Source organism: Pseudomonas syringae pv. tagetis (assembly GCF_022557255.1).
GTDB classification, from domain to species: Bacteria; Pseudomonadota; Gammaproteobacteria; order Pseudomonadales; family Pseudomonadaceae; genus Aquipseudomonas; species Aquipseudomonas caricapapayae.
Genome location: NZ_CP092923.1, coordinates 2,983,390 through 3,098,732, shown reverse-complemented (window position 1 = coordinate 3,098,732; position 115,343 = coordinate 2,983,390). Strand labels below are relative to the sequence as shown.

Below are 115,343 nucleotides of genomic sequence, written 5' to 3'. Positions count from 1 at the left end.
ACGCCATCATCAGGCGCGACCACTCTGGCGTAGCGCATTTGCAGAAGCGTGCTTTGCAGCAAAGCCTTGGCAATCTCCGCCTGGGTTACATATTGAAGTACATCTTGCTCGCTCATACCTCCTGTGCCCTTGAGCTGAAGGGCACGTTGACGGTTCGCTTCTGCTTGCTGCGAGGATGCCTTGAGGCGCGATTCGTCCGTGCCCAGCAGGTCGGCATCGAATGTTGCCAATGATTGCCCGCGTTTCACGCGATCACCTACGTTTACAAGTATTCCAGTCAGCCTCAAACCCGATACCTGGGAGCCAATCACAGCCTCTTCCCACGGAGCGATTGCACCACTGGCTTCAACTGTCGCAGGCCATTGGGCCTGAGTCACGCTACCGACGGTGACCGTCAAGGCGGCAGCAGGCTGCTCTGCAGCTACAGCCGGATGAGGGGCGGTAAAAAGTACGCTGCACGCTATGACGTTAAAGCACAGTGCAGCGAGGCTCGCTAACGCATGGCCCCCACGGGCCGAAGAAAAAGCTGATTTACTCATGGGATCGGGTATCCGTAATTAGGGCGATAGCTCCGCCAGTGGCTTTGATCAGAGAAATCCAGGCTTGCGCCTGATCACGGCGCGCGGAAATTTCCGCATCCTGTGCCGAGGCGAACTGACGGCGACTGTCTTCAAGCTCGAAGAGGCTCACCGCGCCAACCTTCCATTGATCATCGGAAGCCTTGAGGGTCATTCGAGCGGCGATCACTCCGTCGCTCGTCGACGCGACTCGGGATTTGGCCGATGCTTGAGCCGCAATGGCGTTTTCTACATCCTGGACAGTCGTGCGCAATGTGCTTTGCAAAGTGGCTACGGCACGCCGGTAACGAGCTTCTGCGACGCTGACGTTGGCAGCCCCTGCCCCACCATCAAACAATGTTCCAGTCAGACCAGGGCCCAAGGACCAGGTATTGAAATCGAGACTGGATCCTCCTGCGCGGATCCATTGGCCCGTCAGTGCCGCTGTCAGGTCAATCTTTGGCAGACGGTCGGCGCGGGCAACAGCGATGTCTGCCCAGGCTGCGGCGACTTCTCGTTCTGCTGATATGAGGTCAGGATGCTGTGCCAGTACGATTGCCGGCATGACAGGCGCCGCTGCTGGTGCCTGAGGCATGAACACGGGGTCGGAATTGCCCACTGGGCTTGCTATGCCGATCAGGTTCCGGATCTTTTCCGGGCTCTCACCTGTCAAGGCCACCAATGCGTTTACCTGACGGGCACACTGCTCTTGCTGATCGGCTAGATTGGTTCTAGACGTTGCAAGGCCGGACAGTATGCGGGCTTCGTCGGCTGCAGCAGCAAATCCGCTTCGAAGGCGCAATCGGGTTAACTCCAGAGTCTTTTCCCTGGATGCAATGTCCTCATTCAACACTCGGCGGCTGTTCTCGCAGGCGCGCAGTATAAGAACGTTATCGGCAACGTCCGTCGCCAGGGTCAAACGCGTTGAGGCAGCATCTGCAGTTCGGGCGTCAAGAAGGCTCCGAGATGCCTCAACCGATTCTCGAACTCGCCCGAACAGGTCGATTTCCCAACTGAAGGTCGGGCCTGCAGAAGCCGAACTGCTCAGCGCCGTTGTGCTGGAGGAGACAGGGGATGTATTACGACTTTGCTCCCGCGTCGCGCTAGCGTCTATGCCAATGGCCGGCATCCTGGCTGCCTTGCTTACGCCGAGTGTCGCCCGCGCTTCGTCGATACGTGTCACAGCCTGGAGCAAGGTCGGGTTGTCTGTGAACGCCGCTTCGATCAATGCATTCATCGCTTCATCACCCAATGATCGCCACCAGTTCTCAGTGGCGGCTGGAGCGGATACGGCTACCCTATCCGACTCGACAGACCATCTGGCCGGGCCTGACAGTGCGGGTTTTACATAATCGGGCTGTAGCGAGCAGGCGCTCAGTGTCAGGAGTGCGATTGCGGCGAATACGCTCAAAGAGAGCCGACGATGCGCGCTATGGACAGGTCGTTCGCGTGCGCAGCTTCTGGCGATATGCGTGATCTTTGTCATCTTGGATAACCCGACAGAAGACGTTGAACCATTAGCGGTAGACGTCGCTTTTCGACGACGACCTCGGTCACTCAGTGCGACACCACGACATCCGTCATCGGGCGCCGCCAGCGCTCTTCAATCCGCGCATCGTCAGCGCGATAGCCAAGTGCGATGACCAGCGGTATTACAGAGCCCCGAGGAAGACCCAGCAGCTTGGCAACCTGCGGTGCCGAAAAACCCTCCATCGGGCAGGTGTCGATGCCTTTTGCGGCAGCTCCGAGCATGAGTGTCTGAGCAGCAAAAATGGCATTGCGCGCCGCCCATTGGCGGCCACCGATATGACCGACAGGAATCAGTGACAAGGTGGGACGAAACAATGCAGCAAGAGCTACCAGCGGGGACCACAATGCTGACGAGCCTACACCGAGAATTTTCTTGAACATGCCGACCTGCTTTCGATAGTAGGCCTTCGAGTCCTGGCCCAGCACCGATGAGCTCTCCACATGCTCAAGCTGCGCCACGGCGGTGCGCAGGCCCAATGCTGGACTGGCCACGACCACAACGAAGTCTGCCGCCGATGCTGCGGCCTTCTGCCCATTGCAGGCAGCAGCTATGTTTGCTTTAAGGCCGGGCTCCCGGATCCAGTGCAGCTCATAAGGCTGCATGTTTCCGCTGGAGGGTGCATAAGCGGCTTCGGTAAGCAAAGCGTAAATGTCAGATGCCTGAATCGCTGCGGGTTTGAATTTGCGAATGGCTCTTCGAAAGCGGTTCGCAGCTTGAAAGCCTTCCCAAGGAAGTACCGGATCTTGTGTGTTCATGATTTGAAGCTCCTGATGAGGTGAAGAACGTTGTGTTTTCACGCTTCAAATCGTAAGTTAAAGCTTAGCTTTTAAAAACTCATGTTCTGGAGCTACCCGTGAACAGCAAACGAGCAGTCGTCAAACCCAGGAAAATCCCGGCTCAGGCCAGATCACGCGCAACGGTCGATGCAATAATTCAAGCTGCCACTTACATTTTGACCAAGGTTGGTTGGGATGGATTGACAACGAACGCGATCGCCGAACGTGCGGGCGTCAATATCGGTTCGCTGTACCAGTTTTTCCCGAACAAAGAGGCTGTGATCGCCGAATTACAGCGCCGGCACGCAGCTGCAACACGCACCGATTTGCTTGGAGCACTCGACGTGTTGCCGCAGCAACCCACGCTGCGAGACGCACTGACGCTGATCGTTGAAATGATCGTCACCGAACATCGCATTGCACCCGCCTTACACAAGGCTATTCATGAGGAGTTACCCAGCACTGTCCGGCATATGGCAAAAGACGAAGAACATCTTCAGCGGCAATTTTCGCAGGTGCTGAGGCCGTTCATGAAGAACGTCCCCGACCCGGAACTCTCGATCTATCTGATGGGGGTTGCGGCGCATGCAATCATCCACACGGTCACGGCAGACAGGCCCGACTTACTGGGCAATCCAAGATTTGTGATTGAAGTAGTCACGCTGTTGGAAAACTACCTCAGCAGGACGGACGAGGGCATTAGCGGTTAGATGGAACAGCACAATTACCCTGACGTCGTCGTTCCGAAAACGCTTCTCTGATGGAGGCAGGTGTTAAGACAAAGACACGCCGCACCCTTACGACTGACACACTGCCCCATTGATCAATGAGCACATCGCTTTTCCAGGCCTGAGTGAACTGGACGACGACATTCCTGCGACAGGCCGGACTTATGCTTGTGAGGCTTAAAACCTCGGGGAGGCAGGCCTGGATTGACACGTTGTGTCACCGCCTTGGCCGCCCCGGTTTCTTGAGACCGATCAGCACCTTGGCTATATATGATGATTAAATCCAGTTCAGTTTTAGCGTGTTTGTTCACCCTGCCAAACCTTGTCGCAGCGCAGGCAGAATCACAGCAAGACGCACCGCGCCTGGGAGTGGGGTTGGGTGTGGGGATCTCGGATAGTTCCTACGCGGGCGAAGGGACGAACATCACCCCTTTGCCGCTCATACACTATGAAAGCGAGAGACTCTTCGTGCGTGGTCTTACGGGCGGTGCACACGTGATACGTCGTGAGGGTTTCGAATTGAACGTCATTGCCTCTCTCCGCACCGATGGTATAGACGCCAAGGATTTCGGGCGTAAGACGCTTGCCCGTAACGGTATCAACAGGGACTTGCTCGATGATCGTGACGGCGGTCTGGATATGGGGCTTTCTGCATCATGGCAGGGTGCAGCGGGCAAGTTTGAGTTGACAGCAAAGTCCGACGTGAGCGGTGCAAGCGAAGGATATGAGCTGTCTGCGAAGTACGGTTATGAATTGGCAGTCGGTCGAGGCAGTCTCGAACCGACCCTCACCGTCAGCCACCTTTCCAAAAACACAGCGAACTACTACTACGGCACCTTGAAAGACGAAGTCGCTCCCGGTGTCGTTGACTACAAGCCAGGTGCATCGACGATCCCGGAAATAGGCCTGACTTATGTGCATCCAGTCGGTGACCGATGGCGGTTCATGAGTTCCGTCCAGTATAAGTTCCTGCCGGGTGATATCAGCGACAGCCCTCTTCTTGAGGACGCTGCCAGTGGCGAAGGATCAATCATGTTCGGTATTTCCAGGAGCTTCTGATGCAGGTGGCCGGACGCCCGGGATCGCCAGCTTTATCGACTTGGCCTTTCGCACAGTCTACGAGTACGGCTGAGAGTCGCTATTACCTCAATAGCTATACCTGCCGCTTCGCAATTATCGCTTTGGGACGCCGTATCTGATGAATGTGAGCCTGATGAACCCTGTACCTCTCCACGTCCTTGTTATCGAGGACAATCACTCGCTGGCAGCCAACATCTTTGATTACCTGGAAGCCTGTGGTCACCTTCCGGATGCGGCGCCAGATGGTTATTCAGGGCTGAGCCTTGCCACTCAAAATCGTTGCGACGCGATTATTCTGGACTGGATGCTGCCAAGAATGGACGGCATGAGTGTGCTGCGAAAACTGCGTGAGGAGTATGGCTGTGTAACGCCCATTATCATGCTCACGGCGAAAGATCAGATCGAAGGCAAACTGTTGGGGTTCGAAACCGGCGCGGATGATTATCTCGTCAAGCCGGTTGCGTTGCCTGAGCTGGAAATCCGGCTGCGCGTCCTGGTGAGTCGGGCCAACGCGAGAGCAACAGCAGGACGCACTATCAGGGTTAGTGACTTGAGTTACGACCTCGACAGCCTCCAGGTAACTCGCGGTGGGCGCACCCTGAATCTTTCCGGCACATTGAGGAGCGTCTTGGAGCTACTGATGCGTGAGTCCCCGAGAATGGTGCGCCGTGATCGCATTGAAGGTCTGATTTGGGGACAGGACGTTCCCGAAGGAGACCTGCTTCGCTCCCATATGCATCTGCTTCGACGTGCAATAGACCAGGACGGGGAGGATAAGCTTCTTCATACGATTCATGGCACAGGCTATCGTTTGGGGGGCGACGCTGTATGAGGTTACTTCGGCGCCTGCGCAGTATGCAGTGGTTGCTCAGCGTCAGCTTCGCCATGTTTGGTTTAATGCTCACGCTGGCACTTGTCGTCCAAGGCTATCTAAGCCAACGCTTGGTCGATCATTCCATCTGGCGGCAAGTGCTGGAGTCAGGCACTGAGAGCGTCCTGCATTCTTCTTACGCTGATCTGCACGACACCCTGCCCATAAAGGGCACGGTAAAAGGCTGGTTGCTGACCGCTGACGGAACTGTGCCAGCGGGGATGCCGCCCTTTCTGGCAAATCTGACGCCCGGCTATTACCGGGAGAGTGAACTTGACGATGTTCAGGACGCCTCATCCTTTGCGAGGGTCAGGTCTATTCTCACCCCACGACTGGGACCCTTTGCGTACACGTCAGATGAAACAGTTCGTCCTCGAAGCTACCAGGCGTTGGTGACTCCTCTGCCTCATGGGCGATTGATCATGACCATCGATATGACGGAGCTGGAGGATGAGCAAAATGGAAGTATTCAACTCAGCGTGGTGTTCTTGATGTTCAACGTGCTCGTCATCGGACTGTTGATCTGGTGGCTTTATCTTAACTTGAGTCACCCCGTGAAAGACCTGGCGCGCCGTATGCGTGAACTCGATCCCTTGAAGCCATCACAGAGAATTCCAACGGCTTACCGTAACAGCGAGCTGAACACGATCGCCCAAGAGACCAATGAACATCTGCAACGTGTAGAACTTGCGGTCGAGCGCGAACGAAGTTTACTGGATCAGGCGAGCCATGAATTCCGTACGCCAGTGGCAATTATTTCCGGTGCCGCCGATGTACTAAGTGCATTACAACTGCCCCCTCGCGCTTTGCGTCCTCTTCACCGGATAGAAGACGCTGTGGAGACGCTTACCCAGATTATGGAGGCGCTGCTGTACCTCTCACGCGAGCCTGGCCCCGAGGAGCGTCAACACCTCACACTCCTGCATGCCCTCCTCCCGGAACTGGTGCAGGACCATGCTTATTTGCTGGCAGGAAAGCCAGTAGAATTCGTTCTCGGCGTTATTGAGCCGGTCACATTGAAGGCTCCGGAGTCGATGGTTCGTATCGCCGCCGGGAACCTGCTCAGAAACGCAGCGGAACATACCCACGAAGGCGAAATTCACGTATCGGTTATGGACGGAAAGCTATGTATTCGTGATTCAGGCTCAGGCTTCGACACCACTCAAGTCGCTTTTCGCTTCACCGAATCATTAAAACATGTCGGAATACGTTCTGGCGGAGCAGGCTTGGGTCTGTTTCTTACTCAGCGGATATGCGAGCGCTTCGGGTGGCGATTGATACTCCAGTCTTCCGTAGCGGTTGGAACCGTCGCGACCCTCTATTTTGAGAAGCGCTGACAGCAGAAATACCGATCGTGAAAGCAGGCACACGCGGCAGCCAGTACGCTTCGCCTTATCTCTGAGATGTGTCAATTGACCGGATGCATGACCTATGGCTCTCGCTACCCCGCCCGATCTGGCTCGGGCACTCTATCCAATACAACCGCTGGCCCGTAGCTACGCCAGAGGGCTTGAGATTGAGCCGCATACGCATGACTGGGGCCAGTTACTTTATGCGCAGAGCGGCATAATGCTTGTAGAAACGCCCACCTCTGCACTTTTGGTACCGCCGCACCGGGGTGTATGGATTCCACCCCATGTCCACCATGGTGTCAGCGTGGTTTCCGATCTCGAGATGCGGAACATTTATCTACGTACAGAATTGGCCGAAAAAATTGGCAGCGAGCTTACTGTTGTTGAGGTCGCGCCGTTGTTGCGTGAGCTGATCAAACGTCGGGTCAACCTTGCACCGTCCGGGGATGAAGCCTACAGGGACGCGCTCGACGGATTTTTAGTCGTTGAGCTGAGGCGCTCACGTTCCGCCTTGTTGCAGGTGACTATGCCAGTCAATGGCGATCGGCGTTTACGTAGCCTGTGTCATCAGGTGCTACGTGCGCCCTCCTTGAGTATTTCATTTGAGCAGCATGCCGTGGCGATTGGTGCCAGCACTAGAACACTCGCGCGGCTGTTCAAGACGGAATTAGGCGTCGGCTTCAGTGAGTGGAGGAAATCGGTGCAACTTGCCCATGCTGCAGCGCGACTGCTTGAGGCGGTACCCGTAGGTACGGTCGCTGCTGAACTGGGCTACAACCTCACCAGCTTCAGCGAGATGTTCAAACGTGCTACAGCGGTCACCCCATCTGTCTATGCAGCCGCGCATATGCGTAACTGAGCCGACGCTGTCCGACAGACGTAACTATCTGACCGACAGGCAAAGACGCAGGACTTTAAGCTGGCTCACGTTTATCCAGTCAAGGCCTCGCGATATGAAAGCACTTCAATTCAGTACGACCGGCAGCGTCGACAACCTCAAACTTGTCGATCTGACAATACCCATCCCTGACGCAGGGGAAGTTCTGGTCCGGGTCAAGGCCGCAGGACTCAATCCCAGTGACCTCAAAAACGTTCTGGGTCGCTTTCCCTATACAACGCTGCCTCGTGTGCCGGGCCGTGACTTTGCAGGTATCGTTGAGCAGGGGCCGCAGGAGCTCCTCGGCAAGGCGGTCTGGGGGACCGGCAAAGGTCCTGGTTTTCTGAGGGATGGATCTCACGCTGAGTATCTGGTTGTACCTGCAAGCGGCGTAGCGTTGAAGCCCGACAGCTTGTCTTTCGCTCAGGCGGCATCCATCGGGGTCCCCTTTACGACGGCCTACGACGCAGTGGAGCGCACCGGCATTAAGCACAATACGTCCTTTCTGGTGATTGGAGGCAACGGTGCCGTAGGGACAGCCGCTCTTGCCTTTGCGAAGATCAAAGGTGCGCGCGTTCTTGCTGCTGTGCGCAAGGCTGAACACGCCGAGGTCCTAAGGCGCAAGGGGTACGACGCAATCGTGCTTGATAGCGCAGCATCGCTTGAACGCCAAGTATCCGAGTTCTTTCCTGGTGGGGCGCACGTCATCTTCGACACAACTGGATTTTGGCTCCCGGCGGCCGTATCAGCGCTGGCAAACTTTGGACAAATCGCAATAATCGCCGCTCCCGCAGACGGGATGGTTGATTTCCCCGCGTTGGCGCTATATCGCAAAGGAGGTGTTCTTGTCGGCGTCAACTCCCTTCTTTACGACAACACTCAATGCGCAGCAATGCTCAAGGATTTCGGTCACTACTTCGATGAGGGTGCACTGCCTCGACCTGAGGGAGTAACGGAAATAGCGCTTGTAGATGGCATCACACAGTACAAAGCTGTGGAAGCCGGCAGCAGCGACAAAGCAGTGCTTATTCCTTGAGGCCGGCGCGACGCTGAGCAAGTCGAGGCCAAAACTGCCGGGCCACTCTTGCGTGTATGGCCTCGACATCAGTCTCCCTGCGCCCTCGCTGCAGCTCTCAACGCCCGAAGCAGGTCTTTTCTGTTGCACAGGCATTCAGCCCCAAGATGGGGTAAACCATTGCCTGATGCCGATAGGCTTCAATAACGACCTGTCTCGCCTCTTTAAAATCTTGTGGATGTGGAGGTCAGGCTTGATATTTTGAATACCTTCGTAAAAATAGCGAACGCTCCAAATCGATAATAGACAGTCGTTATCCAAAACCACAGCAACCGCGTTTGAGAGCCGCTTCACGCTCGCCACGTCGCGATTCAAATCCAGGAAAATATAGTCATCGCGCTTGGTTAACGCCTTAACTGTATGCCGCGCAGATTTCTTTAAGGCAACATTGACTGAAGTGAATGGCAAGGGAAGTGTCTTCACGTTTCATTTGCCGGTGCCCTGCTCTCAGCGCCACTCAAGCCCGATCTGTATTTTTTCTGTTAGATCCGCATTCCGAATGCGCCTGATGCAGTACCCTGTATGCAGGCGATACGGTGTATCTTCAACGGCCACTCGTGGATCATGTTTGTTGCAGATGGCCTTGGGCAATGGCATTTTTTACCGTGTCGATCGTGGCGGTACATTATAGAGTCCATTCAGGAATGACCGGTCGTTTCCTTAAAGTGTCAGAGTCGTCGCTTTAAGAATTTTGTTTTTGAAATCAGTAGCTTGCAATAGATCGGTAAAACACCCCGCTACAATGCTTGATTGTTTTTATTGCTCTTCTATGCTTAGAAGAATCTCGGAAAAAAGCCCCGGACAGACAAAGGCTGTCTGATTCAAGTACCTATGAATCGGATAAGCGTTTTAACTCAGGTTGCGCAAAAATTAACGCGTCCCCGTCGGCTATAGGCGTTGGACGAAAAGGTTATACAGCGCATTCCTTTTATTGAACGGTGCTGGATTTTAGTGCGAGGCCTTTGAGGATTTTATATATCCGCCCGGTAAGGTTTGTGCCAAATAGTTATAACGATCTTGTGTGTCAGGGCAACTATTTTAACTTTTCAGGAATGGAAATGATGGGCATGGGGACGGCGTGGCCGCAAAAGAAACGAAATGTTTTAATTACCGGCGGCTCCAGTGGCATTGGTGCCGCGGCTGTGCGCACGTTCGTCAGTAGAGGTGACCAGGTATGGTTTACTTATCACCGCGGTGAAGACCGAGCGCATGAGCTGATCAACTCTCTTGCTTCACATGCCCATTACCCACCCCAAGCCTTACCTTTCGATCAAGGCAGTTGGGACAGCGTTTTACAGCTTGTTGAAGCGCTCCCGGCGGACATCGACATTCTCGTGAACAATGCCGCATTAGGTACCAAAACCGTAGAACTTTCCGGACTGGACGAGTGGCACCGCCAAGACGAATTGTTCACAAAAGTAAACTGCCTCGGACCGCTTTGGCTGACCCAGCAGCTTCTTCCTGGCATGTTGAAACGCGGCTACGGGAAAATACTTATGCTCTCGAGTGTCGATGGCGGAATAGCAGCCTTCCCGGGGTTCAGGGACGCCGATGGCATGACCAAGGCCGCAATCGCATTCTTGACAAGGCAATGGGCTGCGGAACTTATTCATGAACCTGTGGAGGTATTTTGTGTGTGCCCCGGGGCCGTCGATACGCCCATGTTCCGTCAAAGCACGCTGGACCCCTTATCGACAGTAGCCGCTGATGAACTCATTGCTCGCCTCCCCAAGGGGCGTCTTATTGGTCCCGATGAGATTTCCGAAGTCCTTTGGTGGCTGACCACGGAGGCTGCAATCATCATGCATGGAGCCGTTATTGACGCTTCCATGGGGCTCGGCGTGCACCCGGGGTGCATCACTATGTCGGCCCCGCGTGCGATTTTGAAAGAAGACATCACATGATGAACAAGTATGGATACCACGGTTGGCACGCGGGAGAGCTCACTGATGCCATACACGCAGTGGCTAACGTGCTGGACGACTATGTGCAGGACTCCCAGCATGGCGAGGTGCCGGTATTAAGACAAATGCCCCCGGAGCGTTTGATCAATCACTTAGGCATGCGCAATTGCATTACGTCCGACGGAATGACGGCCGACGAATTATCTGCCTTTATCAAGGAGTATCTGGCCCAGGGAACAAGACTCCATCATCCCGGTTACATGTCTCATCAATGTGCGGTTCCCGACATAGGTTCGGCCATCGCCGATCTTGTGCATGGCGTAAGCAACAACGCGATGTCGTTATTCGAGATGGGTGCCGCCGGAGTCGCTGCGGAGCTCGTGGTCACTGAGTGGATGCTCGATAAAGTGGGGTGGAGTTCCAACGGCTCTGGAGCAATTCTTGTTCATGGAGGTTCGCTGGCCAACCTCACAGCCCTTCTCGTTGCCCGTCACCATGCGTTTCCAGAAGCGTGGCAGCACGGAACTCCACAAAATGCGGTCATTCTCGCGCCGGCAAACGCTCATGTCTCCGTAACGCGTGCGGCCTCGATCCTTGGTCTCGGAAGTCGCGCGGTAGACACGCTGCCCTGTGATCGCTTCGGACGCGTTATAGGTGCGCAGGTTAGTGAAATCATCGAGGCCCATCACTGTGCGGGACGCACTGTGATGGCCGTTGTCGCCAATGCTTGCGCTGCGCCAACCGGCCTGTTTGATCCGTTGCCGGAAATCGCCCGTGCCTGTCATGACGCACGTGTCTGGCTGCATGTCGATGCAGCGCATGGAGGGTCAGCCTTACTCGTTCCCGAACTGCGCCACCGTCTGGAAGGTATAGAACAGGCAGACTCAATCACGTGGGACGCTCACAAAATGTTGCGCACGTCGACACTCGCCGCAGCCGTGCTTGTTCGCACAGCAGTTAACCTGAGCCAGGCATTTCAGCAACATGCCGATTACCTCTTTTTTGATGAAAACCGTCCCGGACCTGATCTGATGCATTACACGATTGAAGGATCCAAAGCCGAGCTCGGCCTCAAGGTCTTTCTTAATTTGGCACACAGAGGTGAGGCGGGCCTGGCAGCGTATGTTCATAGCCGCCATCTGGCAGCTCGCAGATTCTGGCAAATGATACGTGAGCGAAAAGAGTTTGAGGCACTCAGTGAGCCAGAAAGCAACCTTGTCTGCTTTCGATACGCCGACCCTCCAGGGGGCCATAGTGACCAATTGCACATCGCTGTGCGCAATACGCTCATGCAGCAAGGAACATTTCATCTGGCCTCTTCGTTTGTTGATAATCGTCGTTGGTGGCGTACGACCATCATGGCACCGTCAACAGATGACTCTACATTCTCTCGCTTGCTGGACACGCTTGAGCGTACCTATCACATGCTTTCTCGAACGGTGCTCTAGGCTCTGTACGTAAAGTGGCTGCGTTCGGTGATGCTGCGTTAGAAACAGGCTCGAGCGCGAGTCCGATCAGAATGCTCATTTACAACATGTACAGTCGAACGCGACCCCGGCCGTTCCTCGCCTGTTTTTGTCTTCCCTGACCTTCGCTCGCCGACTGTTAATGCAAGCCTGGAACCGGCTCAGGCCAGTTAACGTGCCAAATAAGCACACAAGGAGTATTTCCAATGACCCGTATTGAAGTATTTTATTGTGGGCGCGTGCACACGATTTGTCATCAACACGCTGTCAAGCTATCTGTTCCGCTATGTTTTGCAGATAACCCTATAAACCTTTATGGTGCCGAGCCGGCGCATGAGCAGCCATTGGTATAACAATGGTTCGGCCAGCGTACGGCAGGGAGGCTCCTGCAATGCATCACGCATTAGTTTTGTTCCACACTGCCACGGCACCCACACCGAGTGCATCGGTCATCTCTTGCCGGATATCCGCAATGTAACAGAACTCGATATTCCTCTTTTTATCGCTGCCACCTTGATTCATGTTTCGTTGGAGCGAGTGTCTGAAACGAAAGAGGGCTACAACGTTCATGCCGCTGCGGATGACCGGGTTGTCACTGCAGAAGCAATTGAACACGCCATGGCCCCACTGGGGTCAGACTATCTTCAGGCATTGATCATCGCGACCGATACGACTACCTGGCGACTTGATGGCCAGGGCGTACCGTATTTCAGCCATCAAGCCATGGCGTTGGTGGTAAGGCTGGGTGTCCAGCACCTACTGGTGGACATGCCCTCTATCGATAAACTCCACGACGGTGGATTAATGGACAATCACCGTTGTTTCTGGGGGATATCGGATCCTTTACAGCCCGTTATAGAGCGTCAGCATGCTTCCGTTACTGAATTGATTCAGGTGCCCGCCAATGTACCGGCGGGTCATTATTTTATGACCCTGCAGCTACCTGATTTAACGGGGGATGCTGTTCCTAGCAGGCCGCTACTGTTTCCTTTTACCGACGGGAGAAAATAGTTCATGGACTATTCAAGTTACCTTAAATTAAATGAGTTGCTGTCACTGCAGCAATCCAGTTCGCCCAGCAGTGAGCACCGTAATGAGTGCCTGTTTATCATTGTCCATCAAGTGCATGAGTTGTGGTTTAAGCAACTCATCAATGAAATTCATTACGCGATTGAGTTGGTCGGCAAGGGGGCCGTGTCCGATGCAATAAGCGTCATGGCTCGGATCAATACGATCACCCAAACGATTGTCAATCAAATGCCCGTCATCAATACGTTGACCGCTCATGAGTTTCATCGCTTTCGGGAATATCTGGGAAGCGCCAGTGGGTTTCAGTCTTATCAATTTGATGGGATTGAGGCCCTGTTGGGCAAAGCGAATAGCAAAAAGCTGCGACATTATCAATACGATAAGGTGATACAAGAAAAACTGGCTGCCATTCTTCAGCCTGTTACGCTATGGCACGCTGTTCGTCAGCAGTTCATAGGCACCGCCAACGCCACAGCAGACGATAAAGACATCCTTAAAAATATATTGGAACGGCCTTCTTACGAAGCGTTGTTGCTGAACCAGCTATTGGACCTGGATTCACTGTTGCAAGAATGGCGCTTTCGCCATGCCAAACTGGTCGAGCGCACGATAGGTTCATCGACAGGCACCGGTGGTTCCGCCGGGTTGAGCTATTTGAAATCAACGCTTTTCACCCCGATATTTGTGGAGCTTTGGGCCGCCATTAACCGCTCATAAGTCATCGTGCTGTGGGCAGTGTCGATATCGGGAGTCAGTGTACGTCAAGGCTGTTTTACTGTTCGGCTTCATCCCTTGCCGATTTCGACTCGCTCAGTGCAGGCAATAGCACGCCATCGATCATGGCGGTCAAGAACTGCAAGTCAAACGGTTTGCGCTGAACCAGGGCGCGATAAGCCGCCATGCAGGGAAGCACCTGGCATGCGGCGTCCACATCGGCGTTCGCCGATATCTCGCCGCGTTCAAGCGCGCGTTGCATCAGCATGCGATTGACCATGGCCCACGGCTCGACAATCGCCGCGTGCCCTGCTTCAGCCAGCTGCGGGCTCCGCAATAACACGGAGGCGAGACCGGCCATCACACGCATTTTGCGCTCGCCCTCTTCAGCCGATTGTGGCTTGAACATGGCAAGCAAATCGCCTCTTAAAGAGCCTGTGTCAGGCAGACTGTGCAGATCTACCTGGCTGTGTTTCAGGTGGGCGACGGCGTCGACGATCAGCTCCGCCTTGGAATTCCAGCGACGATAAACCGTTGCTTTGCCCGCTCCGGCGCGTGACGCAACCATGTCCATGGTCATGCCGTCATAGCCGGACTCTGCCAGCACGTCTATTGCTGCGTCGAGAATGGCTGCGTCTCGCGCCGGATCACGCTTGCGTCCGCGAGCCGGTTTCGGCAAGCCAGGCGCCTCGCCGTGTCGAGCCGGAGCGTTATCCAGATCTTTTGCAATCAACCTGTCCATCCTTTTGTGCGATGAGCAACTCTACCCATATATTTCGGAACTTGCCAGTCTCGTAATTCTGTGGCCTGATGATTGTATCCGGGTATTTGATGAGGAGCAGGGTAAATGCGTTACAAGAGACTTGGCAGTACGGGCCTGTTCGTGTCGGAGTTCTGCATTGGCACAATGACCTTCAACGGTGCTGCGGCAAGGCATCGACTCATGCACACCGGGATGTCAGGAGAGCACAAGATAATGGCCAGAGGAGCACGTTGATGTTTCACGTTATGTTCAGCATGCCCTGCCTCTATGTCATTGGCAGGTTCATAGCGCCGATGCCATGGGCCTTATCGGTCAAAATAGCTGTTGCTCTGCTACTTGTCCTGGCTTCGCAATACCATCTTTATTGCCGTTTCTCTTCCGGCAGCGTGTTCTCGCCGGAATTTCCACGCAGCATCGTCATGCTGTTCAACTGGGCGTTCGGTGCCATTCTGCTGCTTGCAGTGCTCCAGATCATCGTCGATGTCGGTACGTTACTGACGATGCTATTGCGCCAGCGCACGCTGACCATTCCGGTAAATCTGCGCTACGTCATCGGTGTGGCGGCCTTGTTGCTGGCTGCAATCGGCGTCCAGCAGGCGGTGCGCGTGCCGCCTGTGAAGGATCTCCAGATCGCGCTTAAAAATCTTCCTCCGCAATTCGAGGGTTACAAAATTCTGCAACTGACGGACATGCACATCAGTCGTCTGTTTGATGCATCGTGGACGCGGGCGGTGGTGCAACAGTCAAATACGCTGGGTGTGAACCTTATCGTCATCACCGGCGATCTGATCGATGGTTCGCTCAGCGACCGCAAGCAGGATATCGACGCCTTGCGTGATTTGCGTGCGCCGGACGGTGTGTATGTCATTCCTGGCAATCATGAGTATTTTTTCGACAATCAGGCGTGGATGCAGCACTTTGTTTCATTAGGGATGGTGCCACTTGCCAACAGCCACACTTTGATCGAGCACGACGGCGCACGGATCGCTCTGGCTGGCGTCACCGACGTGACAGCACCTGAAACCGGTTTCCCCGCGCCCGATCTTCAAAAGGCCATTGCCGGTATCGCAAAAGACACACCGATCATCCTGCTCGACCATCAGCCCAGAAACGCGCAGGAAACGGCGACACAAGGGGTGGCGTTACAACTTTCCGGCCACACCCACGGCGGCATGATTTTCGGACTTCACCGGCTTCTGGCACTGGCCAACGGCGGATTTGTATCGGGCCTTTATGAGGTCGGCAGCATGCAGTTGTACGTCAACAACGGTACCGCGCTCTGGCCGGGATTTGCCATTCGCCTTGGCCAGCCTTCCGAGCTGACCCGGATTACGCTTCGCCGGGCACCGTAGCGCACGCCATCGGCTTCTACGCAGTTGCGTTACTGAATGCTCCGTGTGCCCGCCCCTGTTTTCCGGGGCAGGCTCATTAGCATTTATCTGAACGCTGGACTCTTTGATCCTCGAAGCACGAGGTGCAGCGACCTCAAGTCATTCCCCGAGTCGGCCCGACTGTTCATACTTAACCGGCACGCTGGTTCACAAACCGGCTGACGGCCCGTACCACTGTGTTCGCGCCCTGCTGGATTTCTTCGATAACGCGGTCTGCGTCGTTGGCCAGCACCAGCGCTTCAGAAGCCTGCTCGGTACTGCGTACGATTACCCCCACGGCTTCTGAAGCCAGACTTTGATTCTTCTTCACGACGTTTACAATTTCTTCCGCTGCTTTGGTTGTTCGAGAAGCCAGCTGGCGTACTTCATCGGCCACCACCGCAAATCCCCTGCCCTGTTCACCTGCCCTGGCGGCTTCGATAGCGGCGTTCAAGGCGAGCAAATTGGTTTGCTCGGCGATTCCGCTGATGGTTTTTATGATCGTTCCGATCACCTGGCTTTGCGAGTCCAGTGCCTCGATGCCACGCGTGGCCTCTTCCATCGAAATCGTCAGTTGGCCCAGCATCTGCAGCGTATCCTTGATTACTTTTCTGCCTTGCTGTGCGCTGCCGTCCGTATCGATAGATGTTTGATAAGCCATCTCCGACGCTTCGGCGACAGCTTTCTCACGCTCAACCTGCTCAGTAATGACTGTTGCAAACTTGGCAATTTTATAAAGCTTGCCGTTGGCATCGGTAATAGGGTTATAGGACGCTTCCAGCCATACATCACGCCCGGCTTTGTCAATTCGCCGGAAACGGTCAACGATGAACTCACCCCGGCGCAGTCTCTCCCAAAACAGAGTGTATGCCTCGGAGCTGGATTCTTCAGGCAAACAGAAAATCTTATGGTGTTTTCCCTTTATCTGATTCAACTCGTAACCCATCGCTTTCAGGAAATTGTCATTGGCGGATATGACAATTCCATCGAGGGTGAAATCGATAACGGCAGTGGAGCGTTGCAGGGCGTTCACGAGGGCTTCGTTTTCTCGTGAGGCTTCAATCGTTCGTGTCAGAACGCTCGAGTACAGGGTGATCTGCTCGATGCCGCCCGTTTCATTTTTAAAGGGTACGACCACGGTCCTCAGCCACACCCTTGCCCCTGTTTTACTGACCAGCCGCAGCGTGCCGCTGAAATGCTTGCCATCCCGGATCGCCGCCAGTGCGCGCTTCTGGTGAACATCGCCGCTCAGTTCTGGCGGGCTCAGTTCGGTGAGGCTGCGTCCCGCAATCTCGGCTTGTGAATAGCTCAGCTCTGTCTCGAACAACGCATTGACTGTCTGCACGTTGCCCGCGCCATCCAGAACAGCGGCAACGGTCTCCAGGTTCAAGACTTGCCCCGCTTGCTCAAGCATGGCGAGACGGCGCTCCAATGCCTTGTTGGTGTTTTTCAAATGAGAGTTGAACATTGTGGCTATCCGGGACAGTTTGGGCTTGCAAACTTCATCGGTCGTCACATCGAAACCTTTAGCGCTTTAGTCAACTAAAGGTCGGAAAAGCCGGGTATACATTCTAAAATTTTATTTAGGATCCAAGCTGACTATTTGCCAAGGCGATAACGTTTATCACAGGGTGAATAATTGTAAAAATTTACGGAATGAAGTTGAAAGCCGGCTGTCAATGTTCTCTTGATCTGAACAAGGGCTGAAACACGGCTCAACGAATTCCAGGCGCTGTACGTAACGTCTGTCAGGTTTACTCAAAAACGCATCGCTGCTCGATGACATGCACTCATTGGCTGCAGAATTCTCACCCCTTGGTCAGGCGTCCCAGAAGCTCCTCTCGCCGCTCCCTGTCCGCGAGCTCTTTCGCCAGTAAACCAGGCAATAGCTCGCTCGCCTGCTGCGCATTGAGGATAAACACGCCGTCGTCATCACCGATGGCAATGTCTCCCGGATTGACAATGACCCCACCAATATCGATCGGCCCATTAAGCTCGCCGCTCTCCCCCAGGCTTCGCGTGGTCACGGCGCTGATTCCCCGGCTGAACACCGGCAGGCGATGTTCGCGCAGGGCGGAGACATCGGTCACGGCGCCTGAAACGATGACGCCGGCCAGCCCCTTGATAAGTCCGGCCAGGGTACGCAGCTCGCCCCAGCAGGCACAATGCGGGTCGCCGATGCACTCGATCACCAGCACATCGCCGGACAGGCTGTTCAGCAGTGCATCGCGCAAAATGCTGCCTTCGGGCAATTGTACTTTGACCGTGACGACGTTACCGACCAGCCGGGCACCTTCGAACAACGGTCTGATCCCGGGCAGATAACCACGGTCGGTCAGGTGACCGATGGTGGAGGACGCAATGCCCCGGTATTGCTCTATGACGGCGTTGCTCAGCGGTTGCTGGCGGTGTGCAATGTGCTTGTTCATCGGGATTTCCTGGGCCTCAGTAACGGACAGGTCGAGCAATACTCGACAGGGTTGCTGGCGTCGTAATAGAAGCAGCAGGTTCGACGAAAACGGACGCTTTTGCCTTCGGCTTCCAGCAAAACGGGGGGACGCCGGAAGTGTTTCAACGGGTTGTAGTTCAGGCCGAACAATGCTGGGTCTGCCTGATTCAGCAGCCAGTCGAAGTCGCCCTCATAGCGCTGCCGAATTGCCGGGTCCTGAATCTTTTCCATGCGTTTGTCGTACAGCGAATAGACGCGTACGGCTGTGTTTTCCCAGAGGATGCGCCGGGATATGCCGGTGACGCGGTTGAAGGTTTCCCACAATGGCTGCAGCAGTTCGCGGAACAATGTTGCGACGATGAGCTCCCTCCACGCCTCGCGAGTGCCGGGTTCATAACCCACAGGCGTCACATCGATCAAGGGCATTGAAGAGGTCCACAGGCCGTCATCGTGTGCGTATTCGATAACGCTGTTGTCCAGCGACAGGATCAAACCCTTGTCGTAGACCGACATGGCGTACAGACAGGCACCCGTGCTCAGGAAGGAGAAGCGCTTGGCCAGCAGTGATGCGGTGATTGCCTGCGTCGGAGAGCCGATGACAGGCCCTAACGTCTCGAGCACTTGTTCGCACACCTCCTCGTCCAGCAGGGCGCGGGGCGATAACGAGCGAGGATCGCGGTCACTTGCCTGCCTGAGCTGCAGCGCCCCGGACAGCAGCGCCCATTCGGACTCGGTGAAAGCGTGCACCAGACTCATTGCGGCAGTTCCCTGCCAAAGGGAATGCACAACGGTGTACCAAAGAATGGATCGGCGATAATCCGGCAATTGAGGCCAAAGACCTGCTTGACCAGCGCTTCACTGAGGATGTCGGCCGGACGCCCCTGAGCGAAGGCGGTGCGCTCGTGGACAGCGACCATGTGATCGGCATAACGGCAGGCCAGATTCAGGTCATGCAGGACCATGATGATGGTTTTGCCTTCTTGCCGATTGAGGTCGCGCAACAAGTCCAGCACTTCGATCTGGTGAGCCAGGTCGAGAAAGGTCGTGGGCTCGTCAAGCAATACGATATCGGTATCCTGCGCCAGCGTCATGGCGATCCACGCGCGCTGACGCTGGCCGCCCGACAGCGCATCGACGGGCCTGTCAGCCAACGCCTGCATGTCGGTCTGGGCCAGCGCTCGCTCGACCATGGCTTCATCCTGAACGGACCATTGCTGCATCCAGTTCTGGTAAGGATAACGGCCCAGCGCCACCAGCTGACGCACGCTGATGCCTTCCGGAGCGCTGGGCATTTGCGGCAGAATCGCCAGTTCACGCGCTACTGTGGCGGTGGACTTCTGATGGATGTCTGTACCGTTGAGCACTACGCTGCCCTGCTGTGGCTTGAGCAGACGCGCGAGGGATTTCAGCAAGGTACTTTTGCCGCAACCGTTACTGCCGATCAGCACGGTTACCTGGCCTGCAGGCAATTGCAGATCCAGGCTGTCGATGATCACCTGCCGTTGGTAGCTCAGGGTCAGGTCGTGGGTTGCGATTGACGCCATCCGTATTTCCTTAATGCCGCTGGTTAATCAATAGATACAGAAAAAACGGCGTGCCCAGCACCGCGACAAAAATCCCTGCAGGCAGATCCAGCGGCAGGAACAGCGTACGCCCGGCAAGATCGGCAAGCATGACCAGGTCTGCACCAACCAGCGCCGACATCAGCGCCTGACCGGTAAACCCCGGCGGCATCAGGCGTTTGGCAATATGCGGCGCAATCAAGCCAACAAAGGCAATTGCCCCGCCCCATGCGACCGCCAGGCCTGCAAGCGCAACGCTCACCAGCAGCAGTCCGGCGCGCAGCCATTGCACCCTGACGCCTATGCCCAGCGCCAGACCGTCATCGAGTTGCTGCATGCGCAGCTGGCGAGCGAGCAGCACCAGCAACGGCAGTGTCAACAACAGCCAGCCTGCCAGCACGCGGGGTTCCGGCCAACTTGCACCATACACGCTCCCGGTCAGCCAGACGTAAGCCGACAAGGTGGTTGTCAACGGGCTGAACACCAGAATGAACGTCGTCACCGCAGCCAGCAGAGCCGACACCCCTACGCCGATCAATACCATGCGTAATGGCGAGGCGCCCTGATTCCACGCCAGCAGATAGATAACCAGCGCGGCCAATCCTGCGCCGGAGACGGCGGCCAAGGGTAGAAACTGCGCGCCCAATGCAGCCGAGAAGAACGACAGATACAATACGGCTGCCGCACTGGCACCGCTGGTGATGCCCAACAAGTCCGGCGACGCCAGCGGGTTGCGAATAATGCTTTGCAGGATCAGCCCGGACACCGCCAAAGCAGCTCCGACCAGCGCTGCCAGTGCCAGCCGGGGCATGCGCAACTGCTCGACAATGAAGATCAGGCTGGCGTCCGCCTGACCGCTGAATACATTCAAAAGGGTCGCGGGCGACAGGTTGATTTTGCCCAGGGCCAACGAGCTCAGTGCGATCATCAGGGTCAGCGTTGCGGCAATCACCAGGCGCAGCAATGCCGTCAGGCTGAACTGCCGGGAAAATCCCGGGTAGCGCACGGTCAGGTGCCTATCCATAACGTGCCCCCCGCCGTACCAGTGCTATGAAGAATGGACCACCGAACAGCGCGGTCATCACACCCACCGGCACTTCCTGAGGCACGATTGCCACCCGCGACAGCGTATCGGCCAGCAACAACAGCGTTGCGCCCAGCAACGCGCAACCGGGCAGTAGCCAGCGATGATCGATGGACAGCGTCTTGCGCACCATGTGCGGCACCAGCAGCCCGATGAAACCGATGCTCCCGGCCAATGCCACTGCGCTGCCTGCCAGGGCAATGATCACGATGCTCATGAGCAGACGAATCAGCCCGGTACGCTGGCCCAGAGCGGTGGCGATGGCTTCTCCGGTATTGAGCACATTGACCTGCCCGGCGAGCAGTAGTGATCCGCTCAGAGCCAGTACCACGCAGATCAGCAATGGCGCGGCAGTGCCCAGATCGCGTTCCGACAAGGAGCCCGCCAGCCAGAACAACACGGTGTCCAGACCGTCCTGGTTGACCACCAGCAGGGCCTGACTGAACGCGGTAAACAGCGCGGTGATCGCTGCGCCGGCCAACACAATCCGCAATGGGTTGAGGCTGCCCTGCCCCCGGTTGCCTATCACCCAGACAAGGGTCCCTGCCACCGCCGCACCGATGAAGGCGCACCACAGCCATTGGCTCATGGACGAAAGCGCGAACAACGACGAGCAGGCAATGATGGAAAACGTCGCCCCGGCATTGATGCCGAACAATCCGGGCGACGCCAGCGGGTTGCGCGTCAGGGCCTGCATCAGCGCGCCGGCAACCGCCAGACTGGAACCCACGGCGACGGCCATCAGGGTGCGCGTCAGGCGGGTATCCAGCAGCACATGCTCGATAGCGCTGAGCGCGTCAGGCTGCCACACGCTTCTGACCATTGCAGAGGGCGATATCCAGTCGGCTCCGGTGGCCAGGCTCAATCCCATGCACATTACCAATACCAACAGTCCCAGCCCCAGTTTTACCGCAGTCGTCATGAGGGACTGTCCGCCATTGCCACGCGGGCTATTTCGTCTAGCATGTGATTGGCACCCAGAATGCCTCCAGACAGGCTCCAGGCCACAGCATCGACGCGCCATACCTGACGGTCCTGCGCGGCGCGCAACTGCTGCCAGAACGGATGCTGGACCAGCTTGTCGTAGTTTTGCTGCGCGGCTTTGCTGTCCGCGCGCTGAAAAATGAAGAACAGGTCGGCATCGACCACAGGCAAGCTCTCTTTGCTGCTGAGTTTAAGGGACACGCCGCGTGCTTCTAGAGCAGTCGGCGTCCAGGCAAAGCCCAGCTCGGTAAGCACCGAACCTGCAAAGCTGGCAGGTAGATAGCTGCGAATATGGTCCTCGCGAATGTCGAGAACCGACACAGTGATCGGCCAGCGTCCAGCGAATTTAGCCTGTAACAAGCCACGCAATTGCGTCACACGCTGTTGCCAATGCCCCAGCAGTTCCAGGGCCTGCTGCTGACGCTGCAATGCAGCCCCCATCATTGCCAGTGTGCGCTTGAACTCGAACACTTCTTCCAGCATAAGGACCGGGCTGATCTGCTCGAGCAACGGCGCGATGCGTTGATGGCGAAAACGTGATGCGACGATCAGGTCAGGTTTGAGTAGCACTATATCTTCAAGGCTCGGCTGGGTTTCCAGGCCCACATGCGGTACCGCCGCCAGGGCCGGGCGCAGGTAGCGATACATCGGCTTTTCGCTCCAGGAATCGACCACGCCGCACGGCGTGATGCCCAATGCCACCGCGCTGTCGGATGCTCCCTGAAACAACGTGACCACTCTTGGTGGCGCTGCCCAGGCAATGCCCGGCAGCGCCAGCAACCCCAATGAAAGACGCAGTACCGTGCGCCGCGAAGGATACCGGGCCTGATCAGGTTGCACGGCGCAACCTGTGGAACGGGTTGACCACCTCGCCCTTGCCGAAGGGCATGCTGCCTGGTCCGCCAGCGCGCTCGATCATAGGGGTAAGCAAGAGTTTCTGCGGCCAATTGGGGGCTTCGAACAGTTGATGCCTGATCATGGCACGCGCCTCGTCGTCAAATTCGATGGTTGTGATCAGATTATCCAGAACATCGCGCAATACCGTCCACAGCGCTGTTACCGGTACGTCATATATCTGGGCCAGCGTATCCATGATTGCCCGCACATTTACTTGAATCCCCAGTGTCTGCAACCAGAACAGCAAGTCTTCAGGGCTGTTGTGGTAAAGGGTATTGGCATGGCCTTTCTTGATGCGATATTCCGGATCGTGCATGCCGTTGCGCTCCAGCCACGGCACGAAAATACGCAACGAGTCGTGGTCGCGCAACAACAGACCTTGCGCCTGGCCGTCTTTCCAGACCATCACTGCGTTCTGGCCATGCACTTCGCCGAGCATACCCAGGCGGAACATGCGCAGGTTGATGTCGAAGAAACTGTGGCTCAGCTCGCGGAACAGCGTCAGTACCGAAGCCTGGTTGCGCGGCAGAACGCGATAATCCATCCATTCATCGAAGAAATGCCGATTGCTGCCTGGTAACGGTGTACCCAGCGCCGCCATCGGCAGCAGGCGGCAGTCCGGATCGTCGAGCAAGGCTGCCGGATAGCCGCGCACCATCGCCGAAAGATGCCGAGGCCCTTCGTCGAACAGGGTGGCTTGAGGTGGCATGAACGCCCACCATTTGCGTTCATCGCACAGGTGCAGTGAACGGCTCAGGGTTTCATCCTTGTCGACAACCTGGCGCAACAGCTTTTCACTCAGGCCGCCGTTGATCATTTTTACTGCGGGCAGATAGCGGGATGCGCCGAGCGAATAGATGGCCATGGGCAGCTTGAGGTAATCGGGGCTGGCAAAGCACGGCGTCATCGAGCGCAGCGATGAGGTGGCATACACTGCTGCCTCGTTGAAGGTCAGGCGCTGACAATCGCCGCAGGCAAATGCATCGCCCAACTGGGCCTGCAGAACATGTTCGAACTGCCACGGGTGGACCGGCAATGCCACATGGCTGCCGGCAATGCCGCGCGTTTGCAATTCCTGTTCGAGAACAGCTTGCAGGTGCTCTGGCAGCAGATAGCGGGCAGGGAAAGACTCGTTCACATCCCCTACGCCGTCGCCGCACTGCAGCAGGGTCTTGTCGACAGCGACCCAGTTCAGCGCCACCGGCTGGGCAAACTCGGCCTGATACTGCAGGTATTCCCGCTCGTTCAAACCTTGTTTGGCCTTGGCCAGCGGGTGATAGGGGCGATCGCGCAACGAAGCCCACTGCTCCATCGTTCTGAAGAACGTAGCGCCGTCCTGAGCCATCAGGTTGTGCTCGTCGACCTTATGATCCAGCGACAACGCGGTCTGCCACACGCTGATGCGCAACACATCGAGAAACAGTGCTATGCCCTTTTCATTGTCTTGCCGCTCGCTGTCCTGAAGCAGCGTCGCCTTGCCGGCGAACACCCATTTCATGAAATCTTCCGGAGACAACCGGGTCCAGCGTTCAGCCTGACGGCCGAGCACCGGCGTGCCGGGCTCTTTTTCCCATTGCTGGGTAATGCCGGGGCGCAAGGCGATACTGATGAAGCGCTGTTCCGCGTCATCGCAGCACCATTCCCAGATCTGCTGTGCGCTGTTCTGCGCTGCCAGCTTAGGGGCCTGCGGGTTACGGGATTGCCAGTGAGCAGTGTCCTGCAGGCTCAATGGCTCGCGGCCAAAGAAATCTTCAGCCAGCAGGCAGTCGACCAGATCCTGCATGACCAGGTCAGCGGCGAGTGAAGTGAAGTTCATCGTTTATTTTCCTTCTGCTGAATGTTGAGCCAGGCGGGCCTGAAGTGCACGAAAGGCTATGCCGCGCTCGTCCCCGAGGACAAAGGCATTGACCCCGCGCGCCTGCCAGCGGGCAGCGTCGCCGGGTTGACGGGGAATCGTGCAGTAGGCGACGCCTGCTGCGCTGGTCGCTTGCCAGGTAGCCAGCAAGGCTTGTTGTACATCGGGTTGATCGATCTGCCAGGGCATGCCCAGTGATTGCGACAGGTCTGCGGCCCCCTCGAGAATCATGTCCAGCCCCGGCACAGCAGCAATCTCTGCGGCGCGGCGCACGCCTTCGGCGCTTTCGATCATCGCCACCACCATGATCTGTTGATTGGCGGCCTCCACGTACTGCGCCAGGCTGTGCTTGCCGAACGAACCGGGACGACCGGCGTTAAGGCTGCGACGGCCCAGTGGGTAATATTTGCAGGCGGCAATGGCGTCCGCCAATTGCCCGGGGCTCTCGATCATCGGTAAAACGATACCCTGCGCGCCGCCATCGAGCAGGCGCAGCAGGGTTTTCGGGTTGAGATCGGCGACCCGCACCAGCGGCGTGAGGCCGTAGCTCTCCGCTACACGGATCATGTTCTCCACGGTTTCCGGGTTGATCAGCACGTGTTCCATGTCGATGATCACGAAGTCGAAACCGGCCTCGGCGATCAACTCGATGGCAGCCGGGGCCGGAATCGAGCTGATCAGCCCGTACACCGGCTGCCCGCTGCCGAGCCTGCTTTTGAGCGTATTGGTCCTCAGCATCATTGCGGCCTGCAGGCATGCAGCGGGTTGGGCACCGAACGGAACCGGCGTTCGCCATCACCCAGCAGGCGACGTTTGGTCAGCTCTTCCACTTCATACGACGCAGCAAACACGTCAAACAGCTCGAAGCGGTCGCGATGCTGCGGATGCGCGCGCTGATAGTCGAGAATGACATCTGCGGTCATCTGCCAGAACAGAGTTTCATCCAGCGAGTAGTGCTGGCGCAGGAAGATCGCCATTTCAGCCAGGCAGATGAAGAAGAAGCAGTCGCAGGAAAAGTCGCGCACCGCGTTGATATCATCGGTAACGATGAACGAATTACGGTTGAGTTTCGCGTGGCTGGCGGGCAGCGGGACCAGCTCCGGGCACAACTCGGGGCGTCCGAGGTGCGCGGGCGAATAACGCACGCCATCATGAAAGTCCTTGAGGGCGATACGTTGCGGCCAGCCCTGCTTGACGATCAGCACGATGTTCTGCCCGTGGGACTCCATGCCGATACCTTCGGCATAGAGCATATGAATGATCGGCGGCACCGTGACCTGCAGCAATTGTCGGGTCCATTCCTTGAGACCGTACTGGCGGACCCAGGCGTCGATGAACGGCGTCTGGTTGCCGTCGTCATAACGGTTTTCGACGTGGCTGAGGCCATTGAACGGCACTGCCTGCTCATCGTCCCTGAGGTATTGATGCAGGCTCTCGCGCCAGATCGCACCCAGCGTGCCGTAAGTCTGTGCCGAGCGGGATTCCGGCAGATGGCGGTAGTCGTAGCTGACGCCGGCGACTTCGCCGAGGATCACAAAATCCAGCGCACGAGCGGTGCTGTCGGTGGCGATGAGTTGGTGCAGCCAGTCGGTGATGATCGGACCGTTGAGCACGGTGTGCCGCGCCAGAATTCGCGTGCTGGAGGTATTGGTCATGCTCATGGCCAGCTTGACGTAAGGTCGCTTGGGCTGGCTGGCGTTGGCCAGGGTGCGAATCGACTGCTGAGCCTTGTAGACGTCGCTCGAAGTTCCCAGATAAATCAGCTCGCCGCTGGCAAGTTCCGGATAGAAGGTCGATACCGTGACGTTGTCCCACTGCCACGGATGCACCGGCATCAGCTGATAATCGTCGATGGATTTGCCTTGCGCGGCCAGATTCCGGGCGATTTCCTGCCAGCGCTGTGTACCCAGTTCCTGGCGGATAAACGCCGGAAAATCCATGTTGCGTGAATGACCGACCGACGCGCTCGATTTCGCCACCGCCAGCCAGACCACCGCAACAGGCGTGGCAAATTCAGGGCCGTAGTGGCGATTGTCACTCAGGGAAAAGCCGATCCGCGACTTGTAGCACGGGTGGTAGCTATGGGCATCCATGAAATGCTGTTCAAGCGCGTCCACGTCCAGCTCGTGCGCGGGCCTTGCGGGTCGATAACCCTGAGTGCGGGCTTGAAGGTCCTTTAGCTGGGTCTGCTCGATTTCCTGGATAAAGCGCGCCAGATGCGGGCTGTCCTTGAACGGACTCAGCAGCTCGGTCAACGCCAGATGCAAATCCGGCACACTGCGCTCACCTTCGCCGGTTACCCTCTCCAGTGTGGCGTGATCCAGGCGGATCAGCTCGAAGCTGGTACTCAGCAGTCCGTCACAGTGGTATTCCACTCCGTCAACTGCGGCGACTGTGAACTGATGCCGATGATCGTCCAGCCGTGTGCACCGGTAAGGCAGTGCAGCCTCGTACAGCAAGGTTTGCAGCAATTGGCCGATCACGCGGCGCTGTACTTTTTCGTAACGTGCGGTGTCGACATTGGCCAGCCAGGCACCTGTGGCCGTTTCTGGTGAAGCAGCGTTACGTTTCAGCGGTAAAGGGGTAGCCATGTTCATACCTCGAACGAAAAATTATCGGGGTTCGACCGCACCGGGCTGAGCCTCGCTGCGTTCGTCGTTAAGCGGGAAGCGCCAGGCACACGGCAGCGCCAGCAGGATCAGCAGGCCGGTGACGATGAAGACTTCACTGATGGCCGATGGTGTGGCAGCCGGTCCCGCAGTGTTCAGGCGGAACTCCAGCCACAGCGACGCGATGACAATTGCCAGCGACGCGACGAGACGGCGGGATATGTTATTCATTGCCGCGCCCTGAGTGACCATCGGCTCGGGCAAGGCATTGAGCCCGGCCGTTGTCACCGGCATGTAGGAAAGCCCGAGACCCGCGCCACGAATCATCATCAAGACGAACACCACGCCAATGGCGGTATCAGCCTTGAGCATGCCCAGCGCAAGAGTTGAAATACCGGTCAGCAGCAGGCCCATAGCAACCACTGTGCGTGGACCATGCCGGTCCAGCGCCTTGCCACCCCACTGGCCGAACAGACTGGCGAAGGCGGCGGTACAGAGCAGTGCCAGGCCGGTCCAGATCGGGTTGTAGCCCAGCACTGTCTGCACCAGCAGCGGCAACAGGACCAGGCATTCGAACATGCCGACCGATTGCACCACGGCAATGATCACGCTCAGACGGTAGCCGCGCAGGTTGAACAGACGCAGATTCAGCAGCGGTGCCTTGCGGCTCAATTCAACCCGCACGAACGCGATCAGACAGGCCACCGCGATCAGCACCATGCCCTGATTCAACGGGTCGAGCAGCGCCTGGGCCTGATGCATACGGCTGATGGCTATCATCAGCAAGCCAATGCCGGAGGCAACCAGCAGGTAACCGATCAGGTCGAACGGCTTGCGCTCGACAGGTTCGGAGTCCGGCAGCACACCGAGGCCCAACAGCAAGGCCAGCAGTCCGATAGGGACATTCATCAGGAACAGCGAGCGCCAACTGAACCACTCCAGCATCAGGCTGCCACACAGTGGACCGAGCGCCGGAGCAAGCATCACGGCTGCGCTCCAGAGCCCTGTCACCCTGCCCCGCTCATGTTTTTCATACACGGAGAAAATGATCGCCAGCGACAACGGAATCATCAACCCGCTGGCGATGCCCTGCACCACTCGCGCAGTGATCACCAGCACGATGGAACCGGCCAGTGCGCCCAGCAGGGAACCCCCGATGAACAGCGCTACGCCCCAGAGGTAAAGCCGTTTACGGCCGATGCGTTGACTGAGAAAGCTGGTCAGCGGCATGGTCATGCCCATGCTGGTCATGAACCCCGCGACGATCCAGGTGGCCAGCAAGGGGCCGACCCGAAACGCCTCCATGAACGTTGGCAGCGCCGGGTTGAGCGAGCTGTTGCTAAGGCTGACGGTCAGTGTGCCGAGCAGCACATTGAACACCACCCAACGGCGTGGCACGTTCAAAGTCATTGGCGAACCCGTTCGCCGTTACGCACGAAGTGCTGTGCCGGTCGTGGATGGCAGAGAAAATCGACATGCGAGATGTTGTAGCCATACGCCCCGGCCAGCGGCAGAACCAGCAGATCGCCGATGCTCACGCCCTTGAGCGACTGGCGGCGACTGAGCACGTCCTTGGGCGTGCACAGTTGCCCGACAACGGTGTAGGCCCGCTCTTCCGAGGCAGCAGTCGCCGGCCTGCCCGGCAGATGGATAACCGGATGGTCATGGCTTTGCGCGACCGGCAGGCGAAACTGATGAGTGCCGCCCCGACACACCAGAAAATGCTCGCCGTGGCTGGTTTTGCTATCCAGGACCTCAATGGCGTAATAGCCGCAGTAGGCACTGATGAAACGCCCCGGTTCAAAGCGCAGGATCGGTGCGTCGTGTTGTTCGCCCAGACGCTTTTCCAGATAGCGACACAGGCGCTGCCAGTCGAACTGCCGGGTGTTCAGGTAATCGACGCCAATGCCGCCGCCAACGTTGAAGTGGGTCAACTGGTCCGGGTAGCTGGCCAGCGCCTTCCACTGCTGCCAGCGCTGCAGGTAGAAATCCAGCAACTGCTCGTGACGTTCGACCGACAATTGATGCGACATGGCATGTACATGGAAGCCTTTGAGCGTCAGGTGGCTGGCGCTGTCTACGCGTCTGACGGCTTCGGCCAGATCGGCTTCGTCAATGCCGAACGGGGTCGCCGTGCCGGCCATTGCCAGCTTGCTCGACTGTGCGGCGGGCAGGTGGGGATTGATGCGCAGGAACACGGCCTGTACCCGTCCCGTCTGTTCGGCGAGACGTTGCAGGCGGGCAATTTCATTGAGGCTCTCCAGATGGATGGCTTCAACCTTGTTGAGCAGCGCCGAGCGCAGATCGGAATCAAGTTTGCCAGGGCCGGAGAATACATAGGGCTTGCGTGTCGGACAGGCCATCACCCGCTCGATTTCGCCCCCGGATGAGATTTCGAAGCCACTGACAAGCGGTGCCAGGGTTTCCAGCATTGGCGCTTCGCTGTTGGCCTTGATCGCGTAATACAACTCGACGCCCGCAGGCAGAGCTGCCATGACCTCGCTGACGTGTTGCTGCAAGGCGTCCAGATCGTAGACAAAAGCCGCCAGCGGGTCGGTTTCCAGCGCCTGGGCTTCTTTGATGGCGGCCAGCACGGTTTCCGGCAACTTATGCATAACGTGCCTCCGTACCCCACGGTGAGGCAAGGCGCACGTAATTGGCCTCACGGTCGGCCTTGGCGGCAAGCCGGACCTTCAGGTTGGTCTTGCAGGCGATCGGCTGGCCGGCGATCAGCGCGTCCAGCTCTGGCGCAGGCAGCACCAGTTCGTCACGAATCCGCTGCAACTGCTGCTCGACCCGTTGCCACATCAGCGGGGCCAGGTGCGGACGCTCCCAGCTCAAGGCCAGCACAGCCTCGGACAGGTTGTTGATCAGCAGGCAATAGGTGATGCGGTTCCAGCCCTGTTCGCGGGTGTAGAGCAATGACTGACGAATCCGCGGGTGCAGCCCGACCTGAATAGCCTTGATGCCCAGTTCGTCAGTCAGTTTGACGCCTTCGAAGTCGCGCAGCAGCAGTTGTTGCGGACGACCGTTATCGTGAATCAGTACCGCATTCTGCAAATGCGGCTCCATCACGATGCCATGATTGAAGAACAGCGCCATGACCGGGCGCAGCAGCAAGGATTGGTACTCGTCGAACCAGTCCAGCAGGTGCCGGTCCTCCAGTGCGCCGCCGTTGAAACCCTGCAGGAAGTCATGCACCAAGGGGCGTGAACGCAGATCACGTGCAAACAGGGTGCCCGCCATCACGCTGCAGTCTGCGCCGGACCGGCGGCAGAAATTTTCCCGCAGAATTGCGCCCGTCTGTTCGCGAAACCAGTGGCCGTCAGTCTCGCTTGCGCCTGCTGGAGCCCAGCTCATCGAACCGGGTTCGGCCACGGTGGACAGGCCGCCCAGGGTTTCCGGGCGCGTCTGCTGCAAGCGCTGAAACAATTCGTCGATGATCAGCGTGCTTTCCAGTTCGTACCAGGCATTTTTCCGAACGCAGTTGGTAATGCGTACGTTCAGTGAGCCCTTGATGAAGTAGTCATGCCCTTCGATGTACCAGGTGCGCATCGAAGCTGTCGGGCTGGCAAGCGGTCCGCTGGTGCCCAGATCGCTGATCTGCCCGAGCTCGATCAGGCGTTGTACGCGACGGTCTTGCATGAACAGTTGGGCCTGCACCGGATGCATGCAGATCAGAGCATGCCCCGGTCGCGCCCGTGACTGGTCGGCGAACCCTGCCATCACCTCCGACTCGCTCAAACCATTGGCGGTGATCCGCAGCCCGTCCAGCGGCACTTCAAACACATGCAGCGCGGTCTGCGCCTGAAACTCGGGGGCGTAAGTCTCCTGAGCCAGATGTGCCGGCCACAGACGCGCCTTGGGGGCCGGGTGATTGGGATGACCGAACCACAAGCCCTGTTCGCTCGCCAGGTAGCCGCTGAGGGGCGCCGGGTGCTGACCGGTCATGTTGTGGGCAACGATGGCAGCCGTCAGGTGCTGGCTCTGCAGAACCTGATCGAGCAGCTCGTCATTGCTGGCCCGGGTCATGTGCTCGCAGGCCGCCAGCAGTTGCCGGACGAACTCGGCAAAGGCCAGGCAGTGCCAGGTGCCCTGCCCCTGGCGTGCGTAAACATCGGAAAGGTAGCGATGACTGCCCAGATGGTCACGGCGGTCCACCAGCACAAAGAATTGTTGCTGATTGGGCAGGCTGATGGTAAGTGGAATGCCTTTCCATTGTCCGCCATCCACAAAACTGCCCGGCGCAATACCTTGCATGCCTTGGGGCCAGGTGTAATGAAGGCAGTGTTCGGGCAGTGCAAACTCCTTGATCAGGCAATTAAGTAATGCACGAGTGGTTGCCAGTTCGCTCACCATGTTTGATAAAACGGTGCGATCGGTATTGGTCATGTCTGCTCCACAGTCGCCTTGACGCTTACTGTTTAAATGACGTTGCAACAAACGCGGGTGTACCGCTTGAAGCACAACGGCTCAACTGTCTATATGGCTTATTGCCTATAACCCGCCACGGTATAAAGGTGTGCACGACGTGCGATTGATTCGCTCAGTCAAACGTTGTTTGCATGTTCTGGTGTGCGCGCGGTGATCCTGTTACTTGTGTGCTGTGTCGAACTGTTTATTTGCGGCGCTGGGCCACGGCTGCCTTGAGGGCATCTTCGAATCGCTGAACCACCAGTTGGCATTGCTCTTCGGTAATGATCAACGGCGGCAACAAACGGATGACATTGCCATTTCGGCCGCCCCGCTCAAGCAACAATCCTTGCCTGAAACAGTGCTGCTGAATCGCAACTGCCAGCTCCGGGTCCATTGGCAAACTGCCGAGGCGGTCGGCCGGCTTGCGCTCATCGACAATCTCGATGCCCAGCATCAGCCCGCGTCCACGCACCTGGCCCATCATCGGGTAGCGTTGTTGCAAAAGGCCGAGCTTTTCCTTGAGCCAGTCGCCCCGTTTGGCAGCCTGGGCAGAGAGGTTCTGCCGTTGCAGCACCTCAAGCGTCGCAAGGCCGGTGGCCATCGCCATCTGATTACCGCGGAACGTGCCCGCGTGATTGCCCGGTGCCCAGGCGTCGAACTCACGCTTGAAGCCGAGCACGGCCAACGGCAGGCCGCCTCCAACCGCCTTGGACATGACGATGATGTCGGGCTCGATCCCGGCGTGTTCGAAGGCGAACATCTTGCCGGTACGTCCGAAGCCCGCCTGCACTTCATCCAGAATCAGCAGAATGCCGTGCTTGCGGGTCACCTCGCGAATCTGCCGCAGCCATGTGGCAGGTGCCGGGTTGACGCCGCCTTCGCCCTGTACCGCTTCCAGAATCACGGCGGCTGGCAGGGATACGCCACTTTCCACGTCTTCGATGAACTGGGTGAAGTAGTAGCTCAGCGCATCCGTGCCGGCTTCACCGCCAATGCCCAGCGGACAGCGGTACTCATGGGGGTACGGAAGGAATTGCACGCCAGGCATGAGGTTGGCGACAGCATTCTTCGGCGCAGTGTTGCCGGTCAGCGCCAGGGCTCCGTGGGTCATGCCATGGTAAGCGCCGGAAAAGCTGATGATGTTGTGGCGTCCGGTAGCAGTCTTGGCCAGCTTGATCGCGGCTTCGACAGCATCGGCACCGGATGGACCGCAGAACTGCAGACAGTAATCGCGTCCCTGCCCCGGCAGCAGACTCAGCAGCGTTTCGCTGAAGGCGTCCTTCACCGCAGTGGTCAGGTCGAGGGTGTGCATCGGCATTCCGGACGTCAGGAAGCTGTCGAGACTGGCCATGATGGCTTCGTGATTGTGGCCTAGCGCTAGCGTTCCGGCGCCGGCCAGGCAGTCCAGGTAGGTGGTGCCTTCAACATCCGTCACCCATACTCCGTGTGCTTTGGCGATGGCCAATGGCAACTTTCGCGGGTAACTTCTTACATTGGATTCAAACTGGCTCTGCCGGTCCAGATAGTTGGCATTGGTTTTCTGCGACGTAGTAGAGTGCAATAGGCCATTATTCAACATCTGTAAGTCCTCGCTGGATTCCGGATGCAAACTATTATCATTTCCCTGAAAGTGCAACCCGTTGTATTAAAAATACGATGAAAATTTAAATGTCCGAGCGTGTGCACGCGATAAGTTGCAAGGCGCGCGAACGGGCCAGTCTTAAGATCGGTAATATTTAAAGTGCCTTTACTTGGATGGGCACGTGTGACAGGTCTACAACGCAGAAACAGAATATTGAAATAACCGATGCTTCTGTCACTGTCGCTACATTGATTATGTCATCGCTGCCTGTTTATACCTCGTTGCGTACTTCCAGTTTGTTCAGCACGCGGGTAAGCCCGTCCCTGGGCACTCGCGTCGGTTCGGGACCCGATTCGACTCAGAACCCGATAGTGGCTGAAAGCAGATAGGTCCTGGGTGTCGACAGTGTCAGCCCCGGTTCGCTGTCATCCGACGCGCCGGCCGAACTCCAGTAGTACTTGTTCATGACGTTCTCGACGTTGGCGCGCAGCGTGATGTCCTTCTGATCGACCTTGAACGCATACCGTGCGCCTACGTCGAAGCGCTCGGAAGAGTCGATGCTTTTGCTGTTGGCCTGGTCCAGGTACTGCGAGCCGGTATAGATGCCACGGCCGGTCAGGGTCAGGCCCTTGACGCTTGGCACGTCCCATTCGGCCCCCAGATTGACGTTGTATTTGGGTGTGGCCGGAGCCCGGTTGCCGTCGAACGCACCGTTGACGGTGTTGGTCAGTTCGCTGTCGATGTACATCAGACCGCCCAGCAGGCGGAAGCCCTTGAGAGGTTCGCCGAACATGGTCAGCTCGACACCATCGTTGCGGCGCTTGCCGTTCGGACCAAAGACTCGCGACGTCGTATTGGTTTCATAGGCTGGTTGCTTGATCCGGAATACGCTGGCGGTGAAGGCGTATGACCCCAGGTCATACTTGGCCCCCACCTCAACCTGCCGGCTGACGAAAGGCGGGAAGATCTGGTCTTCGTTCACCGAGGTCGACGGAGCAATCTTGCCCTGGCTCAGGCCTTCCATGTAATTGGCGTACACCGACAGATCGTCGGTCACCTTGTACAGAATGCCGCCTGACGGTGAGACCTTTTCCTCGTCGTATGCCGTGTCGCCTTTGACGTTGTCGGTCCAGTCATCAACCTTGACGCGCTGCCAGCGCGCACCGAGTGTCAGCAGAAGGCGATCATCGAAGAACCCCAGTGTGTCGGTAAGGGCAACGCCGCTGAAACGATTTTCTGTGTAAACCTTGGAGTCGGCACGCGTGGGGTTGGCAGGTGTCGGCGTATCGACCGGGTTATAGAGATTGCTGGGCGCAGCAGCATAACGTGCACCTCCGTTTTCAAAGTCCATATAGAAATAACTGGCGGCCAGATTGACTTCGTGCCTGACCGGCCCGGTATGGAACCAGTTGCGCACGCCAGCGGTGGCCGTGCGGACATTTTCGTCACGCGTGAAGTCACGCGGCTGAACGCTGAAGTCGCCTGCATCGTTGGTGACCGATACCGCATGACGAAGGAAATCGTGGTTACTCTTACGCGCACCGACACCGCCGTACAGCATGACCGAGTCGCTGAGATCATATTCGGCATTCACTGCGCCGAAGGTATCCCGGGTACGTGCCTTGCTCCAGGACTGCGCATAGTTGTCACGAACATCGTTGGCATTCGGTACCTTCGCGTTGGCACCTACCTGCACGCGCTCCTGAGGGGCATCGGTGTCACGTTCGGTGTGCCCGATATCCGTTGACAGACGCAGACGGTCGCCGCGGAAATCCAGGCCCAGCACGGCCATGTCGCGATCAACGCTCTGATGATCCCATTCCGTGTCGCCGGACTGCTTGACGCCGTTGAAACGGATACCGAACTTGTCGTCTTCACCGAACCGGCGTGCCACATCCACGGCTGCGCCCGCCTGCCCTTTGGAGGCATAGCTGGTGGTCAGCTCGGTGATGGGTTTATCCGTTGCACGCTTGGGGACCACGTTGATTCCGCCGCCGACACTGCCGCGCGGCGAAATGCCATTAATCAACTGGCTTGGTCCCTTGAGAATGTCCACCCGTTCGGCCATTTCCATGTCGATCGTGTAGGTGGGCAGGATGCCGTACAAGCCGTTGTAGGAGACGTCACTGTTGAACAGGCTGAAGCCGCGAATGGTGAACTGTTCGTAGCGCCCGCCTGCCGGGTTGGTGGCACGCACCGACGGATCGCTGGCAATCAGGTCGCCCAGGGTGCGGGCCTGCTGGTTTTTCACCGCGTCCTTGGTGTAGGTGGTCATGCTGAAAGGCGTTTCCATGAAATCCCGAGAACCCAGCATCCCTTGCGAGCCTTTGCGGGCCACCTGGCCGCCTGCGTACTCCTGGCCGTCCGTAGAACCGCTATCACCGATAATCGAGGTAGGTGCGAGTTGCAAACCAGCGCCTTCAGGGGCCGGGACCAGTGTGTAGGCCTGTTCACCGACCGGCACCAGTTGCAGGCCGGAACCTTGCAGCAGGCGTGCAAACCCTTCCTCAACCGCAAACTCGCCAGACAGACCTGAACTGTTTCGACCGTTCACCAATGCGGGATCTACCGACAGGTTGACCCCGGCCTGACCGGCAAAACGGGTAAGCGCGGCGCTCAGGCTGCCGGCTGGCACTTCATAGGCACGCCTGCCCGAGGTTTCGGCCCAACTGGTCGAGGCAAACAACGGACTGGAACTCAACGTCAGCAAAAGGCTGAAATGCAAAAGCGGACGCAAACGGTAGGAAGACACTGCGGACATAGAGGGAAACTCTCGTATTTTTTGTGCACTTACCTGGAATGACCAGCGAGACAAAAAAAAGGGACAGCTTCACGCATTATTTTTTGTCGAAATGTTTTTTCGAGGCACCAGCGTGACCCAGTAGCGGGTACGCATCTGCACGTCCACCGGCAGGCTGGCAGCCAGCAACGAAAGTACGCGGTCGGTATTGTCGAGCCTGAAACTGCCCGTCACTCGCAGGGTTTCAAGTTCCGGCTCCCAGCGCAACAGGCCGGGACGGTAGCGACCCAGCTCACGCAGGAAATCCCCCAGTTGCTGGTTCTGCGCGGTCAATACATCGTCTCGCCAGCCGGGCAGCAAGGCGTCGAAGGCGCTGACTGGCCCTGCTTCACCCTGCCTGAGGCTGACCTGCTGTTGCGCACGCAATGCCAGCACGGGCCCCTGCAACGGATAAAGTTGCACCAGACCGCTGAACACCGATACGCGGCAGTCGCTTTCGTTGAGACGTACACAGACTTCGCTCTGACTGACCACGATGCGCCCGTAAGGACCGTTGATCGTCAGCGCTGCACTGCCCGGCACCTTGAGTGCTATCTCGCCCCGCACAAGGCTGATTTGGCGTGCACCCAGATCGACGTTGACCGCGCTGTCGGTGTTCAGTTGCAAGGTGCTGCCATCGGCCAGCGACAGGCGCTTGTGTTCGCCGACGGAGGTTTGCAGGTCGGCACGCCAGACGTCCAGTGGCAACTGACGCCCGAGCAACCAGGCCGCCGGGACCAGCGCCGCAGCCCCCAGAGCCCTTTTCAGCGTCGCGCGCCTTGCCTTGTCCGGACGGTCCAGGGTGGCCATGGCCAGATTGGCAGGCAAACCGAAAAAACGCTGACGCAGCTGTTGCGCCCTTTGCCAGGCGCGTTCATGGCTGGCGGAGCTGTCGCGCCAGTGTTGCAGCCTGGCGTGATCTTCTTCGCTGGCACCGCCGGATTCGAGAAGCGCCAGCCACTGTGCTGCCCTGCGGACTACCTCGCGTTCTTCGCCGGAAGGGGTCGAGCGAATCACCACTCCACCAGCAGGCAGTGTTCGTAGGCCTGCGCCATGTAACGTTTTACAGTACGTTCGGATACACCCAGGCGCTCTGCAATTTCCCGATACCCCAGCCCCTCGAGCTGGCTCCAGAGAAACGCGCGACGCACCACTGCCGACAGCCCGTCGAGCAACTCGTCCAGCGCCTGCAGGGTTTCCAGCAGTAACCAGCGCTGCTCGGGAGACGGCACGCTGTCTTCAGGCAACTGCGCCAGTGCTTCCAGGTAAGCCTGTTCCAGGCTTCGCCGCGTGTAGAAATTACTGAGCAGGCGTTTGCCCACCGTCAGCAGATAGGCGCGGGGCTCCTGCATATCGGCGATCTGCTGGGAGCTGGACAGTACGCGCAGAAATGTATCCTGACTCAGGTCCGCAGCATCCCAGGCATTCCCCATGCGTTTGCGCAGCCAGCTTTCCAGCCAGCCATGATGATCGCGGTAAAGGGAATGCAAGGTCTGCTGTGAGAGCGTCGCTGCTTCAGTCATGTCAAAAGCCTTGAGCGATGGGTGCGCCAAATGAGACTGATTCTAATTAGTGTTATATCCCGAGTCCACGCTCTTTTTTTCAGAAAGCCCGTCGCCGCTGCGTGAAACCGGGGTCATTCGCCTCCAACGCGTTGATCTGCGCCGCATCCAGGTCATTCACCCGGACCAGAAATCAATGCCGGAAAAACGCTACATGTAGCTTTTTGTATCACTTCTGACATGAAATCCCGGTGATGATCGGTCAAAGGCTGACTCTGCCAGTGAACCCAGAGCGACACGATCAAGATGCCTTTCGACACGTCCTTGACGGATCAGCAGTGCCCTGTCGCACAAATGGGCGACGGTGTTCATGTCATGGCTGACCAGAATCATGGTCATGCCGGTATCGCGGCGCAGGGTCTGTAGAAGATTGAGTATTTCCGCCTGGACCGTCATGTCCAGCGCCGACGTAGGTTCGTCCAGCAACAAAAGCGCAGGATTCAATTGCAACGCCCGGACAATGGCAACACGTTGACGTTGGCCGCCTGACAGTTGATGCGGGTAGCGGTCCAGCATTTCGCCTGGCAAGCCCACCTGTGCCATCGAGGCAATCAGGCTGGCCTCATCGAAAGGCAGACCGTTGATCTGCCGTGGCTCGCGCAGGCTGCGGCGGATCCGGTGCAGCGGATGCAATGAAGCATACGGGTCCTGAAACACCATCTGCACCTTCTGGCGCAAGGCACCAGCGAAGTATTTCTGCGCCTTCAGCGGCTCCCCAATAGCTCGACGCTGCCCTGCCAATCCCGTTGGAGCCCGGCAAGCACTCGCAGCAAGGTCGATTTGCCAGAGCCTGATGCACCGATCAGACCGAAGCATTCGCCCGGCTCGATTTTCAATGCCCCCATCCGAAGTGCAGTGAAGGAATGCAGACCACGCTTGAAGCTCACCGTCAGTTCATGGATATCCACCGCACTCATGGCAACGTCTCCATCAGGCTGCGGTCCAGCGTCGGCAGCGCATGACCGTAGCTCAGAGCCGAGGGCTGACAGCGCCACAGCGTTTGTGTATAGGGGTTACTGGCGGTCGCCAGCCCTGCAGCCTTGCATCGGTCGACAATCCGGCCGCGGTACATGACCAGCGCCCTGTCGCAGTATCGGGCGACCAACGGCAAGTCATGGCTGATCAGCAGCAAACCCATGTTGCGTTGTTCGACAAGCCCCAGAATCAACTCGAGAATCTGATCCCGCAGGCCGCTGTCGAGTGCCGAAGTGGGTTCGTCTGCAATCAACAGACGCCGATCATTGATCAGCATCGCGGCAAGCATTACCCGTTGCCCCATACCACCGGACAGTTCGTGGGGATAGCGGTCATAAATCGCCAGCGGGTCAGGCAGGCCTACGGCCTCCAGCATGTGGAGCACTTTCTCGCGGCGCTCACGACGTCCCAGACGCGTGTGCAGCACCAATGCCTCTTCAAAGCCCAGGCCGCTATTATTGCCAGCGCTATTCCCGAAGCCGATCCCGCGCGAATAGCCATGGTTGCCCGTGTAGCGGTAGAAATGATTCACGCCACCATCGAATTGTTGTTCGATGAGCCCCTGGAACCGGCAGAGACCTGCGCACTGGTGGCGGCGATGATCGTCAGCCATCTGGATCGTCTGGTGTCCGAGCCTGGCGTTGAAACCGGCAAATGAAGGCGCGACTACAGATTGATCGTTTCGGCCTGTTGACGCATCCGGATCGCCCCTTCATCGGTCCGCGATGGTTGTATAGGGGCACGTGAGCCAGGACGTGACCGGAACACCGCATCTACTCTTATAAAAACACGCAGCCACAGGAGCAGCGTCATGAACCAGCCCGCAAGGATTACGCTAACCACGCCGTCTCCCCCCCCCGGGGCTCACCGAGCTTTTCGAGGCGCAGCGCGCTGCAGTACTGGCACGTGGGGCACCCTCCTACGCTCAACGAATGGCAGACCTCAATGCTGTTTTGCGCATGGTCAGCGATAATCAGGACAGATTGCTCGAAGCGGTCTGTGCAGACTTCGGCAACCGTTCGTTCGCTGAAACCAGACTCGGTGAGCTGATGCCTGTCATCAATGGCATCAAGCATATTCGCGCGCACCTCAAAGCGTGGATGCGGCCTTCCCGGCGCAAGGTCGGTATTGTCTTCAAGCCCGCTACTGCCAACGTCATGTATCAGCCGCTGGGCGTTGTCGGCGTTCTGGCTCCGTGGAACTATCCACTGACGCTGACGCTGGTGCCGTTGATCGAGGCCCTGGCGGCTGGCAATCGGGTAATGATCAAACCTTCGGAATTGACGCCCCTGACCTCCGCACTGCTCAAGCAATTGCTGGGCGAGACGTTCCCCGCCGAACAGGTGGTAGTGGTCACTGGCGACGCTACGCTGGCGGGCCAATTCAGTGAGCTGCCTTTCGACCATCTGCTGTTTACCGGCTCGACCCAGGTAGGTCGCCAGGTCATGGCCGCAGCTGCACGCAATCTGACACCGGTGACACTGGAGCTGGGTGGCAAGTCGCCAGTTGTGGTGTGCGATGACTTTTCGATCAAAAAAGCCGCCCGGATGATCGCGATCGGCAAGCTGTTCAACGCCGGTCAGACCTGCGTAGCGCCTGATTATGTTCTCGTCCCGCGTGAACAGGTCAACAGCTTTGCCAGCGAGTGGCTGGCTGCAGCACAAAAACTTTACCCGACGCTCGATGGCAATCCGGACTACACCTCGATCATCTCCCAGCGCCACCACGACCGGCTTGTGGCCATGGCCGGCCAGGCTATCGCTACAGGGGCTAAGGCCTGGCAACACGACGCGCCGGTGTCGGCCCGCGAGCGCAAGATTGCGCCCATGGCACTCACGCAGGTGCCCTTGAAAGCAGACCTGATGCACGAAGAGATTTTTGGTCCATTGCTGCCGGTACTTGCCTATGACTCCCTCGATGAAGCCATCGCTTTTATCAATGCGCGTCCTGCACCTCTGGCGCTGTACTGCTTTTCCAATGACAAGACGTCCGTGGATCTGTTGTTGAACCGCACACATTCGGGCGGCGTGACCATCAATGGCACCATGCTGCATGCCACCCAGGATGATCTGCCGTTCGGCGGCGTCGGGCAAAGCGGCACCGGGGCCTATCACGGCTATGAGGGCTTCGTCCGCCTGTCCCATGCCCGCGGCGTTCTCAAGCTCAGTCGCTTTAACATGTCTGACAAGGTCTCGGCCCCCTATGGACGGCTGACGCGCCTGATAACCCGCCTCATGCTCGGCAAATAGTCTCCAGGCGGGCGACCGCATCAGGTGACAGGACGTCGCCCCGACGCGCTATGCCCGTTCGCTAAACCTACCGGAACGACGGTGAACATCACTGTTTGTGATGTCCCATTATTTATGTAACATCGGGGCGTTATTCTTTTCCGACCTGAACTAGTCGTGTTCTAAGACGCATCTAACGCGGTGCACTGGCGTCCCTATCACTCACCGCGGAGTTGATGTGACCACCCTTCGCGTTTCGCGTCTAAGCTCTTGTCAGCAGTTCTGAAATCATGGATGACTCAATGCCTCATACCTTACTACCGCAGATTGGCAGGGCCATCGCCAGCATCGGCAGCGGCCATTTTTCCAGCATGTTCCACAAGCTCATCGACACTCAGCTTGCCGTGGACGCCACGCACCTTTCTTCACTGCCACAGCCTTGGCAAACACTGACCGCGTCGGCACCGACGGTGTTCAACGAAACGGTGACGTCGTCGCGTGGGACCTTGTTGCTGAACGACTCGATTCATCTTTATCCTGCCCACGCCTCGGAAAACTTCAGTTGCAAGATAACGGTATTCCGCGCGCTGCCGGCGCATGAGTTTTCGGACCGTGAACGTCGTCAGTTAAGTGCGCTTTCCCCGCTGTTGTTCTCGATACTTGAAAAACATGTCAATGCCTTGCAACTGACCATGATCAATGTCGAGCCTAAGAAAACCGAAAGCGTTGAAGCGCGTTTTCATGATCGACTGCGCGAAACGGGTCTGACATTGTCCGAGCGGGAGACGCAAGTGTGCATCGGTCTGCTTGCCGGGCACACCGCTATCGAGCAGGCCGAACGGCTTGCGCTGAAGGTCAATACGGTCGGCAGTTACCAGCGCCGCGCCGCCATCAAACTGGGCATCAGCGGTCGGCATTCGCTGATGCGCTGGATGTATGGCTCATCCGAAGGCGCCTGTTCGGCCTGCTGAACACTGTTTCGGATCACTGTTGAAGCGCAGGCTGAACAGCTGATTGATGCCAGAGGACGGGGCGATATCGGTCACCCCGCCCATGCACGTGTTTACCGCCTCCAGCGTCGGCCTAGTGTATGGCCGACATTACGCTTGAACCCTGCCCGCCGCCTCATTGCGTTTCTCCTACGCCAACCGCCAGACCGTCGTACCACCACGCTGCCAGACTGTAGACATCCGGTGCCTTGAGGACACTGAAGTGATTGCCCGGCCCCTGCCACAGTTCCAGTTGAGGTAACAGGTGTTGCCAACCTGCGGCTGACGACGCCTGCTCGAGTTGATTGTCCAGAGCATCCAGCTGTGGATCATCCACCAGTACCAGACTTGCCCTGCCGCTGTAGCCTCCCTGGACTGGTCGGTAGACCGTTCGCACGGCGCTGGCAAACGTGCGAACAATCCCTTGCAGTGCCTGTGCTGCCAGACGTGATGGCAACAGCCCGACGCGCACCATCGCTTGTTGCAGCAGATGCAATTGAGTGTCGCCATCACTGTCGGCAAACATCTGAGGGTCGATTTCCAGGCTTCTCCCGCTGGATAACTGCAACGCTTCGATCAGCCTTTCCAGCGCCGCCGTAGCGGTATAGGGCTTGCTGTCGAGGCCGTCACCGCCGGGCGCTTCACTGTCGATCAGGGTCAGGGAAACAACCTCGCGGCCACGCGCCTGAAGTTTGACCGCCATCGCATGTGCCGCCCAGCCACCAAAGGAGTGTCCGACCAGATGCAACGGTCCATGCGGGTACATCGCTTCGATAGCCTCCACATGGCTCTGCGCCGCAGCGTCCACCCGGCTGTGCGGAGCACTGCGGCCGTCCAGACCGCGCGGTTGCAAGCCATGAATGGGCCAGTCCGGACCCAGCGCCTCGGCCAGGCCAATGAAACTGGTGACGCTGTCACCCGCGCCCGGCACGCAGAACAGTGGTGCATGCCCTTCCCGCCCGCTCTGAATCGCCAGCAGTGACTGGTAAGCCGGTGCCGACGGTGGCGTATCGGTTACCTCATGCAATGCGGCGCTGATACTCAGTCCGAGTGTCTGCACATGAGGTGCCTGCATCATCGTCATGTGATCCCCCGGCACGCCGACACACTGCAACTGGCCTTTTGCAAGAAGCTCACGCCAGCCCAGTGTCGCGGTGGTGCCTGGCGGTGCCATTGGACGTTGCTCGGCGCAGAACAAGTGAATCGGCAAGTCGAGCGGCTCCAACTGGTAGTGCGCCAGGGCGTGACCGTGTGCCACTTCCCGGTCCAGGTAATGATGCAATTGCTGATCGCTGGCCTGCGCCAGTTCCTCGTACAGCAGGTTCTCGTCGCGGCACAGCTGCAACAGGGTGTCGAAGTCCGGCAGGGTCGCCAGGCTACTCAGGGAAGTCAGGCGCGCCGACGCAGCCGCGCCCGCTCCGCCCTGATTTTTCCAGTGCGCGGCGCAGTGCGACAGCAATTGCCGCTCAACCAGGTCTGCTCCTTGCCAGCGCGCCTTGCCCTGATCCGTCAGGCGCGGCACATAGCTGTCGATCAGGCCGAGGAATGCCACCGCCTCATCCATACCGAGCAGTTGAGTCGCCACTTCATAAGCCAGAACCCCGCCGAACGACCAGCCGGCCAGCCGGTAAGGCCCACGGGGCTGCACCTGACGAATACGCTCCACCAGCCGCGCCGCCAGGCATTCGATGGTGCGTAATTGCTGCTGACCCAGGCCAATCCCCGGCAAGCCGTAGATCGGGAAGTCGCCCTGCACATGTTGTCCAAGCACCGGAAAATAAGCGTCCAGACCGGTAAAGTCATGGATAAGGAACAGGGGCGATTCGCTGCCGCCCGCTCGTACCGTGATCACTTCCTGAGCGTCGGCCGACGGTGCCGGACGCTGATCAAGCAATCCAGCCAGCGCGGCGATGCTCGGGTGCTGGAACAACTCGGCCAGGGTCAGTGGCAAGCCTGCTTGTTGCAGCAGGCTGACCAGACGTATGGCTGACAGCGAATGGCCGCCCAACTCGAAGAAGCTGTCATGCCTGCCGATTCGGCCGACTTCCAGAACGTCTGCCCACAACTGCGCCAGATGCTCCTCCAGGGCTGTGGTCGGCGCTTGATAAGCGAGGTTCGCCAATGTGGTCAGGTCCGGCGCAGGCAAGGCCTTGCGGTCGACCTTGCCGTTTTGGGTCAAGGGCAGTGCATCAAGTCCCACAAAGACTGCAGGTACCATGTACTCCGGCAATTGTCCCAGCAGGTGCGCACGCAATGCGGCACCGTCGAGCGACACGTCGCGACGGGTAAAGTACCCCACCAGGCGCAACGTGCCATCTTCCAGCCGCTGGGTCGTCACGACGGCTTCGCCAACGCCCGGGCACTGCGCCAGGTGCTGTTCGATCTCGCCTGGCTCGATGCGCACCCCGCGAATTTTCACCTGATCGTCATTGCGACCCAGGTATTCAAGGGTCCCGTCGGCCAGCCAGCGCACCAGGTCGCCGGAACGGTACATCCTCGCCCCGCGCCTGTCGCTGAACGGATCATCGAGGAAGCGCTCGGCGGTCAGCTCCAGGCGGTTCAGATAACCGCGTGCCACGCCTGTGCCACCGATATACAACTCGCCGGGCACGCCCAGTGGCACGGGCTGACCCCGCGTATCCAGGACATACAGCCGCGCATGGGTAACAGGTTTGCCGATGTGCAACACTTTGCCCGGCTCCATCACGCCGGAGCTGGCGACCACCGTGGTTTCCGTCGGGCCATAGTTGTTGACCACGGCGAAACCCGGATCCCGATTGAAGTGGCGCAAACGGTCGCCACCGATCAACAGGGTTTTCAGGGTTGGATGGCGCAGCTCGCGACTGAAAGCGTATTCGGCCACCGGTGTCGGCAAAAACGCTACCTGTAGAGGTTGCGCCAGCCACCAGTCGAGCAATACGTCAAGCTGCTCGTTGCCCATCTCCGCAGGCGGCAGGTGCAGTACCGCACCGGCACACAACGCCGGCCAGACTTCCCAGGCCATGGCATCGAAACCGAATCCGGCAACGCTTGCGGTATGGCTGCCCGCACGCAGATCGAATGCCTGACAGTGCCAGTCGACCAGATTGTTCAGCGTCCGGTGTTCGACCATCACGCCTTTGGGTAGCCCGGTGGACCCCGAGGTGTAGATCACGTAGGCCAGGTGTTGCGTGGTCACTTCCGGCACGTACGGGTTGTCAGTGCGCTGCAACCAGTCCGGGCGATCAAGTGTAATCACCGGTACAGACAAGCCGGGCAGACGCGCCAGCAGTCCGGATTGAACGAGCACCACCACCGGCGCGCTGTCTTCGAGCAGGTAACCGATACGTTCATCGGGATGTGCCGGATCAATCGGCACGTAGCTCGCTCCGGCCTTCAATACCGCCAGCAAAGCGGTCAGCGTCTCAAGCCCTCGCCGCGCCACTACCGCCACGCGGTCGTCCGGGCGTACGCCCAGATCAATCAGGTGATGGGCCAGTGCGTTGGCTTGACCATTGAGCTGGGTGTAGCTCAAGCGCTGCTCGCCCGCCTGTGCAGCCAGTGCGTCTGGCTGATCGAGCGCATGTCGGGCAATGCGCTGATGAATGGTCAGCGGGTTCTCTGCTGCGAAAGCATCGGCATTGAAGCCATCGAGCAGCTCGTGGCGTTCTGCGCCAGGCAGGATGTTGAGCGACTGAATCGCGGCAGACGGTGTCTGCTCCAGAGCGATCACTAGGTTATCCACGGCACAGGAAAGATACGCGCAGACACGCCGGGCATCGATGCCTGTCGAGGTCAGTGCCGTCAGGTCGAACACCTCGCCCAGGTCATCGACGCTGAGGGTCAGCGGGTAGCTGCTGCGCTCTCCCGTCTGCAACAGCTCGATGCCCTGCCAGGCTCTATCGGCAGCCTTGTCATGCTCGCCCGGTGCAGCGCTGTGGCGATAATTCAGCAGCGCGCTGAATAACGGCGCGCCCGCAGGCAAAGCGCTGCAACGCTGGGCGATTGCCAGAGAAGCATGTTCATGGGCGAGCAATCCAGTCAGACGTCGATGGGTTTGCAACAGCGCCTCGCGTGCGGTCTGATCAGCAAGGTCGATACGCAGTGGCAAGGTGTTGATGAACACTCCGAGCGTGCGCTCTGCACCCTCGGTACCGTTCAGACGCCCGAGCAGCACGGTGCCGAACACTACTTTTTTGTCACGTCCGGACAACCGACCCAGTACCTGAGCCCAGGCCAGGTGCATGAGGCTGGCAGGACTGACCCCCAGTTGCCGCACGCGATTGCGTAGCCGCAGACTCAGTGCCTTATCCAGCCGCAGTCTGGCCTCACCCGGAACCTCCGGCCCCGACAATGAGGTCTGGGCAAACGGCAAGGTGGGTTCGTCCAGATCACCCAATTGCTCGCGGAAGAACGTTTCATGCGCGTGGTCGCCCGCCCCCAGCAAGGTTTGCGCGATGTAATTGCGATAAGGCACGGGTGCGGGCAGTTGCGCTTCCTGATCCAGCAGCACTGCCTGCAATTCCCGGCTAAGCAAATCGAGGGCAACGTGATCCATGATCAGGTGATGGAACAGCAGTACCGCCACGATACGCCGGTTGTCAGGGTCCTCGGCATGCACCAGGCGCAGCAGCGGTGCACGAACGAGGTCCAGCGGTTCAGGGGCGGCCAGCGCTGCCAGCGGCACCTCGATTACTGGCAGATCGGCATGACGCCATACCACTTGCACAGGTGTTTCCAGGCCTTGCCAGCACAGCGAAGTGCGCAGTACGTCGTTACGGGCAATGACCTGTTGCAGCGCCTGGCAAAAGGCATTGAGCCGCGAGCGGTCGGCAAACGCGAAGCGTGCCTGCAGGCTATAAGGGTCATCGTCGCCAGCCGACAGATAATGGTAGAAAATGCCTGACTGCAACGGGCCCAGCGGGTAGATGTCCTGCACGTTGGGCGCACCGCCTGCAACGCTGGCAACGACGCGATCGATTCCTGCCTGATCCAGCTTCACCAGCGGTAACAGGTCTGGTGTGATCAAGGTGCAATCCGTACCGATCAGGTTGGTCGGTATCTTCATCTGACTGCCGTTGCCAATGGCACGGGCCAGGGCGGCCAGAGTCGGTTGGGCAAACAACACGCGAATATCTGCGTCCATGCCGCGACGCCGCATGCGAGCGATCAGCGCGACGGCAAGCAGCGAATGGCCGCCAAGCTCGAAGAAGTGATCGTTACGCCCTACTTGTGCGACCTGCAGCAAATCGCTCCAGATGTCGGCCAGCGCCGTTTCCAGCTCACCTTGCGGCGGCTCGTAATCACGCCCTGGCAGCGCATCGCGATCCGGCCCCGGCAAGGCGCGTCGATCCACCTTGCCATTGGCCGTCAACGGCCAAGCATCGAGACGTACGAAGGCGCTCGGCACCATGTATCCCGGCAGACGGGCCAGCATCTCGGTACGCAGCCCGGCCACCTCGATGGCAGCGGCATCGGCGCGCTCGATGAAGTAAGCCACCAGACGAGGTTGTCCTGGCTCGTCCTCGCGGGCCAGGACCAGCGATTCCTCGATACCCGGCAGAGCCGCCAACTGTGCTTCTATCTCGCCCAGCTCGATACGAACGCCGCGAATCTTCACCTGATCATCGTTACGACCCAGGTAATCCAGCGTGCCATCGGCATTCCAGCGCGCCAGATCGCCGGTACGGTACATGCGTGCTTGCGGTCGCTCAGCGAACGGGTCGCTCAGGAAACGCTCGGCAGTCAGTTGCGGCTGGTTCAGATAACCCCGTGCCACGCCTTCGCCGCCGATGTAAAGCTCGCCGGCAACGCCCAATGGCACCAGTTGCCGCCGATCGTCGAGCACATACACGCGGGTGTTGGCGATCGGCCTGCCGATATCCAGGTTTCCATCCGGCAGCAGGCGACCCGAGGTGGCCACCACCGTGGCCTCGGTAGGACCGTAGTTGTTGATCACGGCAAAGCCCGGTTCACGTTGGAACTGACGCAAGCGGTCGCCGCCGATCAGCAGTGTGTGCAGGGTCGGATGGTGCAGCTCGCGGCTGAATGCATATTCGGCTACCGGTGTCGGCAGAAACGCCACTTGCAGGGGTTGGGCAAGCCACCAGTCGAGCAGCGTGTCGAGCTGCTCGTTGCCGATGTTTGCAGGCGGCAGGTGCAGCGTTGCCCCGGCGCACAGGGCCGGCCAGATTTCCCAGGCCATGGCGTCGAAGCCGAACCCGGCAACGCTGGCAGTGTGGCTGCCTGCATGCAGATCGAACGCCTGGCAATGCCAATGCACCAGGTTGGCCAGAGTGCCGTGCTCGACCATCACGCCTTTCGGTTGCCCGGTCGAGCCGGAGGTGTAGATCACGTAAGCCAGGTTGCTAAAGGTCAGGCCTGCCACGAGTGGATTGTGCGATTGCGCGGGCCATTGGGGTCGATCAAGCGCGATCACCGGCACCGTCAGCGCGGGCAGACGCGTAATAAATGCCTGTTGAGCGAGCACCACGACCGGCGCGCTGTCGGTCAGCAGGTAGGTGATGCGCTCATCAGGATGTGCCGGATCCACCGGCACGTAACAGGCACCGGCCTTGAGCACCGCCAACAGGCTCACCAGCGTGTCCAGTCCGCGGCGCGCAACGACCGCAATGCGATCGTCCGGGCGCACACCAAGGCCGATCAGATGATGGGCAAGGCTGTTGGCCTGATGGTTCAAGGCTGCATAGCTCAGCGAGAGCTCGCCGACCTGAGCGGCAATTGTTTCAGGCAGATGGGTGGCCCGGGCTTCGATCAGGCTGTGAACGGTCTGGCCCTGCGGGAAGTCCATCGCGCTGGCGTTGAGCCTATCGAGCAGGTGCTCACGCTCCAGCAGCCCGACCAGCGGGATGTCGCCGAGCACCGTGTGCTCATCTGTCACCAGCGCGTGCAGCAGCTGTTCGAAGTAGCCGCAATAGCGTTGCACCGTCGGTTCATCGAACAATGCAGTTGCATAGTCCAGCGTGCCAAACAGCGCATCACCCTGTTCGCCGAGGTTCAGCGACAGATCGAACTTGGAGACCTGGCTCTGCTGCTCGACCACGCTTAGCGACAGCCCGTCCATGTCCGGTAACGAACTTTCCCCGGCCAGCCAGTTAAGCGTCGTCTGAAATAACGGGGAGTGAGCCAGGCTGCGCGTCGGGCGGACAATTTCCACCACCTGCTCGAAAGGCAGGTCCTGATGATCCTGAGCTTCCAGTACCCGCGCCCTGACTTGCGCCAGCAGCATATCACCGGTCGGAGCGGAAGCTGTGTCGATGCGCACGGCCAGCGTGTTGACGAACAGGCCGATCAACCCTTCCAGCTCAGCGCGGCCGCGTCCGGCAATCGGGCTGCCGACCACCACCTCGGCCTGGCCGGAAAGACGCGCCAGCAGAGCGCCCCATGCAGTCAGCAAGGTCATGTACAGCGTGACGCCTTGACGCTGCGCCAGAGCCCGCAAACCTGCCGTCAGCCGCCCGTCCAGGCGTACATTCAGGCTGGCACCGGCAAAGTCCTGCTGCGCCGGACGTGGCCGGTCGGCAGGCAGCGTCAGCAGCGTCGGCGCGCCTTCCAGTGCCTGCCGCCAGTAGGCGGCCTGATGGTGCAAACGTTCGCCGTTCATCCAACCCTGCTGCCAGACCGCATAGTCAGCGTACTGAATGGCCAGCGCTGGCAGCGGATCGTCCCTGCCTTGTCGCAAGGCCGGGTATAACGCAAGCAATTCGCGAGTCAGCACGCCCATCGACCAGCCGTCAGCGACAATGTGATGCACGGTCAGCAACAATACGTGCTGCGTGTCTTCCACCTGCAGCAGGCAGCCACGGATCAGCGGCCCACGCGCCAGATCGAACCGTGCGGTGGCCTCCGCAGTAACGCGTTCGGCCAGTGTTTGCGGGGCTTTACGCAGATCCTCGACGTTCAGGATCGGCAGGTCCGACGGCGGGGAGAAAAGCACCTCGGCCCCCTCTTCGCAGGCCATGAACCGGCTGCGCAGGGTTTCGTGGCGCTCGACGATTCGCGCCACCGCAGCGCTCAGCGCAATGACATCCAGAGAGCCGCGCAAGCTCAGGGCCAGCGGGATGTTGTACGCCTCATTGCCACCCTCCATTTGTGCCAGAAACCACAACCGCTGCTGGGCGAACGACAGCGGTAACGCCTGATCACGCGGTGCAGGCAGGATCAGTGACAGCTCACTGCGCCCGGCACCGGCCAGCGCACTGGCAACGGCCGCCAGCTCGCCCAGCGCGAAGAGTTCGCCCAGAGGCAATTCCATGCTCATCTGCTGGCGCACCTGAGACACCATGCGCATGGCCAGCAGGGAGTGCCCGCCCAGATCGAAAAAGTGATCGTGGCGCCCTACCCGCTCGATCTGCAGGATGTCAGACCATATCTGCGCCAGAGCCGTCTCGATCTCACCCTGAGGGGGCTGGTAGGCCACCCCCAGCAGCGCCGAATGATCCGGTTTTGGCAGTGCGCGGCTGTCGAGCTTGCCGTTGGCGGTCAGCGGCAGCGCGGTCAGCTCGATGTAGGCCCCTGGCACCATGTATTCAGGCAGGCTGGCTTGCAGATGAGCGCGCATTTGCTCCGGTCCAGGTGCATCGACCTCCAGTTGGCTGGTGAAATAGGCGACCAGACGCACGGTGCCCGGCTCGTCTTCGCGTGCCAGTACAACAGCCTCCCTGACCCCGGGCAACTGGTGCAAACAATTGACAATCTCGCCCAGCTCGATGCGGAAGCCGCGGATTTTCACTTGATCATCGTTGCGTCCCAGGCATTCCAGTTGCCCGTCATCCAGCCAGCGTCCCAGATCGCCCGTGCGGTACATCATGGCTGCGGGCTGGTCACTGAACGGGTCGGCAATAAATTTCTCGTCGGTCAGATCCTGACGATTCAGATAACCCAGCGCTACGCCGTCGCCGCCTATGTAAATCTCGCCAATCGCCCCCAGAGGCGTCAGGCGCTGATGAGTGTCAAGCACGTAAACGCTCGTGTTGCCGATAGGTCGACCGATAGACACCGACTCGGCGTCATCGGCCAGTATTCTTACTTCGCAGGTTGTGGCAAAGGTAGTCGTCTCGGTTGGGCCGTAAGCGTTCAGCAGGTGCAGACCAGGGGCCTGGGCAAGCAGCTTGCGGAAACTGACCGGGTCTGCGCGCTCTCCGCCTGAAAGCAGCAGCCGCAGGCTACCAAGTGCTTCTGGAATCAATTGCACGTACTGGTTGAACAATGCGCTGGTCAGGAACAGCACACTGACATTGCCGTGACGCAGGGCTGCACTGAAGCGCATCGGGTCGATCAGCGTGGTGTGCTCGATCACCAGCAACTGCCCGCCGTTGAGCAAGGCACCCCAGACTTCCATGGTGCTTGCGTCGAAGGCCGGGTTAGAGGCAAACGCGATGCTGTCCTGCTCGTTGAAGTCGGCATAACCGCTGTTCAATACCAGCCTGGCAATGCCGCGATGGGCTACACGTACGCCTTTGGGGGCGCCCGTCGAACCCGAGGTATACATAACGTAAGCCGCCGTGTCGGAGGCCTGCGGCAGGCCCGGATCATGCGCAGGCTGATCATTGAGATCAAGGCGGTCCAAGTCGATGCGCTGCACAGCGGCAGCAGTCGACATCGCGCTTTGCGTCAATACGCACCTGGCCTGGCAGTCATCGAGCATATACTGCTGCCGATCGGCGGGCGCATTGACGTCCAGCGGCACGTAGGTCGCTGCGCATTTACCGACGGCCAACTGGCTGATGACCAGTTCCAGCGAGCGTGGCAGGAGAATCGCCACATGCTCACCGGGCTTCACACCTTGGCCCAGCAGGTAATGGGCAAGGTGATTGGCACGTTCGTTCAACTCGCCGTATGTCAGCGAACGTCGGCCATGCACTGCAGCCACTGCATGCGGATGCAGCGCAGCGCGACGTTCGAACAGCCGGTGCACTGGCTGCTCGCGCGGGTAGTCACGGCGGCTATCGTTGAACGTGGCCAGCAGGCGCTCGCGCTCGGCCTCTGGCACCACCGAGACGTCGATCAGCGCTGTTTCGGATTGCTTTTCGAGTGCCTGTACCAGATGGACAAGGGCTTGTTGCACATAGGCGCAGATACGGTGTGGATCAATACCGGGCGCCGTCTGCGCAGTCAGGCCGAAACCTTCGCCGAAGTCATCGACACTCAAGGTCAGCGGGTAGTTGCTGCGTTCTTGCGCGTGCACGACTTCAATCCCATGCCATGCGGCCCTGCGCGCCTGGTCATCGACCTGAGGTACGGCGCTGTGGCGATAATTGAGCAGCGTATTGAACAGCGGCGCACCCGCCGGCAAGGCACTGCAGCGCTGGGCCAGAGCCAGCTGAGCATGCTCATGTGCGAGCATCCCGACCAGACGATCATGGAGGTCGAGCACCGCACTGCGCACGCAATGCCCGCCAAGATCCATGCGCAGCGGCAAGGTATTGATAAACACGCCCAAGGCGCGCTCGCCTCCTTCGCCACCCCGCAAGCGTCCAAACAGCACGGTGCCGAACACCACGCTGTCGCGCCCGGACAACTGACCCAGTACCTGAGCCCAGGCCAGATGCATCAAGGTGGCTGCGCTGACACTCAGTTGCCTCGCCTGATCGCGGAGCCGGCGGCACAGGTCGGTGTCCAGCGCGAGGCGCGCCTCGCCAGGAATCTGCTCTGCGGATGTCATTGCCAGACCATACGGCAAGGTCGGCTCATCGACATCGCCCAACTGCTCGCGGAAAAACGCTTCATGGGCGTCATCGCCAGGTCCTTGCAGGACGTGGGCGATGTAGTTTCGGTACGGCACAGGCGCGGCGAGCCTGGCTTCATCGCCCAGCAGCACGGCCTGCAGCTCCTGACTCAGTACATCAAGGGCAATATGATCCATGATCACATGGTGGTAGCGCAGTACCGCTGCAATGTTTTGCCTGGCCGGGTCGTGGGCATAGACCAGATGCAGCAGCGGTGCCTGGGTCAGGTCCATGCGTGGTGCATTGAAAAGGTCTTGCAATGCTGTCTCTTGAACAGACAGAGGGGCCTGACGCCAGACCACCTGCACCGGTGCTTGCAAACCTTCCCAGAACAACGCGGTGCGCAGAATATCGTTGCGCGCGATCACGCTCTGCAATGCATCGCAGAAGGCTTCCAGACGTGACGTATCGGCGAACGCGAACTGCGGCTGCAACAGATAAGGATCGCGGTCTCCGGCTGTGAGGTGGTGGTAAAGAATGCCGGTCTGTAACGGCCCCAGCGGATAGATATCCTGCACATTGGCGGCACCGCCCGGCACCTGCGCAACGATACGCTCAATGGCTGGCTGGTCCAGGGCGACCAAAGGCAGCAGTTCGGGCGTGATGCGCTGGCAATGCGCATCGATCAGATTGGCCGGCACCTGGATTTCAGTGTCGCGACCGACGGCGTCAGCCAGTGCCGCCAGAGTTGGCTGGACAAACAGCACGCGGATGTCAGCGCTCATGCCCAAGCGACGCATACGCGCAATCAGGGTCACGGCGAGCAACGAGTGGCCGCCCAGTTCAAAGAAATTATCCTGACGACCTACCTGCGCCACCTGGAGCAACTCGGCCCAGAGGTCGGCCAGGGCGATTTCGATCGCACTTTGCGGTGCTTCATAAGCGTGACTGGCGATACTGTCGCGATCCGGTGCGGGCAGGCTTTTGCGGTCCAGTTTGCCGTTCGCCGTCACAGGCAGGCCGGCAAGCCGCACATAAGCCGCAGGCACCATGTATTCAGGCAGCAGCCCAGACAGCCACGCACGCAACTGCTCGATATCCAGCCCGGTCTGGTCCTCGGCGCAGGTGTAATAGGCAACCAGTCGTTTGTCACCGGGGACATCCTCGCGCGCCACGACCACAGCGTCGAGAACATCCGGATGTTCGTTCAGGCGAGACGCGATCTCACCCAGCTCGATGCGGAAGCCGCGAATCTTCACCTGTTCGTCGTTACGCCCCATGTATTCCAGGCTACCGTCGGCCATCCAGCGACCCAGGTCGCCGGTGCGGTACATACGTGCGTTTGGTGCCTGGCTGAACGGGTTGTCGAGGAAACGTTCTGCCGTCAGTGCTTCGCGGTTGAGGTAGCCCCTTGCCACACCTGCGCCGCCGACATACAACTCGCCGACCACACCCACCGGCACTGGCTCGCCACGGGCGTCAAGTACGTACAACTGCAAATCGGGAATGCGCTTGCCGATGGGACTTGCACCGAGACGCCGGGCGTCTTCGGGCTGCAACGGGTAATAGGTCACGTGCACCGTGGTTTCGGTGATGCCATACATGTTCACCAGCTGTGTTGCGGCATTCACGTTGCGGGCATACCACGGCCTGAGCATCGCTGTCTCCAGCGCTTCACCGCCGAAAATCACCGTGCGCAGCGAATGCGTCTGCTGGTTCTCGCCCTGAGCGGCAATCAGTTGCCGGAACGCACTCGGCGTCTGGTTAAGCACCGTAACTCCGGCGCTGCACAACAGCGTGTAGAAGTCTTCGGGTGAGCGGCTGACCAGTTGCGGCACGATCAACAGACGCCCGCCGTGCAGCAACGCTCCCCAGATTTCCCAGACCGAGAAGTCGAAGGCGAACGAATGAAACAGCGCCCAGACATCCTGCTGGTTGAAACCGAACCGTTCCTCGGTGGCCGAGAATAGCCGCGCTACGTTGCGGTGTTCGATCATCACCCCTTTGGGCAGACCGGTCGAGCCGGAGGTATAAATCACATAAGCCAGGCTTGTGGACTTTACCGGCACCTGCGGATTATGGACGGATTCGTCCTGTAAATCGGCACTGTCGAGACTGATCACCGGCACGTTTGACACCGGCAAGGCCTCCAGCACTGACTGCTGGATCAGCAACGCTACCGGCGCGCTGTCGCCGAGGGTATAAGCCAGACGTTCGAGAGGATACGCCGGGTCCAGCGGCACATAGGCAGCACCGGCCTTGAGAATCCCCAACAGCCCCGCGATCATCGGCAGGCCGCGCTGTGTGCAGATAGCGACTCGATCGTCTACACGGATGCCCATGCCAATCAGGCGATGCGCGATTCTGTTGGCCTGGGCGTTGAGTGTTGCGTAGCTCCACGATGTCCCTTCGAACGTTACGGCGATCGAATCCGGCGTGCGCTGTACTTGCGTTTCAAACTGGCTGTGCAGCGTCTGCTCTTGCGGATAAGCCGCATCAGGTGCATTGAAACCGTCAATCAACTGCCGACGCTCGGCCTCCGGCAAGAGCGGAATATGGTTCACCACCGTCTGGCTGTCGGCAACCATGCCACGCAGTATCGCCTGCAGATAACCCAGATAGCGTTCGATGGTGCGGCGGTCAAACAACGCGGTGGCATATTCCACAATGCAGCGGAACGTATCGGCGCTGTCGCCGACGCTCAGCGCCAGGTCGAACTTTGCGAAGGCCGGCTGCTCTTCCAGCGGTTCCAGGTGCACATCTCCCAGTTGCAATTCCAGCCCCTGGCTGGCATCCCAGTTCAGCGATGCCTGGAACAGTGGGCTGTGCGCCAGGCTGCGCGGCGGCCGCAGGCGTTCCACCACCTGTTCGAAAGGCAAATCCTGATGGTCCTGCGCGGCCACCACACGGGCCTTTATGCGGTTCAGCAAGGTCAACACATCCGGTTCGCCGGACGTATCGACGCGCACGGCCAGTGTGTTGACAAACAGGCCGATCAAACCTTCGATTTCGGCATGACGTCGATTGGCAACCGGCATGCCGACGACGACTTCCTCCTGGCCGGACAAACGCGCCAGCAGTACCGCCCAGGCACTCATGAACAGCATGAATGGTGTAACGGACTGTTTCTGGCAAAAGGTTCTGACGTCCGCACTCAGACGGGGATCGAGATTCAACGCGACACTGGCACCCGAATAGTCCTGGTGCGCAGGGCGAGGACGGTCGGTAGGCAGCGCCAGCAATACCGGAGCACCCGCCAGTGCCTGTTGCCAGTAATCGCGTTGATGGCTCAACCGTTCGCCGTCAAGCCAGTTGCGTTGCCACACGGCGTAATCGCCATATTGCAGCGCCAGCGCAGGCAGCGGATCGTCCAGCCCCTGGCTGAAGGCCTGATAGAGCGCAGTCAGTTCGCGGGTCAGCACGCCCAGCGACCAGCCGTCGGCGACGATATGGTGCATCGTCAGCAGCAATACGTGGCGATCTTCTGCCAGGCAGAGCAAACGACCGCGGACTGGCAGGTCGTGGCGCAAGTCGAAGGGTTGCGCAGCCTCTTGCGCCACAACTGCCTGCAACGCCTGCGGGTCCTGCCCACGCAAATCCTGCAAGGAGATGGCCGGTACCTGGGTGGCAGGCGCTGCCTGCACCCAAGCGTCTTCGTCTTCCTGGCTGAAGCGGCTACGCAGGCTGTCGTGGCGGGCGACAATGCGCTCCAGTGCACGCGTCAAGGCCTGGCTGTCCAGCGTGCCGGTCAGTTTCAGGCCCAACGAGATGTTGTAAGCGCTGTTGGCGTCTTCCATCTGCGCCATGAACCAGATGCGTTGCTGGGCAGAAGACAGTGGCACCGGGCCGTTGCGTGGCTGCACCTCGATGATGGGCAACTGACTGCGTGCGGCAGCGGCCAGGCAGAGTGCAACTGCAATCAGTGAACTGTCGGCAAACAGATCAGCAAGAGCAAGTTCCAGTGAAAGTCGCTGACGTACCTGAGACACCATGCGCATTGCCAGCAGCGAATGGCCGCCCAGATCAAAAAAGCGGTCTTGACGCCCTACCCGTTCGACCTGTAGCAATTCGCCCCAGATCAGGGCCAGTGCGTTCTCCAGCTCACCTTGCGGTGCCTGATAGTCAGCCGTCGACAACGCGCCGCGGTCGGGTACCGGCAGTGCACGGCGGTCGACCTTGCCATTGGCAGTCAGTGGCCAGCTGTCCAGTCGCACCAGTGCGCCGGGCACCATGTAGCTCGGCAGACGTGCCAGCAGCGCGGTACGCCATTGCTCAACCGTATTGGCTGGCGCGTCCGCACGCACGGTGAAGTAACCCACCAGTCGCGGGTGCCCTGGTTCATCTTCGCGCGCCAGCACCAGTGCTTCCTCGATCCCTGTCAACTGACTGAACTGGCTTTCGATTTCACCCAGTTCGATGCGCACACCGCGAATTTTTACCTGATCGTCATTACGGCCCAGGTACTCCAGCGTGCCATCGGCGTTCCAGCGCGCGAGGTCGCCGGTGCGGTACATGCGTGCCTGCGCTTGTCCGGCGAACGGGTCGCGCAGAAAGCGTTCGGCGGTCAATTGCGGCTGGTTCAGATAACCGCGAGCAACACTGTCGCCGCCAATGTACAGCTCGCCTGCCACACCGAGCGGAACCAGCTGCTGCTGCTTGTCCAGCAGATAAACCGAGGTATTGGCGACAGGTTTGCCGATATCCAGACTGCCATCGGGCCATAAACGCCCTGAGGTAGCGACGACCGTGGTCTCGGTAGGCCCGTAGTTGTTGATCACCGCAAAACCCGGATCGCGATGGAACTGGCGCAAGCGGTCGCCACCGATCAGCAACGTGCGCAGGGTCGGGTGGCGCAGGTTGCGGCTGAAGGCGTACTCGGCAACGGGGGTTGGTAGAAATGCGACCTGCAAGGGTTGAGTCAGCCACCAGTCAAGCAGAGTATCAAGCTGTTCATTACCGATGTGGGCAGGCGGCAGGTGCAGCGTTGCACCGGCGCACAAGGCTGGCCAGACTTCCCAAGCCATGGCATCAAAACCAAACCCCGCGACACTGGCGGTATGACTGCGGGCATCCAGGCCGAAGGCCTCGCAGTGCCAGTCGACCAGGTTATTCAGCATCCGGTGCTCGACCATCACCCCCTTGGGCTGGCCGGTTGAGCCCGAGGTGTAGATTACGTAAGCGAGATGAGCCGAATCGAGCCCGTCGATGTGCGGATTGCCTGGCTGTTCCAGCCAGTTCGCCAGGTCAAGGTCGATGACCGGTGTACTCCCCTCGTGGAAGCCCAGCGCCTGCAGGCGCGCCATAAATGCCGGCTGGGACAGCACTGCAACCGGTGCGCTGTCGGTCAGCAAATAGGCGATACGCTCGTCTGGATGTGCAGGATCGACCGGAACGTAGCCGGCACCAGCTTTGAGCACGGCCAGCAAACCGACCAGCGTCTCCAGACTGCGCCGTGCCACCACCGCCACACGGTCGTCAGGTTGCACCCCGACGCCGATCAAATGATCGGCGAGCGCGTTGGCCCTGGCGTTCAGTTCGCTGTAGCTCAGGTGCTGTTTGCCCACATGGGCAGCAATCGCGTCAGGCTGCTGCCGTGCCAGTTGCTCAATGCGCTGGTGAATCGTCAGCTTGCGTTCATAGTCGGCATGCCGATCGTTGAAGCCGAGCAAAAGCTTTGCCCGCTCACTGGCGGGCATGACATCAAGCTGATCGACCGGCATCTGCGGCGCCTGCTCCAGTGCATCAAGCACGCTTTCCATGGTCCATTGCATATAAGCGCAAATGCTTTGCGGGTCGATACCTGCGGTGGTTTGTGCCGTAAAGCCAAAGGCTTCGCCCAGGTCATCGACGCTCAGCACCAGCGGGTAGTTGCTGCGCTCCTGCGCGTGCAGCACTTCGATGCCCTGCCATGTTTCGCCGGAAACCTGCGCGGGCGAACTGTGACGGTAGTTGAGCAAGGCATTGAACAATGGCGTTGGCGCTTTCACTCCACTGCAGCGCTGAGCCAGTGCCAGCGGGGCGTGTTCGTGACGCATCAGTGTGGTCAGGCGCTGGTGGGTTGCCCGCACGGCGGCTTGCACGCCTTGATCTTCCAGGTCGAGACGCAGCGGCAGCGTATTGATGAAGATGCCCAGCGCGCGCTCCGTGGCTTCGGCCCCCAGCAAGCGCCCCATCAGCACGGTGCCGAATACCACCCGCGACTGCCCGGTAAGGCCCGCCAGTACCCGTGCCCAGCCCAGGTGAAACAGGCTGGCGACACTGACACCCAGGCTCCGCGCCTGGGCACGCAGGCGCTGGCACACCAGCAGATCGAGCGTGACGCTGTGCTCTTCGATCTCATCGCCTTCACCGCTCAAGTCCTGCAGACCGTAAGCCAGGGTCGGTTCGTCGAGGTCACCAAGCATCTCGCGGAAAAACGCTTCATGCTGCTCTTCGCTGATGCCCAACAACGCCTGCCCGACGTAATTGCGGAAAGGTATCGCTACGCCCAGCAGCCCGGCCTGCCCTGACAGACACGCCTGTATTTCGTGACGCACCACTTCCAGCGCACTGTGGTCCATGGCGATGTGGTGGAACAGCAGCGTAGCCTGAACACCTTGACCTTGCGCAGGCTCATGGCAGACCAGACGCATCAGCGGTGCCTGACCCAGATCCATCGTGATGCCTGCTGCCGTCGGCAAACTGTCGACCTTGAGTTCAGCATGGCGCCAGACCACTTGCACCGGGGTTTCCAGGCCGTCCCAGTGCACTGAGGTGCGTAAAATATCGTGCCGGGAGATGACGGTTTGCAACGCCAGAGTGAACGCCTCCAGGCGTGCTTGATCAGAAAAGGCGAACTGCACCTGCATCACATACGGATCGCTCTGAGTAGCGGTAACGTGGTGGTACAAAATGCCTTGCTGCAACGGCGCCAGCGGATAAATGTCCTGCACATTGGCAGCGCCCCCCGGTACCGCCTCCATCAATTGGTCAACGGTTGTCTGGTCAAGCTCCACCAGCGTCAGCATCCCGGGCGTGATGCGCTCACAACCCTGCGGGATGCCATTGCCTGGCAACACCAGCGCGCCACGCCCGGCATTCTGGTAATCGCCTTGCTCGATCAGTTCGATCAGCGTCGGCTTGTGCTCGCGCAGGTGTTCGAGCAAGCCGTTATCAGTCAATGCACGGCGATTCCCCTGCACCACCAGTTGTCCGTCCTTGACTGTCAGGTGAATGTCGTGGGCTTTGAGTGTCGCCAAGAGTTCGTTGATGCTCACAGGATAATCTCCATGTTCTCTGTGATAGCTGCGTAGCCTGCCAGCGTCGGTTGTTCGAAAAGTGCCCGGACATCGGCCTCGATGCCTTCCTGGCGCAGGCGCGCCGTCAGGTTCACCGCCAGCAGCGAGTGGCCGCCCAATTCGAAAAAGTTATCGTGACGCCCTACTTGCCCGACCCCGAGCAATTCGCTCCAGAGCCTGGCCAGCAAGACCTCTGTTGCGCCTTCTGGCGCTTCGTAAAGGCGAGTCGGCAGTGCGTCGCCACTCGGTGCAGGCAAAGCCTTGCGGTCCAGCTTGCCGTTGGGGCTCAGCGGCATGGCGTCCAGGTGCACAAAAAGTGCTGGCACCATGTAATCCGGCAACTGCGCACGCAGCACCTCGCGCAGTGTCTCGACCTGCAGTGGTATGCCGGTGTAATAGGCCACCATTCGCTGACCGCCCGGTTGCTCGTCGCGAACCAGTACAACGGCTTGCTCGATCCCCGGATGACCGGTCAGGCACGCCTGAATGTCGCCCGGCTCGATGCGCAATCCGTGGATTTTCACCTGATCGTCATTGCGACCGAGAAACTCGAGGTTGCCGCCTGCCCGCTGGCGTACCAGGTCGCCACTTCGGTACAGCCGGTCGCCTGCAACGAACGGGCTGTCGATAAAGCGTTCGGCGTCGGCGTGTGGCAGGTTCAGATAGCCCCGCGTTACCCCGGCACCGCCAATATGCAGTTGGCCGATAACACCTTGCGGTACAGGCTGGTCATAGGCATCAAGTACATACAGCCGTGTGTTGCTGATCGGGCGGCCGATAGGCAACGTACGCTCCGGCACCGCCTCGTCGGGCTCCAGTGTCCAGACGCTGCAATCCACGGTGGTTTCGGTCGGGCCGTAAACGTTGTGCAGGCGGACCTGCGGCAGTTGTTTGCGCAACTGTCTGGCCAGAGCAGTGGTCAGCTCGCCACCACCACAGACGATGTCGGTCAGGCTGTGGCACTGGCTGCTCTGTGGCAGGTCGAGAAATTGCTGCAGCAGCACAGGAACAAACTGCACCACGCTGACCTGACGTTCCTGAATCACTTGCACGACATAAGAAGGATCGCGCTGGCCATCAGGTCGGGCCAATACCAGCGGGATACCGCTGGTCAGTGGCCAGAAAATCTCCCAGACCGAGGCGTCGAAACTGATCGGTGTCTTTTGCAACAATGCGCTGCCCGAGGTCGGCGGACACAGTCGTGAACTCCATTGCACCAGATTACTGACGTTGCAATGCTCGACCATCACCCCTTTGGGCGTGCCGGTGGAGCCTGAGGTGTAAATCACATACGCCAGATGGTTAGGCGTCAGGCCATAGACACGCGGGTTGTCGACGCGCCGCCTGTCCCAGGTTGCGCTGTCCAGATCGACCCGCAAGGTGTGCTCGCATTCGAGCAGATCGCGTGTGCTGGTGTGTACCAGTAAAGCAACCGGCGCGCTGTCCTTGACCATGTAGTGCAGGCGTTCGCGCGGGTAGCTTGGGTCGAGCGGCACGTAGGCACCACCGGCCTTGAGGATCGCCAACAGGCCGACCACCATCGACATGCCGCGCTCGACACAGATTGCTACGCGGTCATCGGGCTGCACACCCAGATCGATAAGGTGATGGGCCAGGCAATTGGCCTGCTCGTTGAGCTGTCGATAACTCAGTTGCGAACGCCCGGCGCGCAACGCGACAGCGTGTGGCGTGCGCACCGCCTGGGCTTCAAACAGCCCTTGCAGGGTTTGCTGAAGATCGTGATGAACCTCAGTGGCATTGAAATCGACCAGCGAGCGCTGGCGCTCCTCGGCGTCCAGCACAGAAAGATGCTGTACAGGCAGATCCGGCTGGCATTCAAGCGCATCGACCAGGCCAGTCAGCGCCTGCTGCACATAGCCACAGATGCGTTGCGCGCCCACTTGAGGAGGCACTGTTACATTCAAACGCAGGCTGTCGCCCAGATCATCAACGTTGAGGCTTAACGGATAATTGGTGTGCTTCTCGCTGGCTAGAATCTCCAGACCACGCCATGCATCACGCTGCGCATCCTGGCGGGCCTGACCGGCGGCGTGTCGGTAGTTGAGAATTGCACTGAACAACGGCAAGGGCGCGGCCACTCCGCTCCAGCGCTGGGCCTGAGCCAGTGACGCATGTTCATGAGCCAGCAGTGCCGCAAGCCTGGCGTGAGTAGCGCGTGCGCCTTCGCGCACCCCGAGAGTCTCCAGATCAATTCGCAGCGGCAGCGTGTTGATGAACATGCCCATGCCACGGTCGGCGCCCGCACCACCCTGCAGACGACCCAGCAATACAGTGCCGAATACCACACGGTCGGTGCCGGTGGCTGCTGCCAGAACGCGCGCCCACGCCAGGTGGAACAGGCTGGCGACACTGACCCCGAGTTGCCGCGCCTGACTGCGCAAACGTTCTGACAATGCATCAGGCAGCAGCTGTTGCGCGTCTTCGATGGAGTGTCCACCACCCTGCACATCGCGCAGGTCGAACGGCAGCGTGGGCTCGTCGATATCGCCCAGTTGCTCACGGAAATACGCTTCGTGCTCTGCTTCGCTGACACCCAGACGTGCCTGGGCCACATAGTTGCGATAAGGTACTGCGGGTCTTGACGGATCAGGCTCGCCGCGCAGACAGGCGAGCATTTCCTCGCGCATGACGTCGAGCGCAGTGGCATCCACCACGATGTGATGGAACATCAACGTTGCAGACAGGCCGGAGCCTGTCGCGTCCGGGCAGTACGCCAGGCGAATCAGCGGCGCGCAGCTCAGGTCCATGCGCGCAGAGCCTGCGGGCGCGTCGATTTGCGCCAGCGGCACGCGCTCGACCATAAGCTCGGCCTGCCGCCAGACAACCTGGTGCGGCGCATCCAGACCTTCCCGGACGATCGCAGTGCGCAGGCTGTCATGCCGTGCAATGACCTTGCGCAGTGCATCGGCCACCGCCTCCAGGCGCTCCGTGGTGTCGATGTTGATGCGCAGTTGCAGCAAGTACGGATCGCCCTGCTCTGCAGTCAGGTGGTGATACAGAATGCCTTCCTGAAGCGGTGCCAGCGGGTAGATCTCCTGCACGTTGGCCGCGCCGCCAGGCACCGTGGCGACAATACGCTCGATGCTCGTCTGATCGAGCTGTGCCAGGCTCAGCAGATCCGGCGTGATGTGCGTGCAACCGACTGGAACGCGGTTGGCCGGCACCGAAATTTCGCGGCTTTTGCCTACGGATGTAGCCAGTGCGGCGACGGTGGGCTGGCCAAGCAACACACGGACATCGACGCCGAGGCCGGCATTACGCAGGCGCTCGACCAGACTGACCGCCAACAACGAGTGGCCACCCAGCTCGAAGAAGTTGTCGTGACGTCCGACTTTTTCCAGGCCCAGCACCTGCGCCCAGAGTCCGGCCATGACGGTCTCTGTCTCACCTCGGGGCGCCTCGTAGGCCTGCCCGGTCAACTCTTCCAGCTCCGGATCCGGCAAGGCACGGCGATCCAGCTTGCCATGGCTGGTCAAGGGCAGCGCATCCAGGCGGGTCAAGGCCAGCGGCACCATATGAGCAGGAAGACGCGCGCGCAGCGCTTCGCGCAGGACTTCAGGCGCAACGGGGGCGTTTTCGGTAAACCAGGCCAGCAAACGCTCGCCACGCACCAGCACCACGGCGTCTTTTACTTCGGCCTGGCGGGTCAGGGCCGATTCGATTTCGCCGAGTTCGATACGCATGCCGCGAATTTTTACCTGATCATCGTTGCGCCCCAGGTAGTCCAGGCTGCCATCGGCATTCCAGCGCACCAGATCGCCACTGCGATACAGGCGTGCCCGCGCCTTGTGGCTGAACGGATCGATAACAAACCGCTCCTCGGTCATCTGCGGCCGGTTCAGGTAACCACGCGCAACCCCCGCACCACCGATATACAGCTCGCCGATGACACCCACAGGAACTGGCTGCAACTGTTCATCCAGCACGTACACGCAGGTATTGGCAATCGGACCGCCGATGTGCAGCGGACCGCCTGGTTTGACCGCACCGGAGGTGGCCACTACCGTGGTTTCGGTCGGGCCATAGTTGTTGATCACGGCGAAGCCCGGGTCGCTGTCGAACTGACGCAAACGATCACCGCCGATCAGCAGCGTGCGCAACGTCGGATGCTGATGCGGGCGTCTGAACGCCTGCTCAGCCACCGGAGTGGGCAGGAAACTGACCTGAAGTGGCTGTTCCAGCCACCAGTCGAGCAGCTCATCCACGTGTTCGTTGCCGACCTGTGCTGGTGGCAGATGCAGCACGGCCCCGACACACAACGCGGGCCACACCTCCCAGGCCATGGCATCGAACCCGAAACCGGCCACGCTCGCTGTATGACTGCCAGCCTGCAGATCGAACGCCTGGCAATGCCAGTGAACCAGGTTGACCAGCGTGCAGTGCTCGACCATGACGCCTTTGGGCTGGCCGGTCGAACCGGAGGTGTAGATGACGTAAGCCAGGTTCTGCTCGTCATGACCCGGTACGTACGGGTTGCTGGCGCACTCATGAAGCCAGGTACCCCGCTCGATGTTCAATTGCGCAGCATCGCCTGCCAGACCGCAGGTCGAGTCTTCGGTCAGCACCACACGAGGTGCGCTGTCGTCTAGCAGATACGCTATGCGCTGCGTCGGGTAGACCGGATCCACCGGCACGTAGGCAGCACCGGCCTTGAGTACCGCCAGCATGGCGACCAAACGCTGTGGGCCACGATGCAGGCACAGTGCGACCCGTTCATCTGCTGTTACACCCAAGCCGATCAGGTGATGGGCCAGGCGATTGGCGCGCTCGTTGAGCTGAGCGTACGTCAGGGCATTGCCACCCTGAATCACCGCTGCACTGTCAGGTCGGCTGGCTGCCTGCGCTTCGATCAGCGCCTGCACGGTGCCGTGCTGCGCAAACACCTGTTCACTGGCGTTGAAATCACGCAGCAGATGGCTGCGCTCTTTGGCATCGAGAATCGAAAGGGTATCCAGCTTCAGTGGCCGCGCTTCTTCCAGCGTTTCCAGCAAATGCTCCAGCGTATTCAGCACCCAGCCTGCGATGCGCTTAGCGCCCATGCCTTGCAGTGCCAGCACCTGCAGGTCGAAGCCTTCACCCAGGTCGTCCACGCTGAGCGTCAACGGGTAATTGCTGCGTACATCACCACCGAGCACCCGTACGCCTTGCCAGAGACCTTCGCCGTCATGCGGTTTCACGTCAGCACTGTGGCGGTAATTGAGTAGCGCGCTGAATAGCGGCGAACCTGCCGCCACCGCGCTGCAACCCTGCGCGAGTACCAGCGAAGCCTGCTCGTGAGCGATCAGCGCAGAAAGGGTCGAATGGACCGTCTGGACGACTGTGCGAGTGGCCAGTGTTGTATCAACGCGCAGCGGCAGGGTATTGATGAATACGCCTAGCGCCCGGTCAGCCCCCTCACCGCCCATGCGCCCCAACAATACGGTGCCAAACACCACGTCGCGTCGGTTGGCAAGCACACCGAGAACCCGCGCCCAGGTGACGTGCATCAGGCTTGCAGCGCTTACACCAAGTTGCCGCGCCTGCTCGCGCAGCCTCAGCGCAAGCGTACGATCGAGTGAACATCGGTGTTCCTCGATACCGCTGCCGTCTGCACGCACGTCATGCACGCCAAAAGGCAGGGTGGGTTCCTCCACGTCGCCAAGCATTTCCCTGAAAAACGCCGCATGATCGGCCTCATCATTGGCCAGGCGTACCTGTGCCACATAGTTACGATAAGGCACCGGCGTCTTCAGGTCAGAGTGCTGGCCGAACAGCAGCGCCTGCATCTCGCGGCTGACAATTTCCATCGCGGTGTTATCCAGCACCAGATGATGGAACAGCAGAATCGCAACGGTTTCGCCGCTCGCCGGCTCCCGGGCATGCACCAGACGCATCAACGGTGCCTGAGACAGGTCCAGTCGATGATGACGGGCGTCAAATCGCCGCTGCAAGCGGTCGATGCTCGCCGTTTCAGTCTTTTCGGCATCGAACTCGATGGCCTGAACGGTCAGTTCGGCGTTACGCCAGACCACTTGCTGCGGGCTTTCCAGACCTTCCCAGACCACAGAGGTGCGCAGAATGTCATGGCGGTTGATGACATGCTGCAATGCAGCCGCCCACGCGTACAGACGCTCCGGCGTGTCGAATGCCAGGCGCCATTGCAGCAGGTAGGGGTCGCCCTGCTCTGCGGTGAGGTGATGATAAAGAATGCCTTCCTGTAAGGGTGCCAGCGGATAGATGTCCTGCACATTGGCAGCGCCGCCCGGCACATGGGCAACGATACGATCAATGGTGGTCTGTTCGAGCGAGACCAGACTGAGCATTTCCGGCGTGATCCGCGTACAGCCTGGCGGGATGAGGTTCGCGGGGGCCTTGAACGCCTGAGAATCAACCTGGCAAGCGGCCAGAGCGGCAAGCGTTGGCTGGCTGAGCAGCACATGCACGTCTGCCGCCAGCCCGGCGTGGCGCAGTTGCTCGACCAGATTCACAGCCAGTAAGGAGTGACCGCCCAATTCAAAAAAGTTGTCGTGCCGCCCCACCCGCTCCACGCCCAGCACCTGGGCCCAGATGGCCGCCATGGCGATTTCCACCTCGCCCTTGGGTGCCTCGTAGGCCTGACCCAGCAGGTATGCCGGGTCCGGGTCAGGTAACGCGCGGCGGTCGAGTTTGCCGTTGGCCGTCAAGGGCAGTGACGCTAGACGCGTGAATGCGCGTGGCACCATGTAACCGGGCAGTCGTGCTCGCATTGCAGGCGACAGTGTGGCGGTGTCGACCGGGGATGTTTCCGTGAACCAGGCCAGCAGATGCAAGTCACGAACCAGTACAACGGCGTCCTTCACGCCTTCCAGACTGGTCAGCACCGCCTCGATTTCTCCCGGCTCGATGCGCATGCAACGAATCTTCACCTGATCATCGTTACGGCCAAGGTAATCCAGGGTCCCGTCGGCATTCCAGCGCACCAGGTCGCCACTGCGGTACATCCGTGCGCGGGCGTCATCGCTGAACGGGTCGGCAACAAACCGCGCTTCGGTGAGCTGCGGCTGATTCAGATAACCTCGCGCAACCCCCGCTCCGCCGATGTAAAGCTCACCGGGAACGCCCACCGGCATAGGGCGCAGGCGCTCGTCGAGGACGTAAACCCGAGTGTTGGCGACAGGCCCGCCGATGTGTAGCGAGCCATTGGCCATTACCCGCCCGGAGGTGGCGACGACAGTCGTTTCAGTCGGGCCGTAATTGTTGACCACGGCATAGCGGCGGTTGTACACGAATTGACGAAGGCGATCGCCGCCGATCAGCAGAGTCCGCAGGGTCGGATGGTCTTCTGCCTGGCTGAAGGCATATTCGGCCACCGGAGTGGGAAGAAAGCTGACGTCCAGCGGCTGCGCACGCCACCAGTTCAGCGTCGCTTCAATGTCCTCTCCGCTGTCCTGAACCGGTGCCAGGTGCAGGGTTGCGCCCGCGCACAGGGTCGGCCAGAGTTCCCAGGCCATTGCATCAAAGCCAAACCCTGCCAGGCATGACGTATGGCTGCCTGCCTTGACATCGAACGCGTTGCAATGCCAGTCAACCAGATTGGCCAGCGTACGGTGCTCCACCATTACGCCCTTTGGCTGGCCGGTGGAACCCGATGTGTAAATGACGTACACCAGATTGTCGCTGCTCAGCCCCGGCACCAGCGGATTGCTGTCAGTCGATGGGGACTCAGTGCAATGATCCAGCTCGATCAGCGGCATTGCCAGCGGCGGCAGACGTTCGATCAACGTCGACAGCGTCAACACCACCACCGGCGCACTGTCGCTGAGCAGGTAATGCAGACGTTCGCGCGGGTGTGACGGATCGATTGGCACATAGGCAGCGCCCGCCTTGAGAACCGCCAGGAGCCCTACCAGTGTCTCCAGGCCACGGCGGGAAACGACAGCAACCCGATCGTCAGGCCGCACCCCTTGGTAGATCAGGCGCTGGGCCAGTGCATTGGCCTGCCGGTTGAGTTGCGCGTAGGTCAGGTATTGCTCCTGATAGACCGCGGCCACTGCATACGGGCGGGTACGGGCCTGCTGTTCGATGCGTCGATGAATCAGCTGTTCATCCGCAGCGGCCCTATGCGTCTGGTTCCAGGCCTGTATTTGCGACTGCTCGGCAGGTGTTGACAGGCGGAAGTCCTGCAGCTTGAGCTGCGGGCTTTCCAGCCCCTGCTCCAAGAGGTGCAGCAGACGCCCGGCGATGGCCTGGGCCTCGGCATCCTCTACCCAGGCACGGTGGTGGACCAGATGCAGCGAGGCCTCATCGTTGTGGCTGTTGCTGCGCAAATGAATGGCAAGTGGTGTGGCCTCGTAACCATTGGATACTTTTACCGTCTGAGCCTGGGCCTCGCCGTAGCAGTAATCATGGTCTTCAAGCTCGTAGGATACCGAGACTTCGAACAACTGCGCCCGCTCCTCACGGGATAGCTCGAGGCTCCGATTGAGCTCGCTCAGCGGGTAGCGTTGGTGACGAAAATCGCGTTTCAGCGCGTCACGCACCTCGACCACCAGAGCGCCGAAGTCCAGTGTCTCGGCGAAGGCCATGCGCACTGCGCTGACCTGAGCGAAATGGCCCAGGGTTGCCTTGAAGCGTGCCCCGCTGCGGTTTAGCAGTGGCAACCCTGCAACCCATTCGTTGCGTTGCGCCGTACGGGTGAAATAGACGTGCAGAACCGCCAGCAATACATGAAACGCCGAGGCGTTGTGGCGCTCGGCAAATTGCTTCATACGTACATGCAATGCCTGAGGAAGTGCCTGCACCCATGCATGGGAGGGTGCAGGGTCTGTCGCTCTGCGGTTGTGATAGCGCGATACCAGCAACGGCTCCGGCAGATCGCGGTATTTTTCCAGCCAGTAGGCCTCGTCCAGCGAATATCGCTTCGACGCCTGGTACAGCGCATCGTCTGCAATGAATGCGCTGTAGCCTGGCGCATTGATGTCGAGGCGCTCGCCTGCCCTCAATGCGCTGTAAATCTCGCCCAGAGACTTGAACAGTTGCCCGAAGCCCCAACCATCCAGAATCAGGTGGTGGGCCTGCGCTACCAGCCAGTAACGATCATGGGCGACACGAATGAGGCAGAAGTCAACCAGCGGGCTGCCATCAAGTGTGTAGGGACGCCGCATCTGGTCATTGACCAGCGCTCGTGCTGCATGCTCCGGTTCTGGATGATCCCTGAAGTCGTGCAGCGGCATGGGCTGCGGCATGGCAGCCGCATAGGATTGGAGCGGCAAGCCATCCGGCCCGGCCCCAGGCACAAGCACTGTGCGCAGGCTTTCGTGAGCGGCAACCAGATGATCAAGCGCTTGATGCAGAATGGTCGGATCGACCGGCCCGGTCAGTTGCAGGTAGCCGCCGATGTTATAAAGCGGAGAGTCGCCACGGCTGATCTGGTCAAGCCAGATATCACGCTGGGCAGCGGTCAGAGAAAAAGTTTCGGCGGCAGGGGCACGCATGGCTCAAGATCCTTCTTGGCAGGTAGGCCGCGGATTAAGCACTGCCGACTGGACGATGTATGGCCCCTTAAACCCGGACAGGACCCGGCGGCTGGCTTATAGCCACACTTCATGGCAAACGCATGTGCGGCGGGTTGAAAATCTGTCCCTGTTTTCCGCTACAGACGCGAAGCAAAAGCTTAGGCTGAATACCAAAAGACCCAGTGCCATCATCAGGCTTATACGTTATTGCAATCAGAAGTTGCCGCGCAGCAATTGGCCATGGCCTGTTACTACGCGGTCGGAATCAGGAAAGCTCAAGATGAACACGGCGCAACATTTCGAATACAGCGACGATCCACGCTTCTATCTGCAACTGGCTCAGTTGGTTTCCAGTACCGGCGACACAACGTTTGCCGGGCAGATGCTGCAACTGGTCGATTCGCTGGTGCCTATTCACGGGGTTGACCTCAGTGAATGGACGCTGGACGTGCGTGAGAGCAGCATCAGCCGCATCCATCTGCTCGGCAGTGCCGGTCTGCAGCAGGACAGTCCGAACATCGAGGCAATCGGCCATCCTCTGCTGTCAAGCATTCTGCACATGCAGGACCCATTGCTGGTCCAGCTGAAGAACCCGCTTGGTGCGCAACACCCGCAGCACAACACTCACCAGTGCAATCTTGTTTCCAGCAGTGGTGACCGTCGACGGATCATCTGCTTCTATCGGTCGGCTACCTTGCGGGCGTTCTCGCTGAGCGAACTGTCATTGCTCAAGAGTCTTTCCGACACGCTGCTGCCGCTGGTGGAGCATCACGCGCAAATCCTCGCCCAGGCAGGTGATCGCAATGCCCGTGTCGAGCCAGAACCCGGTTCACTGGATCAGGCATTCAGCGGCAGGCTGGCGCAGGATTCGGTCACGCTGTCCGCACGCGAGCAGGAGGTTTGTCTGGGTTTGCTGACCGGCGGAACCGTGGCCGAAATGGCGCAGCGCTTGAAGGTAAAGAACAGTTCGGTGGAAACCTACCTCAAGCGTGCCACTGCCAAACTGGGTGTCAGTGGTCGACACGGTCTGGCTCGCTGGATGGCTGGCGGTTGAGCACCCGGTAAAGGCATGTTCCATGCGCGCAGAAAAAAGGGCCGTTGCCGGCCCTTCCCTTGCCCGCTCTCAGTCAAGCCGGAACGCAATTACGCTGTCGCCCAGCGTGGTCCCGAGTGATCCGTGACCGCCGGCTGCAATGATCACGTACTGCTTGCCATCGTTGCCGGTATAGGTCGAAGGCGTCGCCTGCCCACCTGCCGGCAATTCATGCTCCCAGAGCACTTCCCCGCTGTTGACGTCGTAAGCGCGAAAGAAGTTATCCGCCGTCGCCCCCTGAAATGCCAGCCCGCCTGCTGTGACCAGCGGGCCACCGTGGGCCACCATGCCCATCGGAAAACCGATCGGGAAACGTGCCTGCATGAAGTTGGTCTTGAGGTTTTTGGTCGTGCCCACTCGTCGTGTCCATACGGTTTTACCGGTGGCCAGATCGACCCCGGCCAGCGTCCCCCACGGTGGTGCAGTACAGGGAATGCCAAGGCTGGAGGCGAATCTTGAAATACGGATGGCGTAGTCACCGTTGAAATTCTCGTTCCAGTACGGTTTGCCTTCCTCGGTGAACAGGCGTTTTTCTTCTGCCTGCTCGGGCCGCTTGATCAGGTTGTAGATGTAGGCAAGGCGCACGGGTGCCGCAATGAGTAGTTGACGGTCAGGATCAACGGCCACCGAGCCCCAGTTGAATACACCAATGTTGCCGGGGTAGATCAGCGAGCCGGTCTCTGTGGCCGGTGTCCAGGGGTTGCCGTCATAACGAAGTCTGTTGTAGGTGATCCGGCAGGCCATCTGGTCAAAGGGCGTGACGCCCCACATGGATTTCTCCGTCAGCGCCGGCGGGATGAAGTTTAGCCTTGAGACCGGCTGGGTCGCAGCAAAGCGCTCGCCCGCAATGCCGCCTTCGGTGTGCACACTGACCTGATCGACAGGCACTATCGGCTCGCCCGTCAGGCGGTTGAGCACAAAGATGTTGCCTGCTTTGGTCGGCAGCAGCAGCCCAGGCTGCTTGCTGCCCTCTTTTCCCAAGGTCAGCAGCGAAGGCTGTGAGGGGTTGTCGCGGTCCCACAAGTCGTTGTTCGACGACTGGAATTTCCAGCGCAGCGCACCGGTCTTCAAGTCCAGCGCCACCAGTGCATCACGAAACTTCTCGGTGTTGCTGCCAGGGTCTCGCCGGGTGCCGGTTTCGTCAGGCGATGCGTTGCCGAAAGGAACGTACACCAGGCCGTTTTCAACATCGGCGCTGAGGGTTGCCCAGGCAACAGGTGTGTCCTGCGGATAGTTCCGGTCAGCCGTTACTGGCTGGGTGCTGTCCGGGTTTTGCGGGTCGAAGTTCCATACCAGCTCGCCGGTCATGACGTTGAAGGCGCGAATGACGCCGGACGGATTGCCAGCGCTATAACCGTTATCCATTACAGAACTGCCAATAACGATCAAATCGCCCGCAATGAGCGGCGCAGAGGTCTGCATCAGCGCATGAGGGCGAATCTTGCCCATGTTGACGCTCAAGTCGATCACACCGCCAGTGCCGAAATCACTGCACAGGTTTCCAGTGTCTGCATCAAGCGCGACCAGCCTGGCATCTGCCGTGGCGGTGATGATGCGTTTTGCGCATTGGACGGGCTGCTGCGTCTTGCCCGTCGCACCGGATATGGCGGAATAATAACTGACACCCCGGCAGGTCTGATGCTGCTGAAGGTAAGAACGTTTTTTCTCGGGCGTGTATTTCCAGGCCAGTTCTCCGCTCTGCGGATTCAGCGCATGCACTTCGTTATGAGGCGTACACACATATACCCGGTCGTTGATCTTCAGAGGCGTGGCTTCAAAGGTGTACTCGCCGGCATCCTTGCCTGCATCCCGCAGGTCGCCGGTATGGTATTCCCAGGCAACCGACAGCGTGCCGACGTTTTTCGGGGTGATCTGATCGAGACGGGAAAAGCGCTGACCTGCCTGGGTCCCGCCATATGCCGCCCAGTCATTGCCTGCCGAGTCGGCGCTGCGGGTGGTCACTTCGTTGCTGATCTGCCCTTGAAGCGGGTACGGGTCATGGAGCATCAGTGCGACCACAATCAACAGCATCACACCCAGCGTACTGCCGAGAAAGGGGTGAAAACGACGGTTATCGCTAGTCGAACGAGCCTGATAGAGCGGCCGCACCACCCAGGGCAGCGCCAGCCAAAGACCGATCAGTGCAAAAAGATCGCCGCGGGGGATCCACTGCCATTTGTCAAAGCCGACTTCGTAGACGATCCAGATCAGAATCCCCCACATGATCAATGCATACAGGGTCAGCACCGACTTCTTCTTCAGGAATACCAGAGTGGCCGTGGCCAGCAAGCCCAGGGCAATCACCGAGTAGGCTGGAGAACCCCCGGCGGCGACCAGTTGCGCCCCCATGAACAGCAGAATAAAACTCAGTATCGCGATCACGATACCTGTCGCTTTCAGCATCATCGTCCTTGTCCTTTCTTGTTATTCGATCTTGCGCCGCAGATGTTTCAAAAAACCGCTATCAGTTTTTGCGTGTCGCATCATCCAGCGCAAGGATGGTATGGGCGTTGGTGACGGTGGTCGCCAGCGTGTTGATCACCCCGGAACGCAAGGCCCCCAGTGTCGCGGCCGCCTTGGTGTTTTCACTGGCGATGGCGACTACATCCGGGATGCGAAACAGCTCATGTACGGTCAGACCGATGACCCTGCCCTGAATGGCATTGACTGCGGGCTGGCCGTGAATATCGATGAAATCATAGCCCATCATGTCCCCCACCGTGCCGGACAGCCTGGCCTGGGCAATCTCCTGCGGGGAAAACCAGCCCATACGCACCATGTTGCTGTTTTCGCTCATGTCACCAATGCCGATCAGTGCCATGTCGGCGCGACGGGCGCGGTCCAGCGTCGAGCGCACGGTGTCGTTGCTGATCAGGATACTGCGCAGCTCGGGGTTGGCTACCAGGGCCGGCGCGTAAAGGCTTTCGCTTTCGCCGCCGAAGCGCAGCGCCAGACGACGGCAAATGTGATCGGGGTTCATGTATTCGCCGGCCTTGAGCGAACCGCCGATGGCGCAGACAAATGTGCAGTTGCGCGTCACCGGTAGGAACACGTTGTCTGCCACTGCGCCAACGTTTCTGCCCATGCCGACCGCGACAATCATGCCGTCGCCCAGAGTCTTGTTCAGATAATTGGCGACCAGGCTGGCGACTGCCGAGCGCTGGGTATCGGGATCGCTGTGGTCAACTGCAATCAACGCCCGGTCCAGCTGGAAGCGCTCTACCAGCGCCAGTTCCAGCTCGTTGTTCATCGCCGGGTGCTGTAACACCCGTACTTCGACAATGCCCTCATCGCGTGCGCGTTTGAGCAGTCGGCTGACTTTTGCGCGCGACAGGTCAAAACGTTTGGCAATGGCTTCCTGAGTGACGTTCTCGAGGTAATACAGCATTGCGACTTCAGTCATCAGGTCGATGTCGCTGGCCATGCGCTGGGTACTGTCACTCATGTGGACGGGCTTCCGTTTCGGCGTCAAAGGCGCATTCTCCCTACTCCCGCCCGGTGCCGTCCACTCACTATTGATGCCCGTCGCGCTCTATCGCATTTATGCGCTCGACCTTGGCTCCGGAGCGGGCAGCCTCGAACTCCGACTCCAGAAAGGATTTGACGATGCTTTTCGCGAGTTCGGTGCCGATCACCCGTGCACCGATGGAAAGAATTTGCGCATCGTTGCTTTTGCGCGCCCGCTCTGCCGAATAGGTGTCATGGGCTTGCGCAGCACGGATACCCAAGACCTTGTTGGCCGAGATTGCCATGCCTATTCCAGTGCCACAGACAAGCACACCAAGCCGCTGCTCGCCGGCGTTGATCGCCGTAGCGACTGCCAGAGCAATGTCCGGATAAAGCACCGGCGCAGTGGAGTGTGTGCCGAAATCGGTCACCGGGTAGCCCAGCGTCTCGATATGGCGTTTCAACAATTCCTTGAGTTCATAACCCGCTTCATCACATCCGATAGCCACCGCGAAAGGTGTGTTCATGGCATCAGGCTCCGCTGCCGAGGTCTTATTATCCGATCAAATGTTCATTACTTGAAATTCCGACCACTCATTTCTCGGGCATTAACGGCGCAGTGTCAAGCTTGTTTTTGAATGATTGCTCAGCGAATACGCTTTAAAGAGGCAGGAGTGGCCAGAATCCAGCGTCTTAAAACTTTTACAGGAAAGAGATTGACTGATCAGAATTTCATTTTATACACATATGCTCACTGGTCGACTCATCAGTGCACCTAATAAGAATTCACAGCACGAGGACACGCCAATGGCTACGCCATTACTGCTCCAGGCTGAAAACGTCACCAAGGCCTATGCCGGCATCCCCGCCTTGCGTGACGGGCGTCTCTCATTGCGAGCAGGGAGCGTGCATGCCCTGTGTGGTGGCAATGGCGCAGGCAAGTCTACGTTCCTGAGTATCCTGATGGGCATCACCCAGCGTGATAGCGGCACCATCCTCCTCAATGACCAACCTGTGCAGTTCAGCCGTCCTGGCGACGCCCTTGCAGCTGGAATCGCAATGATTACCCAGGAGCTGGAGCCCATCCCCTTCATGACGGTTGCCGAGAACATCTGGCTGGGCCGCGAACCGCGCCGTGCCGGCTGCATCGTCGACAGCAAAGAGCTGAATCGACGTACCCGCGAACTGTTGGAAGAACTCGAGTTCGATGTCGACGCCACAAGCCCCATGCACTTGCTGAGTGTTGCGCAGATACAACTGGTGGAAATTGCCAAGGCGTTCAGTCATGACTGCGAAGTGATGATCATGGATGAACCCACCTCAGCCATTGGTGAGCGTGAGGCGCAAACCCTGTTCAAGGCCATTCGCCGACTGGCGGCCCGAGGTGCCGGCATTATCTATGTATCCCACCGCCTCAGCGAGCTGGCGCAGATTGCCGACGACTACAGCATCTTTCGAGACGGCGCCTTTGTCGAAAGCGGACGCATGGCTGATATCGACCGGGCACATCTGGTGCGCGGAATCGTCGGTCAGGAGTTGCAGCGCATCGATCACAAGGTCGGTCGTGAATGCGCTGCCGAGTGTTGCCTGGCGGTCGACAACCTGAGCCGTAACGGCGAGTTCGAAGACATCAGCCTGCAGGTGCGTCATGGCGAAATTCTCGGCATTTATGGCCTGATGGGATCAGGCCGCAGTGAGTTCCTCAACTGCCTGTATGGCCTGACCACGCCTGACTCCGGCAGCGTCACCCTGCAAGGCAGACCCATGCCGGTCGGCCTGCCCAAGGCGACCATTCGCGCCGGCGTTTCACTGGTCACCGAAGACCGCAAGGACAGCGGCCTGGTGCTCACTGGCAGCATCCTTTCCAACATCGCCCTGTCGGCTTACCGGCAGTTGTCGAACTGGTCGCTGATCGATGCCCGCAGGGAGCACAGGCTGGCCGAAGAGATGGTCAGGCGCCTGCAGATCAAGACGGCGTCGCTGGATCTGCCTGTCTCGTCGATGAGCGGCGGCAACCAGCAGAAAGTGGTGCTCGCCAAATGCCTGTCAACCGACCCGGTCTGCCTACTCTGCGATGAGCCGACTCGAGGCATTGACGAGGGGGCCAAGCAGGAAATCTATCACCTGCTGGATCAGTTCGTGCGCGCTGGCGGTGCCGCCATCGTGGTCTCGTCGGAGGCGCCGGAACTGTTGCGCCTTAGTGACAGAATTGCCGTGTTCAAGGGTGGCAGGCTGGTGACCATCAGCAGCGATGCCGATCTTTCCCAGGAAGTCCTGCTGAGTCTTGCCTCATGAATGCCAAAACCATTATCGCTCCCGCCACCAACGCAGCACCGCGCAGCCGTCTGCGCCTGTCCCTCGACCGCTTCGGCCTGCCGCTGGTGTTCATTCTGCTGTGTCTGGTAATGGCTTTTGCCAGCGAATACTTCATGACCTGGCGCAACTGGATGGACATCCTTCGCCAGACCTCGATCAACGGCATTCTCGCGGTCGGCATGACCTACGTGATCCTGACCAAAGGTATCGACCTGTCCGTCGGCTCTATTCTGGCGTTTGCCGGATTGTGCAGCGCTTTGGTGGCGACGCAGGGTTACGGCCTGCTGGCTGCGGTCAGTGCAGGGATGTTTGCCGGAGCGATGCTCGGTGTCGTCAATGGCTTCATGGTTGCCAACCTCTCAATTCCGCCATTTGTGGCCACTCTGGGCATGCTCAGTATCGCCCGTGGCATGACCTTCATTCTCAATGATGGCAGTCCGGTAACGGACCTGCCCGAAGAATACCTGGCGCTGGGTATCGGCCGGGTCGGCCCGATTGGTGTGCCCATCATCATCTTCGCCGTGGTCGCACTGATTTTCTGGATGGTGCTGCGCTACACCACTTACGGGCGTTATGTGTACGCCGTCGGCGGCAATGAAAAAAGCGCACGTACCTCCGGGATCGGCGTGCGCAAGGTCATGTTTTCGGTGTACGTGGTTTCCGGGTTGCTCGCGGGCCTGGCCGGGGTGGTGTTGTCTGCCAGAACCACGTCCGCCCTGCCCCAGGCCGGCATGTCCTATGAGCTGGATGCCATCGCAGCTGTGGTCATTGGTGGCACGAGCCTGTCCGGAGGCACCGGCAGTATCGTCGGCACATTGTTCGGTGCACTGCTGATCGGTGTGATCAACAACGGCCTCAACCTGCTGGGTGTGTCTTCCTATTACCAACAGGTCGCCAAGGGCCTGATCATCGTGTTTGCAGTGCTGATTGACGTGTGGCGCAAGAAAAAACGCTAGTTGCTTCCTCTGTATGAACGACTGACTACAACAATAACGAGGTTCTCATCATGAAATTCGGTACATCCCTGGCCGCCGTCGCGGCGCTCTCCCTGCTCGCCAGCAGCATTGCCCTGGCCGCCGATGGCAAGACCTACAAGATTGGCGCTGCAGTGTATGGCCTCAAGGGGCAGTTCATGCAGAACTGGGTACGTGAGCTCAAGGAGCATCCGGCGGTCAAGGACGGCACCGTGAAGATCAATGTATTCGACGGCAACTACGACGCGCTGACCCAGAACAACCAGATCGAAACCATGATCACCCAGCATTACGATGCGATCATTTTTGTGCCTATCGACACCAAGGCAGGCGTCGGCACCGTGGCAAGGGCAATGGAGAACGACATTCCGGTGATCGCCTCCAACACTCGGGTTGCCGGCAACAAGGTGCCTTATGTCGGCAACGACGATGTCGAAGGCGGCCGCCTGCAGGCACAGGCGATGGTCGACAAGCTCAAGGGCAAAGGCAATGTGGTGATCATTCAGGGGCCGATTGGCCAATCGGCGCAGATTGATCGGGAAAAGGGCGAGCTGGAAGTTCTGGGCAAACACCCGGACATCAAGATCATCGAGAAGAAGACCGCCAACTGGTCGCGTGCCGAAGCCCAGACATTGACCGAGGACTGGCTCAATGCCCATCAGAACGGTGGTATCTCCGGAATCATTTCGCAGAACGACGACATGGCGCTCGGTGCCTTGCAGGCATTGAAATCCCGCAATCTGAAGCCTGCTGACGTACCGATCACGTCCATCGACGGCATGCCTGATGCTATTCAGGCCGCCAAGAAAAATGAAATCACCACCTTCCTGCAAGACGCTCAAGCCCAGTCTCAGGGCGCCCTCGATGTCGCCCTTCGCACCCTGGCCGGGAAAGATTACAAGCCGCAGTCGGTGATCTGGGAGCGCTACGCCAATGACGTGAAGTGGGGCGACGGCACTGACAAGAACTACATTCTGCCGTGGGTGCCTGTCACCGACGCGAATGCCGACGCGCTGTATCAGCAGGTCAGCGGCGGCAAGTAAGCCATGCGTCGTCGCGCAGATGTGTGACGCGCAGCTTCAGGAAAGGCATTCCCACGCGGAGCATGAGGAACGAGAGGCGTCCCTGCCGACGCCGTTCGCCTAATGCTCCCAGGCTACAGCTACAGGAGTCATCTTCATGTCTGAATTCTGGAACAAGGCCTTCGATCTCGATGGCCGTTGCGCGGTCATCACCGGCGGGGCTGCCGGGATAGGTCTTGCCTGTGCCCGCTTGCTGGCAGAGCGCGGTGCGCGGGTTGCACTGCTGGACCGTGATCCGGCGGTGGTCGATGTGGCTGCCAGCCTTGGCAGCGCGCATGTCGGTATTGCGGTCGATCTGCGCCGGGTCGATCAGGCCAACAGCGCCGTCGACAAGGCTTTCGAGCACTTCAAGCGCATTGACTACCTGGTCAACAGTGCCGGTGTGGCCCTGCTGGACAAGGCTGTCGATGTCAGCGAAGACGCTTGGGACACGACACTGGATATCAACCTCAAGGCCAGTTTCTTCGTCGCCAGGGCCTGCGCGCGACACATGCTCGGCCAAGGCAGCGGACGCATTGTCAACCTTGCCTCGCAGGCCGCAGTCATTGGCCTGGACCGGCACGTCGCCTACTGCGCAAGCAAGGCCGCAGTGGTCGGCATGACCAAAGTGTTGGCCATGGAGTGGGCACCGCACATCAACGTCAATGCCATCTCGCCCACCATCGTCGAGACCGCACTGGGCAAAAAAGCCTGGGCGGGCGAAGTCGGAGAACGGGCCAAATCGCAGATTCCGGCAGGCCGCTTCGCCCAGCCGGAGGAAATAGCCGGGCTGGTGCTGTACCTGCTGAGTGACGCCGCCAGCATGATCACCGGCGAAAACGTAGTGATCGACGGCGGCTACAGCATCCAGTAATTCATTTTCCTGTCGTGAGGTTTATCGTCATGTCCACCGTCACCGAACGCACTGCCGAACAACTCTCTCCTGTGATTCCGGCCACCATGCAGGCGGTGGTTTGCTACGGCCCGGAAGACTACCGGCTGGAGACCGTCGATGTGCCGACGCCCGGCCCTGACGAGATTCTTACCAAGGTCGAGCTGTGCGGGATCTGCATGGGCGACATCAAGACCTATCGAGGCGCGCCCTCTTTCTGGGGCGATGCCGAGCAGCCCCGCTATGTCAAACCACCGATGATTCCCGGCCATGAATTTGTCTGCCGAGTGGTCGCGCTCGGCCCCGGAGCGGAAAAGCGCGGTGTACAGATCGGCGACCGGGTGATCTCCGAACAGATCGTGCCGTGCTGGGGCTGCCGCTTCTGTAACCACGGGCAATACTGGATGTGTCAGAAACACGACCTGTATGGCTTCCAGAACAACGTGCAGGGCGCGATGGCCCAGTACATGATCTTCACCAAGGAAGGCATCATCCATAAAGTGCCGGATTCGATTGCCCCGGACGAAGCGATCCTGATCGAACCGCTGGCCTGCTCGTTGCACGCTGCAGAGCGGGCCAACGTCGATTTCGACGACATCGTGGTCGTTGCCGGCGCGGGTACGCTGGGCCTCGGAATCATCGGCGCAGTACGTATGCGTAACCCGAAAAAGCTCATTGTGCTCGACATGAAGCCCGAGCGCGCCGCTCTCGCCCTGCGCATGGGCGCCGATGAGGTATGGAACCCCGCCGAAGTCGATGTGCTGGCAAAGATCCGGGAGATAACCGGCGGCTACGGTTGCGACATCTATATAGAAGCCACAGGGCACCACAAGGCGGTCAATCAGGGCTTGGCGATGCTGCGCAAACTCGGTCGTTTCGTGGAGTTCAGCGTGTTCAATGACGAGGCCACGGTGGACTGGTCGATCATTGGTGACCGCAAGGAGCTGGACGTGCTCGGTTCGCATCTCGGGCCCTATATGTACCCGCGCGCCATCGACTTTATCGGTAACCGCAAGATCGACATGCGCGATGTGGTCACGCACAAGTTCCCCCTGGCGGACTTCAAGCAGGCGTTTGCCGTCATGGAGCGCGGCGACAAATCACTGAAGGTCGTTCTGGAGCCTTGATCCACCCGATCCTTATAAAAAGAACACAGGAAATCGCGTTATGAATCGAGTGATAAACGATCCGGACCAAGTGGTCGAGGACATGCTGCGCGGCATTCTGGTTGCGCACCCCGAACTCTCGCAGAGTGCCGGCAACCCGCGGGTCATCAGTAAAACCCGGCCGTCCGTGCAGGGTTCCGTCGGTATCGTCACGGGGGGAGGATCGGGCCACGAGCCAGCCTTTCTTGGCTACGTCGGCCCCGGTCTGGTGGACGCCGTTGCGGTGGGCGAGATTTTCTCCTCGCCCACCGCGAAAAGTTTCTTCGACGCCTTCCGTGCGGCGGATCATGGGGCTGGAATCGCCTGCCTGTACGGCAATTATGCGGGCGACAACATGAATGTGAAGCTGGCAATGAAAATGGCTGCCAGCAAAGACCTGCAAGTCCGGACCGTGGTTGCCAATGACGATGTGGCCTCCGCGCCCAGATCCGACATTGCCAAGCGGCGTGGTGTGGCCGGGGAAATTTTCATGTGGAAGGTCGGTGGCGCGGCGGCCGCACAAGGTTACGATCTGGATGGCGTGATACGTGTTGCGCAAAAAGCCGTGGACCAGTGCCGCTCCATCGGAGTTGGTCTGACGCCCTGCACCATTGCCGCAGTCGGCAAGCCAAACTTTCAGATCCCGGACGGCAAAATGGAGCTGGGCATTGGCCACCACGGCGAACCGGGGATCGAGGTCGTTGCGATCGAGTCCGCAGCGGCGATGGCAGAACGCATGCTGACGCCGATTCTCGCCGACAGGGATTTCAGCGCCGACGACAGCGTTGTCGTGCTGGTTTCCGGCCTTGGAGCGACACCGGTCATGGAGCTGTACATTTTCTACGCCGAAGTGGAGCGCCTGCTCGAGGCGCGGGATTTGAAGGTCCATCGCTGCTACGTCGGCAATTACTTCACGTCGCTGGAAATGATGGGCGTAACCCTGACCGTGCTGGGCCTGGATGCCGAACTGAAAACCCTGATCGACCACCCTTGCCGTTCCATCGGCCTGACACAGGCGGAGTGAACCATGAACCAGCCTTTCTCAGAGCAATTCTCTACCCGACATGGCACGGCCATCGTTGCCGATCTGGTGAGCGTGATTGTCGCCAACCGCGAATACCTCAGCGCGGTTGATGGCGCGATTGGTGACGGCGACCACGGTATCAACATGGCCAAGGGTTTCGCGCATTGCGGCCGGACCATCGAAGGCCGCCAATTGAGCCTTGCAGAAGCTCTGGATGAACTGACCCTCAGCCTCATGGAAGGCATCGGTGGCTCCATGGGGCCGCTGTACGGAAGCCTGTTTATCGGCATGGCCGATCGGGTGCGTAGCAGTGAGCAGATCAACGCCGCTACCTTCGCCAACCTGCTGCGCGGCGGGCTTGCTTCATTGCAGGACATCACCGAAGCCAGTGTCGGCGACAAGTGTCTGATGGACACCCTGATTCCAGCCGTAGAAGCCTTCGAGCATGCCCACGCCCGAGGTGAATCATTCGGCGCAGCCCTCGATGCGATGAAAAACGCTGCATCACAAGGGCGCGATTCCACCCGTGATCTAGTCGCGAAGATAGGCCGAGCCAGTCGTCTGGGCGAACGGTCACTCGGCGTACTGGATGCAGGCGCGGTATCGTGCTGCCTGATATTGACGCAACTGGCGGATTCGGTGCAGGCGCGGCTGACGTGAGCAAAGGCCATCACTCATGAAAATCATTCATGAGACTATCCCGATAACGCCCCATTGTTGGCTAAATGACAGACCTATAAGGTGATCCGGACATCACAGCGGATCTGTTTACGCGGATTCGCTCGAGTTTCACCTGGAAACTGTTCATGTAAAATCCGAAAAAATCACCGTAGTCATCGGTGCAGGCTCCATAAAGCAAGCCATTGCCCGCCCTGTCAGCGCGGGCAGACACGTGACCAAGTGGGGGCTCTGGCTGCCCTGTTGCTGGGCCCGGAAGGCTCGTTCATCACCGGCAGCGACTTCTTGATGGACGGCGGCGTAACGGCCCGTACCGGTACGGCGATCTGGCCGCGGAATAGTTACTCGCCGTTATTGGCCGCGTGGTAGTCGCCATCCGAGACCTTTTCCATCCAGTCAACCACCTCGCCTTCCAGCGCTTCGGCAATGGCGATGTGGGTCATGGCCGTCGTAGCGGTTGCACCATGCCAATGCTTGACGTCGGGCGCAATCCACACGGTATCGCCGGGCTTGATCATGCGAACCGGCTGGCCTTGTTCCTGCACCAGCCCGGCACCTGCCGTGACGATCAGCGTCTGCCCCAAGGGATGGGTGTGCCAGGCAGTGCGGGCTCCCGGTTCGAACGTCACCGTAGCTCCGCTTATTCTCGCGTCTTGCGAGCCCTTGAATGGCGCGTCGACACGCACGACGCCGCTGAAGTAATCGATGGGGCCGCTGGCTGAAGGCTGTGAACCGCTGGAGTTGATGACGATCATGGGGATCCTTGAGCGCTGTTAGAAGGCACTTCAATCTACCGGCCGAGAAATACTGCGACTATCCGCTAGAATCCGAGAATACTTATCGACGGGACTCATCAATGCTTCGGGAAAACGCTGCCGACCTGCTTGCCTTTTTTGCAGTCGCCAAAGAGCGAAGCTTTACCAAGGCAGCTGCCAGACTGGGTGTTTCACAATCCGCACTGAGTCACACCGTTTGCGGCCTTGAAGCGCGCCTTGGACTGCGCCTGCTGACACGTACCACGCGCAGCGTATCGCCCACGGAGGCTGGCGAACGCCTGATCCAGAAAGTAGGCCCGCATTTCGATGAAATCGAAATCGAGCTGGCAGGACTGAGCGACCTGCGCGACACCCCTGCCGGAAAGATTCGCATCAACGCGATGGATCACTCGCTGGACCTCATCATTCACCCAGTACTCAAGAACTTTTTGCACAAATACCCGGACATCAGTGTTGAGGTGTGTTGCGACTACAGCTTCGTCGACATCGCCGCCGAAGGGTTCGATGCGGGCGTGCGACTGGGTGAAGCTGTCGCGGACGGAATGATAGCGACCCGCATAGGCCCGGACATGCGCCTGTCAGTGGTCGGCTCTCCAGCCTACTTCGAAAACCGCACGAAACCCGAGACGCCCAGAGACCTTACCGCGCACCGCTGCAATAATCTGCGCCTGCCTACCAATGGCGGCCTGTATGCCTGGGAGTTCGCCAAAGACGGCGAAACCCTCAATGTGCGAGTTACAGGCCAGGTCACGTTCAATGGTGTCTATCCGCTTCTGGACGCGGCGCTCGACGGTTTCGGGTTGAGTTACATCCCGCACGATCTGGTTGCCTAACCTATCGAAGCCGGACGTCTGATTCAGGTGCTGGAAGACTGGTCACCGACCTTTGCCGGCTTCCATCTCTATTACCCGAGCAGACGCCAGGCATCGCCTGCGTTTGCCCTGCTACTGGAAGCGTTGCGTTACAGGTGATTGATAAAACGATCGAAACGTGCGGCTCGGCAACGATCAATCACTGCGCATGCGCACGCGACCTGACGGGCTCGCCGTTCTTCTCGGCATAATGACGTGCGCGACGCAGCACATGCTGGGTGGCTCTGCGCGCCTCCTCCTTGTTGAGTTCAACATGCGCTTCCAGCAATTGCTGGGCCTGTCGCGGTCGACGTTGCAGGAGGGCCTTGAGAATGCTGCCATGCTCTTCGTACGTTGCATCGATTCTGGAGGTGCTGAATTCGAGACGCCGGATGGTCCTGGTCTTCTCGGTGATCTCGTAATGCAGCCTGGCCATTTCCCGGTTACCCACCGCCTCGACCAACGCGCAATGGAACCGTTCGCCCAGCCCTGCGAGGATATCGGTGTCCCTCAATCGGTCTTTTTTCGGCACCAGCCATGTGCTTATGAGCTCGTCGATCAACGGCTCGACGCTCAAGTCCATCAAACCCAGCCTGGCGAGCGCCGCCAGCTCGAGCACCACACGAACGTCATACAGTTCTTCGAAGTGACGAGGGTCGAACGGCCGCACCTGCCAGCCGCTTCGGTAATAAACCTCCACATACCCTTCCTGCTCCAGCCGGAACAGTGCCTGCCTGACCGGAGTACGGCTGGCCTGAACACGTTCGGCCACCTCACCCTCGGTAAATCGTTCGCCTGGTAACAAGCGAAACTCGGAAATGTCTTCTTTGATTCGGGCATAAATCCGCTCGGACATGTTCTCCGGGCGTTCTTTCGACTTTTTCGCACATGCTGTCTGCATTGATGATTCGTCCTTGTAATCCGGTTACTTAACCTTGGCGCAACTGATCTGCAGCACTGCCGGACATCCACCAGCGTGGAAAATCTGCAATACCTTCAATCACCGCATCCACGTTTTGCCGATGGGCCTCAAACAGCGTCGGATCATATTTTCCGGTACGCACCAGCAGGCTGCTGGCCCCGACGGCTTTTGCCCCTGCGCAGTCAGTCAGAACGTCATCGCCTACTACCAGAGTGCGGCTGGCGCAGGTATTGATTTTGCGCAAGGCAGCCTCGAAGAACATCGACGACGGCTTGCCCATGACCAGAGCCTTTACCCGCGCTGCGGCTTCAAGCCCGACGATGAAGGCACCGCAATCGAGGCGCTCACCGTCACGATCAAACCAGAACAGGTTTTTTTGCAATGCAATGAGACGAGCACCGCCTCGCAACATACGGAAACAGCGATTCAACGTGGCGTAATCGAAGGCTTCGCCGATATCGCTGATGACGACTACATCCGGGTTCGTGTCGTCTGTAACGATGCCACTGAACGCCGCCCGCATCGAATCGGGGACCAGCAGATGGCACTTGAGGTCAGGGTGTTGCTGCAAATATCCCAGACACGCCGTGGTAGCGGTCTGAATTTCGTCCGGGACGACCTCTATTCCGGCGTGGCAAAGCTCCTCTGCCAGCGCCTCCGGCATCTTTGCCGTGGTATTGGTCAGCAATTGCAGCCTTAAACCCTGGGAACGCGCGAAGCTCAATGCATCGGCTGCGCCCGGTAGAGGCTGTCCCTTGAGCATGAGTGTGCCGTCGATATCTAAAAGCAGGCTGTCGAAGCGCATGGGCATGGATAAGCTCCCTGTGGCTGAAATTATCGAGTCAGGTATCAGGATGTGGCTGTCAGCCATTGGCGAATCGCGGGCAGTGGCACCTCAGCGTCGGCAGGACGTGGCAACGGCGTGCTGCTGGCGTCCAGCAATACGCCACGCAACCAAGGGTCAGTGGCACATACCGTGTGGTCGCCCCCTTTTCGGCTGAGGCGAACGGCGTATTCTGAGCGAGCGGCCAGCAGCCGGGTGCCTCGTGGGGACTGCCAGTAGCAACCGCCCGTCCAGCCGTCGGGAAAGACCTGCACGTCGGCGCACTGGAACATCGTCCACTGATCCTGAAACGGCTGCGCCAGGCTTTTGCGCCAGGCGTCGGTCACTGAGCCAGGGTCGTGTCCGGACAGCGCAAGTCGCGCCGAATTGAACAGCACCAGACCGTTGTCGGCCGGATGAAAGACTGCCGCGCTTTTTCGCATATCCGGCGTGCCTGACGAGTCGTAGACCAGCCAGCCCTGCTGCTCGAAAAAAGTATTGGGGCAAAGGTCGTGATGGACCGGTGCCATGCCGTGATCCGAATGAGCAATGCAGCGTAACTCGCGACCCGCCGCATCGACGCAGCGCAGGATCAGCTCATCGACCCACCCCGATATCTCGTCGAACAAGCGCTGCCCAACCTCTTGCATCCGTTCGCTGGCCCAGCCTGGCGCGAGGTATTTGAGCAAATGATGTGACAACAGATCCACCACCGGGTAATAACCAATGACCCGCTGTGCGTCACCGGCTCTGACTGCGCCGACAATGTCTTCGCAAAAGCTTTCATGCATCTCTCGCATCAGCTCCAGCAGCAACCATTCCGCAGCACCCTGCCCGCCCTCATCCAGCCGCTTGCCCAGCTCTCCGGTGCGATACAGCACCGTCAGGTCATTGGCCACGTAGGCCTTGCCTGCGTCGCCCTGCAGATCAAGCGCCTGGACCTCCCGATAACCGAAACTGATCACACAGACGCGCTCTTCGATATGCACCGCGCGCATTGCAATCGCCCTGCACACATTACCCGGGGCCTGTCCCGACAATGGCACGTGCACCGTGCTGCCCAGCGGCAACCGGTACTCGGGACGGCCTTGGTCATCGGGCCAGTCGAGCACCGCACCGTCCTGTTGAACACTGACCCTGGCAATCACATCGAGCGCCTCGGTACGCAGGCAGCCACCGTTTTCGATGACCTCGGGACGTAGCGAAAACCCCTGATACACAGAGCTTTGCCCAAGCAAGGCGTGCCCCAGCCTGTCAGGCTGGACAAAGGGCACGGCACACAGGCGGAACGTTATGCCCTGGCGCGCCCACTCATCCCAGACCATATCGATGTGACGGGGCCAGACCTGAAAGGCATCCGCGACCGCCAGGCAGTCCTGCGGCGTTGGTGCAGGGATGAGATAGCCCGTCAGACCGTGCTCGCTGGCTGCCACGCCGCTGAAGATCGAAAACAGCGATGGCGGAGTCTGGCAATTGGGCGACAGTGGCAGCAAGGGGTAACACGGCCATTGCGCCGAGAGCAGTCCAGGCTGTCGTGCCCGGTAACGCTTGACCAACTCCCACGACAGGCCGTCGATCAACAGCCATACCAATGGATCAGCGCCCTTCATGAAGCGATCCGGCGTTGAGAGTCGTCCACCGCCCAGCGGGCCACCACAGCAACACGCCGCCTCAACTGCTCAAGCGAACCGCTGTTGGGCAGTACATAATCCGCTTCGATCCGGCGCATCTGCAGATCCAGTGCGCTGTTTTCCACCACACTGATATCGCCTCGCTGACCAAGACGCGCTTGTCTCACGGATGAATCGGCAAGCACCTTGATCACTTGGAAGCCTTGCGTCTGAAGGTACGGCCAGTCAACAGTGTCGTCGCGCAGGTCGTCATTGATGACAACCTGAGCGCAGGACCGGGTGAGTCGTCGGGCAAAGTTTGTGACCAGCGACTGGCTGCCCAGATCCCTCAGCTCGCGTGCGATGCACTCCAGCAAACGCTGATTCTGGCTGCCGCTCGTCACTTCCACTCCGGCCTGCTCGTAGAACATGCCTTGTAACTCGTACAGGGGCTGGGCGAGCTTGACGAGCTCTACCGACAACCCGGCCGCTTCGAAATACTCACGCAGTAACCGGGCGGTTGTACTCTTACCGGAACCGCTGGGGGCCACAAGCGCCAGACGCAATTGGATAGTGTGGTTCATAGGATCTCCTTATCAGGCGCTGATCAACTCACGCGCCACGCCCACACGGCTTTGCCACTGTACTCCGAGCAGCCCACGGACGATTTGCGGCGGTATGCTGTCGGTCAGCGAACCGGCATCCAGCAGGCCGTGCCAGGTCGAGGTAACGAAACGATGCGGCCACTCGAAGAGCGTGGGGGAGTGAATGTGTTCCAGAATTGCATCGCGGTCCATTGCATGGACCTGCAATTTGCCCCGCGCCGACACGTTGGGCAGTATGACGGTCTCCAGCCAGCCACAGCCTTCCGGACTGGCCTTGAGTGCGGCACGCATGGCTTCAGGTTTGCACAGGCGTTTTTCGGTATGCGCAATCGACAGATCATCGGCCACCGCGGCCAGATCGAGTCGCTTTGCCAGTTCCGGATGTGTACGTAATGTGCCTACACCGACATGCGGGTAATCCGGCCAGCCGCGGGCGCGAATCCGACCGTCGAGATTGTCCAGCAACAGCTTGTCCCCGGAAAAGTACAGGTATTCATCGGACAGTACCAGGTCGAGCATGGTGGTAGTCTTGCCGGCCCCCTTCGCACCGCCAATGGCAACAATTCCGCCGTCCGGCCCGACCACCGCCGACGCATGCATGATCACACTGCCTTTGGCCTGTTCGACCAGCAGCCCGTAATAACGCACCAGCTCGATCAAGTGGATGAATGCATTTTCGTCGCCATGAAAATCAACCGTGTGACGCGCCCGGTCAATCCGGTAACCGACCCGTGTATCGGCGTCCCAGGCATAGTCCAGCCCCGTCTGCTGGTCATGGCCGCGCAAGACCCGCAGGGTAAAACCGGGGGCGTATGTTTCGCGGATGATGTCAGGCGTTATGCACAAGTCCATCCACTCCGGGTTGAACGCGGCGCTGTCGTGTAGACGCACCCTCAGGTCGACGGCTGTCTGGCCGTCGTCGTCCACCTCGGCAAAGTAAGGCGTGAGGAACACCCGCAGCCGCTGGGCCAGTGCCGAGCCGGAGGTTCGATCGTCCAGCTCGAAGCGATAGCGTCCATTGCAAAGATAACGGCTCATGAGTGCAGGCTCTCCGGGGTTGCGATGAAGGGCGATGGCGAATGCAGGAAGGCAAAACGGTCAGTCAGGGGCCAGCACTCCTGGCGACGCAGGCTCAGAAATGTCTGCAGGCGCTCCATCAGCCTGCGCAGATCGGCATTGATCGACTGAGGGTCTATTGCGCCCCGGCACTTGAGAAAACGTACCTCACCGCGCGTCGTACTTCCCGCCTGCGAATCGAGCGGCGTGCAGGTCTCGAAGGTGATCGCGAAGAGGTTGCCGCTGTCCACGGATTCACACGGGGCACTGAACGCATAACGTCGGTACTCGCCAAGCGCCTGCAACGTGCTATCAATGTTCATGGCCATGGCCTCCAGCGTCGGTGAGCCCAGCGACAAGTGCTTTACGGTGCCGGACAGATTGCCCGGCGCGCTGCGAAACAGCTGTACGATGGGTTCATTGACCGCCAGTTTGCGTTTGCGGCTGCAGTGCTCGACCCATACATAACCACCGTCTTCCGCCTTGGCGGCGGTTACCTGATGGTCCCAGACCTGAAATTCGTCACCGCACTGACTGGTGAACGGCGCTATTTCCGGGCTGAAACTTGCGTCGAACCAAGCTTCGCCGAGCATTCGGGCATGGCAGTCAGGCGTCAGCTCGAAGGACTCGACGTAGGTCTGCCCACTGGTGGCGTAGCGACATTCCCAATTGTTGATCGCCAAATGGTTGCGCTCGAAGGCATTACGCAGCGCGATCAACAGGTTTTGCGGGACGGCAGGCTGCTCGATTTCAAGCGGCGGCTGTACAAAAAGCGAACGATGCACATCAATGCGATTGAGCAAGTGGCTGATATGCACCTGGTCCGCCTGCAAGCGAATGATCGCCAGCGGGATGGCGGCACCGGACAGGTTGTCACAGCGTTCATCGCCCAGCGCGCCGTGCGATGCCTCCAGAAGCATCGCCCCGTCGGCATCCCAGCGTGCCAGTACCCGGTGGCGGCCTCGCAGGTCGGCGACGGCGGTCAGATCCCCCAGCAAAGCCATGTCCGTAGCAACGGCATACAACCGGTAGTCATCGCTGCCGAACGGCTCCTGATGGCGAATTTTCCAGCTACCAAACACAATAGCCGTCTGCGTGATCGTGGATTGCGGCATGGTCATCTCCCCGGCAATGTGAGTTCAGAGCCGACTCGCCTGACGGGCAAAGTCGAGTTTCGAATAGAGATCCTGTTGAAACGGCAGGCGTCGCTCCGCCAGAAAATCACGCATCACATTGGATACGGCTTCAAAGTCCTCCTCCACCTCACGCAGTGTGTGCAAAGTCCTGCTGCGGCAATATTCGACTTCGACCTGAGCGAACTCCGCACTCCCGTCAACCATGCGGCAAACATCGAAATACGCCCCAAAACCATTACCGGTCCTCAGCGATTCGAAATTGATGTCGATCCGCGTGCGTCGGAACGGCTTGAGCCGACGCAGGTTTGCCGAAGTCATCGAGCGGGCGTGAGTTTCGATATCGGCAAACGCGACCGGTTGATCGGTGTTGAAGTCCTCGCGGCGCAATTCCGCGTTCTCGAGAAACCATTTGCGCTTGACCGCCATCAGCCCGTCGGCTTGGGGAATGAACGAGATGTACCCGGTTTCGCGGGGGTCGCCAGTCACCTCGAAGATATGCGACTCATAATCGTAGGTTTGAAAATCACGGTCGATTTCCAACACCAGATCCTTGAAAGCTCCCTCTCCGAACGCCTTGTGCATCGCGGTGGACAACTGCCACATGTCAGGTATCTGAAACGAGGTGAATTTACGTTCCAGTTCCATTTCCGGACGCCAGCGCACGTACCAGCAGTCGTCGCTAAGCATCGGTTGCGAAACGGCCACACGCGCAGCAGCGGACCTGGCCAGACGTTGCCACGCCCTCCAGGAAGCACGTTCAACCGGTTCGACATCCATCAGATGCAGAAACAAGGCACCGGCTTCGCCCTCGTGGATGTAGTGATAGACGCTGCATTTATCGAGGTGATGCACCACCGCCAGGGTTGCCATCAACGCCTGATCGGACGGTCGACGATTGAGTGTCGGATCCAGCATATGCATGCGCGAACGGCTGTCCTGAGTGCGCTTGCGTTGCCCGGCATTGAAGACCTGAAAGTCGAAGTCCTTCATGGGCATCGGCACATGGGTGTGATGGGCATTGGAAAGCCACTGCGCATGCAGCGTGCCGCTGGGGATAAACAGACCATTGTCCGAGTGGCGGGCTCGCGCAGCTTCTGTGTCGACAATGGAAACCAGCGCGGAGTCGAGGCTGCCGTTGAGAGTGTGTGGATCGAAAAACAACAGTGAAATATCCGTAGTCATTGCAGTTCCCGTATCTCGTTGACAGTGTGAGGCAGCGCCTTGGGGCTCTGGCTGAAAGTGATCCGTTGTCCGGCAAGCCCCTGCTGATACAGCGCTTCGGACTCCACCGCAGGAATGCCGTGTTCGCGCAACAGAATCGAAAGGTGGCAAAGCATGGACGCCTGCTCGAAGACAAATCCGCGCGCGAACGGCAGCAATGCCGCCAGGGCAGCATAAGGGCGCGGCGAGACCACGATTGCCTGTCCGTCGTGAACCCGCAGTTGCCGCTCAAGCTCTTCCAGTTCAGTGCCCAGCGAGCTGGATGAAGGGATCGAATTGATCGACACAGTGGCCGAAATACTCAGCTCCTCCAACTGCCGCCCCGCCGTGACCAGCACCACCGGTCCGTCGGCATAACCTGGAGAAATCAGACGGATTTCCGTGGCGTCCTGCACCTGAACGAACGTCGACAGCGGCGAAAAATCGATCAGATGCAACTGCTGCCCTGCCCTTACCCATTCCAGTTGCACCGAGCCCAGCAGTTCGCCAGCCGCGTGGGTGATGCTGTGCAGTTGTTGCGCATCGGCAGGGCCATTCGGGTCGTTGGTGGCCAGGCGCGCGCGTTGAGTGCCGGCAATGCCGCGATTGATCGCCAGCAAGCCTTCCGATGACCATTCGCAGGTCGTCGAGCCGTCATCACATGCCTGAGTGATGAGCCCGGTTTCACCCTTCAGAAACTCGCGCAGCACGAAACACACCACGCGCTCGTCACTGAGTTCAAGCAGTCGTTCACGCACTGCGCCCCGCTCGATGATCTGCTGGCGAACCTGGTCGGAGAAGTCCAGTACCACTTGATCGGTTTTGAGCCTGTCCAACAGTGCCTGGCTCATGGCCGATTCGAGCAGGCCTTGGCGATTGGCCTTTATCAGCAATGCCTGGCCTGCCGAAACGTCATGGCTTTGCGCGAATAAAGCCAGTGGACGGCGCTTGCTTCGAAAATACTGCGCAAAGGCAGGCAATGGGCGGAAGTCCGTGAGTGCATCGTCACTGGCAAGGTACAGTTCAGTCCACTCCAGCAGCGGTTCCAGGCTGCGCGCTTCCCGCAGACTGGTGACGGGTCTTGCCTGAAGCAGCCAGAGTTGCCGTTCATCCACTGCCCATTCGATGTCGGCAGGCATGCCCAGCGCCGCAGATGCTCTGGAGGCCAGCGCGGCCACCTCCAGCAGCAAGGTCGTGTGTGGTTCCAGCGCCGGGTCACAGTCCAGCAGTTGTCGGGCACCGATCCGCGCCGACATGCCCTTCTCCACTCCGGACACCATCGCTTCACCCAGCGATGCGACCGTTTCAATCAGCGTAACCGCCTCACCGCTCAGTGGATCGTGGCTGAACGCAACGCCTGCGAAGCGCGCCTTGACCATGCGCTGCATGATCACCGTCATCTCGACCGGTGTTTCCAGCATCGATGCTCGCAAGCGTTCTAGGATGGCCTGACGCGAAACTCCGGAGCGCCAGACATCCAGAATCGCTGCCTTGAGCGCTGGCAACCCCTTGACCGACAGATGAGTGCTGAAAATTCCGGCGAAACTGTGCTGGTTGCCATCCTCGATATTCGCCGAAGACCGCACGGCAAGTTCGTTGCCGGCGTCAAAACCGGCCTGCCCGAGCAACATCTGAAGATGGCTGTCGGCAGCGTCACTCCATTCGAACTCGGCCAGCCGGGCGATTCTGTCCATGTGCTCGTCAAGGAAGGCACCGGCGGTGATCCGCACGGTTTTCAACGTGTCCTCAATGGCCTGTTTGCGGCTTGCGAAGTCCTGCCATAACACGCGGTAATCTGCATCCTGCAGAGCGCTCAGGGCGGGCACCGGCAGATCACCGGCAAGGTGTTTCAAAGTCGAGTATTTACTGGACACGACGGCCTCCAGCTTTTTGCCAGACCCGGCAGGGTCTTGTCATCGCGGCGGCTGACCAGCGACTCAAAGGCATGCAGCGCTACCGAGCGGTCGCCGGCATAGTTGTTGAGCTGAGGATCGAGCGACGAGACCGGATCGGCGTAACCGATACGCAGGTCTTGCGCCGAGACACTGCCGGCGGCCAGAACGAGGGCCGACGCCAGCAACGAACGAACGAGTGGTTTCATGGGTGATTCCTTGTACGCAATGGCAGAGGGTGACGAGCTTCAGGCGCTCGTTCAGTTTTGGTCGTTCAGATGACACGCGCTCCGGTGGTTCGACGAAACCTCCCTCAGCGCTGGAGCTTCCTCGCGGCAACGCGCCATGGCGTGTGGGCAGCGAGGGTGGAAATGACACCCGGCGGGCGGGTTCAGCGGACTGGGGATTTCCCCTTTGATCGCGTCATAGCGGGTACTGCGAATATCGAAGCGCGGGATCTGCGCCAGTAAAGCCTGGGTATAGGGATGATTGCCACGCGCAAACAGGTCATCCACCGATGCTGTCTCGACCACACGGCCCAGGTACATCACGACGACACGGTCGCAGAGGTGCTCGACCACGCCAAGATCGTGGCTGATAAACAGGTAGGTCAGCCCCAGCTCGTCACGCAGGTCCATGAACAGGTTGAGAATCTGTGCCTGAATCGACACATCCAGCGCCGCCACCGATTCATCGCACACCAGCAGTTCCGGCTGCACTGCCAGCGCACGGGCAATACCGATGCGCTGGCGTTGTCCGCCGCTGAACTGATGGGGATAGCGCTGACGCATCTGCGGGCTGAGCCCGGCCCGTTGCAACTGGGCACTGACGTAATCGTCCGCGCCTTTGCGGTCGGTCAGGCCGTGCAACAGCGCGCCTTCGCCAACAATAACGGTCGACCCGCAGGCGCGGGTTGAGACTCGATGATGGGTCCTGGAAAATCATCTGCACCTTCAGGCGCAGCGCCTTGCGCTCCTGCGGTGTCAGGCTGTCAAGCGGTTTACCGTCTACCCATGCGTTGCCCGACGAGACTGGCAGCAGCCCGGCAACCATGCGTCCCAATGTCGATTTACCGCAGCCTGATTCACCCACCAGGCCGACCACTTCGCCGCGCATGATGCGCAGATCGACGCGATCCACTGCATGGGTCACGGGTTTCGGACGGGTCAGATGCAATCGCTGCAACAGCCCTTGAAGGGAGTGCCCATCCACCGGTTTACCGAAGGTCTTGCTGACCTGACTCAGCTCGATAAGGGGAATCTGATTACTGTGCATCGGCGGCTTCCGGGTGAAAACAGCGAACTGTCTGGCCTGGTCTCGCCTCGTGAGACAGGGGGTCCTGCGTGCACATTTATGGAAGCATTCTGAGTGCGCATGATGGCGTAGCCCGTTGACGGGGAACGTCACACAAGCCGGGCCGTATAGGCATTAGCGCGCAAGGCAGTGTCTGCTCCAGCCGTGCGCGCTGGCGCAATTGCATACGGAGGGGCCTAGTCCAGGCCCACTGCTCGCTTACTCAGCGTAAATGCTCTGCAACAGTGCATCGTGAGCGCTGGCCTCGTGCATGATCATCTCCGGCAGCAGGACTTTTGCGCAGGTGGCGATCTCATCGACGAGCGCCGCTGCTACATCGGACAACGGGTGGGCGAAGGCTGAAATCAGACCGAAGAAAAAAGGAATGTTGCACGCAATCGGCCTGACCACCACGCCCTGCAGCGGTACGCCGATGGCCGTGAAAGGATCGACCAGCGCAATGCCCAGCCCGACCTTGGCCATCTGCATGGCAATCAGCGACGTATTGGTATCGAGCATGCGCGGCGGCGGCCCCCCGACATCCTGAAAAGCCTTGTCTATGCGCCGACGAAAGCGATAAGGATTGGCCATGGTGATCAGGGTCTGCTGACGCAGCAGTTCCATTGACAACACGTCATAAGTGGCCAGCTCCGAGTCAGCGGGCAAGACCGCCACGCAAGCCGCCTCCCCGATCCAGTGAATATCCAGGCCGCGATGTTCCAGCGGCAGGCTTACGGCACCCAGATCCATGGTTTTCGACAGCACGGCTTGAACCACATGCTCCGGAGACATGCTCTGCAACTGGATTTGCTGGGGGCTCAGGTGCTCAGGCAAGCGTGACAGGGCCGTCGGCAGCAGGCCCGCCGCCAGGGCCGAGATCGCCACCAGCTTGATCTGGTGGTTTTCTTCGTGCGCAATATGTTGCGCACGCTGACGGATGTTAGAACGCCCAGCAGCGCGCTCTCCACTTCGCCATACATCATGAACGCCTTGTGGGTGGGCGTGACCTTCGGCCCGCTGCGCTCGAACAACGCAAAACCCAGTTCCTGCTCAAGCTCCTGAATCGCCCGTGTGACCGATGGCTGAGAACGGCCGAGCATTTTCCCGGCAGCAGTGACACTGCCTGCCGACATGACTGCCGCGAAGGCTTCGAGCTGACGCAAATCCATAAGCATGCCTTGATCGATACATAGACGTTTGGGACGAGTATTACGACGCGCGCCCCCGGCGAGCTCAAGGCGCTAACGTGTATACAGTAGCGGCCCATAGGCCTTGATTATGACACCCTGACACTCTAATTTGTCTTCCGTCCAAAAACCCGCAAAACTGGCAGCGGGCAATACTGCTCATTCATAACGCCCAGTGCATGAAAAGCCGAGCAGTCAGACAGCACTCGGAGCCCGCCGTTCTTCCTCTTCGCGAATCTTGCTCGTCACCGCGCTCTCACTGTCCAAATGCTCAATGACGGTCTTATAGTCTCCATAGTACGGCCTCGACGCGTGCACATAATCATTTTTTATATGAAAAGGCATATCTCTTAGCCTGGAAAAATCATAAGGAATCCCTGAAAAATTAAAGAGAATTTCAACATAATCAATCTCATAAAAAAACGCAGCAATTAACGATAGCCGAGTTTTGCCGACAAAGGTAATGGTTTTATTGTTACTATTGCCTGGCAATCCCAGCACAACGCGTGAAGAGCTTCCGCTTTTTATCTGCTCTGAAATAATACTCAGAAAAAGCATGTCACCCAGTACATAGACATAATCACACGCTTTAATCAGCGCACCTTTACGAACAGCAATATCATTGTTGACATTCATAAAAGCCATCAGGTTTTCTTTAATTTCATTCAGAAGCTGAATGCAGCTGTTCTTTTTTTCGTTGTTGATGGGCTCAACACCCCTTTGCGTACTGGACGTGCTAAAAAAATGCATGTGCAAGCTAGGATGCGCCTCAAAACGACCGATCAACTCTCCGGTGTATTTTTTTTCCGGAAACAAGGCAAAGTATTCAATCATTGCCTTCCTGTGTGCGTAAAATGCATCGGCATTATTTTTAACCCGAGTGATGTTGATCTGCTCTGCTGTCTGCTTTGTCGAGTGCAGCCTGAGCACCAGCAATGACAAGGGAAGGCAGAGCGATAACAAACCCAAGGGAAGACTACTTATTCTCAAAAACTCTACAAACCCCTTAGCGGAATAGTCCGGCGTGGAGCCCCACCATGCCAGAAAACCAAACTCAAGAAAGTACAAAAACGGGATGACAATCGACATCCATAAAAGCTTTTGATTCGACGCACCTGTCATGGCATTCAGTTCGAAAAGCGTCGTGACAGGCTTGAGTCGTTTGTTTCCGGACTCGTCAATTTCATAATGTTGTGACCAGAACAATGCAATTACAAAAACGGCAGGAACCATTATTAGCAAGGCAAGGATAGCGAAATCCATTTCATTCACTCAGTTAAAAACAAGAAGCATTTTGCCATTGCCTGTACTCCGCCACAACCCGATCCAGGTAGATTCAGCCCCAGACCTGCTGAGGTATAAAGCCGCAATCAAAGCTCGCAGCCTGACCTATCACCCGGCGACCATTACCCGGTTCCGGCCTTGCTGTTTGCCCAGATAAAGCGAAGTGTCAGCACGGTTGAGGGTTATCTGAAAAGTCTCGTCCGCTGCGAAGGTTGCCACGGCAAGAGTCGCGGTGACCGAAATAATGCGCTCATCGATCTGGCCAGCCTCCTCGGCTATACGTTTCCAGATCCGCTCTGCGACTCGCAGCGCGTCCTCGGGCGTGGTGTCCGACATGAGTACCAGAAACTCCTCGCCGCCCCAGCGAGCAGCCATATCGCTGTTGCGCACACTTGAGCTGATGATTTCCGCCACCCGTTGCAGTACGGCGTCGCCGGTTTCATGGCCGTGGAGGTCATTGATCTGTTTGAAATGATCGATGTCGAGCAGGATCAGCGAAGCTGACAGCCCCTGTCTCCGGGCCTCCAGCTCGCGTATGCGATGCAGCACTCTTCTGCGGGTATAGAGATTGGTCAGGCTGTCGCGGTTGGCAATATGAAACAGGCTCAGTTGCATCGACGACGTGAAGCGTACCGAGAGTGCAGTGGCATAGATCGACAGAACGGTCGCCGTCAGTGCATTGACGATACCGAATGCATCAAGCACGTTTTGGCTCAGGCCCGATTCCTGCCCCATGTACCGGCGAAAGGCGAAGCATCCTACCAGCGACAGAAGAATTGCCAGGCTGTAGGCAATGCGCCTGATGGCGATCAGTTGAAAGGTGAAGGCAATGATGGGAATCACGCAGAACAGGTAAAAACTGAAGTTGCTTTCCCAGCCCAGTTCCCATGTGGCAAGCAAGGCATGGCCGATGATCTCCAGGCACATCAGTTGTCCGGCCTGCCGATAGCGCTGCCTGCGGATCAGGTAAAGACAGTTGATATAGATCAGTGTGCTGACGATGTTCGCCGCCCACAGGACCTTCATCCCCAGTTCCAGGAACACTGCCAGCAACACACAGTGAATGCCCAGAGCGACGTACACGATCGGCGTGATGTGTTTCCAGAACTGGATAGCCGTGTCCTTGAACAGCTGGGTTCGGTCTTCCGTCGGAAGGGTCATCATCACGTTATCTCGAAATGCAGGTGGAATATGACCATCAGCGTAGGGTTGAGATCATGATGTGTTGTCGGCCTGAACCGACGCCGCTTGATACAGCGACCCGATAATATCTTTTGCCTGCCCGGCCCGGATGTTTTGCACGACTGAAGGAGTCAAATGGACATCAGGCATGATAAGGAGTGCAATCGGAGGTCTGATTTTTTCCGTCCGCCGCCAGTCGACAGGCGCTGCGATACGACGCACGGTAAAGCTGATGGAGGGCCGACGAGGGTGTTTCGTCACTTTGCGGTAGCGATCCCGATTTTCTGGAAATACTATCGGGGCCGTACATTGTGTTGATCGCGCAGTGCTCGACAGCCGGCGAACTGCAGGCAGCCCTGAATGATTCAGAAGGAAGCGTACCGATGGAACGTCTCACCGCAAAAGACTTTGCGCCTGAACTGCTTGAGCTTTATGACTTCTACGCACACGGCAGGATCAATCGACGCGAGTTTCTCGATCAAGCAGCGCTGTTCACATTGGGTGGCCTGACTGCCAGTGCGCTGCTCGCCTCGTTGAGCCCCAATTACGCGCTGGCCGAACAGGTGGAGTTTACCGATCCGGACATTGTTGCCGAGTATGTGTCCTACCCTTCGCCCAAGGGCCATGGTCAGGTTCGCGGCTACCTGGTACGTCCGGCAAAAGCTCCCGGCAAAGTAGCGGCAGTGGTTGTGGCGCACGAGAATCGCGGTTTGAATCCCTATATCGAAGACGTTGCCCGCCGTGTAGCGAAAGCCGGTCTCATCGCGCTCGCACCCGACGGCCTGTCCTCGGTCGGCGGTTATCCGGGTAATGACGACAAGGGCCGAGAACTTCAGCAGACAGTCGATCCGGAAAAGCTCATGAACGATTTCTTCGCCGCTATCGAGTGGCTGATGAAGCATGACGCAACTACCGGCAAGGTCGGCATCACCGGTTTCTGTTATGGCGGTGGCGTGGCCAATGCCGCCGCCGTGGCTTACCCCGAACTGGGCGCTGCCGTATCGTTTTATGGCCGCCAGCCCAGCGCCGAAGACGTGGTGAAGATCAAGGCGCCCGTCATGATTCACTATGGCGAACTGGACACCCGCATCAATGAAGGCTGGCCCGTTTATGAAAAAGCCTTGAAAGCTGCGGGCACGACGTACGAAACGTTCATCTATCCGGGTGCCAACCACGGTTTCCACAATGACTCGACCCCGCGTTATGACGAAGCAGCGGCCAAACTGGCGTGGGAGCGGACGCTGGGGTGGTTTAACAAGTATCTGGTTTAACGGCGCGGTACAGATCTGTGACGCAGAGGATCACGCAAGGCATTCCCGCGCTGGAAAATAACACTATCGTGCGACGCTCTGCGTCGTCTCCAAGACGTGGAGCTTCCCCCCACCGCATCTCCACGCTGGGGCGTACACAACGATAGCCTGAACTGTCACAGCGCCCGCACTCGCGCCAGCAGAATCTGCAGCGGATGCTGCACTGTCTTGCCATCCTGGCGCTTGACCTGGCTGCGACATGAATACCCATCGGCGACCAGTCGGCCTTCATCACCATGGCGCGCAACCAGTGGCTGCCAGGACTGGCTGTAGATCGTGTCGCTGTTTTTTGCGTTTCGGGTTTCATGCCCATAAGTGCCGGACATGCCACAGCAACCGCTGGCCAGAACATCAAGCCTGAGCCCGGTGCGAGCGAAGGCTTGCTGCCAAAGGCCGACACTGGCAGGCTCGTTGGTCTTTTCGGTGCAATGCGGCAGAAAGTAGTAAGTCTCACCTGACGGAGCGTCATGGTTTTCCTCAAGCGCAGACGCAAGCCACTCCTGCGGGAGCATGACCGGCGGCACATTATCGCTGCCCAGCGTCTTGCTGTACTCCTGGCGATACACCAGGGTCATGGCTGGGTCCAGACCGATCAGCGGAATGCCGTACCCGGCCAGCTTGCCAAGCGACTGGCTGTTGAAGCTGGCAGCCTTTTCGAACGCGGCCAGAAAACCCTGCACGTGCAGCGGCTTGCCATTGGGAGCGAACGGTGCGAGATAAACCTGATAACCCATGCGCGAGATCAATTCCAGCCAGTCTGCCGCCAGCGGGGTTTCAAAGTATCGGGTGAACGCATCCTGAACCAGCACCACCGTACGCTTGCGCTCCTGCTCGCTCAACGCGGCCAGACGCTGCGGGGTAGCAATGCCGACATTCCAGCGCGCGCAGGCTGCGCGAAAGTCCATCAGGCTGAGCAATGGGCTATCAACCATACCGGCAACATGTTCGAGCAGGTAACGCACCGGTTTTGCGCCCATGACCGCGTTATACAGCTTGGGGAAGCGCGCCAGATAGGGAATGCTGAACTCCAGCGAGCCAATCAGATAGTCCTTGATCGGGCGCAGGTAACGGCTGTGGTACAGCTCCAGAAAGCGCGATCTGAACTCGGGTACGTTGACCTTGACCGGGCACTGCCCCGCGCAGGACTTGCACGCCAGGCAACCAGCCATCGCATCGTAGACCTGGTGGGAGAAGTCCTGCTGCCCCGCCACTCTGGCTACGCTGTTGACGGTCCGCTTGGCAAGGCTCTTCAGCACATTGGCATTACGTGCCCTGGCACTGGCCGTCAGGACGTTCACATCCTGCTCGCCTTGCAGACGCAGCCACTCCCTGACCAGCGAAGCGCGGCCCTTGGGTGAATGAATACGATCACGCGTGGCCTTCCAGGAAGGGCACATGGCATCGTCAGTGTCGTAGTTGTAACAGGCACCATTGCCATTGCAATGCAGCGCGCTGTCGTAGCTTTGCCAGACACGCTCGTCGATCTTGCGGTCCAGGTCGCCGCGCAGCATCACTTCGTCCACCAGCGTCAGGCGTGCTTCGGGCAGGGTCGCAGGCGTGGCGATCTTGCCGGGGTTGAGCTGATTGAACGGGTCGCACGCGGCCTTGAGCGCCTGCAACGCCGGGTACAATTCGCCGAAATATTCGGGCACGTATTGCGAGCGCAGGCCCTTGCCATGTTCACCCCACAGCAGACCGCCATAGCGTCTGGTCAGCGCGGCAACGGCGTCGGAGATCGGGCGGATCAGAGCCGCCTGCGCGGGGTCTTTCATGTCCAGTATCGGGCGCACATGCAGCACGCCTGCATCAACATGGCCGAACATGCCGTATTGCATGCCGTAGCTGTCCAGCAGCGCACGAAACTCCTGAATATAGTCAGCGAGATTCTCCGGAGGCACCGCCGTGTCTTCGACAAACGGCTGCGGTCGGGCTTCGCCCTTGACGTTGCCGAGCAGCCCCACCGAACGCTTGCGCATGGCGTAGACGCGGTTGACTGCAGCGCTGCCGGTTGCAAGCGTATGGCCAAGACGAACCACCGACGTATCTTTTTGCAAGTGGGCGACGAATGCATGGACACGCTGCTCCACTTCGCCCGGTTCATCGCCGCTGAATTCGATCAGGTTAATGCCAAGGGTGGGCGTGGCGGGGTCTTGCGGGAAATACTCGGCCACGCCGTGCCAGACGATATCCTGCATGGCCAGCATTAACACCTTGGAGTCTACAGTCTCGATGGACAGCGGTTTGTGAGCCATCAATGCCTTGGCGTCCCGCAGGGCGTCCATGAAGCCTGCGTAGCGAACATTGACCAGAATCGAGTGTTTGGGGATCGGCAATACGTTGAGCCGGGCTTCGACGATAAAACCCAACGACCCCTCAGAACCGCAAAGCACGCTGTTAAGGTTGAAGCGCCCGTCCTCCTCGCGCAGGTGCGCCAGATCGTAACCGGTCAGGCAGCGGTTGAGGGGCGGGAAAACGTCCTTGATCAATTGCGCCTGAGTATCGGCAATCTGTCGAGCGCAGCGATACACATCGCCAGCCCGGTCGACGCGTGCCTGTTCGCTGGCCAGTTGCTCGGCACTCAATGCCTGTGTGTTGACGTACGAACCGCCCAATAACACTGTTGACAGTTCAAGCACGTGATCGCGGGTCTTGCCGTAGGTGCAACTGCCCTGCCCGCTGGCATCGGTATTGATCATGCCGCCGACGGTGGCGCGGTTGGAGGTGGACAGTTCAGGCGCAAAAAACAGCCCGTGAGGCTTGAGCGCGGCGTTGAGCTGGTCTTTGACCACCCCGGTCTGCACCCGTACCCAGCGTTCCTCGACGTTGATTTCAAGAATGTGATTCATGTGCCGCGACAAATCGACCACCACACCGTCGGTCAACGACTGTCCGTTGGTCCCGGTACCGCCACCACGCGGGGTAAGCACCACCTGTCTGTATTCGGGTCGCGCAGCCAGCCGGGCGACGATTGCGACATCATGGCTGTCCACCGGGAATACCGCCGCCTGCGGCAGGCGCTGGTAGATCGAATTGTCGGTGGCCAGCACCGTACGCGATCCGTGGTCCCGGGCTATTTCGCCGCGAAAGCCGCCCTCCACCAGGGCATTGAGGAAACGGTCATAGTGACCGGCCTGCTCGGAGGTCGGTTTCAACTGCGCAATCATGGTGGTCTTCCTGGCTGGCTAGGCGTTTTATATGCAAAGCACGTATGCTTCGAAACGCTCGTATGCATGGCGTTATCAACGGCTACCGTGATTCTCCGGTCTGTCGTACTTCAGTGCAAACGTAAAAGATGTCGTTTTTCCATGAGTTTTATGAATGAACACCAGAAGACTGACGCCCTCCATGTCACTGTTGCTTGCCTTCGAGGCCGCTGCCCGGCATGGCAGCTTTACCAAGGCCGCAGACGAACTGGCCTTGACCCAGAGCGCCATCAGCCGTCAGGTGCAGGCGCTGGAAGCGCAACTGGAAGTCGAGCTGTTCAAGCGCGATGGCAGGCGTATCGAACTGACCACTGCCGGGGCGCTGTACCAGCATGAGCTGGCCGCCGCACTGGGTCGTATTCGCAGTGCAACCCTGCAAACCATCGCGCACAAGACCGAGGGCGGTACGCTGCATCTGGCCGTGCTGCCGACTTTCGGCTCCAAATGGCTGCTGCCGCGGATGAATGACTTTTACACTCGGCATCCGAGCTATGTGGTGCATCTCCACTCACGCATCGTGCATGCCGACCTGACGCCGGCGGCCAGCGAGATGAACGCGATTATCTGTGCGGGCAATGGCAACTGGCCCGGTTATGTTGCCCATCCGCTGGTCAGCGAGAAACTGGTCGTCATTGCCAGTCCTGCTGCGCTTGCCGGATACCGGTCGATGACCCCGGCGCAGGTTGCCCAGCATTCGCTGCTGAGTGTGGTATCGCGGCCCAATGCCTGGTCGGACTGGTTTGACAGCAACCGTCTTGCCCATCAGATCATGCGCCTGGGGCCGAGCTTCGAGTTGACCTCGCATTTGATCCAGGCCGTAGCGGCCGGCATCGGTATCGCGCTGGTGCCGCGGATTCTGGTGCAGGACGAACTCAACAGCGGCGAGCTGGTCACGCTGTTCGAGCCTATGGACAGCGGACGTAATTATTATCTGGCGTACGCGACACGTTTTCAGAACTTGCCAGCGCTGTGCGTATTCAGGGACTGGCTGCTGTCGACGCCGTTTCCCGCCCCCTTGTAAGACCTGCCCGCAACAGGAGCAACCGTGCGCATCGAACCCCTTCCGCCTTTGCAGAACCTGATCGCCTTCGAAGCCGCCGTACGGCATGGCAGCTTTACCCGTGCCGCCAGCGAACTGAACCTGACACAAAGTGCGATCAGTCGTCAGGTGGCGCAATTGGAGGAGTTTCTCGGCCGGGCGCTGTTTCGCCGCGAGCACAAGCGCATTCGCCTGACCGTCGCCGGGCAGATTTACGCCGAGCAGATCCAGCGGGTGCTGACGCTGTGTGCCGAGGCCACAGCGCAAGTCATCACCCACAGCGGCGAACAACAGTTGACCCTGGCCTGTTCCAGTGGCGTGGCTGCACTGTGGCTGGGGCCTTTGCTGGGGCGCTATCGCGATGCCTTTCCGGCTGTGGATATCCGCCTGCGCGTGGTCGATGGGCTGGACTCGCTGATCCGCGCCGAATTCGATCTGGCGCTGTATTTCCTGCGCGAAGGCTCGCCGACGGGGCTCGACAGCCGCTTGCTGTTCGCCGAATCGGTAAATGCCTATTGCTCGCCTGGCTACCTGAACGGTCGGCTGCTGGAGCCAGCAGAGTTGCTGGATCACTGCCTGCTGATGCTGGAAGACGGACAACGTCAATGGCTGTCCTGGGGAGACTGGTTCGGACGTCAGGGAGTCGATGCCTCGCTGATCCGCAAGCGCATGACCGTCAACCTGTATCCGGTGCTGGTCGACCTGGCGGTCGCTGGTCATGGCATCGTGCTCGGCTGGCAGCCGATGATCGACCGGCATGTGCAATCCGGTGCGCTGGTGCCGGCATGCCGAAAAAGCATTGGCGCAGTAGGCGGTTATTACCTGCTGACACCCAGTGGCAAGACGCCCCGGCGCGCTGCGCGAGCGTTCGAGAAATGGCTGACAGATGAAATAGCCACGCTGACACTCCGCCTATGACGCTTGCATGCATCTGGCGCATGCAAACCTGCGCAATGAGCGTTTTCTTAAAATCGGCCCAGCACCTAATCTCGACTGAAACGGGCAAAAAGACCTGACTCAGCCGCACTTATATCAACCCTGCCCCTTAACCAATGCAGCCACTGCAGGGGGCCTCCCTGCGTGTATCGCATGCAGGAGCCTATTCAGTGAGCACATTACGATCCTCTGCTTCACGCACCCATGAACAAAAGGCACGCCGCGCGGTGACCGCTACGGTGATCGGCAATGGCCTGGAATGGTTCGACTTCACGGTCTACAGCTTCTTCTCGGTGATCATTGCCAAGGTCTTTTTCCCCAGCGGCAGCGAGCTGACCTCTTACCTGCTGGCGTTGGCGACCTTCGGGGTAGGCTTTTTCATGCGCCCGGTGGGCGGCATTGTGCTCGGTATCTACAGCGACAAGCGCGGGCGCAAGGCGGCGTTGTCACTGACCATCCTGCTGATGGCGCTGGGGACCCTGATCATCGGACTGACGCCCAGCTTCGCGCAAATTGGCTATCTGGCTCCGCTGCTGATTGTTCTGGCGCGACTGCTGCAAGGGTTCTCTGCCGGTGGCGAGATGGGCAGTGCCACCGCATTTCTGACCGAGCATGCTCCGCCCGGCAAGAAAGCCTTCTACTCCAGCTGGATTCAGGCCAGCATCGGCGTCGCGGTGCTGCTCGGCTCTGCGCTGGGTGCCATTCTGTCCAGTTACCTGACCCAGGCGCAGCTAGAAAGCTGGGGCTGGAGGGTGCCATTTCTGATTGGCACACTGATCGGGCCGGTCGGCTTCTATATTCGCAGCCGGGTGGATGAGACGCCGGCCTACAAGGCGGCCAGCCCCGTTGAATCCCCGCTTCGCGAAGTCATCAGGACCTACCCCCGCCAGACGCTGATAAGCTTTTCACTGGTCGTGCTCTGGACGGTCTGTACTTACGCGATCCTGTTCTACATTCCTTCCTACGCCCAGCGTGTGATCGGCTTGCCTTCATGGATGGGCTTCAGCGCAGGCATGATGGGCGGCGCGGTGCTGATCGTCGCCACACCGATTGTCGGTGCCCTGGCAGACCGCAGCGGGCATCGCCCCTGGTTGCTCGGCTCGGCGATCGCCATCTTTTTCAGCGCCTATCCGATGTTCCTGTTCATCAACCAGATGCCAGGGCTGTTTTCGCTGCTGGTCTTTGAGATGGTGCTCGGCCTGCTGATTTCCGCTTACATCGGTTCGATCCTCGCGGCTTTCGGCGAGTTGCTGCCCACCCACGTGCTGTCCACCGGGCTCTCTGTCGCCTACAACTTTGCCGTCACCATTTTCGGCGGCTTTGCCACCTTCACCATCACCTGGCTGATTGCCTCGACCGGCAGCAACCTGGCGCCCGCGTTCTACATCATGTTCGCTGCCGCCGTCAGCGGTATTGGTGCGCTGCTGTATCGCGACCGTGCGCCTGCTGCCCATCGTCCCTTGTCTGGAGCTTTCCAATGAGTATTGCTGATCCTACACGCCTGATCCTGCGCAACGGCCGTCTGCTGGACCTGCAAAAAGGGCAATTGATTTCCGGCCAGGAAGTCGTGATCGAGGGTGAACGCATTGTCGACGTGCGTGCCGAAGGTGAGCCGGCCCCGGCTGGCACTGAGGTCATGGATCTGGGCGGCAGAACCCTGATGCCCGGCCTGATCGACTGCCATGTGCATGTGCTGGCTTCCAACGCCAATCTGGGCATTAATGCCCTGCAACCCAACGCAATCATCATGTACCGCGCCTTGCCGATTCTGGCGGCGATGCTCAACCGCGGTTTCACCACCGTGCGCGATGCCGGCGGTGCCGACTGGGCGCTGGCGCGCTCAATCCAGATGGGGCTTATTCCCGGGCCGAGGATCTTCGCTTCGGGCAAGGCACTGTCGCAGACCGGGGGCCACGGCGACATGCGCGCTCGGGGCGAACTGCTGCTCAATGAGCCCTGCTCGTGCTGTTTCCGGGCCGGGGCCATCGCGCGGGTGGTGGATGGCGTCGACAACGTGCGTCTGGCCGTGCGCGAAGAACTGCAACAGGGTGCCAACCAGATCAAGATCATGGCTTCGGGCGGTGTTTCTTCGCCAACCGACCCGATTGCCAACACCCAATACAGCGAAGCTGAAATCCGCGCCATCGTCGATGAGGCCGCCGCCGCAAACACCTACGTCATGGCGCATGCCTACACCGCTCGGGCGATTCGCCGTGCCATCGAATGCGGCGTAAGAACCATCGAGCACGGCAATCTGGTGGATGCCGACACCGCCCGACTGATGGCCGAAAAAGGCGCATTTGCGGTGCCGACTCAGGTCACCTATGAAATGCTTGCCGAGTATGGCGAACGCTTCGGCCTGCCAGCGGACTCGGTGGCCAAGATCGAAGACGTGCGACAGGCCGGGCGCAACGCCCTGCTGCTGTTCGCCGAAGCAGGCGTCCCGATGGGTTACGGCTCGGATTTACTGGGCGAAATGCACGAGTACCAGACCCACGAACTGAAGATTCGCGCCGAGCTGCTCGGCAATCTGGCGGCGCTGCGCAGTGCAACAAGTGTCGCGGCGCAGATACTTCAGCGTGAGGGCGAATTGGGTTGCATCGCCGCCGGTGCGATCGCTGATCTACTGGTGGTGGATGGCGACCCGCTGAGCGATATCAGTTGCCTGGTCGGTCAGGGCGAGCACTTGGCCATGATTGTTCAAGGCGGTCATGTGCGCAAGAACACCTTGGCCTGATCGGTTGTCAATGGGCGTTGTGGTCCCAGATCCAGCTCCAGACACCCGGCAGGCTGACCGGCTGGCCGGCCTCCTTGACCGTGCGGGCCAGAGCGGCACGCTGTAACTGCGCGCTGTCGTCGTAGAACGGCTGGTCGGCAAGCCGAACGCCAGTCTGACGCGCACTGTCGACCAGAATCTGCAGGTACTCCCGAGCATGCCGCGCGGTGTAGCGGTTCAAATCGTGGAAGGTCACCACCACCGGAATCACACCGTCCACAACAGGCAGTTCACCGGCAGCAATGCGCTCACGCACCTGCGAAAGCTGGCTGACCATGTTCGAACGGCGTCGCAGGCTGAAGTTATAGCCCCAGATCTTGCCGTCGTTGGCACTCAGGTCCGTCAACAACACATGCAGGTCATGGCGCTGATAGGCGCTGAAGGTGCGTTTGTCGTAGTTCCAGAACGGCGGCCGCAACAACGTGGTGGGCACGCCGGTGATCGCGGTAATGATCGCACAGCCCTGGGTCAGTGACTGTTCCAGTTCCTCATCCGTCAACGACCGATGATTGGTGTGATGCGGCGTAGCGGTGTGAAAGCCCAGCAGATGCCCTTCTTCATACTGACGACGCATGATTGCTCTGCCTTGATCACTGTTGCCCGCGCCCGTCGCGCCGGTCTGCACGAAAAACACGGCCTTGATGTTTGGCTGCAACGGGTTGTCGGCCAGGCTGTCGAGCACCGTGATGCTCGGGTTGTAGAACGTCGAGGCACTGGGGCCGTCGTCAAAGGTCAGCAGGAACCGCACCGCAGGCCGCTGGCGCAACTGCTCGGCGGTTTTCGACGTCAGCGGAACTGGCGAGCTGATGCAGGCCGACAGGCTCGCGGCCATGGCCAGTGCGAAAAAGGCCTTGAAAACGGACTTCATCAATGTACGCAATCCTGTGGTTGAGCTGCTGAGGCCGCTTGTAAAGCGCACGCATGATCATTCACGGGTGCGGCAAACACAATCACTGCGGCGCGCAGTTTGTCGGCACCGAAACAACTCATGCGGTTGAAGTCGGCATGGCTCACGGGCATGTGCTGACAGTCTATGGCTTGGCGATGCAGGCTGTGATCGATATCAGGGTCGTGCAGGTAGACAAAATCACTGTCGCAGTCGGTCACCATCACCCAGTGCGGTGCCTTGGAGCGTGTCAGGCGATAGCTGCTGATCAGCACCAGCGGCTTGCCACCCTCTGCCAGTACGCGAGGCAGGTTCAATGAACGGTTGGGCAGCGTTTGTACGCCGCAGGTCTGCAGTTCATGACAGAACTGCTCGTGCACCAGACGGATTACCTGTTTCTTTTGGTCACTGCGCACGCCGCCCAGAAACAGCGGGCCCGCAATCGACACCAGCAGCTTCACGGTAAAGCCCCTGCGCCGCGCAGCCAGCGCCAACCCCTGAGGGCTGCATCCGCCATGGCCGGAGGTCATGAACACCGTAGTCGCCTCACGCCAGATCTGCAGTTCTTCGGCACGTCCCATCAAACGCACAGGTTGCAGAGCCTTCATCGCCATCAACAGGCAGGCAGGACCACAGGTGAACTCCAGGGTCTGCTGGTAGTACGGCACTGAACGGCTGTCCGGCCGGGCATGCTCGACGATGCGCTTCTCGTAACGCAGCGCCGGGGCATGGTCCTGGTAATAGTCGTCGACCTGAGCGAAGCGCCGGTAACCGTTGCGTTCGTACAGCCCGATAGCCGCGTGGTTATCAGAGCGCACCTCAAGGCGCAGGTAAGCGCAGTCGCGGCCCACGGCCTGCTGCTCGGCACGTTGCAACAACTGCTTGCCCAGCCCCTTGCCCCGCGCCGCATCGACAATCGCCAGCGAATACAAACGCCCCAGCGAGGTGCCCCGATGAAACAGCACCAGCGCGTAGCCGGTGAGTTTTCCGGCCTGCTCGGCGACGATCAGGCTGGCATTGGCGCGGCGGATCATCCAGCGAAAGCTGCGCGCGGTCAGACGGTCGCCGTCAAAGCACTGGTTCTCCAAAAGCAGTAAGTCGTCGACATCGGTTTCAACTGCATCGCGAAATATAAAGTCCATCTGCACCGCCGTAAAAGTTGTGTAACGAAACGGGACATTTCAAAAAGCACATGCTTAATAGAAAGCACGTGTTTCCCATCGGATCGATTACACAGGTCAGCGGCACAGGTGAAGATGAACGAAGTATCTGCGCAACTTGCGCTTTCAGCAACAACCAGACGTGCAGACCCCACAACGCTTTTTGCGGCGCAGAGGCAACAGGTGATTATTGTCGAACGGCTTGAAGACTGGGCATCTTACTTCCCCAGCGAAGACTTGATCAGCGCCCAGGATTATCTGGAAAAGCCGCTAAAAGCCAAGACAGGCAAGCGTGTGCAAGTCATCAATCTGTGCCGCAGCTACAAATACCTGGGCCACGGTTATTACTGTTCCCTGCTGGCCGAAGCGCGCCAGCACAATGTCATTCCCTCGGTAAAGACCATCAGCGAGTTGACCCGCAAGTCACTCTACGGCCTGGCCCTCGATGACCTGGACAAGTTGCTGGACACCGCACTTGAAGATCATCCCTATGACGACACCGAAGGGTTTACCCTGACGCTTTACTTCGGCCAGACCACACTGGAGCCATTGAAGGATCTCGCCCGTCAATTGTTTGAAGTCTTCCCCTGCCCGATCCTGATGGTGGAGTTTCGCAAACGCGACAATTGGCACATTGCCGGTATCAAGGCCGGTGCTCTGCCGCGCCTGCGCGATGATCAGCAGGATGAGTTCGCTACGGCGCTGGAAGGCTTCAGCCGCAACGTCTGGCGCCAACCCAGTTCCCGACGCATGGCCCGCTATGACTTGGCTATCCTGCATGACCCACAGGAACAGCTGCCACCATCCAACACCGAGGCGCTGGCCAATTTCATCCGCGTCGGCCAGCGCCTGGGCATTGATGTCGAGCTGATCGAAAAGAAAGATTACTCCCGGCTGGCCGAGTACGACGCGCTGCTGATTCGCGAAACCACCAGCGTTGACAACCACACCTACCGCTTCGCCAAGAAGGCCGAAAGCGAGGGACTGGTGGTCATGGATGACTCCACCTCGGTCCTGCGCTGCACCAATAAGGTTTACCTGACCGACCTGCTCAAAAGCCATGATCTGGGCATGCCATGTACGGAAATCCTCTACAAGGACCGCCCGGAAGAACTGCAGCACGTGGCCACACGTCTGGGTTTCCCGCTGGTATTGAAGATCCCTGATGGCTGCTTTTCCAGAGGTGTGATCAAGGTCAGTACACCCGAGGAAATGCACACGGCAACGACCCAGCTGTTCGAGCACTCGGTATTGCTGCTGGCCCAGGAGTTTTTCTACACCGAGTACGACTGGCGCATTGGCATTCTCAACCGCAAACCGATATTCGCCTGCCAGTACTTCATGTCCAAGGGGCACTGGCAGATCTACAACCACAAGGCAATCGGTGCCGAGGTCATTGGCGAATGCCGCACGCTGGCGGTGCACGAAGCGCCGCGCGCCGTGGTCGAGCTGGCACTCAAGACTGCCAATCTGATTGGTGACGGGTTGTATGGCGTGGACTTGAAACAGTCAGGCGATCAAGTGGTAGTGATCGAGGTCAACGACAATCCGAACCTGGATGCCGGCATCGAAGACGCTTACCTGCAGGATGACCTGTACAGCCTGGTGCTGGAAGAGTTCGTCCGCCGTCTGGAGCTCAAACGCCTCGGCAAAGAATGGTGAAACGATGATTCAGGGCCTGACACTCGATGGCAACCGGTTGCTGACATGTGACCCGCAAAAGGCTCAGGTGCTGTGGTTCAGCAAGCCGGACGCTGGTGAACGCAGGTTATTGATGGAGCGCTTTCACCTTGATGAGCACGCCGTGGCATCGGCGCTGGATCCCGATGAAATTTCGCGCATCGAGTTTCACCCTGATGCCTTGTTTCTGATCTGGAAACGTCCCGAAAACTACTCGGGTAAGGACAGCTTCTCGTTCGACGTTTCGTCCTTTGGTGTGCTGCTCAGTCGGGACCAACTGGTCCTGATCTGTGATGACGATCAACCCTTGAGCGCGCTGGGGGCTCACCGTCCTTTGAACCAGCCGCTGGATATCCTTCTGGAGCTGTTGTTCAACAACATTCATCACTATCTGGGCCATTTGAAAGTCATCAAGATGGTCGCCCGGGAATTGCAGCAGAAATTCAACTCCTCACTGGAAAACCGTCATTTGCTGCAGATGTTCAACCTCAGCGAAAGTCTGGTGTATTACATCAATGCGATCCACAACAATGGTGCAGTCCTGACCCGCCTGCGCAATCATGCGCAAGGCAAGCAATACGCGACTGCCTGCCTGGCGTTGATCGGTGACATGATCATCGAGAACGACCAGTGTTACAAACAGGCCGAGATCTATTCCACAGTGTTCGCGGGCTTGATGGATGCACGGGGCAACCTGGTCAACAACAGCACCAATACCCTGCTGCGCAAACTGACGCTGATCAATGTGGTGTTTCTGCCTCTGAACCTGATTGCCGGGATCGGCGGCATGTCCGAACTCAGCATGATGACCGCCCCGCTGCACTGGTGGGTGGCTTATCCGGCACTGCTTCTGGCCATGCTCGGGCTGGGGGCGGTGATGGTCTGGGGGCTGCGCAAGATGGCTCGCGCGGCCTGAGCGGTTATTTTTCCCAGTCAGCCTTGGCAATCTGCAAGCCATGCAGCCCGTTGTAGGCCGCCCGCTCAGGAGACTGCCAACCCTCCAGCAATGCGGCGTCGAGGTCGTAGATTTCGACACCCAGCGCACGGCAGACGCTTAACGGGTCCTGCGCGTCAGGCCCCCACATCGGCAGTGACAGGTCGCCGCCCGGGCAGGTCGACAACGCACACAGCAGGTCGATTTCAGCGAAAAACTCCAGATAATCGCCCTTTTGCGCCGGACAGGCCTTCATGAAGTACATGTCGTCATGATTGAGGCCTGTGCACTGGAAGATGTTCAGCACGTCATGCACGTCGAATTCGGTCAGCCCGTGCGGCAGCACGGCACGGGTCAGGTTTGAATGACAGTGATGATGAAAGTCTTCGCCGGTCAGCATCTTGTTGACGTAGGGGTCACAGCGCGTGCCAAGCAGATCATGAAGGCGGCCGCCATGCTCGTCGATCCCGTAGCTGGCCAGGCTGTCGTCGGTAATCGTTACCATCGGCCGCAAAAACGGCAGGTTCGACCACAGCCGGTCATGAGTGCTGACATGCGCGCCCTGCAACTGACGCGTACGCGCCGCCCACAGGCGCTCCCGAGGATCGTTGGCATTCCACACATTGAAATCGCCCACCTGCGGGCCAACCGGTGTGGTGACACGAAACACCTGACCGGCCTTGACCTTCCAGGCCCGTCCGGTACGAATGGGTACTTCGAACTGCTCGACGAGGGTGCGCTGCTGCGCATGGGTGCGAATGCGCTCATAAAAAGCGGTATCCACTTGCAGTGCCGCGCCTTTGCTGACCTGGTAGGCGGCTGGGTAGTTTTTGTACATGCGGGGCTTCTCGTTGGCAGGATGTGCAGATTGATCCTGCAAATTGCAGGCCCGATTATTGAAAATCCCGACTGCGCACATCCAGCCCGGTCAGCAACGGCGTGAGGTCGTACAGGCGCTGGGCGATCAGGTGCCGCACACCACTTTTCGATTCCAGTCGCCCGAAAACCTGCAGCAGTTGCGAGCCCACCAATACCTTGCGCTGACGTTCGGCCAGGTCGCGCCAGACCACGACATTGACCATACCGAACTCGTCTTCAAGGGTCACAAAGGTCACGCCACTGGCTGTTCCCGGTCGTTGACGACCAATAACGAGCCCCGCCACGCTGAGGGTTCGGTCGTTTTCCAGGCTCAGCAAGTCTTGTGAGCTGCGAAAGCGTCTGGCAGCCAATTGCCGACGCAGCAAGGCCAGTGGGTGCGGGCCGAGGGTAGTGCCCAGCGTGGCGTAGTCGGCCATCAGGTCTTCGGCCACCGTTGGCAGCGGCAGCGTTACCTGTGTTTCTTCGCTGGGCAAGTCGTTGAACAACGGGCGCTGGGCTTCCACGCCTGCCACTTCCCAGCGCGCCCGGTGCCGATGGCCGATCAGGCCACGCAAGGCCCCGGAATCCGCCAATGCCTCAGCGGCGCGTGAGTCCAGACCGGCGCTCTGAGTCAGGTCGGTGGCATCGGCGAATGGCTGCTTCAAGCGCGCTTTTTCAATGCGTCGGGCATCCTCCTCGCGAAAGCCACGCACCATGCGCAGCCCGAGGCGAATCGCCAGATTGCGCGTACTGTCGGGATGGTCGAGCGGCTCCAGCGAACAATCCCAGTTGCTGTAGCGCACATCCACCGGGCGGATTTCAATGTGGTGGCGACGTGCGTCCTGTAACAATTGATCCGGGCTGTAAAACCCCATCGGCCAGCTATTGATCAGCGCGCAGGTGAACGCTGCCGGCTCGTGGCATTTGAGCCAGCAACTGGCGTAGGTCAGCAAGGCGAAACTGGCGGCATGGGACTCGGGGAAGCCGTAACTGCCAAAACCCTTGATCTGTTCGAAAATCCGGTCGGCAAAGTCTGCGTCGTAGCCGTTTTTCAGCATGCCGTTGCGCAGCCGCTCACGATGCGGTTCCAGCCCGCCGTGACGTTTCCACGCGGCCATCGCACGGCGCAATTCGTCCGCCTCACCGGGTGTGTAATCGGCGGCGATGATCGCCACTTCCATGACCTGTTCCTGAAACAGCGGCACGCCCAGGGTGCGCTCAAAGACACTTTTTAGTTTAGGCGGATAGGTGATGGCTTCCTCTTTATTACGTCGACGCAGATACGGGTGAACCATGTCGCCCTGAATCGGCCCCGGCCGGACAATGGCGACTTCGATGACCAGATCGTAGAATTTTTCCGGCCTCAGGCGTGGCAGCATGGCCATCTGCGCGCGGGACTCGATCTGGAACACGCCGATGGTGTCGGCGCGGCTGATCATTTCGTAGGTTTTCCGGTCGTCGCCCGGAAGACTTGCCAGGGTCCATCGTTTACCACGGTGCAAATGCACCAGATCGAACGTACGGCGCAACGCGCTGAGCATGCCCAGTGCAAGGATGTCGACTTTCAACAGACCGACCAGGTCCAGGTCGTCCTTGTCCCACTGGATGATCGTGCGGTCGGCCATCGCAGCGTTTTCCACCGGCACCAGCGTGTCCAGCGGGTGTTCGGAAATGACGAAACCGCCCGGATGTTGTGACAAATGCCGGGGAAAACCGATCAGCTCGCTGGTCAAAGCCAGTACACGCTTGAGGATTGGCATGTCGGCATCGAAGCCGTATTCGCGCAGGCGTTCGGGCGACGGCAGCGAATCGCTCCAGCGGCTGAAGGCATCTGCCAGGGCGTTGATCTGGTCAGGCGGCAAACCCAGCACCTTGGCCACATCACGCACCGCGCCCGAACCGTGATACGTGCTGGCCACTGCAGTCAGCGCCGCCCTGCCCCGACCATAACGCCTGAACACGTACTGAATGACTTCTTCGCGGCGGTCGTGCTCGAAATCCACGTCGATGTCCGGTGGCTCGTTGCGTTCTCTGGAGATGAAGCGCTCGAACAGCAGGTTGCTCTGTTCCGGGTTCAGCTCGGTGATCCCCAGCGCATAACACACTGCCGAGTTGGCCGCCGAGCCCCGTCCCTGGCAAAGGATATGCTGGCTGCGAGCAAACTCGACGATGTCATGCACGGTCAGAAAGTAGCTGTCGAACTTCTTTTCCGCGATCAGGGCCAATTCCTTCTCGACCTGCGCACGGGTGGCTGGCGTCAGCCCGTTCGGCCAGCGTTTGCGGGCACCGCGCTCGGTCAATTCACGCAGCCACGACGTGGGTGTCTGGCCTTTGGGGACCAGCTCGTGCGGGTATTCATATTTCAAATCGCCCAGATCGAACGTGCAGCGCCGGGCAATACGCACCGATTCGGCCAGCAGCCAGTCCGGGTAATGCTCGGCAAGCGCATTCAGTGGCCGTAAATGGCGCTCGCCGTTGGCAAACAACAGGTGCCCTGCCTCGGCCACGGTCGTGTGATGGCGAATGGCAGTCATGGTGTCCTGCAGCGCGCGCCGACCGCGCGCGTGCATGTGCACATCACCGCTGGCAACTGCCGGGACACCCAACGATTG

At 59.2% G+C, this 115,343-nt stretch carries 73 protein-coding genes and 6 pseudogenes (2 of these 79 only partly in view); 31 read left to right on the top strand and 48 right to left on the bottom strand.

The annotated features are described in order from the left end of the window. From MME58_RS13715 to MME58_RS13705, 3 genes are all read right to left on the bottom strand, one after another. On the bottom strand, positions 1-539 hold the 5' end (the start) of the coding sequence (locus MME58_RS13715; RefSeq protein ID WP_055005775.1) for an efflux RND transporter periplasmic adaptor subunit. 550 nt of this gene lie to the left of the window's left edge; the window shows 539 of its 1,089 coding nt (coding positions 1-539); its start codon is at positions 537-539; its stop codon lies beyond the left edge, outside the window. Continuing rightward, positions 532-2,043, bottom strand: coding sequence for an efflux transporter outer membrane subunit (locus MME58_RS13710; RefSeq protein WP_082427309.1), 1,512 nt, complete (start codon positions 2,041-2,043; stop codon positions 532-534). The genes MME58_RS13715 and MME58_RS13710 overlap by 8 nt, the downstream gene beginning before the upstream one ends. A 71-nt stretch (positions 2,044-2,114) precedes the next feature. Further along, positions 2,115-2,843 (bottom strand): nitroreductase family protein, encoded by a 729-nt coding sequence (locus tag MME58_RS13705; RefSeq protein WP_055005774.1) that lies wholly within the window; start codon positions 2,841-2,843, stop codon positions 2,115-2,117. A 98-nt stretch (positions 2,844-2,941) separates the two neighbouring features. Here MME58_RS13705 and MME58_RS13700 point away from each other — a divergent pair, with 98 nt between their 5' ends. From MME58_RS13700 to MME58_RS13675, 6 genes are all read left to right on the top strand, one after another. Next, positions 2,942-3,574, top strand: coding sequence for a TetR/AcrR family transcriptional regulator (locus MME58_RS13700; protein ID WP_055005773.1), 633 nt, complete (start codon positions 2,942-2,944; stop codon positions 3,572-3,574). A 288-nt stretch (positions 3,575-3,862) separates the two neighbouring features. Next, entirely contained in the window at positions 3,863-4,651 is a 789-nt protein-coding gene (locus tag MME58_RS13695) for a MipA/OmpV family protein (RefSeq protein ID WP_082427307.1), read from the top strand. Between the two features lie 139 nt (positions 4,652-4,790). Next, positions 4,791-5,504 carry a response regulator transcription factor gene (locus MME58_RS13690; RefSeq protein ID WP_233590955.1) on the top strand — a complete coding sequence of 238 codons (714 nt, stop codon included), beginning with the start codon at positions 4,791-4,793 and terminating at the stop codon, positions 5,502-5,504. 23 nt (positions 5,505-5,527) lie between these two features. After that, positions 5,528-6,880: a sensor histidine kinase gene (locus tag MME58_RS13685; RefSeq protein WP_233590954.1), complete on the top strand. Its 1,353-nt coding sequence runs from the start codon at positions 5,528-5,530 to the stop codon at positions 6,878-6,880. 94 nt (positions 6,881-6,974) lie between these two features. After that, a complete protein-coding gene (locus MME58_RS13680) occupies positions 6,975-7,754 on the top strand; it encodes an AraC family transcriptional regulator (protein WP_055005770.1) in 780 nt (259 codons plus the stop codon). A gap of 94 nt (positions 7,755-7,848) precedes the next feature. Continuing rightward, complete coding sequence (locus MME58_RS13675; RefSeq protein WP_055005769.1) at positions 7,849-8,808, top strand: quinone oxidoreductase family protein; 960 nt, start codon at positions 7,849-7,851, stop codon at positions 8,806-8,808. 135 nt (positions 8,809-8,943) lie between these two features. Here MME58_RS13675 and MME58_RS13670 read toward each other — a convergent pair whose 3' ends face one another. Next, positions 8,944-9,270, bottom strand: coding sequence for a hypothetical protein (locus MME58_RS13670; RefSeq protein ID WP_055005768.1), 327 nt, complete (start codon positions 9,268-9,270; stop codon positions 8,944-8,946). 572 nt (positions 9,271-9,842) lie between these two features. On the opposite strand from MME58_RS13670, the gene MME58_RS13665 reads away from it, so the two are divergent. The 4 genes from MME58_RS13665 (at position 9,843) to MME58_RS13650 (ending at position 13,963) form a co-directional block, all read left to right on the top strand. Beyond that, complete coding sequence (locus tag MME58_RS13665; RefSeq protein WP_199727377.1) at positions 9,843-10,751, top strand: SDR family NAD(P)-dependent oxidoreductase; 909 nt, start codon at positions 9,843-9,845, stop codon at positions 10,749-10,751. Further along, positions 10,748-12,199, top strand: coding sequence for a pyridoxal phosphate-dependent decarboxylase family protein (locus MME58_RS13660; protein WP_055005767.1), 1,452 nt, complete (start codon positions 10,748-10,750; stop codon positions 12,197-12,199). The genes MME58_RS13665 and MME58_RS13660 overlap by 4 nt, the downstream gene beginning before the upstream one ends. A gap of 351 nt (positions 12,200-12,550) precedes the next feature. Continuing rightward, positions 12,551-13,228 carry a cyclase family protein gene (locus MME58_RS13655; RefSeq protein ID WP_158506047.1) on the top strand — a complete coding sequence of 226 codons (678 nt, stop codon included), beginning with the start codon at positions 12,551-12,553 and terminating at the stop codon, positions 13,226-13,228. Positions 13,229-13,231: 3 nt separating this feature from the next. After that, positions 13,232-13,963, top strand: a complete 732-nt coding sequence (locus tag MME58_RS13650) for a tryptophan 2,3-dioxygenase family protein (RefSeq protein ID WP_055005765.1) — start codon at positions 13,232-13,234, stop codon at positions 13,961-13,963. A gap of 55 nt (positions 13,964-14,018) precedes the next feature. On the opposite strand, the gene MME58_RS13645 is transcribed toward MME58_RS13650, so the two are convergent. Then, a complete protein-coding gene (locus MME58_RS13645; protein WP_199727376.1) occupies positions 14,019-14,693 on the bottom strand; it encodes a TetR/AcrR family transcriptional regulator in 675 nt (224 codons plus the stop codon). Positions 14,694-14,956: 263 nt separating this feature from the next. On the opposite strand from MME58_RS13645, the gene MME58_RS13640 reads away from it, so the two are divergent. Further along, complete coding sequence (locus MME58_RS13640) at positions 14,957-16,075, top strand: metallophosphoesterase (RefSeq protein ID WP_055005764.1); 1,119 nt, start codon at positions 14,957-14,959, stop codon at positions 16,073-16,075. 169 nt (positions 16,076-16,244) lie between these two features. On the opposite strand, the gene MME58_RS13635 is transcribed toward MME58_RS13640, so the two are convergent. The 19 genes and pseudogenes from MME58_RS13635 to MME58_RS13545 form a co-directional block, all read right to left on the bottom strand. After that, on the bottom strand, positions 16,245-17,561 hold the full coding sequence (locus MME58_RS13635) for a methyl-accepting chemotaxis protein (RefSeq protein WP_055005763.1): 1,317 nt from the start codon (positions 17,559-17,561) through the stop codon (positions 16,245-16,247). A gap of 340 nt (positions 17,562-17,901) precedes the next feature. Continuing rightward, positions 17,902-18,522, bottom strand: a complete 621-nt coding sequence (locus MME58_RS13630; protein ID WP_055005762.1) for an RraA family protein — start codon at positions 18,520-18,522, stop codon at positions 17,902-17,904. Then, positions 18,519-19,298, bottom strand: coding sequence for an IucA/IucC family C-terminal-domain containing protein (locus MME58_RS13625; RefSeq protein WP_055005761.1), 780 nt, complete (start codon positions 19,296-19,298; stop codon positions 18,519-18,521). Before MME58_RS13625 ends, MME58_RS13630 begins: the two co-directional genes overlap by 4 nt. Further along, positions 19,295-20,086 carry an ABC transporter ATP-binding protein gene (locus tag MME58_RS13620; RefSeq protein ID WP_055005760.1) on the bottom strand — a complete coding sequence of 264 codons (792 nt, stop codon included), beginning with the start codon at positions 20,084-20,086 and terminating at the stop codon, positions 19,295-19,297. The genes MME58_RS13625 and MME58_RS13620 overlap by 4 nt, the downstream gene beginning before the upstream one ends. A gap of 10 nt (positions 20,087-20,096) precedes the next feature. Further along, a complete protein-coding gene (locus MME58_RS13615; RefSeq protein ID WP_055005759.1) occupies positions 20,097-21,128 on the bottom strand; it encodes a FecCD family ABC transporter permease in 1,032 nt (343 codons plus the stop codon). Continuing rightward, positions 21,121-22,110: a FecCD family ABC transporter permease gene (locus MME58_RS13610; protein ID WP_055005758.1), complete on the bottom strand. Its 990-nt coding sequence runs from the start codon at positions 22,108-22,110 to the stop codon at positions 21,121-21,123. The genes MME58_RS13615 and MME58_RS13610 overlap by 8 nt, the downstream gene beginning before the upstream one ends. Beyond that, entirely contained in the window at positions 22,107-23,012 is a 906-nt protein-coding gene (locus tag MME58_RS13605) for an ABC transporter substrate-binding protein (protein WP_055005757.1), read from the bottom strand. Before MME58_RS13605 ends, MME58_RS13610 begins: the two co-directional genes overlap by 4 nt. Next, complete coding sequence (locus MME58_RS13600; protein ID WP_054988672.1) at positions 23,002-24,885, bottom strand: IucA/IucC family protein; 1,884 nt, start codon at positions 24,883-24,885, stop codon at positions 23,002-23,004. Before MME58_RS13600 ends, MME58_RS13605 begins: the two co-directional genes overlap by 11 nt. 3 nt (positions 24,886-24,888) lie before the next feature. After that, positions 24,889-25,662: an HpcH/HpaI aldolase family protein gene (locus tag MME58_RS13595; protein ID WP_055005756.1), complete on the bottom strand. Its 774-nt coding sequence runs from the start codon at positions 25,660-25,662 to the stop codon at positions 24,889-24,891. Continuing rightward, entirely contained in the window at positions 25,662-27,515 is a 1,854-nt protein-coding gene (locus MME58_RS13590) for an IucA/IucC family protein (RefSeq protein WP_055005790.1), read from the bottom strand. The genes MME58_RS13595 and MME58_RS13590 overlap by 1 nt, the downstream gene beginning before the upstream one ends. A 21-nt stretch (positions 27,516-27,536) precedes the next feature. Further along, positions 27,537-28,943, bottom strand: coding sequence for a DHA2 family efflux MFS transporter permease subunit (locus MME58_RS13585; protein WP_054988670.1), 1,407 nt, complete (start codon positions 28,941-28,943; stop codon positions 27,537-27,539). Beyond that, entirely contained in the window at positions 28,940-30,148 is a 1,209-nt protein-coding gene (locus tag MME58_RS13580) for a type III PLP-dependent enzyme (RefSeq protein ID WP_054988669.1), read from the bottom strand. The genes MME58_RS13585 and MME58_RS13580 overlap by 4 nt, the downstream gene beginning before the upstream one ends. Then, a complete protein-coding gene (locus MME58_RS13575) occupies positions 30,141-31,925 on the bottom strand; it encodes an IucA/IucC family protein (protein ID WP_055005755.1) in 1,785 nt (594 codons plus the stop codon). Before MME58_RS13575 ends, MME58_RS13580 begins: the two co-directional genes overlap by 8 nt. A gap of 226 nt (positions 31,926-32,151) precedes the next feature. Further along, positions 32,152-33,528 (bottom strand): diaminobutyrate--2-oxoglutarate transaminase, encoded by a 1,377-nt coding sequence (locus tag MME58_RS13570; protein ID WP_055005754.1) that lies wholly within the window; start codon positions 33,526-33,528, stop codon positions 32,152-32,154. A gap of 361 nt (positions 33,529-33,889) precedes the next feature. Further along, the gene (locus MME58_RS13565) at positions 33,890-36,292 is read right to left on the bottom strand and encodes a TonB-dependent receptor (protein ID WP_055005753.1); all 2,403 of its coding nucleotides are present in this window, start codon (positions 36,290-36,292) and stop codon (positions 33,890-33,892) included. 69 nt (positions 36,293-36,361) lie between these two features. After that, on the bottom strand, positions 36,362-37,327 hold the full coding sequence (locus MME58_RS13560; RefSeq protein WP_055005752.1) for a FecR domain-containing protein: 966 nt from the start codon (positions 37,325-37,327) through the stop codon (positions 36,362-36,364). Then, positions 37,324-37,833: a sigma-70 family RNA polymerase sigma factor gene (locus MME58_RS13555; RefSeq protein WP_055005751.1), complete on the bottom strand. Its 510-nt coding sequence runs from the start codon at positions 37,831-37,833 to the stop codon at positions 37,324-37,326. Before MME58_RS13555 ends, MME58_RS13560 begins: the two co-directional genes overlap by 4 nt. A 189-nt stretch (positions 37,834-38,022) precedes the next feature. Continuing rightward, a pseudogene (locus MME58_RS13550) lies at positions 38,023-38,789 on the bottom strand (ABC transporter ATP-binding protein). Next, positions 38,786-39,298: pseudogene (locus MME58_RS13545) on the bottom strand (ATP-binding cassette domain-containing protein); the annotation flags it as partial. The pseudogenes MME58_RS13550 and MME58_RS13545, both read right to left, overlap by 4 nt. Positions 39,299-39,370: 72 nt before the next feature. Here MME58_RS13545 and MME58_RS27470 point away from each other — a divergent pair. From MME58_RS27470 to MME58_RS13535, 3 genes are all read left to right on the top strand, one after another. Next, entirely contained in the window at positions 39,371-39,505 is a 135-nt protein-coding gene (locus MME58_RS27470; RefSeq protein WP_259641495.1) for a hypothetical protein, read from the top strand. Positions 39,506-39,779: 274 nt separating this feature from the next. Continuing rightward, a complete protein-coding gene (locus MME58_RS13540; protein WP_233590953.1) occupies positions 39,780-41,096 on the top strand; it encodes a coniferyl aldehyde dehydrogenase in 1,317 nt (438 codons plus the stop codon). 281 nt (positions 41,097-41,377) lie between these two features. Next, entirely contained in the window at positions 41,378-42,046 is a 669-nt protein-coding gene (locus MME58_RS13535) for a helix-turn-helix transcriptional regulator (protein ID WP_054988663.1), read from the top strand. 154 nt (positions 42,047-42,200) lie between these two features. On the opposite strand, the gene MME58_RS13530 is transcribed toward MME58_RS13535, so the two are convergent. Both MME58_RS13530 and MME58_RS13525 read right to left on the bottom strand, forming a co-directional pair. After that, complete coding sequence (locus MME58_RS13530; protein WP_055005750.1) at positions 42,201-59,987, bottom strand: non-ribosomal peptide synthetase; 17,787 nt, start codon at positions 59,985-59,987, stop codon at positions 42,201-42,203. Next, positions 59,984-69,481 carry a non-ribosomal peptide synthetase gene (locus tag MME58_RS13525; protein ID WP_055005749.1) on the bottom strand — a complete coding sequence of 3,166 codons (9,498 nt, stop codon included), beginning with the start codon at positions 69,479-69,481 and terminating at the stop codon, positions 59,984-59,986. Before MME58_RS13525 ends, MME58_RS13530 begins: the two co-directional genes overlap by 4 nt. Before the next feature lie 301 nt (positions 69,482-69,782). Here MME58_RS13525 and MME58_RS13520 point away from each other — a divergent pair, with 301 nt between their 5' ends. After that, on the top strand, positions 69,783-70,556 hold the full coding sequence (locus MME58_RS13520; protein ID WP_055005748.1) for a helix-turn-helix transcriptional regulator: 774 nt from the start codon (positions 69,783-69,785) through the stop codon (positions 70,554-70,556). A gap of 69 nt (positions 70,557-70,625) precedes the next feature. Here MME58_RS13520 and MME58_RS13515 read toward each other — a convergent pair whose 3' ends face one another. The 3 genes from MME58_RS13515 to rpiB all read right to left on the bottom strand — a co-directional run bounded on the left by MME58_RS13515 (position 70,626) and on the right by rpiB (position 74,569). Then, the gene (locus MME58_RS13515; RefSeq protein WP_055005747.1) at positions 70,626-73,001 is read right to left on the bottom strand and encodes a glucose/quinate/shikimate family membrane-bound PQQ-dependent dehydrogenase; all 2,376 of its coding nucleotides are present in this window, start codon (positions 72,999-73,001) and stop codon (positions 70,626-70,628) included. A gap of 58 nt (positions 73,002-73,059) precedes the next feature. Next, positions 73,060-74,040, bottom strand: a complete 981-nt coding sequence (locus MME58_RS13510; RefSeq protein WP_054988658.1) for a sugar-binding transcriptional regulator — start codon at positions 74,038-74,040, stop codon at positions 73,060-73,062. A 67-nt stretch (positions 74,041-74,107) separates the two neighbouring features. Next, positions 74,108-74,569 (bottom strand): ribose 5-phosphate isomerase B, encoded by a 462-nt coding sequence (gene rpiB / locus MME58_RS13505; RefSeq protein WP_055005746.1) that lies wholly within the window; start codon positions 74,567-74,569, stop codon positions 74,108-74,110. A 280-nt stretch (positions 74,570-74,849) separates the two neighbouring features. On the opposite strand from rpiB, the gene MME58_RS13500 reads away from it, so the two are divergent. The 8 genes from MME58_RS13500 to MME58_RS13465 all read left to right on the top strand — a co-directional run bounded on the left by MME58_RS13500 (position 74,850) and on the right by MME58_RS13465 (position 82,501). Continuing rightward, on the top strand, positions 74,850-76,337 hold the full coding sequence (locus tag MME58_RS13500; RefSeq protein ID WP_054988656.1) for a sugar ABC transporter ATP-binding protein: 1,488 nt from the start codon (positions 74,850-74,852) through the stop codon (positions 76,335-76,337). Continuing rightward, a complete protein-coding gene (locus MME58_RS13495) occupies positions 76,334-77,314 on the top strand; it encodes an ABC transporter permease (protein ID WP_054988655.1) in 981 nt (326 codons plus the stop codon). Before MME58_RS13500 ends, MME58_RS13495 begins: the two co-directional genes overlap by 4 nt. Before the next feature lie 50 nt (positions 77,315-77,364). Further along, on the top strand, positions 77,365-78,375 hold the full coding sequence (locus MME58_RS13490; RefSeq protein WP_122239148.1) for a substrate-binding domain-containing protein: 1,011 nt from the start codon (positions 77,365-77,367) through the stop codon (positions 78,373-78,375). A 136-nt stretch (positions 78,376-78,511) separates the two neighbouring features. Then, on the top strand, positions 78,512-79,267 hold the full coding sequence (locus tag MME58_RS13485; protein ID WP_055006286.1) for an SDR family oxidoreductase: 756 nt from the start codon (positions 78,512-78,514) through the stop codon (positions 79,265-79,267). A 29-nt stretch (positions 79,268-79,296) separates the two neighbouring features. Beyond that, a complete protein-coding gene (locus MME58_RS13480) occupies positions 79,297-80,412 on the top strand; it encodes an MDR/zinc-dependent alcohol dehydrogenase-like family protein (RefSeq protein WP_054984170.1) in 1,116 nt (371 codons plus the stop codon). A gap of 40 nt (positions 80,413-80,452) precedes the next feature. Beyond that, positions 80,453-81,454: a dihydroxyacetone kinase subunit DhaK gene (locus MME58_RS13475; RefSeq protein ID WP_054984169.1), complete on the top strand. Its 1,002-nt coding sequence runs from the start codon at positions 80,453-80,455 to the stop codon at positions 81,452-81,454. A 3-nt stretch (positions 81,455-81,457) separates the two neighbouring features. Next, positions 81,458-82,114, top strand: coding sequence for a dihydroxyacetone kinase subunit DhaL (dhaL, locus tag MME58_RS13470; RefSeq protein WP_054984168.1), 657 nt, complete (start codon positions 81,458-81,460; stop codon positions 82,112-82,114). 81 nt (positions 82,115-82,195) lie between these two features. Further along, on the top strand, positions 82,196-82,501 hold the full coding sequence (locus MME58_RS13465; protein WP_082427495.1) for an SDR family oxidoreductase: 306 nt from the start codon (positions 82,196-82,198) through the stop codon (positions 82,499-82,501). Here the strand turns inward: MME58_RS13465 and MME58_RS13460 are convergent. Continuing rightward, entirely contained in the window at positions 82,474-82,887 is a 414-nt protein-coding gene (locus MME58_RS13460; RefSeq protein WP_055006287.1) for a (R)-mandelonitrile lyase, read from the bottom strand. The genes MME58_RS13465 and MME58_RS13460 overlap by 28 nt on opposite strands. 101 nt (positions 82,888-82,988) lie before the next feature. On the opposite strand from MME58_RS13460, the pseudogene MME58_RS13455 reads away from it, so the two are divergent. Next, a pseudogene (locus tag MME58_RS13455) lies at positions 82,989-83,879 on the top strand (LysR family transcriptional regulator). 40 nt (positions 83,880-83,919) lie between these two features. Here MME58_RS13455 and MME58_RS13450 read toward each other — a convergent pair. From MME58_RS13450 to MME58_RS13385, 13 genes and pseudogenes are all read right to left on the bottom strand, one after another. Further along, positions 83,920-84,660: a GntR family transcriptional regulator gene (locus MME58_RS13450; protein ID WP_055006288.1), complete on the bottom strand. Its 741-nt coding sequence runs from the start codon at positions 84,658-84,660 to the stop codon at positions 83,920-83,922. 28 nt (positions 84,661-84,688) lie between these two features. Next, a complete protein-coding gene (locus MME58_RS13445; protein WP_054984176.1) occupies positions 84,689-85,486 on the bottom strand; it encodes an HAD-IIA family hydrolase in 798 nt (265 codons plus the stop codon). 44 nt (positions 85,487-85,530) lie between these two features. Further along, the gene (locus MME58_RS13440) at positions 85,531-87,114 is read right to left on the bottom strand and encodes an alkaline phosphatase family protein (RefSeq protein ID WP_055006289.1); all 1,584 of its coding nucleotides are present in this window, start codon (positions 87,112-87,114) and stop codon (positions 85,531-85,533) included. Continuing rightward, a complete protein-coding gene (locus tag MME58_RS13435; RefSeq protein WP_055006290.1) occupies positions 87,111-87,698 on the bottom strand; it encodes a hypothetical protein in 588 nt (195 codons plus the stop codon). The genes MME58_RS13440 and MME58_RS13435 overlap by 4 nt, the downstream gene beginning before the upstream one ends. A 12-nt stretch (positions 87,699-87,710) precedes the next feature. Further along, positions 87,711-88,757: a hypothetical protein gene (locus MME58_RS13430; RefSeq protein WP_054984163.1), complete on the bottom strand. Its 1,047-nt coding sequence runs from the start codon at positions 88,755-88,757 to the stop codon at positions 87,711-87,713. Next, entirely contained in the window at positions 88,754-89,890 is a 1,137-nt protein-coding gene (locus MME58_RS13425; protein ID WP_055006340.1) for a hypothetical protein, read from the bottom strand. Before MME58_RS13425 ends, MME58_RS13430 begins: the two co-directional genes overlap by 4 nt. Before the next feature lie 24 nt (positions 89,891-89,914). Further along, complete coding sequence (locus MME58_RS13420; protein WP_055006291.1) at positions 89,915-91,093, bottom strand: hypothetical protein; 1,179 nt, start codon at positions 91,091-91,093, stop codon at positions 89,915-89,917. Continuing rightward, positions 91,090-92,985: a PEP/pyruvate-binding domain-containing protein gene (locus tag MME58_RS13415; RefSeq protein ID WP_055006292.1), complete on the bottom strand. Its 1,896-nt coding sequence runs from the start codon at positions 92,983-92,985 to the stop codon at positions 91,090-91,092. Before MME58_RS13415 ends, MME58_RS13420 begins: the two co-directional genes overlap by 4 nt. Positions 92,986-92,990: 5 nt before the next feature. Then, positions 92,991-93,212, bottom strand: a pseudogene (locus tag MME58_RS13410) (ABC transporter substrate-binding protein); the annotation flags it as partial. 51 nt (positions 93,213-93,263) lie between these two features. After that, positions 93,264-94,278 (bottom strand): annotated as a pseudogene (locus tag MME58_RS27465) (ABC transporter ATP-binding protein). 237 nt (positions 94,279-94,515) lie between these two features. Further along, positions 94,516-95,465 (bottom strand): annotated as a pseudogene (locus tag MME58_RS13395) (LysR family transcriptional regulator). 213 nt (positions 95,466-95,678) lie between these two features. Beyond that, positions 95,679-96,746, bottom strand: coding sequence for a hypothetical protein (locus MME58_RS13390; protein WP_055006294.1), 1,068 nt, complete (start codon positions 96,744-96,746; stop codon positions 95,679-95,681). A 129-nt stretch (positions 96,747-96,875) separates the two neighbouring features. After that, on the bottom strand, positions 96,876-97,931 hold the full coding sequence (locus tag MME58_RS13385) for a GGDEF domain-containing protein (RefSeq protein ID WP_055006295.1): 1,056 nt from the start codon (positions 97,929-97,931) through the stop codon (positions 96,876-96,878). Positions 97,932-98,332: 401 nt separating this feature from the next. Between MME58_RS13385 and yghX the strand changes: the two genes are divergently transcribed. Then, positions 98,333-99,220, top strand: a complete 888-nt coding sequence (gene yghX / locus MME58_RS13380) for a YghX family hydrolase (protein WP_054984174.1) — start codon at positions 98,333-98,335, stop codon at positions 99,218-99,220. Between the two features lie 155 nt (positions 99,221-99,375). Here the strand turns inward: yghX and ydiJ are convergent, their stop codons facing one another. After that, the gene (ydiJ, locus tag MME58_RS13375; RefSeq protein WP_055006296.1) at positions 99,376-102,423 is read right to left on the bottom strand and encodes a D-2-hydroxyglutarate dehydrogenase YdiJ; all 3,048 of its coding nucleotides are present in this window, start codon (positions 102,421-102,423) and stop codon (positions 99,376-99,378) included. A 154-nt stretch (positions 102,424-102,577) separates the two neighbouring features. Here ydiJ and MME58_RS13370 point away from each other — a divergent pair, with 154 nt between their 5' ends. From MME58_RS13370 to MME58_RS13355, 4 genes are all read left to right on the top strand, one after another. After that, entirely contained in the window at positions 102,578-103,483 is a 906-nt protein-coding gene (locus tag MME58_RS13370) for a LysR substrate-binding domain-containing protein (RefSeq protein ID WP_082427496.1), read from the top strand. Positions 103,484-103,507: 24 nt separating this feature from the next. Then, positions 103,508-104,419, top strand: a complete 912-nt coding sequence (locus MME58_RS13365; protein WP_055006297.1) for a LysR substrate-binding domain-containing protein — start codon at positions 103,508-103,510, stop codon at positions 104,417-104,419. A gap of 188 nt (positions 104,420-104,607) precedes the next feature. Further along, positions 104,608-105,918, top strand: coding sequence for an MFS transporter (locus tag MME58_RS13360; RefSeq protein WP_054984153.1), 1,311 nt, complete (start codon positions 104,608-104,610; stop codon positions 105,916-105,918). Beyond that, a complete protein-coding gene (locus tag MME58_RS13355; RefSeq protein ID WP_054984152.1) occupies positions 105,915-107,174 on the top strand; it encodes a metal-dependent hydrolase family protein in 1,260 nt (419 codons plus the stop codon). The genes MME58_RS13360 and MME58_RS13355 overlap by 4 nt, the downstream gene beginning before the upstream one ends. A 7-nt stretch (positions 107,175-107,181) precedes the next feature. Here MME58_RS13355 and MME58_RS13350 read toward each other — a convergent pair whose 3' ends face one another. Both MME58_RS13350 and MME58_RS13345 read right to left on the bottom strand, forming a co-directional pair. After that, positions 107,182-108,081 carry a polysaccharide deacetylase family protein gene (locus tag MME58_RS13350; protein WP_054984151.1) on the bottom strand — a complete coding sequence of 300 codons (900 nt, stop codon included), beginning with the start codon at positions 108,079-108,081 and terminating at the stop codon, positions 107,182-107,184. Then, positions 108,081-109,241: a GNAT family N-acetyltransferase/peptidase C39 family protein gene (locus tag MME58_RS13345; RefSeq protein WP_054984150.1), complete on the bottom strand. Its 1,161-nt coding sequence runs from the start codon at positions 109,239-109,241 to the stop codon at positions 108,081-108,083. Before MME58_RS13345 ends, MME58_RS13350 begins: the two co-directional genes overlap by 1 nt. 114 nt (positions 109,242-109,355) lie before the next feature. On the opposite strand from MME58_RS13345, the gene MME58_RS13340 reads away from it, so the two are divergent. Both MME58_RS13340 and MME58_RS13335 read left to right on the top strand, forming a co-directional pair. Then, positions 109,356-110,921, top strand: a complete 1,566-nt coding sequence (locus MME58_RS13340; protein ID WP_055006298.1) for a RimK family protein — start codon at positions 109,356-109,358, stop codon at positions 110,919-110,921. A gap of 4 nt (positions 110,922-110,925) precedes the next feature. After that, positions 110,926-111,855: a magnesium transporter CorA family protein gene (locus MME58_RS13335; protein ID WP_055006299.1), complete on the top strand. Its 930-nt coding sequence runs from the start codon at positions 110,926-110,928 to the stop codon at positions 111,853-111,855. Positions 111,856-111,859: 4 nt separating this feature from the next. On the opposite strand, the gene MME58_RS13330 is transcribed toward MME58_RS13335, so the two are convergent. Together MME58_RS13330 and MME58_RS13325 are read right to left on the bottom strand one after the other, a co-directional pair. Beyond that, positions 111,860-112,711: an urea carboxylase-associated family protein gene (locus MME58_RS13330; RefSeq protein ID WP_055006300.1), complete on the bottom strand. Its 852-nt coding sequence runs from the start codon at positions 112,709-112,711 to the stop codon at positions 111,860-111,862. Between the two features lie 55 nt (positions 112,712-112,766). Beyond that, positions 112,767-115,343, bottom strand: the 3' portion of a protein-coding gene (locus MME58_RS13325; protein ID WP_055006301.1) for an error-prone DNA polymerase. It continues 519 nt past the right edge of the window; the window shows 2,577 of its 3,096 coding nt (coding positions 520-3,096); its start codon lies beyond the right edge, outside the window; it ends in the stop codon at positions 112,767-112,769.

What these genes read in the sequence shown, in the direction of transcription:
- MME58_RS13585 (WP_054988670.1), bottom strand. Translation starts at nt 28,943, where the DNA reads ATGACTTTGAACGTGCCACGCCGTTGGGTGGTGTTCAATGTGCTGCTC.
- MME58_RS13475 (WP_054984169.1), top strand. Translation starts at nt 80,453, where the DNA reads ATGAATCGAGTGATAAACGATCCGGACCAAGTGGTCGAGGACATGCTG.
- MME58_RS13460 (WP_055006287.1), bottom strand. Translation starts at nt 82,887, where the DNA reads ATGATCGTCATCAACTCCAGCGGTTCACAGCCTTCAGCCAGCGGCCCC.
- MME58_RS13435 (WP_055006290.1), bottom strand. Translation starts at nt 87,698, where the DNA reads ATGAACCACACTATCCAATTGCGTCTGGCGCTTGTGGCCCCCAGCGGT.
- MME58_RS13500 (WP_054988656.1), top strand. Translation starts at nt 74,850, where the DNA reads ATGGCTACGCCATTACTGCTCCAGGCTGAAAACGTCACCAAGGCCTAT.
- MME58_RS13430 (WP_054984163.1), bottom strand. Translation starts at nt 88,757, where the DNA reads ATGAGCCGTTATCTTTGCAATGGACGCTATCGCTTCGAGCTGGACGAT.
- MME58_RS13595 (WP_055005756.1), bottom strand. Translation starts at nt 25,662, where the DNA reads ATGCTGAGGACCAATACGCTCAAAAGCAGGCTCGGCAGCGGGCAGCCG.
- MME58_RS13565 (WP_055005753.1), bottom strand. Translation starts at nt 36,292, where the DNA reads ATGTCCGCAGTGTCTTCCTACCGTTTGCGTCCGCTTTTGCATTTCAGC.
- MME58_RS13535 (WP_054988663.1), top strand. Translation starts at nt 41,378, where the DNA reads ATGCCTCATACCTTACTACCGCAGATTGGCAGGGCCATCGCCAGCATC.
- MME58_RS13555 (WP_055005751.1), bottom strand. Translation starts at nt 37,833, where the DNA reads ATGACTGAAGCAGCGACGCTCTCACAGCAGACCTTGCATTCCCTTTAC.
- MME58_RS13650 (WP_055005765.1), top strand. Translation starts at nt 13,232, where the DNA reads ATGGACTATTCAAGTTACCTTAAATTAAATGAGTTGCTGTCACTGCAG.
- yghX (WP_054984174.1), top strand. Translation starts at nt 98,333, where the DNA reads ATGGAACGTCTCACCGCAAAAGACTTTGCGCCTGAACTGCTTGAGCTT.
- MME58_RS13625 (WP_055005761.1), bottom strand. Translation starts at nt 19,298, where the DNA reads ATGAGTCTGGTGCACGCTTTCACCGAGTCCGAATGGGCGCTGCTGTCC.
- MME58_RS13690 (WP_233590955.1), top strand. Translation starts at nt 4,791, where the DNA reads ATGAATGTGAGCCTGATGAACCCTGTACCTCTCCACGTCCTTGTTATC.
- MME58_RS13515 (WP_055005747.1), bottom strand. Translation starts at nt 73,001, where the DNA reads ATGATGCTGAAAGCGACAGGTATCGTGATCGCGATACTGAGTTTTATT.
- MME58_RS13660 (WP_055005767.1), top strand. Translation starts at nt 10,748, where the DNA reads ATGATGAACAAGTATGGATACCACGGTTGGCACGCGGGAGAGCTCACT.
- MME58_RS13640 (WP_055005764.1), top strand. Translation starts at nt 14,957, where the DNA reads ATGTTTCACGTTATGTTCAGCATGCCCTGCCTCTATGTCATTGGCAGG.
- MME58_RS13335 (WP_055006299.1), top strand. Translation starts at nt 110,926, where the DNA reads ATGATTCAGGGCCTGACACTCGATGGCAACCGGTTGCTGACATGTGAC.
- MME58_RS13385 (WP_055006295.1), bottom strand. Translation starts at nt 97,931, where the DNA reads ATGATGACCCTTCCGACGGAAGACCGAACCCAGCTGTTCAAGGACACG.
- MME58_RS27470 (WP_259641495.1), top strand. Translation starts at nt 39,371, where the DNA reads ATGATTCACGCCACCATCGAATTGTTGTTCGATGAGCCCCTGGAACCG.
- MME58_RS13570 (WP_055005754.1), bottom strand. Translation starts at nt 33,528, where the DNA reads ATGTTGAATAATGGCCTATTGCACTCTACTACGTCGCAGAAAACCAAT.
- MME58_RS13345 (WP_054984150.1), bottom strand. Translation starts at nt 109,241, where the DNA reads ATGGACTTTATATTTCGCGATGCAGTTGAAACCGATGTCGACGACTTA.
- MME58_RS13615 (WP_055005759.1), bottom strand. Translation starts at nt 21,128, where the DNA reads ATGGATAGGCACCTGACCGTGCGCTACCCGGGATTTTCCCGGCAGTTC.
- MME58_RS13350 (WP_054984151.1), bottom strand. Translation starts at nt 108,081, where the DNA reads ATGAAGTCCGTTTTCAAGGCCTTTTTCGCACTGGCCATGGCCGCGAGC.
- ydiJ (WP_055006296.1), bottom strand. Translation starts at nt 102,423, where the DNA reads ATGATTGCGCAGTTGAAACCGACCTCCGAGCAGGCCGGTCACTATGAC.
- MME58_RS13675 (WP_055005769.1), top strand. Translation starts at nt 7,849, where the DNA reads ATGAAAGCACTTCAATTCAGTACGACCGGCAGCGTCGACAACCTCAAA.
- MME58_RS13390 (WP_055006294.1), bottom strand. Translation starts at nt 96,746, where the DNA reads ATGGATTTCGCTATCCTTGCCTTGCTAATAATGGTTCCTGCCGTTTTT.
- MME58_RS13655 (WP_158506047.1), top strand. Translation starts at nt 12,551, where the DNA reads ATGAGCAGCCATTGGTATAACAATGGTTCGGCCAGCGTACGGCAGGGA.
- MME58_RS13630 (WP_055005762.1), bottom strand. Translation starts at nt 18,522, where the DNA reads ATGAACAAGCACATTGCACACCGCCAGCAACCGCTGAGCAACGCCGTC.
- MME58_RS13495 (WP_054988655.1), top strand. Translation starts at nt 76,334, where the DNA reads ATGAATGCCAAAACCATTATCGCTCCCGCCACCAACGCAGCACCGCGC.
- MME58_RS13340 (WP_055006298.1), top strand. Translation starts at nt 109,356, where the DNA reads ATGAACGAAGTATCTGCGCAACTTGCGCTTTCAGCAACAACCAGACGT.
- MME58_RS13490 (WP_122239148.1), top strand. Translation starts at nt 77,365, where the DNA reads ATGAAATTCGGTACATCCCTGGCCGCCGTCGCGGCGCTCTCCCTGCTC.
- MME58_RS13370 (WP_082427496.1), top strand. Translation starts at nt 102,578, where the DNA reads ATGAACACCAGAAGACTGACGCCCTCCATGTCACTGTTGCTTGCCTTC.
- MME58_RS13710 (WP_082427309.1), bottom strand. Translation starts at nt 2,043, where the DNA reads ATGACAAAGATCACGCATATCGCCAGAAGCTGCGCACGCGAACGACCT.
- MME58_RS13425 (WP_055006340.1), bottom strand. Translation starts at nt 89,890, where the DNA reads ATGCCGCAATCCACGATCACGCAGACGGCTATTGTGTTTGGTAGCTGG.
- MME58_RS13680 (WP_055005770.1), top strand. Translation starts at nt 6,975, where the DNA reads ATGGCTCTCGCTACCCCGCCCGATCTGGCTCGGGCACTCTATCCAATA.
- MME58_RS13420 (WP_055006291.1), bottom strand. Translation starts at nt 91,093, where the DNA reads ATGACTACGGATATTTCACTGTTGTTTTTCGATCCACACACTCTCAAC.
- MME58_RS13600 (WP_054988672.1), bottom strand. Translation starts at nt 24,885, where the DNA reads ATGAACTTCACTTCACTCGCCGCTGACCTGGTCATGCAGGATCTGGTC.
- dhaL (WP_054984168.1), top strand. Translation starts at nt 81,458, where the DNA reads ATGAACCAGCCTTTCTCAGAGCAATTCTCTACCCGACATGGCACGGCC.
- MME58_RS13695 (WP_082427307.1), top strand. Translation starts at nt 3,863, where the DNA reads ATGATGATTAAATCCAGTTCAGTTTTAGCGTGTTTGTTCACCCTGCCA.
- MME58_RS13705 (WP_055005774.1), bottom strand. Translation starts at nt 2,843, where the DNA reads ATGAACACACAAGATCCGGTACTTCCTTGGGAAGGCTTTCAAGCTGCG.
- MME58_RS13685 (WP_233590954.1), top strand. Translation starts at nt 5,528, where the DNA reads ATGCAGTGGTTGCTCAGCGTCAGCTTCGCCATGTTTGGTTTAATGCTC.
- MME58_RS13540 (WP_233590953.1), top strand. Translation starts at nt 39,780, where the DNA reads ATGGCAGACCTCAATGCTGTTTTGCGCATGGTCAGCGATAATCAGGAC.
- MME58_RS13575 (WP_055005755.1), bottom strand. Translation starts at nt 31,925, where the DNA reads ATGACCAATACCGATCGCACCGTTTTATCAAACATGGTGAGCGAACTG.
- MME58_RS13450 (WP_055006288.1), bottom strand. Translation starts at nt 84,660, where the DNA reads ATGCAGACAGCATGTGCGAAAAAGTCGAAAGAACGCCCGGAGAACATG.
- rpiB (WP_055005746.1), bottom strand. Translation starts at nt 74,569, where the DNA reads ATGAACACACCTTTCGCGGTGGCTATCGGATGTGATGAAGCGGGTTAT.
- MME58_RS13635 (WP_055005763.1), bottom strand. Translation starts at nt 17,561, where the DNA reads ATGTTCAACTCTCATTTGAAAAACACCAACAAGGCATTGGAGCGCCGT.
- MME58_RS13480 (WP_054984170.1), top strand. Translation starts at nt 79,297, where the DNA reads ATGTCCACCGTCACCGAACGCACTGCCGAACAACTCTCTCCTGTGATT.
- MME58_RS13520 (WP_055005748.1), top strand. Translation starts at nt 69,783, where the DNA reads ATGAACACGGCGCAACATTTCGAATACAGCGACGATCCACGCTTCTAT.
- MME58_RS13510 (WP_054988658.1), bottom strand. Translation starts at nt 74,040, where the DNA reads ATGAGTGACAGTACCCAGCGCATGGCCAGCGACATCGACCTGATGACT.
- MME58_RS13355 (WP_054984152.1), top strand. Translation starts at nt 105,915, where the DNA reads ATGAGTATTGCTGATCCTACACGCCTGATCCTGCGCAACGGCCGTCTG.
- MME58_RS13580 (WP_054988669.1), bottom strand. Translation starts at nt 30,148, where the DNA reads ATGCATAAGTTGCCGGAAACCGTGCTGGCCGCCATCAAAGAAGCCCAG.
- MME58_RS13620 (WP_055005760.1), bottom strand. Translation starts at nt 20,086, where the DNA reads ATGGCGTCAATCGCAACCCACGACCTGACCCTGAGCTACCAACGGCAG.
- MME58_RS13610 (WP_055005758.1), bottom strand. Translation starts at nt 22,110, where the DNA reads ATGACGACTGCGGTAAAACTGGGGCTGGGACTGTTGGTATTGGTAATG.
- MME58_RS13590 (WP_055005790.1), bottom strand. Translation starts at nt 27,515, where the DNA reads ATGGCTACCCCTTTACCGCTGAAACGTAACGCTGCTTCACCAGAAACG.
- MME58_RS13445 (WP_054984176.1), bottom strand. Translation starts at nt 85,486, where the DNA reads ATGCGCTTCGACAGCCTGCTTTTAGATATCGACGGCACACTCATGCTC.
- MME58_RS13330 (WP_055006300.1), bottom strand. Translation starts at nt 112,711, where the DNA reads ATGTACAAAAACTACCCAGCCGCCTACCAGGTCAGCAAAGGCGCGGCA.
- MME58_RS13440 (WP_055006289.1), bottom strand. Translation starts at nt 87,114, where the DNA reads ATGAAGGGCGCTGATCCATTGGTATGGCTGTTGATCGACGGCCTGTCG.
- MME58_RS13485 (WP_055006286.1), top strand. Translation starts at nt 78,512, where the DNA reads ATGTCTGAATTCTGGAACAAGGCCTTCGATCTCGATGGCCGTTGCGCG.
- MME58_RS13525 (WP_055005749.1), bottom strand. Translation starts at nt 69,481, where the DNA reads ATGCGTGCCCCTGCCGCCGAAACTTTTTCTCTGACCGCTGCCCAGCGT.